A 115343-nucleotide genomic window follows, 5' to 3' on the forward strand; every position below is an offset into this window, starting at 1 on the left:
TTCGTCGAGACCGTCACCGAGATGGGCCTGTCGATCCCGGACGACCTGTCCGTGGTCGCCTACGACGACGAGGTCGCGGCGCTCGCCGGGGTGCCGCTCACCGCGGTCGCGCCCCCGAAGAACGACGTCGGCCGGTTCGCTGCCACGATGTGCTTCGAGCGCATCTCGGCGACGGCGCAGGTCGGCTTCGCCCGTCGGCACATGACCCTGGCGCCGACGTTGAGCGTGCGGGCGTCGACCGCGGCGGTCGTCCCCGGTCCGTGAGCGGCCGGCGCGCGATCCGCGCGATCCGCGCGCCCGTCGTGTTCACTTCGTGAGCGTTTGCGCCCCGCGGCTTGACTCCGCACACCGCCGAACGCTGGCATGGGGACGCCGTACCCCCGGAGAGGAACCGTCCGACGATGACGTCACGCCCCGTCACGCCCCGAGCGCAGCCCGCGCCCCGAGCGCAGCCCGCGCCCCGAGCGCAGCCCGCGCCCCCGGCAGTGCCAGTGCCCCCCGCTCCACGCGGCCACGCGCACCGCTCGCCCGTCCCCGTCGCCTTCGTGATGCCCGAGGCGACCTTCACCCGGGTGTTCGACCCCGGCGACCTCGCCGCCCTGCACGCCTCCGAGGCCGTCCGGCTGGTCGCCGACCGTCCGCTCGACCCGGACGACCCGTGCGACCTCCCGCTGCTCGCCGACGCCGAGGTGCTCGTCACCGGGTGGGGCAGCCCCGTGCTGTCCGCGGACCGTCTGGACCGGATGCCGCGGCTCCGCGCCGTCGTGCACTCCGCCGGGTCGGTCAAGCCCGTCGTCGACACCGACGTGTGGGAGCGACGGATCGCCGTGGCGTCGAGCGCCGCCGCGAACGCCGTCCCGGTCGCCGAGTTCACGGTCGCGGTGATCGTGCTCGCCGCCAAGCGGGCCTTCGCCAGCGCCGCCGCGCTGCGTTCGGACGAGACCCCGGTCGACGTCGAGGGCTCGTGGCCGGTCGTCGGCATGCACGGCGTGACCGTCGGTGTCGTCGGCGCCTCGCGCGTCGGGCGGGCCGTCATCGAAAGGCTCCGTGACTACGACGTCCGCGTGCTCGTGAGCGACCCGTACCTGGACGACGACGAGGCCGCGCTGCTCGGCGTCACCGCCGTCGACCTCGGCACCCTCGCCGCCTCGAGCGACGTCGTCACCCTGCACGCGCCGCTGCTGCCGTCGACGCGGGGGCTCGTCGACCGTGCCGTGATCGGGCGGATGCGGCCGGGTACCACGCTCGTGAACACCGCGCGCGGGGCGATCGTCGACCAGGACGCCCTCGCCGACCGCCTGGACCGCGGCGACCTGGCCGCCGTCCTCGACGTCACCGAGCCGGAACGCCTGCCACCGGACGCCCGACTGCGGTCGACGCCGAACACCTTCATCACGCCGCACATCGCCGGGTCCCTCGGAAACGAGCTGCGTCGGCTCGCCGACAACGCGGTGCGCGAGACCATCGCGTTCGCGGCCACCGGCGCGTTCACCGACCCCATCGTCCCCGACGGCTTCGCCGTCCAGGCCTGAGCTGCAGCCCACCGGCCGCCACCACCAACCGCCGCCACCAGCTGCCACCCACCAGCCGCCAGCACCCGTCCACCACCGTCACCACCCGGAGACCCACCCCATGACCGTCACCGTCGACGCCCCGTCCTTCACCGACCGGTTCACCCCGGCAGCGCGCGCGGCGCTCCGTCCGCGCACGTGGCGACCCGCGCCTCCCGTCAGCGACCGCCCGGCGTGGGCGCACGTCGCGGATGCCGACCGGGAGGCCCTGCTCGCGGTCGCGCACGACCGTCGCGCCGCCGCGGCGGTCACCTTCCCGACCCTCGCCCTGTGGGCGACGTACAGTCGCGACGGGAACCGCCAGCCGTACGAGCGGGCCCAGCGGAACCTGCTCGAGTCCGCCGCGACCGCGGCCCTGGCTCTCGGCGTGACCGGCGACGCCGAGTGGGCGGACGTGCTCGGCGACCAGGTCTGGCGGATCCTGGAGCTGCGCGCCTGGTGTCTGCCGTCGCACTACGCGCTGCCCGAGGACGGCAGCCGGCCGTTCCTGCCCGTGCCCGGTCGGGACGTGCTCGACCTGTCCGACGCCTACGTCGGCGGCATGCTCGCGGCGATCGACGCGATCGCGGGGGAGCGCCTCGAGCAGGACCGCCCCGGCATCCGCGCGCACGTCCACCACGAGATCCGCCGCCGCGTGCTCGACCCGTGGGAGCAGGAGGTGTACTTCTGGCACGGGGTGGACGGGCCGCCGAACAACTGGGCGCCGTGGATCGTGTCGAACGTGCTCGTGTGCGCCGCCGTGGTCGAGCCCGACCGCGATCGCCTCGCCGCGACGATCGACCGTGCGCTCGTGATCCTCGACCGGTTCCGCGCCGGCTACGACGCCGACGGCAGCTGCGACGAGGGTGCCACGTACTGGTGGTGGGCCGGCGCGACCCTGTTCGAGGCCCTGGACCTGGTCGAGGAGCTCACCGGCGGCGCGTTCGACGGCTTCTCGGTCGAGCCGGTCGCCGCGATGGCCCGGTTCCCGATGGGCATGCAGATCGGCGCCGCGACGCAGGTCAACCACTCCGACGGCTCCCCGGCGCTGGCCGAGAACGCGAACTGGAACCTGCTCGCCCGTTTCGGGGAGCGCGTCGACGACGACCGGGTCGTGCGGCACGCCCGGTGGATGGGCCGGCAGCACGCGTTGCGGTTCGACGGGCAGCTCGCCGCGCTGTTCCGTCGGACGCTCGCCGAACTGCGGGACCCCTCGTGGACCGACGGGCCGGCCGAGCCCGGGATGCCCGCGTCGCTGTGGCTGCCCGGCACCGAGGTCGCCGTCGCCCGCGCCCACGACGGCGCGACCGACGGGTTCGTCCTCGCGGTGAAGGGCGGGCACAACGACGTCAGCCACAACCACAACGACGCCGGCGGGGTGATCGTCTCGCTCGACGGCGAACCGGTGCTCATCGACGTCGGGGTGGGCGTGTACCGCCGCGAGACGTTCATGCCGGAGCACCGCTACGGCATCTGGACGATGCGGAGTGCCTGGCACACCGTCCCGCTGCCGAACGGCGTCGAACAACACGAGGGCGCCGCGTTCCGCGCGACCGGCACGGAGTTCGAGGACGACGGCGACGTCGCGTCGTGGTCCGCCGACCTGACCGCCGCGTACCCGGCGACCGGCGGACTGCGATCGCTCCACCGCACCGCGACGCTCGACCGGTCGGTGCCCCGTGACCGCGCCACCGAACGCGTGGTCGTCCGCGACACCTGGACGTTCGCGGAGCCCGGCACGATGACCCTGGTGCTCATGACCCGCGACGAACCCGTGCCCGTCGACGGCGGGCTGCGCGTCGGCCCCGCCCACCTGTCCGTCGACACCGATCGGTTCGCGGTGCACGTCGAGCGGCGGGACGTCGACGACGCGAAACTCGAGCGGGTCTGGGGCCCGGCGGTGCACCGTGTGCAGCTCGTCGCCCGGCAGACGTCCACCGACGGCGAGCACGCGCTCACCGTGACCCAGGCGACACCGTGAGCGCGGTCCTGCTCGGCGGCTCCGGACGCTGGACCGACCCGTGGCACCCCTTCGCCGAGACGAACGCGGCGGTCACGGCGCTCGCTGCGTCGGCCGGCGTCGCGCTCGAGCAACCGGAGGACGTGGACACCGCCCTTGCCGCCCTCGCGACCGGACCCCTGCCGTCGCTCGTCGTCGTCGACGTCGGGCTGCCCCGGGACGACCGCCCGGTCCCGCTCACCGACGCCCGGGCCGGCTTCCACCGCCTGCTCGCGAGCGACGTGCCGCTGCTCGTGCTGCACGTCGCCGCGACGTCGTTCGCTGACGACCCGCACTGGGAGCGTGCCCTCGGCGGGGTGTGGGAGCGCGGCACGACGATGCACCCGCCGTTCGGGCCCGCGGCCGTCCGGGTGGTCGACGCGGCGCACCCGATCACCGCCGGCCTGACGGACTTCACCCTGGAGGACGAGCGCTACACGCACCTCCGGGTCTCGCCCTCGGTGCGGGTCCTGCTCGACCACGAGCACGAGGGGGAGCGGCACCCGCTCGCCTGGGTGCACGAACGACCCGGCGGCGGCACCACCGTCTACGACGCGCTCGGCCACTCCGCCGCGTCGTTCGCGTCACCGGAGCACCGCGCGTTCCTGACGCGCGCCGTGACGTTCCTCGCGCGCTGACGGGACGGGGTGGGGGCGACTGCCTGGAGGCCCGGTGCCGGTCTCGTGGACCGGCACCGGGCCTCCAGGCAGTCGCGTCTCAGGCGATGGTGACGTCGCCGACGACCAGCCAGCCCGCCTGCTGCGTGCCCTGCGCACCGAGCTCGATGCCGGGGGCGTTGCCCGCGGTGGTGTCGACGATCGCGATGCCCCACCGGTACGCACCCGCCGCGACGCCGGCCAGCGACGGACGGAACGCGTACGACGTCGGCGACCCCTTCAACCACGTCGACGGGTCGGACGCGGTGTCCACGAACGTCCCCGCCACGCTGCCGTCCGCACGGAGCAACGCGACCGCCGCCTTGTACTTGCCGTTCCACACCGGCAGGTTGTCGGGCAGGTAGCCCCACCCGGTGTTCGTCCACTCGTGCGTGACGTCCACCGTCGCGCCGGCGGACGCCGAACCGGGCACGACCACGCGCGACGGGTGCAGGCGGTAGCCGCCCTCGGCGTCGAACCGCTGCGTCAACGGGAAGGTCTGCGCCGCGAACCACGACAGGGCCTCGCCGTTCCGCAGGTCCATCATGTTCACGTGCGCCTCGACCGAGTCGTCGAACTCGCCCTGACGGACGTCGGCGGTCGTCACGTACCCGCGCGGGTCCTGCGTGACGTCGTGCTGGGCCGTGACCCACCCGCCCTCCATGATGATCGGCCGTTTGTACCGCCACTTCGCGGCCATCGACTTCTCCCAGTCCGCGTAGTACGTGGTCATGCCGAAGGCGTCGTGGCGCAGGACGTAGCCCTTCTCGTACGCGCCGTCGAGCATCCGCTCGCTCTCGGAGTCCGGGGCGCCCCAGTCCTTCGGGCCCCCGATCATCCGGTGGTAGTTCAACGCCAGCGGCACCCGGGTGAAGTGCTCCTGGTACAGGTCGATGATCCAGTCGAACACCGGCTCGCGGTTCGCGGCGTCCTGGTACAGCATCGAGTGGCCCTCACCCCACTTGCCGAGCCCGTACCCGTCGATGAAGTCCGTCGTGGCCGGGTCGTCGTACTGCTCGCCGAAGGCCGCGACGAACGCGGCGTACTTCGCCTGGAACACCGGGTCGTCCGGGTACGGGCTCCACACGGTCTTGCTGCCGGTCTGCGTCTCGTACCCGGCGGCCCCGGCGGCACGCACCCACGCGGGCGTGAAGTCCGACGACTTGTCGCGACTGTCCACCACGACGCGGAAGGCCAGCCGCAGCCCACGGCGACGGGCCTCGGCGAGGATGCCCGCGAACGCCGCGTTCGTGTCCCAGCCGTACACGCCCTCGGACGGCTCGAGGATCGTCCACGAGACCCGCATGTACATGACCGAGGCGTGGTCGGACACCGTGACCGTGGTGCCGTCGGGCAGCGGGACGTCGTCGTACTGCGTCCAGTAGTTCGCGGGCGGTGCCGACGAGCCGTACAGCGCCCAGCCGTTGAGCGGGTTCCGCAGGACCGTGGTGGTGTCGGCGGCGAACTCCCGCTCGACCGCTGCGGCGAGGTGCGGGCGACCGGGGTGGCCGGGGCCGGGGTGGCCGGGGCTGGCGGGGCCTGCGCCTGCGCCGGGGTGGGCGCGGCCGTGGGCGCTCGCCGGTGTGCTGCCGAGCACCCCGCTCGCTGCCGATGCGGTGGCGACGATGCCGAGTCCGAGTGCCGTGCGCCTGGTGATGTCGTGCGACTTGCTCATGCGTTCTCCCCTTCGAGAAGCGATCGGTGCAGGTCGATCGTCTCGGCGTCCCGCTCAGTGGGCAAGGAGTCCCGCCCAGTCGAACAGGAGTCGCACACCCCAGGCCGCTGCGCTGGGAGCGAGGTGGGTGCGTGTGCATGTTCCGACAGGCCACGCGTCGATCACCTCGTGGATCGTCGCACCATGCACGTGCATCCGGTGCGTGTGCATGTTCCGACAGGCCACGCGTCGATCGACTCGTGGGATGTCGCGAATCGCGTGTCGCCGCCGCCCCGCCCCGCCCCTACGGCAGCGTCGGCGCAGCGTCCACGAGCGCCCGCGTCACCGGGTGCTCCGGCGCATCGAGCAGCGACACCGGCCCGTGCTCCACGATGCGTCCCGCCGACATCACGGCCACGGTGTCGCACAGCCGCTGGACCACACCGATGTCGTGCGACACCAGCACCAGGGTCAGCCCGAGGTCGTCGGCGAGCGAGCGGAACAGCTCGATGACCCGTGCCCGCACCACCACGTCGAGGGCGCTCATCGGCTCGTCGCCGAACAGGATCCGCGGCCCGTGCACCACGGCCCGGGCGATCGCGATGCGCTGCCGCTGCCCACCGGAGAACTCGTGCGGGTACCGGTCGACCACGTCTGCCGGCAGGTCGACCCGCTCCAGCACGTCGCGCACCAGCGTCCGGTGATCCCCGTCGATCCGCAGTGCCCGCAGCGGTTCGCCGACGATCGCGCCGACGCGCATCCGCGGGTCGAGGGACGCGTACGGGTCCTGGAACACCACCCCGGTCTCGCGACGGAACCAGCGCATCGCGGCCGCGGACCCGGACGCCACCACCGGACGACCGGAGGCGGTCACGGAACCCGCGGAAGGTGCCTCCAGGCCGGCGAGCAGCCGGACCAGGGTGGACTTGCCGGACCCCGATTCGCCGACGATCCCGAGCCGCTGGCCGGGGGCGACCGTCAGGTCGACGCCGTCGACGGCGGTGCGGACGGGGCCCGGTTCGAAGGGCCCGCGGCGGGGGAGCCGGTAGGTGCGGTGCAGCCCGACCCCGTCGAGGATGGCGGTCATGCGGAGCCTCCGGACGGACGGGCACGACGGGCGGTGGCGCGCGCGGCGTCGACGAGCGCGACGGTCGCGGGGTGCTGCGGCGCGGCGAGCAGCGACGCGACCGAGCCCTGCTCGACGACCCGTCCGCCGTCGAGCACGACGGCGGTGTCGGCGATCCGCGCGAGCACGGCGAGGTCGTGCGTGACGAAGACCATGCCCGCGGGTAGCCCTTCGAAGAGATCCAGGATCCGCGCCTCGGTCGTGACGTCGAGCGCCGTGGTCGGCTCGTCGGCCACGAGGTACGCGGGCTGCCCGGCCATCGCCATCGCGATGCAGATCCGCTGACGCTGCCCGCCGGACAGCTGGTGCGGGTACTGCCGCAGCAGCGACTCCGGGTCCGGCAGTCCGACGTCCGCCGCCAGGGTGGTCGCCGCGGCGCGTGCCGCCCGCCGGTCGAGTCCGCGGTGCAGGCGCAGCGGCTCCGCGATCTGCGCGCCGACGCGGCGCAGCGGGTCGAGGGCGGTGCCGGGCTCCTGGAACACCATGCCGATGCCGGAGCCGCGGTGCTCTGCGCGCTCCCGATCGGGCAGGCCGACGAGTTCCGTGCCGTCCAGGCGGATGCTGCCGGTGACGGTCGCGCCGGCGGGCTCCAGGCCCATCAGGGCGAGCGAGGTCATGGACTTGCCGGATCCGGATGCGCCGATCACGCCCACGCGCTCGCCGGGAGGCACGGTGAACGTCACGTCGTCGAGGATCGTCCGCCCCGCGATGCGGACGGAGAGCCCCACCACCGCGAGCCCACCGGTGTCGGTGTCGCTGTGGCTGCGGTCGGTCATGCGGTCACCCCCGGGGTGGTCGTGGCCGGGTCGGCGCGGCGGTCGCCGCCCGCTGCGCGGTCGTTCGTCGTCAGCCGTGGGTCGGTCGCGTCGCGGATCGCGTCACCGAGCAGGGAGAGCGCGGCGACGACCAGCGCGATCGCGGCTCCCGGCCAGGTGGCGCTCCACGGGTGCACGCCGATGTAGGTCTGCAGGTCGGAGAGCAGGTTGCCCCACGACGCCGTGTCCGACCCGGCGCCGTAGCCCAGGTACGACAGACCGGCCTCGGCGAGGACAGCGGTGGCCATCGCGAGCGAGAGCTGCACGGTGAACAGCGGCGCGGCGTTCGGCACCAGGTGGCGGAACAGCACCCCGACACCACCGACACCGGAGGCCCGGGCCGCGGTGACGTAGTCGCTGCGGGCGATGCGCCGGATCTCGCCGCGGGCGACCCGGGCGATCGTGACCCCGAAGGACAGTCCGACGCTCACGATGACGACCCCGAGCGACCCGCCGAACACCGCGGTCAGCAGCATCGCGGTCAGCAGGGTCGGGAACGCCACCAGGATGTCGAGCAGGACGGCCGTGCCCTCGCGCACCCAGCGGGCGGTGAGGGACCCGATCGCGGTCAGGACGATGCCGACGACGCTCGCGATCACCCCGGCTCCGACGGCGACGAGCACGGTGGTGCGGGTGCCGGCGAGCAGGTAGCTCGCGATGTCGCGGCCGGCGGCGTCGGTGCCGAACCAGTGCGCCGCGCTCGGGCCCTCCCACTGGTGGAACGGATCGGCGCGGAACGGGTCCTGCGGCGTCCACACGAGCGACACCGCGGCGAGCACCACGAGCAGGCCGAGCACGACGACGGCGAAGACCCCGGTGGGGCGGGAGAGCAGGCGGCGGATCATCCGGACACCTCGCGTTGGCGTGGGTCGAGGGCGCGGTGCACGACGTCGACGGCGAAGCCGACCAGCAGCACGAGGCCGGTGAGCACGAGCAGCTCGGACTGCACCTTGGTGACGTCGCGGCGCCCGACGTCGGTCACGAGCATGCGACCGACCCCGGGCAGCGAGAACAGCTGCTCGACGACGACGGCCCCGACCAGCAGCCCGGCGATCTGCACTCCGAGCACGGCGAGCACGGTGAGGGCGACCGAGGGCAGCCCGTGCCGGAGCAACGCCTGCGTGCGCGTCAGCCCGATCGCGGCCGCAGTGCGGACGTGGTCGGCGTCGAGCACCGACAGCGTCGCGGAGCGGGTGAAGCGCAGGATGACGGCACCCTCGACCGCGCCGATGGTCAGGGCGGGCAGCACGAGCGACGCGAACGCACGCCCCGGCTCGGACCAGCCGTCGAGCGGGAAGCCCTGGGTCGGCAGCCAGTGCAGCGTGACGGCGAACAGCGCGACGAGCAGCATGCCGGCCCAGACGACCGGGATCGCGGCGACGGCCTGCGCCACGAACCCGATGACGGCGCCGCCCGGTCGACGGCGGAGCACCGCGGCGACGACCCCGAGGGGGACGCCGATCACGAGTGCGGTGACGAGTGACATGCCCGCGAGCGGCAGCGTGATCGCCAGCTTCTGCGCGATCTCCGGCGCGACCTGCCCGTTGGTCACCAGGGACCGGCCGAGGTCGCCGCGGAACACCCCGCCGATCCAGTCGAGGTACTGCACCACGACGGGCCGGTCGAGGCCGAGCTGCTGCCGGAGCTGCTCGACCTGCGCCGGGGTCGACTGGGTGCCGGCGACGACCTGTGCGACGTCGCCGGGCAGCACCCGCAGGGTCGCGAAGATGATGACGCTCGCGACGAGCAGCCCGACGACGAACAGCAGCAGCCTGCCGACCAGGAACCGGGTCACGTGCTCGGAGCTCCGGGCGCGGGTCGTCTCACTTGACGGCGAGCTTCGACAGGTCGAGTCGTGAGTTGCCGCCGTCGACCGGGAAGCCCGTCACGCCGGAGCGCACCGCGGTGATCTCGGTGGCCGTGTAGAGCCACTCGCCGGCGGCGTCCTCGCTCACGATCTTCGCGGCCTTCCGCAGCGCGTCGACCTTGGCGTCCTCGTCGGTGGCCGCGATCGACTCGGCGTACAGCGACTGCACCTCGGCGTTGTCGTACCCGAAGTAGTAGTCGGGGTTCGCCCAGTTGCCGAAGTCCCGGGCCTCGACGTGGTCCACCATCGACAGGTCGAAGTCGCGCTCACCCGACTTCGGCGCCTGGAACACCGTCGACAGCCAGGTCGCGAAGTCGACGCGCTTGACGGTCAGGGTGATCCCGACGTCGGCGAGCTGCGACTTGAGCACGTCGCCGATGGTCGCCGGGTAGATGTTCGCGTACGTCAGCGTGAGCTTCAGGTTCTCCTGACCGGCGGCGGCGAGGAGCTGCTTCGCGTTGTCGGGGTCGTACGCGTCGATGTCGGTCAGGTCCTCGTACCCGGGGTCGAGCTCCGGGATCGGGCCGCCCTGCTCGACGCCCGTACCACCGATGGCCTTGATGAGGGCCTTCGGATCGATCGCCTGCCGGATCGCCTGGCGCACCTTCTTGTCGGTGAACGGCGCCTTCTGGTCGTTGAACGCGAGCGTGTACTTGTCCGTCGTCTTGCCGGAGTGCAGCGCGATGTCCGAGTTGCCGTCGAGCTGGCTCTTGAGCGTTCCGTCGACCGGGTTGAGGACGTCGAGGTCGCCGTTCGCCATGGCGTTGACGGCCGTCGACGGGTCGGTGATGTACCGGAAGACGATCTTCGCGACCTTCGCCTTCGTGCCCCAGTAGTCGTCGTTGCGGTCGAAGGTGAGCGAGTCGCCCTGCTTCCAGCTCGCGACCTCGTACGGGCCGGTGCCGTTCGCGGTGTCCGACAGGTCGTTCGTCGCGGCCTTCTCGAGCACCAGGCCGGAGCGGCCGGTCAGGTTCCAGAGCAGGTCCGAGTCGGGCTTCGCCAGCTTGAGCTCGACCACGCCGGTCGACGGGGACGTGATCGAGGTGACGCCGGCGAGCTTGGCGGAGTCGACGTAGGTCTCGTTCGACTTGACCTGCTCGAGCGACCAGACGACGTCGGCCGCGGTGACGTCCTTGCCGTCCTGGAAGGTGATGCCGTCGCGCAGCGTGAACGTGTACGTCAGGCCGTCGTCGGAGACCTCGTGCTCGGAGGCCAGCACGTCGCGGATGTCGCCGTCGGCGGTCCGGCCGACGAGCCCCTGGTACACGTTGTCGATGAGCACCTGGTCGAGCGCTGCACCGGACTGCGTGCGGATGTCGAGGCTGGTCGGTTCGAGCACCAGGCCGACGCGGACGGTGGCGTCGGCGCCGCCGTCCTCGTTCGACGAGCCGGAGCAGCCGGTCAGCGCGAGGGCGGAGACGACGGCGACCGCGGTGGCGGCGAGGGCAGCACGTCCGAGGCGCGTGGTGCGCGCAGCCCGAGCGGGACGGCGGGGCAGGCGTGGACTCATGGGTGTGGGTTCCTTCCGGGCGCGAGGGCGATGATCAGTGCTCGCGCTCGCACGAGGTTACCGGCGGCCGGTGTCGTCCGCGGTCGGTTCTTCGATCCGGTGCAACAAACCGCGACGTCCCGCCCATGCCCGGATCGCCGAAGCGAGTTCGAGGGGCGCCTGGTTCTGCACCGCGTGCCGTGCGGTGACCGTCACGATCTCGGCGTCCGGCAGCCGCTCGGCGAACGCGGCGTGCAGCTTCGGGGACACGTACCCGCGGTCGCCGCGGACGAGCAGGATCGGCACGCGCAGGGCCTCGAGGTCGGGCCAGGCGTCGGCGAAGCGCCCCACCGACGACGTGCGGCCGGCGGGCAGATGCGGGAAGTGGTGGCGCCGCACGAGCGCTCCGTCGTCACCGAGCCGCGTGGTGTGGCGCGCCTCACGCAGCAGCACGTGCCGGTCGTCGCCGACGCGTGCCTCGATCGCCCGGTCGACGACCTGGTCCAGGGTGGCGAAGGGCTCCTCGGCCTCGAGCGCGCGGGCGATCCGGTCGACCGCCCGCTGCGCGAAGTCCGGCGACATGTCGACGAGGACGAGCCCGGTCACCCGCTCCGGTGCCGTGGCCGCGAGCCGTGCCGACAGGATCGCGCCGAGCGAGTGCCCGACGACGATCCCCGGCGGGACCTCCAGGGCGTCGAGCGCCGCGAGCACGGTCGGCGCCGTCACGGACGCCCCGTAGTCGGCGTCGTCCCGCCACGACGACCGGCCGTGGCCGGGCAGGTCGAGGGCGACCGCCGGCTCGCCGACGGCGATCGCGGTCTGGTCGAAGCTGTGGGCGTCGATGCCGAGCCCGTGCAGGTAGGTGATCCGGGCCTCCCGGTCGCCCCACCGGATGGCGGACGTCTCCTGCCCGTCATCGGTGCGGACCACCTGCCTGGAGGCGCGGAGCGGCTCCGTCACGCCGCTCGCGCGGGCGAGGGCGGCCAGGTCTGCGAATTCGTCGTCGGGGGCATCGGGCACGGAAGCGATCTTCGCACCGTCTGCGGGGTCTGGAGACGTTAGGTAAGGCATGCCATACTCGGATCCGTGGCAACCCGGTACCGCGTCTTCTCCGTCCGTGTGGCAGCGGTCACGTCGCTCACCCCGCACTTCGTCCGGGTGACGCTGACGGGCGACGCCCTGGCGGACTTCTCCTCGGTCGGGCTCGACCAGCGGATCAAGGTCGTCCTGCCGCTCGACGGTGTGGGGTTCTCCGAACTGCCCGAGGACGAGGACTGGTACGCCGCCTGGCGTGCGCTGCCGGACGCGGAACGCAACCCGCTGCGCACCTACACGGTCCGCTCGTTCCGGCCCGATGCCCGTGAGCTCGACATCGACTTCGTCGCACACGGCGACGCCGGACCCGCATCCCGGTGGGTGTCGTCCTGCCGGGTCGGCGACGAACTCCGGATCGTCGGACCCCGCGTGCCGGAGTCGCCCGAGGACCTGCCGACCGGTGCCGCCGAGTTCGCACCCGGGCACGCGAACCGCATCCTGCTCGCCGGGGACGAGACCGCCGCCCCTGCGATCTGCGCCATCCTCGAGGCGCTCGACGTCTCGACCGTCGGACACGTCTTCATCGAGGTGCCGACCGACGCCGACCGGCTGCCCGTGAGCGCGCCCGCCGGGGTCGAGGTCCGCTGGATCGCCCGGAACGGTGCGACCCACGGCGTCCGCATGACCGACCAGGTGCACGCGTGGGCGTCGACGGTCGTCGCCGGTGCTGCACCTGTCGCCGCGGGTCCCGCCTGTGGGGACGCCGTCGAGCTGGCGGACGTCGACGTCGACGAGCAGGTCCTCTGGGACGTGCCGGCCACCGAGGAGTCGCGCCCCGTCTACGCCTGGATCGCGGGCGAGGCCGGCTGCGTCAAGGAGCTCCGCCGGCACCTGGTGCGCGGGGTCGGCATCGACCGGAAGCAGGTCGCGTTCATGGGGTACTGGCGGCACGGCAAGGCCGAGAACTGAACGCCGCAGCCGGACTGCCGACCAGCGTGGTCGGAGTCCCGACGACCGCGCTCGGCGTGCGTGGGCTGACGCTCGCGTACGACGACCGCATCGTGGTGGACGGGCTCGACGTGGACGTCCCCGACGGTGAACTGACCGTCATCGTCGGTCCGAACGCGTGCGGCAAGTCGACGCTGCTGAAGTCGTTCGCGCGCACCCTCAAGCCCCGAGCCGGCACGGTGTACCTCGACGGGGCGCCGATCGACTCCTACCGTCCGAAGGCCGTGGCCCGGCGGGTCGGCATGCTGCCCCAGACGCCGATCGCACCGGACGGCATCACCGTGCGCGACCTGGTGTCCCGCGGGCGGTTCCCGCACCAGGACCTGCTGCACCCGTCGTCCGGGTCCGACCGGCGTGCCGTGCAGGCCGCCCTGGAGCAGACGTCGACGGTGGAGCTGGCGGACCGGAGCGTCGACGAGCTCTCCGGCGGGCAGCGGCAGCGGGTGTGGATCGCGATGGTGCTGGCGCAGGAGACCGACATCGTGCTGCTCGACGAGCCGACGACGTTCCTCGACATCGCCCACCAGTACGACGTGCTCGAGCTGGCCTCCGCCCTGCACGCCGCGGGTCGGACGGTCGTCGCGGTGCTGCACGACCTGAACCAGGCGGCGCGGTACGCCACCCACGTCATCGCGATGCGCAGCGGGTCGATCGTCGCTGCCGGGCCCCCGGCCGCGGTGCTGACGGCCGACCTCGTCGAGGACGTCTTCGGCCTGCCGTGCGTGGTCGTCCCCGACCCCGAGACCGGCACGCCCCTCATCGTCCCCCGTCGTCCCGCCGCCTGACCCGCCCGCCCCCGCACCCCGAGGTTCCGAAATCTCGGCATCTCGCGCCGCATCCGGGCCGTCCGCGGAACCTCGGCGCCACGCACGCGGCATGTCGTGGAACCTCGCGGCGGCGGAGAGGCATCGCTCCCCACCCACCCGTCCAGTCGCGAGTGCGCTCCACGTGCCGCCGAGGCGACTCCCCGAGGTTCCGAAATCTCGGCATCTCGCGCCGCATCCGGGCCGTCCGCGGAACCTCGGCGCCACGCACGCGGCATGTCGTGGAACCTCGGCGGCAGGGGTGGAGGGTCTGACCGGCCGCGTGCCGTCGGCCACGGCCGGTGCGACCGACGGTCAGCGACCGCTCGGCGCCGCCCCGGCGGGGTGTCGCGACCGATCAGCGCTCCTCAGCCGGGCAGGTGGGCCGGGCCACGGCGGACGGGAGGCCCGTGGCGGCCGTGATCCGTGCCTCCCGTCCGCCGTTCGGTCACGTCTCGTCGCCCGCCGGCCCTCACCGGAGGTCACGCTGCGCCGCGCGTGCCACGCCGCGCGTGCCGCGCCGAGTGGTCGCAGACCGTCGGATGCGGCCGGAGCCGCCGACGGTCTGCGACCACTCGGCGCCGGCCCGACGGGGTGTCGTGACCGATCGGCACACGGCAAACGAGGGGGGAAGCACAGACAGCGCCGCGCACGGGCACCCGTCAGCGGTAGCCGCCGTCCTCCAGCCCCGCCTCGACCTCGAAGCGGTTGCGGAGCGGGTCTCGGCCGGCGACGGCGTACAACACGGGCATGAGCATGCCGTACCGCCGCCACTGCTCGACGTGCACCCGCTCGTGCCGCAGCACCCGGGGCCCGTCGTTGTCCCGGGTCAGGTACACCGAACCGACGCAGGTGCCACCACGACGGAACACCCACCGCGGCAGCCCCGAGCAGACGACGAGCCCGTCGACCACGCGGACGCGGCCGGTCGACAGCGGCACGCCGATCGCCAGGCCCACCGCCGTGGCGAACAGCCACCCCACCCGCGACACGGGGGAGTCGAGCAGCGCCCGGCGTGCCAGTCCGCGCATGCTCAGGCCGGGCGACCGTAGGTCTCGAGCAGTCGGAGCCAGATCTCGTTCATCGTCGGGTAGGCCGGCACCGCGTGCCAGAGGCGGTCGACCGGTACCTCGCCGACGACGGCGATCGTCGCCGCGTGCAGCATCTCGGCGACGTCCTGGCCGACGAAGGTGACGCCCACGACGACCCCGCGGTCCTCGTCGACGACCATCTTGGCGCGGCCGGTGTAGCCGTCGGCCTGCAGCGCGGAACCCGCGACGCCGCCGAGGTCGTACTCCACGGCACGGACGTTCAGCCCCTGCTCGCGCGCGGCCTTCTCGGTCAGGCCGACGCTCGCGACCTCGGGGTCGGTGAACGTGACCTGGGGGACCGCGGCGTGGTCGGCGGTCGCGACGTGTGCGCCCCACGGTTCGGTGTGCAGCGGCGTGCCCTGGTGCCGGGCGGCGATCGCCTCGCCGGCCGCGCGGGCCTGGTACTTGCCCTGGTGGGTGAGGAGGGCGCGGTGGTTGGCGTCGCCGACGGCGTACAGCCAGTCGGTGCCGTGCACGAGCATCGTGTCGTCGACCTCGAGCCAGTCGCCGGCGGTGAGCCCGACGGACTCGAGCCCGAGGTCGGCGGTGTGCGGGGTGCGGCCGGTGGCGGCCAGCACCTCGCTCGTGATGACGGTGGTGTCGTCGTCGAGCGTGGTGGTGACGAGCCCGTGCTCGTCGCGGTCGACCCGCACGGGGCTCACGCCGGTGCGGACGTCGACGCCGAGCTCGCGGAGGGCATCGTTGACGAGTTCGCCGGCGAACGGCTCCATGCCGCCGAGCAGTCCGTGCCGGGCGACGAGCGTGACCTTCGCGCCGAGCGATGCCCAGGCGGTGGCGAGCTCGGAGCCGGCGACACCGCCACCGATCACGAGCAGGCTCTCCGGCACCTGCTGGGCGCTGGTGCCCTCGCGGGTGCCCCACGGCTTCGCCTCGGCGAGTCCCGGCACGTCGGGCAGCGCGTGCAGCGAGCCGGTCACGACGGCGACGGCGGCACGGGCGGTGTGCGTCTCACCGCCGACCTCGATGGTCTTCTCGCCGGTGATGCGGGCGTGGCCGCGGATCAGGGCGATGTCGGCGGACTCGAGCCAGGAGACCTGACCGTCGTCCTTCCAGTCCGAGGTGAACGAGTTGCGGCGGGCGAGCACGTGGGCGGCGTCGAGCTCGCCGGTGACGGCCTGCTTCGCGCCGTCGAGCCGCTTGGCCGCTGCCAGGGCGTGGCCGCTGCGCAGCAGTGCCTTCGACGGCATGCACGCCCAGTAGGAGCACTCGCCGCCGACCAGTTCGGACTCCACGATCGCGACCGCCAGGCCGCGCTTGTGGGCGTAGTCCGCCACGTTCTCGCCGACTGCGCCGGCGCCGATCACGATGAGGTCGTAGTCCGTCATGAGGCCGAGCGTACGCGGACCGGCATGGGGTGCGCCCGGCGCGCCGGGTCGGTTCTCAGGCCACCCGGGAGGCGCTGGTCAACGCCCCGACGACGCGCAGGATCACGCCGAGGTCGTCCACTGCACGCTCCGGGTCGACGGGAGCGAATCCGGTGAGCGCGGCGCCGGCCAGGCGGCGGCCGCGGGTCGCGGCCTGGATCCGCTCGACCAGACCCGCGCCGTCGAGGCCGAACGGCACCGGTTCGAGCAGGCCGTCGACCTCGGACGGGTCGAGGACGTCGAGGTCGACGTGCACGAACACCGAGGTCGCTCCGGTGGCGTCGACGGCGGCGGCGAGGGCGTCCGGGGTGGCGGCGTCGACGTCGAGTCGGGTGATCCCGGCACGGTCGAGTGCGGCGTCCTCGGCGTCGTCGAGCCCGCGGACGCCCGCGACCACGACCGACGAGGCGGGGAGCACCGGCAACCCGGGGAACAGCTCGTCGGCGCGGTCGACCAGGATCCGGAGGGCTGCGGTCTCAGCGGCGACGGGTTGGGCGCGGTTGAGTGCGCGGTACCCGCTGGACCCGGCGATGCGGATGAACGCGGTGTCCGGGCCGAGGCCGACGGTCGCGCCGAGGACGCTCGCACCGTCCCCGCCGACGACGAGGACGGGTTCGCTGGCGACGCCGGTCTCCTCGGCCACGCGGTCGGCGACGGCGAGCACGGAGGTGTAGCGGGCGACGGCCGTCTCGAGCCGGTCGCCCGCGCCGGCGGGGACGTCGACCACGGTGGTGGACGCACGGGGGAGGTCGGCCGCGATCGCGGTCGCTCCGTCCCCGAGGCGCATCGCGCGCGACGACGCCGAACCCTGCCACTGACCGACCACGAGGAACTGCATCGTCTCAGTCTGTCAGCTGGGGTCCGGCGTCGTCCGGGAAGGTCGTCCGGGAACGTCAGAGGCTCGACGAGCCGCCCGACTTCAGCGCGGCGAGACGTGCCTCGACCTCGGCGTCCTTGCCGACGTCCTCGAGGCTCTCGAACTGGGCGTCGAGGCTCGACGACTGCAGTTCCTGCTGCCCGAGGACCTTGGCCTCTTCACGACGGACCTTCTCCTCGAAGCGACCGAGGTCGCTCGTCGGGTCGAGCACGTCGATGTTGCCGAGGGCGTCGTTGACCTTGGACTGCGCCTCGGCCGTCTTCGAGCGGGCGACGAGGTTGTCGCGCTTCGCACGGAGCTCCTCGAGCTTCTGCTCCATGCCGGCGAGCCCGGTCTTGAGCTTCTCGACCGCTTCGTTCTGCGAGGCGAGGTTCGGCTCGGCGTCCTTGACCTCCTGCTCGGCCGCGATCTGCTTGCCGATCGCGATCTTGGCGAGGTTGTCGAACTTGTCCGCCTCGGCCGTCTTGCCCTCGGCGCGGTACTTGTCCGCGGCGGTGGAGGCGTTGGCGGCCTTCTGGCCCCACTCGGACGAGGCGCGCTTGTCCTCTTCGTGGTCCTGCTCGAGCAGCCGCACGTTGCCGATCGTCTGCGCGATCGCCGTCTTCGCGTCGGCGATGTTGTTCGTGTAGTCACGCACGAGCTGGTCCAGCATCTTCTGCGGGTCCTCGGCGTTGTCGATGAGCTGGTTGATGTTCGCCCGCACGAGGGTGGAGATGCGGCCGAAGATCGTCTGCTTTGCCATTGCTGTTCCCTTTCCTGGAAGGTCTGACGTGGTGTGTCTGGTCTGTCGGGTGTGTGGTCTGGTCGTCGGGTGGGTCGGGGTCAGAAGCGGCCGCCGCCGGAGAACCCGCCTCCGCCGCCGCCTCCGCCGCCGCCGAAACCGCCCCCGCCGCCGAAGCCGCCGCCGCCCCCGAAGGAGCCGCCGCCGAAGCTGCCGCCGCGACCGCCGAGCAGGCCGCCGAGCACGATGCCGGTGACGAGGCCGCCGAGCTGGGCGCCGTTGCCGCCCCCACCGCCGAAGCCGCCGCCGCCGCCCCAGCCGCCCATGTCGTCGTTCGCCGAGTCCATCGCCGCGGCGGCGTACTGCTCGGCCGCCCGTGCTGCCTGCAGTGCCTGTCCGGGGTCGGTGGTGGCGAGCTGCACGGCGTCGTCGAGGGCGCGTTCGGCCTCGGACAGGCGGGTGCGCGCGGTCGGTCCGATGCCGCCACGGTGCAGCGAGATGTACTCGCGCGCCTGGCTGATCCGGTTCCGGGCGTCGCGCAGGGCGTCGTCGAGGGCGCGGGACGCCCGGCGCTGCTGCTCTTCGGCACCCCGGGCGGCCGCGATGGCCTGGTCGATCTCGGTGTTCGCCTTCGTGAGGGCGTCGACCGCGGTGATCGGGTCCTTCGGGTCGAACCCCTGCCGCAGCACGGTCTGCGCCCGGGTCACGGCCGCGGCGAGGTCGGGCCCGCCCACGGTGAGGGTCCGGGCCGCGGCGACGTCGCCCTCGATGTCGATGCGCATCGCCTCGGCGCGTGCGGTGGCCTCGGTGAAGGTGCCCTCGGCCGCGACCGCGCTGTTCGTGAGTTGCTGCACCTGGGCCAGGGCGTGCTGGGCGTCGCGCACGGCGACCACCGCTTCGCCCTTGTCGCCGGCCGCGATCGCCGCGGTGGCCGCGTTCGAGCGCTCGGTGGCGTAGGCGAGCACCTGGTGTGCCTGGTCGACGTTGTCGGCGACGGTCGCGAGGGTGCGGCCGGTGTAGTCCGCTCGGACGCGGTCGAGCGCGGCTGCTGCTGCGCCGACCGACGCCGGCGCTTCCGCGACGGCCTGGGCCAGCGCGACGGCTGCTTCGTCGACGCCGTCCTCGAGCGACCGGAGCTTGTCGAACGACTCGGTCTGTTCCTCGATCGCGGCGTGCGCCTGCTGGCAGATCGCGATGATCTGGTTCGCCCAGTCGGCACGCTGCTGGGGGGAGTCCGGGATCTCGTCGTCGAGCTGCTGCCGGAACGTGAAGGCCTTGCGCACGGCCTGCTGCGCAGCGGCGACGGCGTCGGCGAAGGGCTTCGCGGCGTCGGGACCGAACTGGGCCGTGGCGAACCCGACCTCTTGCTCGGCGGTGCGGAGCTCGTCGTCGATCGTCACGAGCGCGCCGCCGGCGGTGCGCTCGAGGTCGGCGAGGGACTCCTGCTGTGCCTGGGTGGCCGCGGCGGTCTTCCGCTTGTTGCGGGTGCGGATGACGAGCACGACGACGATCAGGCCGACGACGACGACGAGCAGCAGGATCCAGAGCCAGGTCAGGTTCGGCGGCGCCTGGGTGTCCGTCAGCCCGTTCGCGAACGCCACGGCCGCGCCGGACCAGTCGCCCTGCTTCAGCGCGGGGAGCAGGGAGTCGTTCACGGCGCTCTGCACGTCGGACTCGGAGATGGCGGTCTCGTTCGTCTGCTGCACGTCGTAGTTGCGGTCGTCGACGGCGACCGACAGCAGGATGCCGTCGGTGTCGATCTGGTTCTGCTCCATGACCGCGGAGCCCCACGCGGTGTGGTCCGTCGGATCGGTGAACGTGGGCACGAACACGACGTACAGCTGCGTCTGGGTCTCGGCGTACAGGTCCTGCACCGCCTGTTCGACCTGCGCCTGCTGCGAGGAGCTGAGGGCGTCGGCTTCGTCGAGGACGTACGCCCCACCCAGGTCGACGGGTGCCGTGGCCTGCGCGGTCGCCGCCGGAGCCAGGACGATCAGCATCGCCACGGCCGCTGCCGTGACGCGACCCCAGAGCCGCGCTGTCCCCCGTTCCGTCCTCGACCCGCCTGTGCCCGATCCGCGCTGGACCGTTCGCATCCGTCCTCCGTCCGTCGCCGGTCGGCGCCGTCGACGCCGTCCCGAACGGCGCCCTGAGAGCGCCGTCGCCCGGAGTCTATCCACGGCGCGCAAGCGACGGACGGACTCTCGGCGAACACTGTGGACAAGCCGATCCATGGGTGTCTTGTCCCCCGGAGCGGGGTAGGCTGGCGCCACTGTTCGACGACGAACGGAAGGGAACTGCAATGGAGCGAACCACGAGTACCGAGGTCGTCCCGCTCGAGGACGGCTACCACCGCGTCTCGACGCCGGCGACCGGCGTGATCGGCTTCGTGCGCGAGCACGACGGCCGCTACGAAGTGCTGCGCGGACGCGTCCGCCAGGCGACCCGATCCGAGGGTCTCTACAGCACGATGAACGTCGCACTGATCGCACTCACGCACGCGTAGCGACCACGGCCCTGGGCCGGCCATCCGCGCACCGTAGGCTGCGTGCGTGGGTGAGTCGGGCCTCCAGGCCGTCGTGGTGACGTTGTGCGCGACGGGTCCGGACCGCGCGGCCGACCGGGAGGCCCTGGTCGCCGCCGTCGCGGCGGCTGCGGCAGTCGAGACGGCCGCCGTGCGCGCGGGGCGCGTCTGCCCACACTGTGCCGGGACCGACCACGGTCGTCCTTGGGCCACGGTGCACGGCACGGCGTTCGGCGTCAGTCTGTCGCGCACGACCGGCGTGCTCGCGCTCGCGGTCACGCCGGGCACGGTCGGCGTCGACCTCGAGCGGGTGTCCCGCGTCGGCGCAGCACCGCTCGACGTCTTCACGCCCGGCGAACGCGAGCGCTCGGCCGGTGATGCCGGCTTGCTCGCGGCCTGCTGGGCGGCGAAGGAGGCCGTGCTGAAGCGCGACGGTCGGGGTCTGCGCGTCGATCCGCTGTCGGTCGACGTGGACGTCGCTGCCGGCACCGCGCGGTTCGAGGGGCGAGACCACCCGGTGACGGTCCACCGGCCGGCGCCCGACCTGGTGCTCGTCGTCGCGGCCGGCGGGCTGCCCGTCGTGGTCGAGGGGACGCTCAGCGGGGGAGTGTGAGCACCTCGGCGCCGTCCTCGGTGATCGCGATGGTGTGCTCGGTGTGGGCCGTCCGGGCTCCCGTGGCACTGCGGAGCGTCCAACCGTCGGCATCGGTGACGAGCACGTCGGTGTCCGCCATCACCCACGGCTCGAGCGCGAGCAGGAGGCCGGGCCGGAGCGTGTAGCCGCGGCCCGCGCGGCCCGTGTTCGACACGTGCGGGTCCTGGTGCATGGTCGAGCCGATGCCGTGGCCGCCGAACTCGACGTTGACCGGGTAGCCCGCACCCTCGAGCACGGTCCCGATGGCGTGCGACAGATCGCCGATGCGGGCGCCGGGGCCGGCGGCGGCGATCCCGGCGGCCAGGGCGCGCTCGGTCGCGTCGATGAGGGCCAGGTCCTCGGCGCGCGGGGTGCCGACGACGAAGCTCACAGCGGCGTCCGCGGCGATGCCGTCCAGCGACACCGCGAGGTCGAGGGTGAGCAGGTCGCCGTCGGCCAGCGCCCGGTCGTGCGGCAGCCCGTGCAGCACGGCGTCGTTCACGGCGGTGCAGATGTGGTGGCCGAACGGACCGCGGCCGAACGACGGTGCGTAGTCGACGTAGCAGGAGTCCGCGCCGGCGGCCTCGATCATCTGCTTCGCCCACCGGTCGATCTCGAGCAGGTTGGTGCCCACGCGGGTCCGTTCGCGCAGGGTCTGCAGGATGGTGCCGACGAGGGCTCCGGTGGCACGGGCCTTCTCGACCTCGGCGGGCGTCAGGATCTCGATCACGCGGATGATCATACCGGTATTACTATGTGGGGATGGTCCGTCTCCCGCTCCGCCCCGACGAGGTCGCGCGCGGTCGCCGTCTCGGCGCCCTGCTCCGCCGCGCACGTGGCCCACGGTCGATCGTCGACACCGCCCTCGCCGCCGGGATCTCGCCCGAGACCCTCCGCAAGATCGAGACCGGGCGGATCGCGACCCCGGCGTTCTCGACCATCGCGGCCGTCGCCGGCGTGGTCGGGCTGTCGCTCGACGCGGTCTGGTCCGAGGTCAGCTGCGACCCGGCCGACGGCGAGCTGGCTGGCTAGTCGACGCGCGGCGCGGGCAGCGCCGGTACCGACGCCTCGTCGATCCAGGGCCCGGTCACCGCTCGGACGTCCGCGACGGAACGGCCGGCGGCGTCGGCGAACGCACTGAGCACGTCGGGCACCGTCACCGAACCGTGCCGGTGCCGTTCGGTGATGCTGCGCAGCCCGGCGGTGAACGCGTCGTCGCCGAACGTGCGGCGGACGGCGTGCAGGGCGAGGGCCCCGCGCTTGTAGACCCGGTCGTCGAACATGTCCTTCGCGCCGGGGTCGCCGACGACGAGGTCCTCGGGCTGGTCGAGGAGCCCCTGCCGGTACTGCGCCGCGAGCACGTCGGCGGTGTCGCCGCCGTGGTGCTCGGACCACAACCACTCGGCGTAGCAGGCGAACCCCTCGTGCAGCCAGATGTCCTGCCAGCGGGTGACCGTCACCGAGTTGCCGAACCACTGGTGCGCGAGCTCGTGCGCGATGAGCCGGTCGGTGCCGTGCTCGCCGTCGACGTGGTTCCGGCCGAACACCGCGAGCCCGTGGGCCTCGAGGGGGATCTCGAGCTCGTCGTCGGTGACCACGACGCCGTACGCCGCGAACGGGTACGGGCCGAAGCGGTCCGAGAACAGCGCGAGCATCTCCGGCACCTGCCCGAAGTCGGTCTTCGCGGCGGCCGCCAGGTCGGCGGGGTGGTGCAGGGTCACGGGGACGACGGCGCCGCGGAGCCTCGTCGTGCGGTACCGCCCGATCTGCACCGTCGCCAGGTAGGTCGCCATCGGCTCGGTGGTCGCGTACGTCCACCTGGTGCCGATGCGGTCGCGTTCCTTGCCGAGCAGTGCACCGTTCGCCAGGACGTCGTACGCGGCCTCGGCGGCGATCTCGAACCGGTAGGTCGCCTTGTCGTCCGGTCGGTCGTTGCACGGGAACCACGAGGGCGCCCCCGTCGGCTGGGCCGCGACGATGACGCCGTCGGTGAGTTCCTCCCACCCGACCTGGCCCCAGGCGCTGCGGACGGGGCGCGGGTTGCCGCGGTACCGCAGGTGCACGGTGAACGTGGTGTCGGCAGCGATCGGCGACGCCGGGGTGACGGTGACCTTGTGCACCGCCTTCGACACCTTCTTCGCGCGGGTGCCGTCGACGTCGGCGCGCTCGACGCTCAGGCCGTGCAGGTCGATGACGATCCGGTCGAGGGGTTCGTGGGCTCGGGCGGTGATCGTCGCCGTGCCGTCGAGGCGGTTCGTGGCCACGCGGTAGTCGAGGCGGAGGTCGTAGTGCTCGGCGCTCCAGCGTCGGTCGCCGCTGTGCGGGGTGTACGGGTCGGCAGCGGGGGTGTTCGGCACGGTCCCAGTCAACCCCATGGCGCCGGTCAGTCCGCCACGGTGGCCGGTTCGGCTGTCCACGGAGCGATGGGGTTGCCGGACCAGCGGGACCCGGTGGGCACCTGCTCGCCGCGCATCACGAGCGAGGCCGGACCCACCGTGGCGCCCGTGCCGATGCCGGCGGCGGGCAGGACGACGCTGTGCGGCCCGAGGGTCGCGCCGGCGTCGAGCCGCACGGTGTCGAGCTGCATCACCCGGTCGTGGAACAGGTGGGTCTGCACGACGGTCCCGCGCGCCACCGAGGCGCCGGCCCCGATGGTGACGAGGTCGGCCTCGGGCAGCCAGTAGGTCTCGAGCCAGGTGCCGCGGCCGATCGTCGCGCCGAGGCTCCGCAGCCACGCCGCCAGGGCCGGGGTGCCGGTGGCCTGCTCGGCGAACCAGGGTCGGGCGACCGTCTCGACGAAGGTGTCCTGCACCTCGTTGCGCCACACGAACGACGACCACAGCGGGTGCTCCCGGGCGGTGATCCGGCCGACGAACGCCCACTTCGCGATCGTCGACACCACGGCGGCGACGGCCCCGGCGACGATGAGCACCGGTCCCGCCAGCAGCACCGTCCAGCCGACGCCGACCGTCGACCACAGCGCGAGCAGGGTGCTCGCCACCCCGAGGGCGATCGCGGCGGACACCATCGGGGCGACGAGCCGCAGCAGCTCCCAGCAGCCGCGGGCGACCTTGAGCCGCACGGGCGGGCGGAAGGTGCGCTCCTCGTCGAACTGCGTCGCCGCACGGCGCAGCCGCACCGGGGGCGAGCCGAGCCACGACGACCCGCGCTTGGCCTTCTTCGGCACGGCGGACAGCACCGCCACCAGCGCCTCGCGGGGGACCGAGCGTCCGGCGCCCGTCATCCCGCTGTTGCCGAGGAACGCCCGCCGCCCGACCTTCGACCGGCCGATCCGCACCCGGCCACCACCGAGCTCGTACGTGGCGACCATGGTGTCGTCGGCCAGGAAGGCGCCGGACGCGATCTGCGTCAGCGCGGGGATGAGCAGGACCGTCGAGATCTCCGTGTTCCGGCCGACCTTCGCCCCGAGCAGCCGCAGCCACACGGGCGTCACGAGCGAGGCGTACAGCGGGAACAGCAGCGTCCGCGCCGCGTCCAGTACCCGCTCCGTCGACCAGGCCTGCCAGCCGATCCGTGACCGCACGGGGTGGCGACCCTCGTGCAGCCCGATGCCGAGCAACCGCACCGACCCCACCACGAGCAGCGCGTACACGGCCCCGGCGACGACGGTCGCGAGCGGCACGGTCGCGAGGGCGCGCAGCACCGCGTCGCCGAGCGTCGATGCGCGCCCGACCAGGGCGACGGCGACCAGCAGCCCGACTGCGACACCGATCACCGGCAACCCGGCCACGGCCACGGAGCCGGCCCCGTACGCCAGCAGCCAGCGTCGACGCGACGGGGGACGGGCCTCCCGGCCGTGCCTGGCCGACCCGACGCGTTCGGCGGGCGAACCCGCCCAGCGCTGACCGGCGGGCACCCGGCCGGCGACGGCCGAGCCGGCCTCGACCTCGGCACCCGCGCCCACGTGCGCACCGGGCAGCAGCGTGGTGCGGCTGTGCACGACGGCGTCGTCGTCGACACGGACCCGGCCGAGCCGGAACACGTCACCGTCCACCCAGTGCCCCGCGAGGTCCACCTCGGGCTCGATCGACGCACGCTTGCCGATCGTGAGCATCCCAGTGACCGGCGGGAGCGTGTGCAGGTCGACGTCCGTGCCGATCCGCGCCCCGAGCGCACGGGCGTAGTAGCTGATCCACGGCGCCCCGGCGGTCGAGGGACCGTCGACCGCCTCGGCGATCCGCTCCGCCAGCCAGACCCGCAGGTGCACCGAGCCACCCCGGGGGTGGTCGCCAGGCCGGACCCCGACGAGCAGCAGCCGGGCCAGCACGACCGTGAGCGCCATCTTGCCGATCGGCGTCACGAACACCAGCAGCGCGACGACGAGCGCCGGCCAGGGGAGCACCGGCAGGAACGGCAGCGTCGTCGCGTGCAGCACCGCCGCGACCAGCGCCGTCCACGTCAGGACCCGCAACCCGCGCAGCACCTGCACCGGCAAGCCCAGCAACGTCATCGCGAGGCCCGTCGTCGGCGGGACCGGCGTCACGTCGCGTGATGCGGCCGCCACCGGACCGGACTCGTCCAACGCGGCCGCCAGCGCGCCGATGCGCGGGTGGTCGTAGACGTCGGCGACGGTCGTCGTCGGGAACCGCTCCCGGATCGCGGACACCAGCTGCGCCGCCGTCAGCGACCCGCCACCGTGCGCGAAGAAGTCGTCGTCGACGCTCGACACCGGCACCCCGAGGATCGCCGCCCAACGCTCCGCGATCCACGCCACCGTGTCCGGCAGCATCGCGGCGTCCGTCGCCCCGGGCAACGGCCACGGCAGCGCGGCACGGTCGACCTTGCCCGACGTCCGCGTCGGCAACGAGTCCACCACGGCGACGAGCGGGACGAGCGCCGCGGGCAGCTCCTGCCGCAACCGGGCGTTCGCAGCCGCGACGTCCACCGTGGCACCCGCCACCGGCGCCACGTACCCCACCAGCACCTGGTTGCCCGCCGGCGTCCGCTGCACCACGGCCGCACCACCGGCCACGTCGTCGAGCGCCTGCAGCGCCGCGTCGATCTCCCCGAGCTCGATGCGCCGACCACCGAGCTTCACCTGGTCGTCCGCACGCCCCTGGAACACGAGCCCCTCGGGGTCGTAGCGCACCAGGTCACCACTCCGGTACGCCCGGTCCCACCCGAGCTCCGGGAACGGCGCGTACTTCTCCGCGTCCTTCGCCGGGTCCAGGTACCGCCCCAACCCGACACCACCGATCACGAGCTCACCGACCCCGCCCGGCTCCACCCGCTGCCCGGCACCGTCCACGACCGCCAGGTCCCACCCGTCCAGCGGCAGCCCGATCCGGATCGGCTGGCTCCCGTCGAGCAGCGACCCGCACGCCACCACCGTCGCCTCCGTCGGACCGTACGTGTTCCACACCTCACGGTCGCGACTCGCGATCCGGGCGGCCAGTTCCGGCGGGCACGCCTCACCACCGAAGATGACCAGCCGCACCTGCTCCAACGCGTCGTCCGGCCACAGCGCGGCCAGCGTCGGCACCGTCGACACCACCGTGATCGTGTGCGCGATCAACCACGGCCCGAGGTCCACCCCCGTCCGCACCAACGACCGCGGCGCCGGCACCAACGCGGCACCGTGCCCCCACGCCAGCCACATCTCCTCGCACGACGCATCGAACGCCACACTCAGCCCCGCCAGCACGCGGTCACCGGGACCGATCGGCGCCGCCTGCAGGAACATCCGCGCCTCGGCGTCCACGAACGCCGCAGCACTGCGGTGGGTGACCGCCACGCCCTTCGGCACCCCGGTCGACCCCGAGGTGAAGATGATCCACGCGTCGTCGTCCAGGTGGGGGAGTTCGGCGCTCGCCGTGGGGTCCGTCACGGGCAGCTCGCCGCCGTCGCGGTCGCGCAGGACGCCGCCGGCCCCGATCACGCCGACGACTCCGGCCTCACCGAACACGAGGGTCGCGCGTTCCTCGGGGTCGTCGGCGTCGACGGGCACGTACGCGGCTCCGGCGGCGAGGACCGCGAGGACCGACAGGTACAGGTCACGCCCGCCGGAGGGGATCCGCACCCCGACCCGGTCACCCCGTCGGACTCCGCGGCGGGCGAGGTCGTCGGCCTGAGCGCGCACCAGGTCGAGCAGGGCGGCGTAGTCGACGGTGCCGGCGGGGTCCTCGAGCGCGGTGGCGGTCGGGTGGGTGGCCGCCGTCGCCGCGAGGACGTCGAACAGGGTCCGTGGTGCGGGGGCGTGCCCGCCGCGGGCGAGTTCGAGCTGCGCGTTCCCGGTGCCGGTGGTCATCGGTTCCCTCTTCCCGGTCGCGTGCAGGACGACCGGCCCGTGATCCTAGGGGACCGAGGTGTCGCGCTCGGAAACACGGGGTAGCGAGGGGCGCGCGGGCGCTTCGTGAGCAGAAACTGTCGAGTCGATTCCCCCGACTCGACCATTCCTGCTCAGCATCCGCGCGAACGCCGACATCGGCCACGACATGCGCAACCCATCCCGGAGAGTCTCAACGGAGGAAGGTCGCCGCAGGCGATGTCGCGCGCAGCTGACTGAGCGCAGCGAAGACAACTGCTTGCGCGGGAATGTCACAGTGCCCCCAGGAGGATTCGAACCTCCGCCCCTGCCTCCGGAGGGCAGTGCTCTATCCCCTGAGCTATGGGGGCCAAGGGGTGGAACAACCGTAGCAGGTCCGGCGCGGGCTCCTGGACAGCGCGTGTCGCGCACGAGACGCGGCTGCAGGGCGGACGGGAGGCACGGTGCGGGCCTACCTCGGGCCTCCCGTCCGCACCGTGCGTGCGTTTCGGGCCCGTGCGGGCTTGCGCGCTCCGTGCGGCGCTGCAAGCGCGCACCAGGCGTGCAACCTCGCACCAGGCGGCGGGCCCGGCACTGTGCGTGGTGGCCGTCGGACGGGAGGCGCGGTGCGGGCCCGCCACGGGCCTCCCGTCCGCACCGTGCGTGCGTTTCGGGCCCGTGCGGCGTTGCGCGCTCCGTGCGGCGCTGCAAGCGCGCACCAGGCGTGCAACCTCGCACCGGACGACGGACCCGGCGCCGTGCGTGGTGGCCGTCGGACGGGAGGCACGGTGCGGGCCCGCCACGGGCCTCCCGTCCGCACCGTGCGTGCGTCGCGGGCCCGTGCAAGGTTGCGCGCTCCGTGCGGCGCTGCAAGCGCGCACCAAGCGTGCAACCTCGCACCGGGCGGCGGACCCCGCACCGTGCCGGCGCGGTCGCCTCAGCCCGCGGGCGTCGCCGACGCCGACGCCGACGGCTGCAGCGCTGCGCGCACCGCGTCGACGACGGGCTGTGCGCCGCCGGGCTCCGTGAACAGCGTCGACTGCGTGGTGATCCAGTACGGGTCGGCGAAGGCGTCCGCGCGGCCGATGCCGTCGTTCAGCGCGAAGTAGCCCTCGACGCGGTAGGTGGGGACCGATCCGCCCCGGTCGTACAGCGCGTCCTTCAGGTTCGTGAGCGACTTCTCAGGCAGGTCGGCGACGGCCAGGGTGATCGTCTCGGTGTCGTCGTCGGTGGCGACGAACTGGCAGACGCGGCCCCGCTGCTTCGCGATCGTGGCGGCGGGGGAGCCCTTCGCCGGCGTGAAGGAGTCGTCGAGCGCGAAGGTCGTCCCGTACACGGACAGGGCCTCGGTCGGCAAGATCTCGGCGCAGGTCTGCGACACCGCCTTGCCGACCGGGGACGGGCTGGGCGTCGGGTCGCTGTCCCCGCCGCCCGAGCAGGCCGACAGGGCGAGTGCTGCTGCGGCGGTGACGACGGCGACGGAGCACGCCCGGGCACGGCTTCGGGTGGTCATCCCGACATGATGGCCCATCGTCCGGCGTGCACCTGGGTGTCCCGGTAGACTCGTCCGCCGTGACTCCTGCCGAACTCTCCGCCGCGTACCTGTCGATCCTGACCGGGATCGTCGAGCGACGAGGCGCGTCCGAGACCGTGACGATCGGGGACTCCCACGTGGTGCTCGAGCGTCCGAAGAACCGTGCGCACGGCGACTGGGCCTCGAACGCCGCCATGCAGCTCGCGAAGCGCATCGGCACGAACCCGCGCGAGCTCGCGACGGAGATCGCCGGCGAGCTGACCGAGCTCGACGGCGTGGCCTCGGTCGACGTCGCCGGCCCGGGGTTCATCAACATCACGCTCGAGGCCGCAGCGGCCGGTGAGATCGCCCGCACGATCGTCGAGGGCGGCGACGCCTTCGGGCACGGCGACCTGTACGACGGCGTCCGGATCAACCTGGAGTTCGTGTCGGCGAACCCGACCGGCCCGATCCACATGGGCGGCGTGCGCTGGGCGGCGGTCGGCGACAGCCTGGCCCGCGTGTTCCAGGCGCAGGGCGGCCTCGTCACCCGCGAGTACTACTTCAACGACCACGGCGCGCAGATCGACCGCTTCGCCCGCTCGCTCGTCGCGTCGGCGCTCGGTGAGCCCACGCCGGAGGACGGCTACGGCGGTGCGTACATCGCCGAGATCGCGGCCCGCGTCATCGCGACGCTCGACCCCTCGGTCGACGTGAAGGACCTGCCGCGCGACGAGGCGCAGGAACTCTTCCGGCGCGAGGGCGTCGACTTCATGTTCGCGGACATCAAGTCGTCGCTGCACGACTTCGGCGTGGACTTCGACGTCTACTTCCACGAGAACGCCCTGCACGAGTCGAAGGCCGTCGAGCGCGCCATCGCCCGACTGCGTTCGGCGGGCGTGATGTACGAGGCCGAGGGTGCCGAGTGGCTCCGCACGACCGACTTCGGCGACGACCGCGACCGCGTGGTCATCAAGTCCGACGGCGAGCCCGCGTACATCGCCGGCGACCTGGCGTACTACCTCGACAAGCGCGAGCGCGGCTTCGAGCGCAACCTGATCATGCTCGGTGCGGACCACCACGGCTACGTCGGCCGGATGATGGCGATGTGCGCCGCGTTCGGCGACGAGCCGGGCACGAACCTCGAGATCCTGATCGGGCAGATGGTCAACCTGCTCAAGGACGGCGAGCCCATGCGCATGTCCAAGCGCAACGGCACGATCGTCACGATGGAGGACCTCGTCGACGCCGTGGGGGTCGACGCCGGCCGGTACTCGCTCGTCCGGTTCGCCAGCGACACCGCAATCGACATCGACCTCGACCTGCTCACGAAGCGGACGAACGACAACCCGGTCTTCTACGTGCAGTACGCCCACGCACGCACCCAGTCCGTGGCCCGCAACGCCGAGGCCGCCGGGGTCGACCGCTCCGTGTTCGACGCCTCGCTGTTGACGCACGACTCCGAGGGTGCGCTGCTCGGCGCCCTCGCCGAGTACCCGCGCGTGGTGCGCCACGCCGCAGAGCTCCGCGAGCCGCACCGCATCGCCCGGTACATCGAGCAGCTCGCGGGCCTGTACCACCGCTGGTACGACGCCTGCCGCGTGACCCCGCTCGGCGACGAGCCGGTCACCGACCTGCACCGCACGCGCCTGTGGCTGAACGACGCCACCGGCCAGGTCGTCCGCAACGGCCTCGGCCTGCTCGGCGTGAGCGCTCCGTCCCGGATGTAGCGGAGCGGCGCCCCCCCCCGGAACCAGGTTCCGGACACAGCACCGCGGAATCCCGCGGTGCTGTGTCCGTTCCACGGTGTGGAAGAAACCCATCGCCCCGCCGCGCCCGCCCACCGGACGCACCCCGCGCCTCCAGGCAGGCTGACGGGACCACCTGGCAGGGTGGGACGCATGTCCGCCGCCACCGAACGCCCCCGCAAGCGCCGCCGCTGGCCCGTCGTCCTGATCGTGGTCGTCGTCGTGCTCGCCGCCCTCGTCGTGATCGCCGAGTTCGTGCTCCGCGGGGTCGTCGACCGCATCATCGCCCAGCAGGTCGAGCAGTCGCTGCCCGACGGCACCACGGGCCAGGTCGAGGCGCACGCCGACGGCATCGTCATCCCGCAGCTCATCGGGGGCACCCTCGACCAGGTCGAGATCACGTCCGAGAAGCTCACCGTCGACGGCATCCCGCTCGCCGCCGACGTCACCGCGAAGGACGTCCCCGTGGACGGCAAGGGCGACGTGCACGACGTCGACGGCACGGTCACACTGGCGTCGTCGAGCGTGAAGGACCTGTCGAAGTACAGCCCGCTGTTCGACCGGTTGTCCCTGGTGGACGGAGGCGTCGAGCTGTCCGGTTCCACGGCGGTGCTCGGCTACGACATCACCTACGCGGCGAAGGGCGACGTGGTCGCGCAGGACGACGGCCGCGGCATCACGATCACCCCGAAGAGCGTGCGGATCACGAACTCCGACCTCGGCCTCAAGGTGGACTCGATCCCCGGCGTCACGAACGTGCCGGTGCAGGTGTGCACGGCGCAGTTCCTGCCCGAGGCGCTCCGCGTGCGCTCGCTCGACGTCTCGAAGGCCGACGCGACGGTCCGCGTCACCGCGGACGCGCTGCCGCTCAACGAGCAGGGCCTGCAGACGGTCGGCAGCTGCGGCTGATCCCGTGGCTGCGTCACACGGACGGGAGGCCCGCCCCGCGTCGGTAGGATCGGGTCCCGTGAGCGAGAACCCCCTTGCACCGCCGCGACTGCGGTTCCCGACGGACGCCTCCGAGCTGGTGGACCGGATCTGGCCCGCGTCCGCGACGCGGACCGACGACGGCGACCTGGCGGTCGGCGGTGTCACCGCGACGGACCTCGTCCGGCAGTACGGCACCCCGCTGTACGTCGTCGACGAGCGTGACGTGCAGTCCCGTGCGGTCCGGGTGCGGAACGCGTTCACCGAGGCGTTCGAGGGCATCGGCACCCGGGCGCACGTCTACTACGCCGGCAAGGCGTTCCTGACGACCCAGGTCGTGGCGTGGATGGCCGAGGCCGACCTGCGCGTGGACGTCTGCACCGGCGGGGAGCTCGCGGTCGCCCTGGCCGCCGGGATCGACCCGGCGATGCTCGGCTTCCACGGCAACGACAAGTCCGACGCCGAGATCGCCCGCGCGGTCGAGGTCGGCGTGGGCACGATCGTGCTCGACAGCCACGAGGAGGTCCAGCGCGTCGCTCGCGCCGCTGCCGACGCCGGGGTCGTGCAGCGCGTCCGGATCCGCATCAACAGCGGCGTCCACGCGTCCACCCACGAGTACCTGGCGACCGCGCGCGAGGACCAGAAGTTCGGCATCCCGCTCACCGAGGCCGTCGCCGCGGCCGAGGCGGTGCGCGCCGAGTCGTCGCTCGTGTTCGTCGGGCTGCACTCGCACATCGGATCGCAGATCTTCGACGAGTCCGGGTTCCGCGAAGCCGCTCGACGCCTGATGGACGTGCACGCCACCCTCGTCGAGTCGGGCCCGGTGCCCGAGCTGAACCTCGGCGGCGGCTGGGGCATCGACTACACCGAGGCCGACTCCGCGTTCGCACCCGAGGACGTCGCCGACGCCCTCGCCGCGATCATCGCCGAGGCCTGCGCCGAGCGGAACATCCCGGTGCCCGAGGTCGCGGTCGAGCCCGGTCGCTACATCGTCGGGCCGGCGGGCATCACGCTCTACCGCGTCGGCACGATCAAGCCCGTCACGCTCGAGACCGGCGACGCGGACACCGGCCACGCCACCCGCACCTACGTGTCCGTCGACGGCGGGATGAGCGACAACGCCCGTCCTGCCCTGTACGGCGCCGACTACACCGCTCGCCTCGCCCGGACGTCCGAGGCGCCGGCCGTCCTCACCCGCGTCGTCGGGAAGCACTGCGAGAGCGGGGACATCGTGGTCAACGACGAGTACCTGCCGGGTGACGTCCAGCGGGGGGACCTGCTCGCCGTCGCAGCCACCGGGGCGTACTGCTGGGCGCTGTCGAGCAATTACAACCACGTGGGCCGCCCGCCGGTCGTCGCCGTGGCGGACGGCACAACCCGTATCCTCGTGCGGGGCGAGTCGATCGACGACCTCCTCGCCCGCGACACCGGGGTCCGCCCCGTGCCCCACGCCGGCACCGGTCGCTGACCCGACGAACAGGAACCAACTCCAGATGATCGAATACCGCAACGTCCGCGTCGCGCTGCTCGGGGCCGGCTCGGTCGGGTCCCAGGTCGCGCGGCTCCTGCTCGAGCACGCCGACGAACTCGCCTCGCGCGCCGGTGCCGGCCTCGAACTCGTCGGGATCGCCGTGCGCGACGTCGACGCCGCGCGCGACGTCGACCTGCCGAAGGACCTCTACACGACCGACGCCGAGTCGCTCATCCTCGGTGCCGACATCGTCGTCGAGCTGATCGGTGGCATCGAGCCCGCGCGCACGCTCGTGCTGCAGGCGCTGCAGTCCGGCGCGGACGTCGTGACCGGCAACAAGGCGCTCCTCGCGACCCACGGTCCGGAGCTCTTCGCGGTGGCCGAGCAGGTCGGCGCGCAGCTGTACTACGAGGCCGCCGTCGCCGGTGCGATCCCGATCATCCGACCGCTGCACGACTCGCTCGCCGGGGACCGCATCGAGCGGATCATGGGCATCGTCAACGGCACCACGAACTTCATCCTCGACCTGATGGACCGCGAGGGCGCGACGTTCGAGGACGCCCTGGCGACCGCGACCGAGCTCGGGTACGCCGAGGCCGACCCGACCGCCGACATCGAGGGCTACGACGCCGCGCAGAAGGCCGCGATCCTGGCCTCGCTGGCGTTCCACACCTCGGTGCCGCTCGCCGCCGTGCACCGCGAGGGCATCACCTCGGTCACCATCGAGCAGGTCCGCGCCGCGCGCAAGGCCGGCTACGTCGTGAAGATCCTGGCGACCGCCGAACGACTGACCGACGAGGACGGCCGCGAGGGCGTCAGCGCCCGCGTGTACCCGGCCCTCGTGCCGGAGTCGCACCCCCTGGCGAGCGTGCACGGCGCGAAGAACGCCGTGTTCGTCGAGGCCGAGGCCGCCGGCGACCTCATGTTCTACGGCGCCGGTGCCGGTGGCGTCGAGACCGCGTCCGCCGTCCTCGGCGACCTGGTGTCCGCCGCACGTCGGCACGTCATCGGCGGCCCGGGTGTCGCGGAGTCGACCCAGTCGGACCTGCCCGTCTTCCCGATCGGCACCGTGCGCACGCGTTACCAGATCACCCTGCACGTCACGGACGCCCCCGGCGTGCTGTCGACGGTCGCCGGCGTGCTCGCGAAGCACGGCGTGAGCGTCGAGACCGTCGAGCAGACCACCACGGGTGCCTCCGAGGGGACGGCAGCGCTCGTCATCGGGACGCACCTGGCGCGCGAAGCCGACCTGGCGGACACCGTCCGCACGCTCCGCGGCGAAGACGTGGTCCTGGACGTGACCAGCGTCCTGCGCTTCGTCGGCGCCTGACGCACCACGGGCCTCCAGGCCGACCGCGAACCACCACCAGACCGACCCACCGGACAGAGAGAGAAGCCTGATGGCCCACCAGTGGCAGGGAGTCCTGCGCGAGTACGCCGACCGACTCGACGTGACCGAGGCGACGCCGATCGTCACGCTCGGCGAGGGCGGCACGCCCCTCATCCCGGCTCGTCGGCTCTCCGAGCGCACCGGCGCCGAGGTCTACGTCAAGTTCGAGGGCATGAACCCGACCGGGTCCTTCAAGGACCGCGGCATGACGATGGCGATCTCGAAGGCCGTCGAGCACGGCGCGAAGGCCGTGATCTGCGCCTCGACCGGCAACACCAGCGCCTCGGCCGCCGCGTACGCCACGCACGCCGGCATCACCGCCGCGGTGCTCGTGCCCGAGGGCAAGATCGCCATGGGCAAGCTCAGCCAGGCCGTCGCCCACGACGCCCAGCTGCTGCAGGTCCAGGGCAACTTCGACGACTGCCTCGACATCGCCCGCGACCTGGCGGCGAACTACCCGGTGCACCTCGTCAACTCGGTCAACAACGACCGCATCGAGGGCCAGAAGACCGCTGCGTTCGAGGTCGTCGACGTCCTCGGCGACGCCCCGGACTTCCACTTCCTGCCGGTCGGCAACGCGGGCAACTACACCGCGTACTCCCGTGGCTACCGCGAGGACGTGGCCGCCGGTCGCACGACGAAGCTCCCGCGCATGTTCGGGTTCCAGGCCGCCGGTTCCGCACCGATCGTCCGTGGCGAGGTCGTCAAGAACCCCGACACCATCGCCTCCGCGATCCGCATCGGCAACCCGGCCTCGTGGCAGTTCGCCCTCGAGGCCCGCGACGAGACCGACGGCTACTTCGGCGCGATCTCGGACGAGGCGATCCTCGCCGCGCACCACATCCTGTCGGCCGAGGTCGGCGTCTTCGTCGAGCCCGCTTCGGCCATCGGTGTCGCCGGGCTGCTCGAGCGTGCCGACGCCGGCGTCGTGCCGAAGGGCGCGAAGGTCGTCATCACCGTCACCGGCCACGGCCTGAAGGACCCGCAGTGGGCCCTGCGCACCGAGGACGGCAGCGAGGTCACCCCGACGAGCGTGCCGGTCGACACCAAGTCGATCGCGGACGTGCTCGGACTGGTCGCGGCGCAGTGAGCCCCGACCGCTCGTCCGGACCGGGGGAGGGCGTCACCGCCCACAGTGCTGTACCGGCCGGACGGGCGGTCCACGCTGTGCCCGCCGGGCGGGCGGCCCACGTGTTGCCCGCCGGACGGGCCGTGCGCGTCCGCGTGCCGGCGACGTCCGCCAACCTCGGACCGGGGTTCGACTCGCTCGGTCTCGCGCTCTCGCTGTACGACGAGGTCGTCGTCCGGGTCCGTCCGGAACCCGGCGCCACCGTCACGGTGCAGGGCGTCGGTGCCGGCGAGGTCGCCACCGACGACACGAACCTGGTCGTGCGTGCCGTCCGCCGCGGCCTCGAGCACGCCGGCGTCGACCAGCCCGGCCTCGAGCTGCACGCCACGAACGCGATCCCGCACGGCCGCGGGCTCGGTTCCTCGGCGGCCGCGATCGTCGCCGGTCTGATGGCGGCCCGCGGGCTGCTCGAGGGCATCGTCGACCTGGACGCCTCGACCCTGCTCAGCCTGGCCACCGAGATGGAGGGGCACCCGGACAACGTCGCCCCCGCACTCTTCGGTGGGCTCACCATCGCGTGGATGACGGCCGAGGGACCCGCGTACAAGCGCCTCCTGGTGCACCGCGGCGTCGCACCGGTCGTGTTCGTGCCGACGTCCACGCTGTCGACGAAGCTCGCCCGCTCCCTGCAGCCCGAGAACGTCCCGCACGCCGACGCCGCGTTCAACGTCTCCCGTTCCGCGCTGCTCGTCGCCGCGCTCATCCAGAGCCCCGAGCTCCTGCTCGCCGCGACCGAGGACCGCCTGCACCAGGCGTACCGGGCGAGCGCGATGCCGGAGACCGACGCACTGATCGGCCTGCTCCGGCAGCACGGCCTCGCGGCCGTCGTGTCGGGGGCGGGACCGAGCCTGCTCGTGCTCGGCAGCGACCCGGCACAACGGCTCACGGCCGCGGATCTCGTCGCCCGACACGGGGAATCCGACTGGCGCGCGCTCATGCTGGCCGTCGATCTCGGTGGTGCTACAGTGGTGGCGCACTCGGCGCTCGAAGCCGAACCCGCGTAACCGCACGGTATGCCCGTCCTCAAGGACAGCGCCTGCGACGTCGCAGGGTCCGGCGCGCGGGTGTGCATCTCTTTCTGATCACCGAATCCCGGTCCGTCGTCTGAACGGCGGTCGATGCATACCCGTGCATCCGGGACGGTGGAAACTCTCCGCGTTCTGCGGTTCGAAAGGAAACACCGACCTTGACCGACAACAACTCCACCCCGGTGGAGATCCCCAGCGACCTGCGCGCCCTCCGCCTGCCGGAACTCCAGCGCATCGCCTCCTCGCTCGGCATCACCGGGCTCTCCAAGCTCCGCAAGGGCGACCTCATCGCCTCCATCGAGGACAAGCGCCCCGTCACGGACGACGTCCCCGCTGCGGCAGCGCCCGCCACGACCCCCGCCGCGGCGCCGGTGACCGAGCAGCCGACGCTGCCGGAGCCCGCCGCCGAGGCACCGACCGCTCCGGTCGCCGACCCCGAGGCACCCGCCGTCGAGTCCGAGCCGGCCGCGCCGTCGCGTGCCCGCCGTTCGCGCCGTGCGTCCTCCGGTGGCACCGTGAACGCCGGCCCGACCTCGGCCGCCGAGCACACCAACGCCGGCCACACCGGCACCGAGGACCTGCTCGCGGGCCTCGACCAGGTGCGTGCCGAGAAGGACGCCCAGGAAGCCGCCCAGACGCAGACCGGTGGGCAGCGTCGCGGCCGCGGCCAGCGCGGCGCCGACCAGCAGGCCCAGCAGCCGAACGAGTCGGCCGACCAGCAGACGCCGACCTCGGCACCCGCCCAGACCGACCAGCAGGCCCGCAGCGACCAGCAGGCGCGGACCGAGCAGCAGACGCGGACCGAGCAGCAGAGCACCGACGGCGAGTCGCAGGACCAGTCCGGTGCCGCCGACTCCGGCGAGCAGCACGACCAGAACGACCAGAACGGCGAGGGCGGTTCGCGTCGCGGCCGTCGCAGCCGTGGTCGCGGTCGTGGCCGTGGGCAGAACGCCGAGAACGGCGAGCAGAACGGCGAGCAGCAGGACGGCCAGCAGCACCAGCAGGGCGGCCAGCAGAAGCAGAACGGCGGCGACCAGCAGAAGCAGGCCGACGCCAAGCAGGCCGACGCGAAGCAGGGCGACGCCAAGCAGCGCGACCAGAAGCAGGACGACCGCGCCGAGCAGAAGCAGCAGGCGGCGAACCAGCAGAAGCAGAACGGTCAGCAGAAGCAGGGCCAGCAGGCCCAGCAGAACGCCGACGACACCGAGGGCGGCCGCAGCCGTCGCCAGCGTGACCGCAAGCGCGGCCGTGGCGGCCAGAACGACGACTTCGAGCCCGAGGTCACCGAGGACGACGTCCTGATCCCGATCGCGGGCATCCTCGACGTCCTCGACAACTACGCGTTCGTCCGCACCACCGGCTACCTGCCCGGACCGAACGACGTCTACGTCTCCCTCGGCCAGGTGAAGAAGTACCACCTGCGCAAGGGCGACGCCGTCGTCGGTTCGATCAAGCAGCCCCGTGACAACGAGCAGCAGAGCCGTCAGAAGTACAACGCGCTCGTGACCGTCGACTCGGTCAACGGCCAGACCGCCGAAGAAGCAGCGGCCCGTGTCGACTTCTCGGACCTCACCCCGCTGTACCCGAACGAGCGCCTGCGTCTCGAGACGGAGCCGGGCAAGCTGAGCACCCGCATCATCGACCTCGTGTCGCCGATCGGCAAGGGCCAGCGCGGCCTCATCGTCTCGCCGCCCAAGGCCGGCAAGACCGTCGTGCTGCAGGCCATCGCCAACGCCGTCGCGAAGAACAACCCCGAGGCGCACCTCATGGTCGTCCTCGTCGACGAGCGGCCCGAAGAGGTCACCGACATGCAGCGCACGGTGAAGGGTGAGGTCATCGCCTCGACCTTCGACCGTCCGGCCGAGGACCACACCACGGTCGCCGAGCTCGCCATCGAGCGTGCGAAGCGCCTGGTGGAGCTGGGCCACGACGTCGTGCTGCTGCTCGACTCGATCACCCGTCTGGGCCGTGCCTACAACCTGTCGACCCCGGCGTCGGGCCGCGTGCTCTCCGGTGGCGTCGACTCGGCGGCGCTCTACCCGCCGAAGCGCTTCTTCGGTGCGGCGCGCAACATCGAGGACGGCGGCTCGCTGACCATCCTCGCCACCGCGCTCGTCGAGACGGGTTCCAAGATGGACGAGGTCATCTTCGAGGAGTTCAAGGGCACCGGCAACATGGAGCTCCGCCTGAACCGTCACCTGGCGGACAAGCGGATCTTCCCGGCCGTCGATGTCAACGCCTCCGGTACCCGTCGCGAGGAGCAGCTGCTCTCCGCCGACGAGGTCAAGATCACCTGGCGTCTGCGCCGAGCCCTCGCCGGGCTCGACCCGCAGCAGGCCCTCGAGATCGTGCTGCGGAACCTCAAGGAGACGCAGTCGAACGTCGAGTTCCTGGTGCAGGTGCAGAAGTCGGTCCCGACGACCGGCGGCGCTCACCACAACGGTCACCAGGAGTAACGCGTGTTCGAGTCGGTGGCAGGGCTGCTGGCGGAACACGAGGACCTGACGCAGCAGCTGTCGGACCCCGCGCTCCACGCCGATGCGGCCCGGGCGAAGAAGGTGAACCGGCGCTACGCCGAGCTCAACCAGATCAAGTCCGCGTACGAGTCCTGGCAGGCGGCGGGGGACGACCTCGCCGCCGCCCAGGAGCTCGCGCGTGAGGACTCGGCGTTCGCGGACGAGGTCCCCGGGCTCGAGGAGCAGTTGGCGGAGCGCCAGGAGCGTCTCCGCCGGCTGCTCATCCCGCGCGACCCCGACGACGGGCGCGACGTGATCATGGAGATCAAGGGCGGCGAGGGCGGCGAGGAATCGGCGCTGTTCGCGGCCGACCTCCTGCGCATGTACTCGCACTACGCCGAGACCAAGGGCTGGAAGGTCGAACTCCTCGAGCGCACCGAGTCCGACCTGGGTGGCTACAAGGACGTCCAGGTCGCGATCAAGTCGAACACGACCGACCCGTCGCAGGGCGTCTGGGCGCACCTGAAGTACGAGGGCGGCGTGCACCGTGTGCAGCGCGTGCCGCAGACCGAGTCGCAGGGGCGCATCCACACCTCGACGACCGGCGTGCTGGTGTTCCCCGAGGTCGACGAGCCCGAAGAGGTCGCGATCAACCAGAACGACCTGAAGATCGACGTGTACCGGTCCTCCGGTCCCGGCGGGCAGTCCGTCAACACGACGGACTCCGCGGTCCGCATCACCCACCTGCCCACGGGCATCACGGTGGCGATGCAGAACGAGAAGTCGCAGCTGCAGAACCGTGAGGCCGGCATGCGCGTGCTCCGCGCACGCATCCTCGCGCGGCAGCAGGAGGAGCTCGACGCGATCGCCTCGGACGCGCGCAAGTCGCAGATCCGCGGGATGGACCGTTCGGAGCGCATCCGGACGTACAACTTCCCGGAGAACCGGATCGCGGACCACCGCACCGGCTACAAGGCGTACGACCTGGACCGCGTCATGAACGGTGCGCTCGAGCCCGTCGTCCAATCCGCCATCCAGGCGGACGAAGAGGCACGTCTGGCCGCCATCGGCGACCAGGACGCGTAACCGCTCACCCCGCCTGGAGGCCCGGCTCGTGTCCGACACGCCCCTCACGTTCGCCGCGGATCGCCTGCTCGAGCAGGCGGCCGCGGCGCTCGTCGCGTCCGGCGTCCCGACGCCCCAGGTCGACGCCGAGCTGCTGCTCGCGTGGGCGACCGACACCTCGCGCGGTGCGGTACAGGCCCGCGCGATGACCGGCGGCGCGATCGCTCCGGAGCACGTCGAGCGCTTCCGGCACGCGATCGCCCGGCGGAGCACCCGCGAGCCGCTGCAGCACATCACCGGGCAGGCGTACTTCCGAGCGCTGACCCTGGCGGTCGGACCCGGCGTGTTCGTGCCCCGTCCCGAGACCGAGGGCGTCGTGCAGTTCGGCATCGACGCGCTCCGAGCCGTCGCGGTGCCGGCGCCGATCGCTGTCGACCTCGGCTCCGGCAGCGGTGCGATCGCCATCGCCATGGACACCGAGGTGCCGAACGCCGTCGTGTACGCCGTCGAACGGTCGCCCGAGGCCCTGCCCTGGACTCGCCGGAACACCGACGCCCACGGCGGCACGGTGCGACTCGTCGAGGGCGACCTCGCCGACGCGCTGCCCGAACTCGACGGCACCGTGTCCGTCGTGGTGTCGAACCCGCCGTACGTGCCGGACGACGCGATCCCGATCGACCCCGAGGTCCGCGACCACGACCCCGCGATGGCGCTGTACGGCGGACCGGACGGCCTCGACGCCGTGCGCGCCCTGGCCGAGACGGCGTGGCGGTTGCTCGTGCCCGGCGGGGTGCTCGTCATCGAGCACGCCGAGCCGCAGGGCGCCGGCGTCCGCGAGGTCCTGGCGCGTCGGGGGTTCCGGACCCCGGAGACGCACGTCGACCTGACGGGTCGCGACCGCACGACCACCGCGACCCGGTAGGCGGACGCACCCCGGGCCTCCCGGTCGGTGTGTCGGTCAGGCGACGGGGGAGGCCTCGCGCTGCTGCGCGACGAAGGCGCGGACGTGCTCGCGCAGGTCGGTGTCGCGCTCGACCAGGACCGCGTGGATGCCGACGCTCCGGGCACCCGCGATGTTCTCCGGCATGTCGTCGGCGAAGAACGTGCGCTCGGCGGGCACGTCGTGGTGCTCGAGCGCGCGGAGGAAGACCTCGGGCTCGGGCTTGCGGGCGCCGAAGTTGCTCGACGTGTCCAGGTGCTCGCCGAACAGCCCCGGCAGTGACGGTGCCCACTGGTGGATCCACCGACCCGCGAGCGGCCCGTTGTTGGTGAGCAGGCCGACACGCCCGTGCTCGCTCGCGATCCGGACGGCCTCGATGCGCTCCGGCAGCTCGGTCATCGCGGAGCCGCGGATCCGGGCCCACTCGGCCTCCGGGACGTCGCACTCCATCGCCCGCTCGAACGCGGCGAGGTACTCGTCGCCGTCGGCGAAGCCACCGGCCTCGGCACGCATCTCGTGGCCGCAGTCCCACCAGCGGCGTCGGAGCTCCTCGAACTCGTGTCCGGTGAACTCGGAGAGTGCGGCCATCCGCACCTGCCAGTCGTACCGGACCAGGACGTCGTCCATGTCGAAGAGGAACAGGAGGTGGGGCGCAGGGGTCTCGTTCACGATGTCCTCCATTGTGTCGCACTATCATCGTCGAGTCATGGCATCCCGATACGACTGCACCGACTCCGACGGGCTCCTGACCGGGATGCGGCTCGCACGTGCCGCCCTCGGGCGCGGAGACCTCGTCGTCGTCCCCACCGACACCGTCTACGGCCTCGCCGCGGACGCCTTCAACGCGGTCGCCGTCCAGCGGCTGCTCGACGCGAAGGGCCGGACGCGGCAGTCGCCGCCGCCGGTGTTGATCCCCGGCCCGCCGACGCTCGACGCGCTCGCGAGCGACGTGCCGCAGCAGGTGCGCGACCTCGTCGCCGAGTTCTGGCCCGGCGGCCTGACCGTGATCCTGCGCGCGCAACCGTCGCTCGACTGGGACCTCGGCGAGACGCGGGGCACGGTCGCCCTGCGGATGCCGGACTCGCGGATCGCGCTCGAGCTCCTGCAAGAGGTCGGTCCGCTCGCGGTCTCGTCCGCGAACTCGACCGGCGACCCGGCCGCGATGGACGTCGATGCCGCGGAGCGGATGCTCGGCGACAGCGTCGCCGTGTACCTGGACGGCGGCGCGATCGGGGAGCACGAGGGCTTCGAAGCCTCCACCGGCTCGACGATCGTCGACGCGACGGGGCTGTCGGACGGCGGGAAGCTCCGCATCGTCCGACACGGGGTGATCTCCGACGACGAGATCATCCGGGTCGTCGGAGCCGACCTCGTCGGATGAAGTACTACCTGCTGGCGGGGGCGATCGCCGCGGTCGTGAGCTTCCTGGTCAGCGTGCTGGTGTGGAAACTCGGGCTGAAGTACAAGTGGTACCCCCAGGTCCGCGAGCGCGACGTGCACCGCACGCCGACTCCGCGCCTCGGCGGGATCGCGATGTACATCGGCGTCATCGTGTCGCTGTTGGCGGCGTGGTTCCTGTTCCCGTCGATCGCGGGGACCGACTACTTCCGGCTCGTGTTCTCCGAACCCGGGCGCGTGCTGGCGGTGCTCGGGGGCGCGACGATCATCGTGGTGCTGGGTGTCGCTGACGACATCTGGGACCTCGACTGGATGACGAAGCTCGCCGGGCAGATCATCGCCGCGGGCATCCTCGCCTGGCAGGGCGTCGCGATCGTGTCGCTGCCGATCGGCAACACCCTGGGCGTGGGCTCGTCGTACATGAGCCTGATCTTCACGGTGCTGGCGGTGGTGCTCGTGATGAACGCGGTGAACTTCATCGACGGACTCGACGGCCTGGTCGCCGGGGTCGCGATCATCGCCGGCGGGGTGTTCTTCCTCTACACGTTCTTCATCAACCGCGTGGTCGTGCAGACCGAGTTCTTCTTCAACCTGCCGTCACTGCTGACGGCGGTGCTCGTCGGGTCCTGCTTCGGGTTCCTCATCCTCAACTGGCACCCGGCGAAGCTCTTCATGGGCGACGCCGGAGCGCTGCTCGTCGGCTTCCTGATGGCCACGAGCGCGGTGTCGGTCACGGGCAACATCGACCCCGCCGCAGTGCAGACACGCCAGGCGCTGCTGCCGGCGTTCATCCCGATCCTGCTGCCCTTCGCGATCCTGATCGTGCCGATCCTGGACTTCGGCCTGGCGGTCACCCGGCGGCTCAGCGCCGGCAAGTCACCGTTCTCGGCCGACCGCAAGCACCTGCACCACCGTCTGCTCGACATGGGGCACTCGCACTTCCACGCCGTCCTGATCTTCTACGCGTGGACCGCCACCGTCGCGGTCGGGTGCCTGCTGTTCCTGTTCGTGGACTGGTACTGGGTGGTCGCCTTCGTCGCGGTCGGCTTCACCGTGTGCGCCGTCGCCACGTTCGCGCCGCTCGGCCGGAAGCGCACCGAGATCGCTGCCCAGACCGCCAACCGTTCCGCCGCCGTGGTGGACGCCAGCCTCGACCCGCTCGACCGGGCCGCCAACGACCGCACGATCCCAGGAGACATCACGTGACCGCACCGAACGCGCTCGACCACGTCCGGCCGGTGTTCCGCCGCATCATCACGTGGGGCGCCGTGCTCGCGGTCGCCCTGGCGATCGTCGGGGGAGTCGTGGGGCTGCTCGTCGCCGACACCCCCGGGCTCGTCGGCGGCCTGCTCGGAGCCGTGCTCAGCGTGGTGTTCCTCGGCCTCACCGCGGTCAGTGTCCTCGTCGCGCTGCGTGTGTCCAAGGGGCAGATGATCTCCGGGGCCTTCTTCGGCATCGTGATGGGCACCTGGCTGCTCAAGTTCATCGTCTTCATCGTGCTGCTCGTGGCGCTGAAGGACCGCACCTGGGTGGACTTCCCGGTGCTCGCGATCGTGATCATCGCGGGGGTCGTCGGGTCCCTGGTCATCGACGTCGTCGCGGTGGCGAAGGCCCGCATCCCGATCGGCGTGCAGCTGCCCGGCGACGGGTCCGGTGGCTCCGCGGACGCTGAGAACCCGACCCCCCGCAACTGAGAAGCCGGGAAGCCTCTCGCACCTGATAGGCTTCTCGGAGTCCGTCACCGGAGCCTTTCGCTCGGAGCGGGCAAGCCTCCACAACGTCCACCATCGCGTGCCATGATGTGCGCGCGCCGACACAGGAGACAGCGCTGCTATCCCACGCTCTTCCCCTGTCCCTCTCTGCTGCGGTTGACACCGTTGCGGCGGGGAGCAGCAAGGCCGCCGAGTTCCATGGTCCGTCGATCAACGAGTTCTTCCCGGATGCGATCTTCTTCGCAGGGACGCCGTTCGAGATCGATCGGGTCGTCCTCATCCGCTTCTTCGCCGTCGCCGTGCTCCTGGTGTTCGCCTTCGTGGGAACCCGCGCGCTGAAGCTCGTCCCGAACCGCGGTCAGGCGTTCATCGAGTACGCGTTCGACGTCGTTCGTCGCAACACCTTCGACAACCTCGGAGAGAAGGACGGCAAGCGATTCCTGCCGCTCCTGGCGACGATCTTCTTCGGCGTGCTGTTCATGAACCTGACCGGTCTGATCCCGGGCATGAACCTCGCCGGCACCAGTCGCATCGCGATGCCGATGATCCTCGCGATCGTCGCCTACGTCGCGTTCATCTACGCCGGCCTCCGCAAGCACCCGGGCACGTTCCTCCGGAACTCGCTCTTCCCGCCCGGGGTGCCGTGGTTCCTCTACATCATCGTGACCCCGATCGAGCTCGTCTCGACCTTCGTGCTCCGTCCGGTGACGCTCACCCTGCGACTCCTGATGAACATGGTCGTCGGGCACCTGCTGCTCGTCCTGTTCTTCTCGGCCACGCAGTTCTTCTTCTTCGACGCTTCGCTCGGCTTCAAGGCCTTCGGCGTCGGGACCCTCGCGTTCGGCATCGCGTTCAGCTTCTTCGAGATCCTCGTCGCGCTGCTGCAGGCCTACGTCTTCATGCTCCTCACCGCCGTCTACATCCAGCTGGCGCTGGCTGACGAGCACTGATTCCTCACTGACCCCCTACGGGACCGGCAACCGTCGGACCCGCACCTCGAAAGGAAAACACGTGGACGCAACGACCGTTCTCGCGGAGATCAACGGCAACATCGCGACGGTTGGCTACGGCCTCGCTGCGATCGGCCCGGCCATCGGTGTCGGCATCGTCGTCGGCAAGACGATCGAGTCCGTCGCCCGCCAGCCCGAGCTCCAGGGCCGCCTGACGACCCTCATGTACATCGGTATCGCCTTCACCGAGGCCCTGGCCTTCATCGGCATCGCCACGTACTTCATCTTCACCAACTAAGGTTCCTCGATGCACAACGCACTCATCATCGCGGCGGAGGAGACGCACAACCCCCTCATTCCGCCGGTGTACGACATCGTGTGGTCCGCGGTGGCCTTCGTCATCATCTTCCTGGTGATGTGGCGTGTCGTCACGCCGCGCATCACGAAGATGCTCGATGAGCGCACTGAGGCCATCGAGGGTGGCATCAAGAAGGCAGAGGCTGCTCAGGAGCAGGCCGCTGCTGCGCTCGACGAGTACAACAAGCAGCTCGCCGACGCCCGCTCCGAGGCGTCCCGCATCCGTGAGCAGGCCCGCGCCGACGCCACGGCGATCGGCAACGAGGTCCGCGAGCAGGCAGCGGCCGATGCAGCACGCATCACGGCCAACGCCCAGGCGCAGATCGAAGCCGAGCGTCAGAGCGCCGTCCAGTCCCTCCGGTCCGAGGTGGGCACCCTTGCCCTCGACCTCGCGTCCGGTGTGATCGGCGAATCGCTCAAGGACGACGCCAAGTCGTCGGCAGTCGTCGACCGCTTCCTCGCCGACCTCGAGGCCTCGCAGGCCACGAAGACGGGGGAGCACTGAGCATGCGCAGCGCTACCAGAGAAGCACTCGCGTCCACCAGGGCGGTGCTCTCGGACCTCGGTTCGAGCGCCGACCTGGCCGTGGGTGCCGAGATCCTCGCCTCCGGGCGTGCGATCGCCGGTGCGCCGCAGCTGCTCGGGCTGCTGTCCGACCCGACGGCCGACCCGGCCGGCAAGAAGGTCCTCATCGACCGCGTCTTCGCCGGTCAGTCGCACGCGACTCGTGCGGTCCTGACCGCGGTGGCCGGCTCGCGCTGGTCCTCGCACCAGGACCTGCTCGCCGGCATCGAGGACGCGGGCATCCGCGCCGTCGCCGCCACCGCGGGTACCGACTCGCCGATCGAGTCCGAGCTGTTCGCCTTCGAGACCGCTGTCCGTTCGGACGCCGGCCTCGAGCTGGCACTCGGCACGAAGCTCGGCAGCGCGGAGCAGAAGGGCGCGCTCGTCGAGCGGCTCCTCGGCCCCAAGGCGTCGCAGCAGACCGTGACGATCGTCTCCGCGCTCGTGCAGCAGCCTCGCGGCCGCCGCATCGGTGAACTCGTCCGCGATGCCTCGCGCATCGTGGCCGAGCAGGACGGCAAGCTCGTCGCGACCGTGGTCACCGCCACGGCACTCACGACCGCCCAGTCGGCACGCGTTGCACGCGGGCTGGCCGAGCGCTACGGCAAGGACATCAGCATCAACCAGGTCGTCGACCCCACGGTCGTCGGCGGGGTCCGGGTGCAGATCGGCGGCGACGTCATCGACGGCACCGTGTCCACGCGGCTCTCGGAGCTCCGGCTCCAGCTCGCCGGCTAGGCGTACGGTCGAAGCCGCTCCTCCCAAGTCCACAACGGGAACTGCCGAGTCCGGCAGCGTCACCCTCTCGGAGCCGAAGGGCCCCGGAAAACCACAAGGAAAATCCCATGGCAGACATCACCATCAGCCCCGATGAGATCCGTGATGCCCTGAAGGACTTCGTCTCGAACTACGAGCCGACGAAGGCCTCCACGGCCGAGGTCGGGCACGTCACCGACGCCGGCGACGGCATCGCGCACGTCGAGGGCCTCCCCGGCGTCATGGCCAACGAGCTCATCCGCTTCGCGGACGGCACGCTCGGCCTCGCGCAGAACCTCGATGAAGACTCGATCGGCGCCATCGTGCTCGGCGAGTTCGCCGGCATAGAAGAGGGCATGGAGGTCACCCGCACGGGTGAGGTCCTCTCCGCCCCCGTCGGCGACGCCTTCCTCGGCCGTGTCGTCGACCCGCTCGGCGCCCCGATCGACGGTCTCGGCGAGATCGCTGCCGAGGGCCGTCGCGCCCTCGAGCTCCAGGCTCCCGGCGTCATGGCCCGCAAGTCGGTCCACCAGCCGCTGCAGACCGGCATCAAGGCCATCGACGCGATGATCCCGGTCGGCCGCGGTCAGCGTCAGCTGATCATCGGCGACCGCCAGACCGGCAAGACGGCCATCGCGATCGACACGATCATCAACCAGAAGGCCAACTGGGAGTCCGGCGACGAGGACAAGCAGGTCCGCTGCATCTACGTCGCCATCGGTCAGAAGGGTTCCACGATCGCCTCCGTCAAGGGTGCGCTCGAGGACGCCGGCGCGATGGAGTACACCACCATCGTCGCCGCCCCCGCGTCCGACCCGGCCGGCTTCAAGTACCTCGCCCCGTACACCGGCTCGGCCATCGGCCAGCACTGGATGTACTCCGGCAAGCACGTCCTCATCATCTTCGACGACCTGTCGAAGCAGGCCGAGGCCTACCGCGCCGTGTCGCTCCTCCTGCGTCGTCCGCCGGGGCGCGAGGCGTACCCGGGTGACGTCTTCTACCTGCACTCCCGTCTGCTGGAGCGTTGCGCGAAGCTGTCCGACGAGCTCGGCGCCGGTTCGATGACGGGTCTCCCGATCATCGAGACCAAGGCGAACGACGTCTCGGCGTACATCCCGACCAACGTCATCTCCATCACCGACGGCCAGATCTTCCTGCAGTCGGACCTCTTCAACGCGAACCAGCGTCCGGCCGTCGACGTGGGCATCTCGGTGTCCCGCGTCGGTGGTGACGCCCAGGTGAAGTCGATCAAGAAGGTCTCCGGCACGCTGAAGCTCGAGCTGGCGCAGTACCGCTCCCTCGAGGCGTTCGCGATGTTCGCGTCCGACCTCGACCAGGCGTCGCGTCGTCAGCTGGACCGTGGTGCCCGTCTGACCGAGCTCCTCAAGCAGCCGCAGTACTCGCCGTACCCGGTCGAGGAGCAGGTCGTCTCGATCTGGGCCGGCACCAACGGCAAGCTCGACACCGTCCCGGTGCCGGACGTGCTGCGCTTCGAGTCCGAACTGCTCGACCACCTGCGTCGCAACTCCGAGGTCCTGACGACCCTGCGCGAGACGAACCAGCTCAGCGACGAGACCGTCGCCGAGATGTCGAAGCAGATCGACGAGTTCACGAAGAGCTTCCAGACGAGCGACGGCAAGACCCTCGGCTCCGAGCAGTTCGACGCGGCAGACTCCGAGGACGTTGACCAGGAGCAGATCGTCAAGGGTCGTCGCTAGATGGCAGCGCAGGTCCGGGTCTACCGACAGCGAATCAAGTCCGCGAAGACCACGAAGAAGGTCACTCGCGCGATGGAACTGATCTCGGCGTCGCGGATCCAGAAGGCGCAGGCCCGCATGGCTGCGTCCGGCCCGTACTCGCGAGCCGTGACGCGTGCGGTGTCGGCCGTGGCGACGTTCTCGAACGTCGACCACGTGCTGACCACCGAGCCGGAGTCCTCGACCCGTGCGGCCGTGGTGCTCTTCACCTCGGACCGCGGCCTGAACGGCGCGTTCAGCACGAACGTCCTCAAGCAGGGCGAGGAGCTCGCCTCCCTGCTCCGCAGCGAGGGCAAGGACGTCGTCTACTACCTGGTCGGCCGCAAGTCCGTCGGGTACTTCGCGTTCCGTGAGCGTGCGTCGGAGCAGCAGTGGGTCGGCAACACCGACCAGCCCGAGTTCTCGACGGCCAAGGAGATCGGCGACGCCGTCGTGGCGAAGTTCCTCCAGGACACCGCAGAGGGCGGCGTGGACGAGATCCACATCGTGTTCAACCGGTTCCTCAGCATGGCGACGCAGGAGCCGCAGGTCGTTCGCCTGCTGCCCCTCGAGGTCGTCGAAGGGGTCGAGGAGCCCGAGGGCAACGAGCCCCTGCCGCTCTACGAGTTCGAGCCGGACGCCGATGCGGTGCTCGACTCGCTGCTCCCGGTCTACATCGAGAGCCGCATCTTCAACGCCATGCTGCAGTCGGCTGCTTCCGAGCACGCCGCGCGTCAGAAGGCGATGAAGGCGGCCAGCGACAACGCGGACTCGCTGATCCGTGACTTCACCCGACTCGCGAACAACGCGCGTCAGGCGGAGATCACGCAGCAGATCTCCGAGATCGTCGGCGGCGCCGACGCCCTCTCGTCGAAGAAGAAGTAGTCCGCGTCGTTCGCGGACAGATACCCACCCTCAGGAAGGCACCAGCCATGACCGACACCGCAACCACCGCGGTCGAGACGTCGTCGGCGCCCGGTGTCGGCCGGATCGCCCGTGTCACGGGTCCCGTCGTCGACATCGAGTTCCCCCACGACGCAATCCCGGAGATGTACAACCTCCTGTTCACGACCATCACCATCGGTGACTCGTCGCAGGAGATCGGCCTCGAGGTCGCCCAGCACCTGGGCGACGACCTGGTCCGTGCCATCTCCCTGAAGCCGACCGACGGCCTGGTCCGTGGCCAGGAGGTCCGTGACTCGGGCGCTCCGATCTCGGTCCCCGTCGGCGACGTCACCAAGGGCAAGGTCTTCGACGTCCTCGGGAACGTGCTCAACACGGACGAGAAGCTCGAGATCACCGAGCGCTGGCCGATCCACCGCAAGGCCCCGGCCTTCGACCAGCTCGAGTCGAAGACCTCGATGTTCGAGACCGGCATCAAGTCCATCGACCTCCTCACCCCGTACGTGCAGGGTGGCAAGATCGGCCTCTTCGGTGGTGCGGGCGTCGGCAAGACGGTCCTCATCCAGGAGATGATCCAGCGCGTTGCGCAGGACCACGGCGGTGTGTCGGTGTTCGCCGGTGTCGGTGAGCGCACCCGTGAGGGCAACGACCTCATCGGTGAGATGGAAGAGGCGGGGGTCTTCGACAAGACGGCCCTCGTGTTCGGCCAGATGGACGAGCCGCCGGGAACGCGTCTCCGCGTGGCCCTGTCGGCGCTGACGATGGCGGAGTACTTCCGCGATGTCCAGAAGCAGGACGTGCTCCTCTTCATCGACAACATCTTCCGCTTCACGCAGGCCGGCTCCGAGGTCTCGACGTTGCTCGGTCGCATGCCGTCCGCCGTGGGCTACCAGCCCAACCTCGCCGACGAGATGGGTGTGCTCCAGGAGCGCATCACCTCGACGCGTGGTCACTCGATCACCTCGCTGCAGGCGATCTACGTGCCGGCTGACGACTACACCGACCCGGCTCCGGCCACCACGTTCGCGCACCTCGACGCGACCACCGAGCTCTCGCGTGAGATCGCGTCGCAGGGTCTGTACCCCGCGATCGACCCGCTGACCTCGACGTCGCGGATCATGGACCCGCGGTACCTGGGCGCCGACCACTACGAGACGGCCACGCGCGTCAAGCAGATCCTCCAGAAGAACAAGGAACTGCAGGAGATCATCGCCATCCTCGGTGTCGACGAGCTCTCCGAAGAGGACAAGATCACGGTCGAGCGCGCTCGTCGTATCCAGCAGTTCCTCTCGCAGAACACGTACATGGCGAAGAAGTTCACGGGCGTCGAGGGCTCCACGGTGCCGCTCAAGGACACGATCGAGTCCTTCCGCGCCATCGCCGACGGCGAGTTCGACCACGTTGCGACGCAGGCGTTCTTCAACGTCGGTGGCATCAACGACGTGGAAGAGAAGTGGGCACAGATCCAGAAGGAGAACCGCTGACATGGCGGGTCTCAACGTGAGCGTCGTCTCGGCCGACCGTGAGGTCTGGTCGGGCGACACCACCATGGTCGTCGCACGCACGACAGAGGGCCAGATCGGCATCCTCGCGGGACACGAGCCGATGCTCGCGATCCTCGCGCAGGGTCAGGTCCGCATCACGCGGGCTGATGGGTCGACCGTCGCGGTCGACGCCGAAGACGGCTTCCTGTCGGTGGAGCACGACACGGTGACGATCGTCGCGCGGCAGGCCGCGCTGGCGTCCTGACCGGACTGACCGTCCTCCTCCCGCCTTCGGAGACGAAGCGGGAGGGTGGGGACACGAGCCGCACGCTCGATCTGCGTGCACTCTCGTTCCCGGAACTGGCCGAAGAGCGGGCCGCGGTGATCACCGCGGCCCGCTCTGTCAGTTCCGGGGAGTCCTCGGCCAGGACGGCTCTGAAGCTCGGCCCGAAGTCGATCGCCGAACGGTTCCGCAACCTCGAACTCGACACGTCGGGCACGATGCCGGCGATCGAGCGCTACACGGGGGTGCTCTACGACCCCCTCGGCGCGCAGACCGCCGACGCGTCGACGCGGGCGTGGTGGCACGACCACGTGGTCGTGCAGTCGGCCATGTTCGGACCGATCGGTGCTGGTGACCCGATCCCGGCGTACCGCCTGTCGCACGACTCCCGGCTCGGGACGATCCGATTGGCGTCGCACTGGCCCGCGGCCTCGTCCCGGGTCCTGGCCGAGCGGGCGGACGGCCTGGTGCTCGACCTCCGGTCCGAGGGCTACCGCCAGCTCGGTCCCGTCCCGGAGGCGGTCGCCCCGCGCGTCGTGAGCATCGACGGCTCCGGTCGGCGGCGGGCGTTGAACCACTGGAACAAGACGGCGAAGGGCCGACTGGTCGCGTTGCTCGCGCGCACCGGAGCGGTCGTCACGGCCATGGACGACCTTGTGGACTGGGCCGCCGCGAACGGCGTCGTGGTCGAACGCAGCGACTCCGGCTGGGACCTGGTCGCCGAGAGCCTGGAACCCGTCACCGTCTGATCAGCGCCCCGGTCCGTCCTCCACAGGTCGGGCCGGGGCGCTGCTGTCCACAGGTGGTCGGTTCGTGCCTGACTGGAGGCCCGGATCACGCTTCGATGGCGTGCATGATCCCCTTGACGGCACACACCCCCGACCACACCGCAGTCCGGTTCCCTCGCGAGATCGCGGCGGCGGTCACCCTCCCGGCAGCGGCCGCAGCGCTGGTCACGTCCGGCGTCGGCGCTTGCTCCCGCGTCGGCGCGATCGCGATCGTCACCGCCTGCGGTGCGCTGTCGACCCGCATGGCGCTCATCCCGTTCCTCGCCGCCCGAGACCAGCCGGATCCGCGGGCCATCCGGGGGTTCGACCCGTTCGACGAGCCGACGCCGCCGGCGTTGCACGGCCTCGGACCGGAACCGGACCGTGCTCGTCTGCGCACGGCTGGCGACCGGTGTGCCGAGGCCTGGCGGGTCTGGCGCGCCGAGGGTGGTCAGGTGGACTGTACGGCCGGAGCCGCCGGTGCGCTCGCACTCGGGGCCTGGTGTGCGTGGGCGCTCGGGTCGTCGGCCCGCGCCGAGACACGGGCGCGCTACGCCCTCGAGACCCGTGCCGACGACCCGCTCGCCGGGCTGGTCCTGCGGTCGGTCCTGGCCGGCAGTGCGCCGACGTGGGCCGGGCCCCGTCGTGACCGGCACCGATCGTGACCAGCGCGGACGGCCGACGGCGCGGTGTGACGGGTCGACCGGATCGTCTACGGTGGAGGACACCACATCCGAAGGGCTCCGGTTGCGCGACGACGACATCGAGGACACCGTCATCCGGCGACCCCGCGGTGCCGGTGCCGGCGATCGCTTCGACGACGTGCTCGGCGACACCGTCATCCGGCCGCGCACGGAGCCGTCCGAACCGGTCGGTGACCGTGCCGACGACGGAGCCGGCGACCGTGCCGACGACAGAGCCGACGATCCTGCCGACGACGGAGCCGACCCGGAGGACACGGTCGTCCGCGCCCGTGTCCGGAGCGCCGCCGGACCGAGCGTGCCCGCCGGAGCCGCCACGGGCCTCCCGTCCGCCCCTGCCGCGCCCGCGGCGCGCGTGCCGTCGATCCGCATCGGCGACCGGACCTTCCGCCTGGACCACCCGGTCGTCATCGGACGGCGTCCGTCGCTGCCGCGGATCACCAGCGGCCCCGAACCGGAACTCGTGACGGTCCGGTCCGCCAACGGGCAGGTGTCGTCCTCGCACGTCCGCATCCACGCCGAGGGCGAAGCCGTGGTGGTGCAGGACCTGCGGTCCACGAACGGCACCGTCGTCCGACCGGCCGGCGCGCCGGTGTACCGCATGGCATCGGGTGCGTCGATCGTCGCGCTGACGGGTACGGTAGTCGAGGTCGGTGACGGCAACGCCATCGAGGTCCTCTCGCCGTACCTCCGGGTCGCACCGACGGCAGACGGGTTCCCACCGGTTCCCCCGTGGCCCACCGACCAGACAGCACACGGCACGCCCCGAACCCCCAGAGAGCGATCCTGAAACGTGACCGAACTCGGCCGAGCAGCGACTGCGCACGCCATCGACGTCCCCGGTGCCGACGGCGCCACCCTGACGCTCTCGTGGGGAGCCGCGACCGACGTCGGTCGTCGCCGTGACCACAACGAGGACAGCTACATCGTCGGGGCGCCGTTCTTCGTCGTCGCCGACGGCATGGGCGGACACCTCGCCGGCGACCGCGCGAGCGACGCCGTCGTGCGTCGACTCGAGCAGGTGACGCAGGAGCCCTTCACCACGCGGCAGGGCATCCAGCGGGCGCTGCTGCTCGCCACGGCCGACATCGAGCGCGCAGCCGGCGGCAACGCGATCGGAGCGGGCACGACCGTCACCGGCATCGCCCTGGTCGCGTCGCTCGGGCAGCCGGCCGCCCTCGTCTTCAACGTCGGCGACTCGCGGACCTACCGGATCGAGGACGGCGTGCTGCGCCGCGTCACCGTGGACCACTCCGTGGTGCAGGAGATGGTCGACGCCGGGCTGCTGCGGGCCGAGGACGCCGAACAGCACCCGGACAGCAACGTCATCACCCGCGCGGTCGGGTTCGGCGAACCGCCGGCGCCCGACTGGTGGACCCTGCCGCTCCGCGCGGGCGACCGGTACATCGTCTGCTCCGACGGCCTGACGAAGGAGCTCGGCGACGCCGGCATCGCGCGCATCGCGGCGCGGGAAGCCGGTGCGCAGGGACTCGCCGAACGCCTCGTCGGCGACGCGGTCGTCGCCGGGGGCCGCGACAACGTCACCGTCGTGGTGCTCCAGGTCGACGCCGCCCCGGACGACGGCGACCTCGAGGACACCCTCCCGCGGCACTGACCGCCGGCACAGGACCCCCCGAACTGGGGGAGCGCGCCCGTCCACAGGTGGTCGGTGTGCGGATCGACGGTCACCGGCGCTTCGTACAATGACTGTGCCACGACGAGAGAGTTGGCCGCTCGGCCGGGGAGGAGATGTCGATGGCGCGTCGCCTGCCGTCCAACCCGCCCGTGATCGGCGGCTTCAGCCCCGTGCACGTCCTCGGTTCCGGTGGCTTCGCCGACGTCTTCCTCTACGAGCAGGACATGCCGCGTCGTCAGGTCGCGGTGAAGGTGCTGCTCGACGAGGTCGTCGACGACCGCGTCCGGCAGATGTTCCAGGCCGAGGCCAACCTGATGGCCCGGCTCAGCACCCACCCGTCGATCCTCACGGTGTTCCAGGCGAGCGTGGCGGCCGACGGACGTCCGTACCTCGTGATGGAGCTGTGCTCCTCGTCGCTCAGCGAGCGGTACCGGCGGGAGCCGATCCCGGTGTCCGAGGTGCTCTCGATCGGTGTCCGGATCGGGTCCGCCCTCGAGACCGCGCACCGCGAAGGCGTGCTCCACCGTGACATCAAACCGTCGAACATCCTGCTCACGGCGTACGGCAACCCCGTGCTGTCCGACTTCGGCATCGCGGCCACCATCGGCGGGACCGACCCGGACGAGCCCATCGGCATGTCGATCCCGTGGTCGGCTCCCGAGGTCCTGATCGACGAGTCCCGCGGCACGATCCAGTCCGAGGTGTATTCCCTCGCCGCCACCGTGTACTCCCTGCTCGCCGGCCGCAGCCCGTTCGAGGTCCGGGGCGGCAAGAACGGTGCGAGCGACCTCATGAGCCGGATCGACAAGGGCGGCGTCAAGCCCACCGGTCGCACCGACGTCCCACCGTCGCTCGAGCGCCTGCTCGCCACCGCGCTGTCCCGCAAGGTGCCGTCGCGCCCGACGACCGTGCTCGAACTCGTGCGCGGGTTCCAGCAGGTCGAGGCCGAGCTCGGGATCCCGCAGACCGCGGCCGACGTCGCGGTCGAGGCGTGGGCAATCGCGACCCCGACCCCGGAGGGCGACCGGACCATGATCCGGGAGCTCCAGCCGCCGTCGCGGGTCGGCGCCCGTCGCCGCACCCGTCGCGCGGTCCAGGGCGGCGTCGTCGCCGGCGGTTCGCAGAGCGTCGGCACCGTCCACCGCACCGGATCGGTCACACGTGCTCGTCGACGCACCCGGTCGACACTCGTCTGGGCGACGTCCCTCGCCGTCGTCGTGGTCGCCGCCCTCGCCATCGCGACCGTGGTCGTCGTCGGGCGGCTCGGCGCCGGGGCGATCCCCGTGGTGGCGGACGTCCGCGCACAGCCCTCGGCGCAGGCGGTGTCGTTCTCGTGGGCGGACCCGGGGCTGAAGAGCGGCGACACCTACGTCATCTCGTCGAACGGCGCGTCCAGCCAGCAGACTGGCACCACGTTCGTCGTCTCCGGGGAGCGCGGCGACGAGGAGTGCATCGCGGTCGCGGTCAACCGCGACGGCAAGACCGGTGCAGCGAGCGCGCAGAAGTGCGCGACCGTCGGGAGCACCGGGTGATCCGCGCGCTCGTCGCGAAGCACCGATCCGCAGCCGTCACCACCGGGGTCTCCATCCTGGTCGCCGCGGTCGTCGCGACGACCGCGATCGTCTCGACCGGGTACCACACGCAGCGCGTCGACCTCGGGGACGGCACCGTCTGGGTGCCCTCCGCCGAGTACGGAGCGGTCGGCCGGGCCAACACCGGGGTCCTCCAGCTGAACACCGCCGTCGAGACCGCGAGCGACGACCTGGCCGTGCTGCAGCGCGGGTCCATGGTCTACAGCGTCGACCAGACCAAGGGGACCGTGGCCAAGGTCGACGTCGCCGACGCCACCGTCGGCGACGCCGTGACCCTGCCCGCGGGGACACCCCAGGTCTTCTTCGCGGGGGACACCGCGGTGATCGGCAACCAGGACACCGGCGAGCTGTGGGCGACGCCCGCGGCCGACCTCGCCGAGTTCGACGCCTCGACCAAGGCCGACCTGACGCTCGGGGCGGACACCGTCTTCGACGCCTCGGACGGACACGTCGCGGTGTACTCGGCGAAGACCGGCACGGCATCGCTCGTCGACGTCGGATCGACGTTGTCCGTCGACCAACGGTGGAAGGTCGACATGGACCGCACCGACGACTTCCAGGTCGCGACCTTCGACGGCCACCTGGCCGTGCTCGACCGCACCAGCGGCGCCCTGTCGATCGACGGCCGCACCGCGGAGCTCGGCGACCGGGTCGGCGCGTCACCCGCGCTCCAGCGCTCGTCGGACACCTCGTCCGACGTCACCGTCGCGGGCACCGCCGGACTCGTCCGGGTCAGCGCCTCGGGGGCCGTCGACGCCACCGCGCTCCAGGTGTCCGGGCGTGCGGCGCGCCCCTACGTCGACGGGTCCTGCACCTACGCGGCGTGGGCCGGTGGCCAGGCGATCGACACCTGCGACGGCAACGCCCTCCAGCGGCTCGCGAGCACCGGCGGGACCAGCACGATGCAGATCCTGCACAACGGGCAGACCGTCGTCGCCAACGACCCGTCGAGCGGTCGTTCCTGGGCGATCGACCGTAGTGGCCAGCTCATCGACAACTGGGCCGACCTCATCAAGCAGGACGACGAGCAGCAGCAGGAGCAGGTCTCCGACGACGACCCCGAGGTCGACAAGGACCAGAAGCCGCCGGTGGCGGTGGACGACGACCTGGGCGCTCGTCCGGGACGCACCACGAGCCTCCCGGTCCTGCTCAACGACTACGACCCGAACGGTGACCCGATCATCGTGAGCGAGGTCGGGTCCATCTCGGAGTCCGCCGGCCGCGTCGCCATCGTCGCCGACGGCCAACGGCTGCAGGTCACGCTGTCGTCGCGCGCGACCGGCACCGTGACCTTCCCGTACACGATCACCGACGGCAACGGCGGGTCGGACACTGCGACCGTCCGCGTCACGGTGCGGCCGGAGTCGCAGAACGAGGCCCCGCGACAGGTGCGTGACACCTCGGCGGACGTGGTGCAGAACGGACACGTCGTCAGCAGCGTGCTCGGCGACTGGGTCGACCCCGACGGCGACCCGGTGTACCTGAAGTCCGCGACCGCCTCGGACGGCGACCGGGTGTCGACCACCCCGGACGGCCTGCTCGACTTCCGGGCGGACAGCGGCCGGACGGGTGACCGTGCCGTGCAGCTCGTCGTGAGCGACGGACGCGCCGACGGCCGTGGCTCGGTGACCGTGCGCGTGGCGAAGCAGGGGAGTGTGCCGCTGCGTGCCGACCCGTTCCCGGTGCAGGGCTACGCCGGCAAGGCCTTCACGGTGGAGCCGCTCGACCACGTCCGCGGCGGCAACGGCACCGTGACCCTCACGAGTGTGTCGTCGTCGGCGGGGCTGACGGTCACCCCGAGCTACGACGCGGGCACGTTCCGGGTGCAGGGGGCGAGCGCCGGCGACCACCAGCTCGAGTACACCGTGACCGACGGTGTGAAGACGTCGAGCGGCATCGTCCGGGTCACGATCCTCGCGCCGCCGGACGCCTCGACCGCGCCCATCACGACCCCGAAGACGGTCTTCGTCAACACGCTGTCGAGCAAGGACACCGACGTCACCGCGACCGACATCGACCCGGCGGGCGGGGTGCTGCTCGTCACCGCCCTCGACGGACCGGTGCGGGGCAGCGGGGTCCAGGCGAGCATCCTCGACCAGCACACCGTGCGCGTCACGCTGACCGCACCGCTCGACGGGCCGGTGTCGTTCGGGTACACCGAGACGAACGGCCTGGCGTCGTCCACCGGCACGATCACCGTCGTCGAGATCCCCAAGCCCGACCGGATCCAGCCGCCCGTCGCCCAGCCCGACAGCGCGACCGTCCGGGTCGGCGACGTCGCGAACATCGACGTGCTCGACAACGACACCCAGCCCGAGGGCGAGCCCCTGACCCTCGAGCCCGAGCTCGTGCAGAACGTGCCCGGTGACGGCGGTCTGTTGTTCGCCTCGGGCGACCACCTGCGCTACCTCGCGCCGAAGACCCCCGGCAACTACACCGCCGTCTACCGGGTCGCCGGTCCGGACGGCCAGTACGCCGACGCCGCCGTCTCGATCTCGGTGCGCGAACGGGACGCGGCGACGAACAACCCGCCGGTCCCGCAGACCGTGACCGCCCGGGTCGTGGCGGGTTCGTCGGTGCGGATCTCGGTGCCGCTGAACGGGATCGACCCGGACGGCGACTCGGTGCAGCTCGTCGGCGTCGGGTCGAACCCCGACAAGGGCTCCGTCACCGACGTCGCGTCCGACGCGCTGACCTACGAGGCCGGCGACTACTCGGCCGGCACCGACGAGTTCACCTACACGGTGGTCGACGCCCTCGGCGCGCGTGCCACCGGTACCGTCCGCGTGGGCATCGCCCCCCGGGCCGAACAGGCGTCGAACCCCGTCGCCGAGGCCGACCACGTGACCATCCGACCCGGCGGTTCGGTGACCGTGCGGGTGCTGCAGAACGACTCCGACCCCGAGGGGGGTCAGCTCACCGTGTCGGCGGCCGAGCCCACCGCCGACGACGTGTCGGCGAAGATCCTGCGGAAGCAGCAGATCCGGGTCACACCCCCGAAGACCGCGAAGTCGGGCGACTACGCCGTGCTCTACACGGTGGCGAACGCCAGCGGGGGATCGAGCACCGCGTTCCTCACCGTCACGGTCGACCCGGACGCGCAACCCCTCCGCCCCGAGGTCGACGACACGACCCTCGACCTGCAGGACATCCTGCGGCGCGAGAGCGTGACCGTCGACGTGCTCGAGAACGTCTTCTTCGCCGAGGGCACCGCTGCCGACCTGCAGGTCGGGATCGTCGACGGCTACGGCGACACCGCACGGCTCACCGACGACGGACGGATCACGGTCCGGCTCACCGACGAGTCCCAGGTCATCCCGTTCTCGGTCGCACGGGTCGACCACCCCGACATCGTGTCCTACGGCTTCATCAACGTCCCCGGGTTCGACGACGCCCTGCCGCAGATCAACCGCTCGGCCGGTGCCGTCACCGTGAAGAGCGAGGCGACGGTCCGGATCCCGCTCGAGGACTACGTCGTGACCGCGAACGGCCAGACGGCGACGATCACGGACCGCGGCACGGTGAAGGCGACGCACGCGAACGGCCAGAGCCTGGTCGTGGACTCGTCGACGCTGCAGTTCACCTCGTCGAAGCTGTACTACGGCAACGCGTCGATCTCGTTCGAGGTCACGGACGGTTCCGCGGCCAACGGCGGGAAGGGGCGGGTCGCGACGCTCGTGCTCCCGGTCATCGTGACGCCGCGGTCGAACCAGCCGCCGGCGTTCACCGGCTCGGCGGTCGAGATGCAGCCTGGTGAGACGCGCACCGTCGACCTGACGAAGCTCACCGACTACCCGTACCCGAAGGACCTGCCGGAGCTGCGCTACTCCGTCGTCGGCCGTCCAGCGGCCGGCACCACCGCCACGATCTCCAAGCAGCAGCTGACCATCACGGTCGCCGACACCGCGAAGAAGAACACCACGGCGTCGATCGGCATCGGGGTGCAGGACGACGCGAACGCCGGACGTGCCGGCACCGTGACCGTCGGGGTCGTGGCCTCGACGCGTCCGCTCGTGCAACCCGGCGCCGACCGGTCGATCACCAAGCGCGGTGCGACGACCACCATCGACGTCCTGACGAACGACCAGCCGACGAACCCGTTCCCCGGACAGCGGTTGCGCGTCGTGAACATCCGTGGTCTGTCCGGCGGGCTGCCGAGCGGCGTCTCCGTGACCCCGAGCGGCGACCGCACCCGTCTGCAGGTCCGCGTCTCCGACAGCGCCAAGCCGGTGGACGCCCACCTGCAGTACCAGGTCGCCGACGCCACGAACGACCCGGACCGCTACGTCTGGGGTGACGTGACGATCTCGGTGCAGGACGTCCCCGACGCCCCCGGCACGCCAACCCGGACCGGGTCCTACGACGGTGGCCAGGCCACGCTGACCTGGTCGACCCCGCAGGGCAACAACTCGCCGATCACCGGGTACCGCGTCACCGGCACGAACGGCGTCGCGAAGAACTGCGGCACCGCCACGGTCTGCACCCTGACGGGCCTCGACCCGAAGGCGTCGTACCGCTTCCAGGTCATCGCCACGAACGCGATCGGCGACTCGAAGCCGTCGGGCAGCTCGGCCACGATCAGCGCCGACTACGTGCCGGCGCCGCCGAAGGGCATCACCGTCACACCGAACGGGTCGACGCCGAACCAGCTCGACGTCGCGTGGAAGGCCGTTCCCGCTCCGAACCGTGGCAGCGCGGTCGACGACTACATCGTCACCATCGAGGGACCGGGGCTGTCCGGTACCCGGCACACCGGCACGGCGACGAGCACCTCGTTCACCGGAGCCCAGAGCGCCGCGCAGTACAAGGTGACGATCTCGGCCCGGAACGACGCGGACCGCAACGGCACCGTCGTGCAGTGGAACTCGGCATCGGCCACGGGTACGGCCGTCGGGACGCCCGCGGCCCCGACGCTGAACGCGACGCGTGACCAGTCCCCGGGGAAGACGACGGTCTCGCTGAGCGCGACGGAGAGCGACTGGGCCGGCAGCGGTCGGACGCTCACGATCGTCCGCTACCCGCCGGGCGTCGACATCCCCGGCGGTTGCACGACCACGGGCTCGGACAAGAAGTGGGACGGCAGCAGCGCGACGGACACGTTGAGCTCGAACGGGAACTTCCAGTACGTCGCACTGGCCGACAACGGCCTGTTCTGCACGCCGAGCCGTGCGGCGTCCGTCCAGGGGTACGCGGCACCGGGTACCGCGTCCGCCGACATCGCCGTGGAGAAGTTCAGCGATGACGACGGCACCTACGCGATCCGGATCCGCAACCCGCGCGCCCAGGCGAGCCCGAACGGATCGATCGACCACTTCGCGTACTCGGTGAACGGCGGCGGCCTCGTGTCGTTCGGCGCCAACGGTTCGTGGGTGAGTGGCGTGGCCTTCGGGTCTGCGGTCAGCGTGACCGTGGTGGCGTGTGCCGACGGCACGTCGAACTTCTGCGGCAGCGGCAGCACGGTGGACGGACTCCGACCGGTCCAGACACGTGCGACGCTCCCGGACTCGATGACCGCCGGCACCCAGGTCACCGTGAACGCGGCGCCGAGCAACAGCGGGTACCAGCCCTCGGGCTACCGCGTGTCGTTCTGCCTGGTCGACCGGCCCTGCGGCGGCGGTCAGGTCTACGCGCCGAACGCCTTGCCGACGGTCGAGGACTCGCTCCTCGCGAACTACGTGGTCGTCGCGGCCATCGTCGACGGGCACGAGGACCCGAACCCGCCGAGCGCACGGATCGCAGCAGCGCCGGTGCCGGATCCCGAGCCGGAGCCGTCCGTTCCGGGTGAGCCCGATCCGGAACCCGCGCCCGGCTGACCCGGTTCCGCTGCCCGCTGACCGTACGCTGCACCTACCGCCATCCCCGAGAACGAGGAACGACCCCGCATGAGCATGACCCCGGAGCAGGCCACCTGGTTCGCCGACGTCGCAGGCCGCATCGTGACCAACGTCGAGCAGGTGCTCCTCGGGAAGACGTTCGTGATCCGCCTCGCGGTGACGGCGATGCTCAGCGAGGGCCACCTGCTTCTCGAGGACGTCCCCGGCACGGGCAAGACGAGCCTGGCGCGGGCGATGGCGCAGAGCGTGCAGGGGACGACGAACCGCATCCAGTTCACCCCCGACCTGCTGCCCGGCGACATCACCGGCATCAGTGTCTACGACCAGCGCACGCAGGAGTTCGACTTCCACCGCGGCCCGGTCTTCGCGAACATCGTGCTCGCCGACGAGATCAACCGTGCGAGCCCGAAGACGCAGTCGGCCCTGCTCGAGGCGATGGAGGAGTCGGCGATCACGGTCGACGGCGTGAACCACCGTCTGGCGGCTCCGTTCATGGTCATCGCGACGCAGAACCCCATCGAGCAGGCCGGCACGTACCGTCTGCCCGAGGCGCAGCTCGACCGGTTCCTCATGAAGACCTCGATCGGCTACCCCGACCACGCCGCCACCGTGAAGATCCTCGAGACCTCGTCGGCTCCGTCGGCATCGGTTCCGCTCGCGAGTGTCGTGCCCGCGGCGACGATCACTGAGATGGCCGCGCTGGCCCGCACGGTGCACGTCGACGCCGTGATCGCCGACTACGTCGCACGGTTGGTCGACGCGACACGTTCGGCCAGCGAGGTCCGCCTGGGCGTCAGCGTCCGCGGCGCGATGGGCCTCATCCGTTCGGCACGCGTGCTCGCGGCGCTGAGCGGCCGCCACTACGTCACGCCGGACGACGTCAAGGCCCTCGCCGTCCCGGTGCTCGCGCACCGCCTGGTGCTCGACGCCGAGGCGGAGTTCGACGGTGTCAGTGCGCCGAGCGTCATCGCGCAGCTGCTGGTGGAGACGCCGCCGCCGGCCGACCGAGTCACGACGTGACGGACCGCCGGCCCGTCTCCACGCGCTCACGCCGTCCGTCCTCGACGCGGTCGCGTCGCGGGACGACGGCGTACGAGCGCACGGGGACGGTCGCCGGCCTGACCAACGTCCGCTCACGGATCGTCGGTGACCGCGACGGCGTTGCAGCGGATGCGGTCGTCGGGATCGTCCGGGTCTGGGCAACGGCCTGGAGGCTCGTCAAGCGTTCCTGGGGCGAGGTCTCCTCCGTCGTCACCGGGCTCGGGTGGACGGTCGCGGCCCTCACGCTCGTCGCGTTCGTGGCCGGCTACCGGTTCGGCCTGCGCGAGATCGTCGTCGTCGGGTTCGCGGGAGCGGTGCTCGTCGTCGTCGCCGCCATCGCGCTCATCGGCCGCACGCGGCTGGTGATCCGGATGCGCCTGCCGCAGCACCGTGTGGCGGTCGGCGACGAGGCCGGTGTGGTGGTCACGGCGGAGAATCCGACACGTCTGCCCTCGGTGCCGACGACGGTCGAGGTGCCGGTCGGCCCGGGTCTCGTCGACGTCGCGATCCCGGCGATCGGCGCGCACGGCACGTTCGAGCAGCTGGTGCCCGTGCCGACCGTGCGCCGCGGCGTGCTCGACGTGGGGCCGGTCACCGGTGTCCGCGCCGACCCCGTCGGTCTCGTCCGCCGCGAGGTCGTCTGGACCGCACGCGAACAGGTCATCGTGCACCCGCGCACGATCGCGATCCCGTCGACGAGCACCGGGCTGGTGCGCGACCTCGAGGGGCAGGCGACCACCGACCTGTCGCCGGCCGACATCGCGTTCCACGCCATCCGCGAGTACATGCCGGGTGACGACCCCCGCACCATCCACTGGAAGTCGACGGCGAAGTCGGGCGCGCTGATGGTGCGCCAGTTCGAGGACACGCGCCGCTCGCACCTGGTCGTGGCACTCGGCATCGCCCGGTCGGAGTTCGGGGACGACGAGGAGTTCGAGCTCGCGGTGAGCGCTGCGGCCTCGCTCGGTGCCCGTGCGATCCGCGACGGCCGAGAGGTCTCGGTCGTGGTGTCGGAACGCACCCCGGAGTTCGCGAAGCGTGCCGTCTACGCGGTGCGGACCCTGCCGACGGTCACCCCGACGCGCCTGCTCGACGACTTCGCCTCGGTCGGACTCGCCGAGGCCTGCCTGCCCATCGCCGAGGTCTCCCGGATCGTCGGCAGCGACACCGAGGGCATCTCGGTGGCGTTCCTGGTCGTCGGTTCGACGATCGGACTGCCGGCGCTCCGGCTCGCGGCGACGCGCTTCCCCGTCGGGGTCGAGGTCGTCGCGGTGATCTGCGAGCCCGAAGCACAGCCACGGTTCCTGCGGGTCGCGGGCCTGACCGTGATGACCATCGGCTACCTGGACGACCTCCGGCACGCCCTGCACCGATCGGCCGCCGCGTGAGCGCCCCTCCGGTGGCCACGCCGACGCCGCCCGCGGAGCGTGCCCGTCGGTCGACCCGGCGTTCCGATCGACGCGATGCCCGGCGGCTCGTGCCGTTCCGTCTGGCCGGCGGGACCCTCGTCGTGTGGCTCCTGCTCGCGATCGCGAGTGTGTCGTGGTGGCCGGTCTACCGCGACGACTCGATGATCGTCGCGGCGGTGACCGCGATCGCGTTCGGCACCCTCGTCGCCCTCGTCGGCGCGGTCCTGCGGCTGCCGCTGGTCGTGGTGGCGATCGCGACGGTGGCGGCGTTCACGCTCGCCGGTGTACCCGCCGCCGTGCCCGGTCAGGCCAACGGGGTCCTGCCGACGGGCCCGGGCCTGCTCGCGCTGTTCGCCGGCGTCGCGCTGGGGTGGAAGCAGCTGGTGACCATCAGCCTGCCGGTCGGCTCGTACGAGGCGCTCCTCGTGCCGTACTTCGTGACGCTCCTCGCCGCCACGGTGACGGCCGTGAGCGTGGCGACCCGTGCCTCCAGGCAGGAACTCGCGAGCATCCCGGCACTGGTGCTGTTCGCGATCGGGGTGGTCGTCGGACCGAGCCGGCTGGACACGTCGATCGTGACGGCCGTCGTGCTCGTCGCCGTCGCGCTCGTGTGGGCGCTGACGGTGCGGCACGCACGTCGCGCGGTCGCCGTGGCGACCACGATCGGGTCGCCGGTGCCGATCGCTCGGTCCGTCGTGCGCCCCGCGCTCGTCGGCACGGGGACGATCGTCGCGGCGGCCGTCGTCGCCACGGGTCTCGGGCTGGTCGCGCCACCGGCCAACGAGCGCACCGTCGCCCGCACGGACGTCGTGAAGCCGTTCGACCCCCGCGACTACGTCAGCCCGCTGAGCGGCTTCCGCGCGTACGAGGAACAGAGCGCGGCGGACACCGCACAGCTCCGGGTCACCGGACTGCCGGAGAACGGGTTCGTGCGCATCGCGACGCTCGACACCTACGACGGCGTGGTCTACCGCGTCGGCGGGTCGGACGGCTCCTCGTCGTCGGGCACGTTCGAGCGCGTGCCGACGTCGGTCGACGTCCGTGGCGTGGACGGCACCACGGTGCGCGTCGGGGTGACCGTCGACGGCTACAGCGGGGTCTGGCTGCCGACGGTGGGGGACCTGGAGCGCGTCGACTTCACCGGGACCGACGCCGACGACGAGCGCGGTTCCTTCTTCTACAACGGCTCGACGCAGACGGGCGCCGTGGTCGGCGGTGTCCGCGAAGGCACTTCCTACGACCTGACCGCCGTGGTCCCCGACCAGCCGACGGACGAGCAGCTCGCGGCCGCCCGCCCGGGCAGTGCCGCGGTCCCGACGGCGCGCGACGTGCCGGACGCCGTCCGCGAGACGGTCGAGGCGACGACCGACGCCGATGCGACTTCTGGTGCGAAGCTCGTCGCGGTGATCCAGGCGCTCAAGCGCAACGGGTACGTCAGCCACGGCGTCGGTGACGACCGGATGAGCCGTTCGGGGCACGGCGCCGACCGCATCCAGGAGCTCCTGACGTCGCCGCTGATGATCGGCGACCAGGAGCAGTACGCCGCCGCAGCAGCGCTGATGGCCGACGAGCTCGGGTTCCCGGCACGGGTGGTCATGGGCTTCACCGCAGGCGGCGACTCGGGGTCCGGCGGGGCGTCGGCGAGCGGCGGCACCACGACGTTCCGCGGCTCGGACGTCACCGCGCGCATCGAGGTCGACACCGCGCAGTGGGGGTGGGTGATGCTCAACCCCAACCCGAGTGTCCGCGAGATCCCGAACGAGCAGCAGCAGACGCCGCAGCCGGTGACCCGTCCCGAGACCGTCGTGCCGCCGCCTCCCGTCGACCAGCAGGACCAGGACCAGCAGGCGCCGCCGCAGAGCGACCGGAACACGCCGCCCGTGCAGCCGCTGTGGTTGCAGATCCTGCTCGCAGCGCTGCCGTGGGTGCTCGGTGCACTGGGGCTGATCGCCCTCGTGCTCCTGCCGTTCGGGGTGATCGTCCTGCTGAAGCGGGTCCGCCGCCGACGGCGCCGTCGTGCTCCGACGCCGCGCGGTCGCATCGTCGGGGCCTGGGACGAGTACCGCGATGCGCTCCTCGACCGTGGGCACGACGTGGCCGGATCGGCCACACGACGCGAGACCGTGACCGGCGCTCCGGGTGAGGGCGGGACCGGACTGGCCGCCCTCGCCGACCGGGCGGTGTTCGGACCGAGCGACGTCGACCAGGCCGCCGCCGACCGGATGTGGTCGGCGACGGACGATGCGGTGGGGACCCTGCGCGCCGGTCGGACCCGCCGTGAGCGGTTCCGCACCGCCGTGTCGCTCCGGTCCCTGCGGGGACCCGAACGGCCGCGCGCCACCACCGGTCAGGGCTCGGCGAGACGCGGTGACTACGATGGCCGGAGGCCTGACGAGCGTCGTGGACGGCCGAGTGAGGACAGAGGCAGACCGTGATCAGATGCGAACACTGTGGATCGATGCTCCCGGAGGGGGCGATCTTCTGCGGTGAGTGCGGACGCGCGGTGACCGCCGGAGCGAGCCGCCGGCCGGTCGCTCCGACCCCCGTCGAGCAGGCGCCGCCACCGCCCCTGCAGCAGCCCGACTCCCACGGACGTCGCTCCGACCCTGCGGCCGACGCGTGGTTGCCCGAGTCGACCCTCGACCCCGCCACCCGCGCCTGGCTGACCGGTGCCGACCGCCGCAGCACCGAACCCCCGACCGCGGTGCCCGTGCAACGCCCCGACGACCTCGCCCCGCGCGAGGCACCGTCGCACGTGCACGGAGCGGGCTCCGGCCTCGGCGACTGGTCGAACGCGGCCGCGCAGCCCGACGCCGTCCCCGCCCAGGACGAACCGCCACTGGACCCGGACGCCTACCGCTCCGAGCCCGCCGACGCCCTCGCCGACGACCCCGAGCGGACCCGGTTGGCTCCCGTCGAGGACCGTCCCGTGACCCCGCCGGCCGCTGACGAGGCGCCGGCACCCGTGTGGGCGCCGCCGGTCGCTCCGGCCCCGTCCGCGGCTCCGGCAGGCCCGTCCTGGTGGGTCGGTCGCGGCGCCACAACCGATGCCGGAGCTGATCCGGCTCCCGTCGTGCCGCCGGTCCCGAGTGCACCGACCGTCGCTGACGACACGCCCCGTGACACGTCCCACGACACGCCAGACGACACCGCGGCGTCCCCGCACGCGACGGACGACGCAGCCGTGCACGCCGACACCGACGGTGCTGACGACACGACTTCCACCCGCTCCGGCGAGCCCGTGCAGGACGGTGCGCTCGGACAACCGACCGCAGCCGTGCCCGTCGTCTCGCCGCCGCAGCCGGGGGACACCGCCGTCGTCGAGCCCCTGATCGACCGCCGACCGCCGCGGCCCGCGCCGCTCGTGACGCCGGGCATGCACGCCACGACCATCTGCCACGTCTGCGGCAACCGCCTCGAGCCCGACGACATCTTCTGCGGCGAGTGCGGAGCAGTCCGCCCCGCCGTGACCGCCGCGTTCACCGGACCGGTCGTACCGTTGCCGATGGCGCGTCCGGACTGGGCGACCGAGCACTCCGGCGTGGAGTCGGCCGGAGCCGGCGGGTCGTCGTCGACCGACGCGCCGGACGACGAGATCCCGGTCGATGCGCCTGCGGACGATCAGGCCTCGAGCGACGAGACCGGGTCCGGCGAGACCGGGTCCGACGAGGACGTGGCCGACGAGACCGCCGCCGACGACGAGTCGGCCCTGCCGGACAGCGAGGCCTCGCGCCCGGGTGGCCGTCCCCGCGGCGCACACGCGGCGCCGGTGACCGAGCCGACCGAGCCCGGGGACGCGGCACCGCACGGAGAACCGCAGGACTCCGAACGGTCCTGGGTCCCGCCGGCGCAGGCCCCGCTCGCCGCGCCGCTGCCTCCGCTCCCCGGGGCGACGGCACCCGAGCTCCCGCTCCCGCCGTCGGACCGTCCCGAGGCCAGTGCGGACGCCGACGAGCTCGACGAGGACGTCGACGAGACCCGCATCGTCTCGAAGACCCCGACGCGCGCGCCGTTCCTGCTGCACTTCAGCACGGGCGAGCGGTTCGGGGTGCACGGCACGGGCCTGCTCGGTCGTCTGCCTCGTCCGCAGCCGGGGGAGCGCTACGACGACCTGCTGACCGTCCACGACCCGGGCAAGTCGGTGTCGAAGACCCACCTCGAGCTCGGCCGCGACGGTGACGACCTGTGGGTGTCCGACCGGTTCTCCGGCAACGGCACCGTCGTCCGCCACATCGACGGTTCGATCCGTCGCTGCGAGCCCGGCCGTCGGTACCGCGTGGAGCGCGGGGCTCGGGTGGACATCGGCGAGCAGTTCTTCCTCGTGCAGTAGCGCTGCCGGACTTCTCCACAGATCGGTCGTCGGCGCCCCGGAGACGCCGCCGTCCTGCTGCGATGGAGGCATGACCCCGTTCGCTGCTCGGTGCGTCCTGGTCGGGACCGCCGTCGTGCTCGTCCTCGCCGGGGTGTTCGCGCCCCTCGACGGCGCTTCCCGTGCGGTGGTGTTCGCAGCCGCCGGGTGCTGCGCGGTGCTCGACGTCCTGCTGCACCGGTCCGGCGCAGGCGGACGCCGCGAACCGGAGTCGCTGTCCGGCGACTACTCCGCAGCGGCGATCGAGTCCCACTGTCCGAGCGCACCAGGACGGCTCCTGCTCGGCCACGGCTCGGACGGTGTGCCGTGGGAGACCGACACGACCGGTCACGTCGTGGTCGTCGGCACCGGGGCACTCGCCGCCGCGGTGTTCCGGGCGATCGCCGAACAGCTCCGCGCCACCGCCGATCCGTGGGACGACCTCCGCACAGCCGGCAGAATCGGAACCCAAACTGGCGACGACCCGGCGCTGCCCGACGGTACGACGCTGCCCGACGGCACGGCGGTGCTCGCTCGCCTCGACCGCTCCGGACGCCCGAGCGGCACGGTCGTGCTCGTCCCGGGACTCGGAGCGATGCCAGGGCTGTGGGACGCCGCGGTGGAGGTCACCCGCTACGGCTGCACCGTCCGTCGCCCACCCGACCGACGTGGTGTCACGCTCAGACCGGTGCTCCCGGTACTGCCGGAGCTCGTCGGGTGACGGCCTCAGCGCAGGCCGGAGCCGACCCGGACCGCGCCGACCGGCACACCACCGCCGAGCACCTGTTCACCCGTCGCCGCCAGGACATCGGCCACGCCGTCGGCGCCCACCAGCCCGTTCCGCTGCAGCAGGGTCAGCGCTGCGAGGGTGCCCGCGCGCTGTGACCCGTCCAGCACCTTCACCGCGACCGCGGCCCCACCGGGCAGCCCCATCACCATGACGCCCTCGGCCCCGAGCTTCGCCAGGACCTGCAGCCGCTCGATCGTGACGGTGTTGGCCCGACCGACCCCGTCGATCGCCCACGGGTGCGCCAGGACGGCGTCGGTCAGCGCCGTGGAGTCGTCGTCGGCCCGGGCGACGACGCCGGCGAACCCGCGTGCCAGTCCGGTCAGCGTGAGCGGGAAGACGGGGGCGCCGCAGCCGTCGGTGCCGACCAGGTCGACCGTCTCGTGCGTGTACTCCTCGACCACCGAGCGGACCCGCTGCTGCATCGGGTGCTCGATGTCCAGGTACGTCGCCTCGTCCCACCCGTTGACGCGGCAGGCGGCGAGCATGCCGGCGTGTTTGCCCGAGCAGTTCATCGCCAGGCGCCGGGGGCCGTCCATCGTCCGGCCGGTCGCTCGGTCGAAGGGCATGTCCGGCGGGCACCCGAGGTCGGCCTCGACGTGGTCGAACGACTCGAGCATGTGCAGCGCGAGGGCCTGGTGTGCGACGGTACCGGCGTGGCTCGCGGTGGTGAGGACGAGTTCCTCGTCGGAGAACCGGGCACCGGCGCCGCGGACGGCGAGGGCCTGGAACGGCTTCATCGTCGAGCGCGGGTAGATGCTGGCGGTGACGTCGCCGACCGAGTCGACGACGGCACCCGAGGAGTCGACCACGACCCCGGCGCCGATGTGCCGGCTCTCGTCGAACCCCGACCGGTCGAGGACCGCGAGTTCGACCGACCCGTCGGCGGTGAGAGGATGGCGATCAGTGCGGACTTCGTGGCTCACCGTCATGCCGCCATGCTAGCCAGGGCGGACGACCGCCAGTGACGCCGACGAAGGGGCAGCACCCGTGCAGGACCACACCTACGAGGTCTCCGTCAGCTGGACGGGAGACCGCGGCACCGGCACGTCCGGCTACCGCGACTACGGGCGCGACCACGTCGTCTCGGCGGTCGGCAAGCCCGACGTGGTCGGCTCGGCCGACCCCACGTTCCGCGGTGACCGCGACCGCTGGAACCCGGAGGAACTCGTCGTCGCCGCGTTGGCCCAGTGCCACATGCTCAGCTACCTGCACGTCGCGGTGACCCAGGGCTTCACCGTCGTCGACTACCGCGACACGGCCACTGCGTCGCTGAACCTGAACCGCGACGGCTCGGGCGAGCTCACCGGTGCGACGCTGCACCCGGTCGTGACGATCCTCGAGGCAGACCGGGTGGCCGATGCCGAAGCCGCGCACGCCACGGCGAACCAGCTCTGCTTCATCGCCCGGTCGGTGTCGTTCCCGGTGCACCACGAGGCCCAGACCGTCGTCCGTGCTGCGACATTGGCAGGGGACTCTTCAGCAGGTGGGGCAGACTAGGGTCCCGTGAAGCGTCTGCGCCTGCTCCCGATCGCCCTCGTCCCCGCCGTCGTGCTGGGACTCGCCGCATGCTCCGGCTCCGGTTCGGACGGGTCCACGGCCTCGCCGACCCCGACCGCCAGTGCGACCGCCTCGGCGATCACGTCCTGCCCGGACCCCGGCAAGGCCTCTGACTCGATCCGGGCGACCGGCTCGTTCGGGGGCGCGAAGGCCCCGACCGTCAAGTTCGCGGCGGGCCTGTCGGCCAAGACCCCGCAGGCCACGAAGCTCGTCTCGGGCAAGGGCGCGTCGTTGGACGAGGGCGACTACGCCCAGGTGTCGTACACGGTCTACGAGGCGAAGGACGCCAAGAAGCTCGGCACGGTCGGTTTCGACGAGGGCAACCCGCAGGTCCTGTCCGTCGGCGGCTCGGGCTTCGGTGCCCTCCTCGCCTGCTCGAAGGTCGGCGACCGGTTGGCAGCGGTCGGTCAGTCCGCGGCACTCGGCTTCAACACCGGCGGCGAGATCGTCGTGGTCGCGGACGTCGTCGCGCAGACCCCCACCAAGGCGAGCGGCACCCCGCAGGACCAGGACCCCGGCCTGCCGACGGTCAAGGACAAGGCGTCCGGCGAGCCGGAGATCACGATCCCCGACGGTGTGAAGGCCCCGACCAAGACGACCGTCGAGGTCCTCAAGCAGGGCGACGGCGCGTCCATCGCCGACGGCGACACCGCCCTCGTGCAGTACGAGGGCGTCGTCTACAGCACCGGCAAGGAGTTCGACTCCTCGTGGTCGAAGGGCGCCCCGACGACCTTCACGGTCTCCGAGAGCGCACTCATCAAGGGCTTCGTCACGGGGCTCGTCGGCCAGAAGGTCGGCTCCCAGGTGCTGATCGTCGCCACGCCGGAGGACGCCTACGGCGCGAACCCGCAGGAGGGTTCGGGCATCCCGAAGAACGCCACGCTCGTCTTCGTGGTCGACATCCTCGCGAAGGGCTGACCGTGGCCCGGCGCCGCATCGTCGTCCTCGGCAGCACCGGCTCGATCGGCACGCAGGCGCTCGACGTCGTCGCCCGCAACCCCGACCGGTTCGAGGTCGTCGGACTGACCGCCGGCAGCAACCGCACCCTGGTCGCCGAGCAGGCCGCCCGGTTCGGCGTGCGCGACACGGCGTTCGGGGCGCAGGCCTCCGAGCGGCTCGTCCGCAGCGTCGAGGCCGACGTCGTCCTGAACGGCATCACGGGGTCGGTCGGCCTCGGGCCGACGCTCGCGGTGCTCGAGACCGGTGCGACCCTGGCGCTCGCCAACAAGGAGAGCCTGATCGTGGGCGGTTCCCTGGTGCAGCAGGCTGCAGCGCCGGGCCAGATCGTCCCCGTGGACAGTGAGCACTCGGCGATCGCGCAGGCGCTCCGCTCCGGTGCCGACACCGAGGTGCAGCGGCTCGTCCTCACGGCGAGCGGCGGTCCGTTCCGCGGCCGCACCCGCGAGCAGCTCCGCGACGTCACCCCGGCGCAGGCGCTGGCGCACCCCACGTGGGACATGGGCGTCGTCGTCACGACGAACTCCGCCACGCTCGTCAACAAGGGGCTCGAGGTCATCGAGGCCCACCTGCTCTTCGGCGTGCCGTACGACCGCATCGAGGTCACGGTGCACGCGCAGTCGATCGTGCACTCGATGGTCGAGTTCGTCGACGGCTCCACCATCGCGCAGGCCTCGCCGCCGGACATGCGTCTGCCGATCGCGCTCGGCCTGGCGTGGCCGGGCCGCGTGCCCGGGGTCGGTGTGCCGCTCGACTGGACCACGGCGAGCACCTGGACCTTCGAGCCGCTCGACGCTGACGCGTTCGGCGCCGTCGCCCTAGCGAAGCGTGTCGGTGAGCTCGGCGGGACCTTCCCGGCCGTCTTCAACGCGGCGAACGAGCAGGCCGTGGCCGCGTTCCACGCGGGCGCCATAGGGTTCCTCGACATCGTCGACACGGTCGAGCGCGTCGTCGAGGAGCACACCGCGGGTGAGCCGTCACTCGACGGCGTGCTCGCTGCGGAGCTCTGGGCCCGCGCCGCGGCGGACCGCGCGCTGACCCGCTGACGCGATCCGCGCCTCCCGTCGGTCGCATGGTCACCACGTGACGGACTGGGCCCACACCGCCGGTTCCGGCGCGACGCGCCAGCGGCGGGACGGCCGTGCCGGTGGGGAGAGGCTCAGATCACCTCTCAGACGGCGCTCGGCTCCGTCATGGCAAGCGTCCCGTACCCTTTCCCGGTGACCGTCGAAACCGTCCTGCTCTTCGTCCTCGGCGTGGTCGTCTTCATCATCGGCCTGCTGGTCTCGATCGGACTCCACGAGCTGGGGCACCTGTCCTTCGCGAAGCTGTTCAACGTCAAGGTGACGCAGTACTCGCTGGGCTTCGGCAAGGCCATGTGGTCGTTCAAGCGGGGTGAGACCGAGTACGGCATCCGCCCGATCCTGCTCGGCGGCTACATCTCGATGGTCGGCATGCTCAAGCCGCGTGCCTCCGGCCGCCCGAGTGCGATCACGAACACCGGCATGTACGGCGCGTTCGTGCAGGACGCCCGCCAGGCCAGCGCGGAGCAGATCGCGGACTCCGGCGGCGACGACTCCCGCGCGTTCTACCGGCTGACCCCGTGGAAGCGCATCATCGTGATGGTCGCTGGCCCCGCGATGAACCTGGTGATCGGGATCGTCCTGTTCGGCGTGCTGTTGTGTGGCTTCGGGTCGCCGACCACGACGTTCACCTCGAGCGTCGACTGTGTCCTGCCGACAAGCCAGACGACCGAGTGCACCTCGGGCGATGCGGAGTCGCCGGCGAAGCAGGCCGGCATCGCGTCGGGCGACGTCGTGCTCTCGGTGAACGGTGAGCAGGACCCGACCATCGCGCGCGTCTCCGAGGTGTTCCAGAAGTCGGCCGGCGAGCAGGTGACGGTCGTCGTCGAGCGTGACGGTGCCCGGAAGACGCTCGAGATCACCCCGACGACCGCCACCCGCGACGTCTACGACGCCGAGGGCAAGGTCGTCACGAACGACGACGGCACGACGAAGACCCAGCGGGTCGGTGTCGTCGGCGTCAGCATCGGGCAGTCGCTCGTGCGGCAGTCGCCGGCCGAGGTCCTGCCCGCGACGGGTGCGCAGATCGCCGCGTCGGCGCACCTCATCATCGACCTGCCGCAGCGCCTGGTCGCCGTCTGGAACGCGGCGTTCGGCGCGCAGGAGCGGTCGCAGGACAGCCCCGTGTCGGTCGTCGGCGTCGGCCGCGCGATCGGCGAGGTCTCGTCGATGAGCGGCGTGCCGGTGGTCGACAAGGCGTACACGATCCTCGGGCTGCTGGCCTCGCTGAACATCGGCCTGTTCGTGCTGAACATGGTGCCGCTGCTGCCGCTCGACGGCGGGCACATCGCCGGCGCCCTGTGGGAGGCGATCAAGCGACGGTCCTTCAAACTCGTCGGCAAGGCGGACCCGGGCCCCATCGACCTGGCGAAGACGATGCCGCTCACGATGGTCGTCGTGGTGCTGCTGGCGGGGATGAGCGCGCTGCTGATCTACGCCGACATCGTGCGGCCTGTGAACCTGTTCGGGTAGTCGCTGCGGCGCTACGCTCAGCGGATGAGCACAGCGCCCACGAACTCCGGGCCCACCACCGCCGCGCCCGAGGTCCGCACCGTTGAACGGCAGGGCCTCGACGTCATCGCCGAGTCCGACCGCAAGGGCACCCCGCGGGGACTCTTCTGGCCGTGGTTCGCGGCGAACATCTCCGTCCTCGGCATCGCCTACGGGTCGTTCGTGGTCGGGTTCGGCATCTCGTTCTGGCAGGCCACCGTCGTCTCGGTCATCGGGGTGGTGTTCTCGTTCCTGCTGTGCGGCATCGTCGCGATCGCCGGCAAACGCGGGTCGGCGCCGACGATGGTGCTGAGCCGTGCGGCCTTCGGGGTCCGCGGCAACCGGGTGCCCTCGTTCCTCAGCTGGATCCTCACCGTCGGGTGGGAGACCGCCCTCGCCGCACTGGCGGTCCTCGCGACCTCGACGGTGTTCACCGAGCTCGGCTGGGACGGCGGGGTGCTGACGAAGGTCGTCGCCCTCGTCGTGGTCGCCGCGCTCGTGGTCGGGGCCGGCGTCGCGGGCTTCGACGTGATCATGCGCCTGCAGACCTGGATCACGGTGATCACCGCTGTGCTCACGGTCGTCTACGTGGTGCTCGCGGTGCCGTCCATAGACTTCGCCGCGATCGCCGCGATGCCGACGGGCAGTGCCCAGCAGTTCATCGGTGCGCTCGTGCTCGTGATGACCGGCTTCGGGCTGGGCTGGGTGAACGCCGCTGCCGACTACTCGCGGTACCTGCCGCGCTCGGCGTCGACCGGGGGAGTCGTCGGGTGGACGACCTTCGGCGGTGCCCTCGCACCGGCGATCCTCGTGGTCTTCGGTGTCCTGCTCGCCGGTTCCTCGCCGGACCTGAGCGCGGCGATCGGTGCCGACCCGATCGGCGCGCTCACCACGATCCTGCCGGTGTGGTTCCTCATCCCGTTCGCCCTCGTCGCGATCCTCGGGCTCGTCGGCGGCGCGGTGCTCGACATCTACTCGTCGGGCCTCGCGCTGCTGAGCGTCGGCGTGAAGATCCCACGGCCGGTCGCCGCCGGGGTGGACGGCGTGTTCATGGTGGCGGGTGCGATCTACATCGCGTTCTTCGCGACGGACTTCGTCGGCCCGTTCCAGGCGTTCCTCATCACCCTCGGCGTCCCGATCGCCGCCTGGGCCGGCATCTTCGTCGCCGACGTCCTGCTGCGGCGCACGGCCTACGCCGAAGGCGAGCTCGACGACCGTCGCGGCCGCTACGGCGACGTCCGGTGGGGCGCGATCGCTCTGGTCGCGGTCGGCACGGCGCTCGGATGGGGCCTCGTCACGCTGGCGTCACCGGCGTGGCTGTCGTGGCAGGGCTACCTGCTCGGGCCGTTCGGCCTCGGCGGACGCGACGGCGCCTGGGCCTACGCGAACCTCGGTGTGCTGGTCGCGCTCGTCGTCGGGTTCCTCGGCACCCTGCTGTTCGCCCGGGGCTCCGTCCGGCGCCAGGAAGCACAGCGGTGAGCGCAACGGGGAGCGAAGCAGTGAGCACGTCAGGGACCACGGGCGTCCCCGACGACGCCTGGCTCGTCGTCATCGACATGCAGCAGGTCTTCACGGGGGAGTCCCCGTGGGCGGCGCCGCGGTACGACCACGCCGGAGTCGGCATCGAGCGTCTGCTGCCCCGGTTCACCGGACGCACGGTGTTCACCCGGTTCGTCGCGCCCCAGCGCCCGCAGGGCGCCTGGGTGCCGTACTACCGCGAGTGGCCCTTCGCCCTCGTGCCGGACGCCGCCCCGCTGTACGCGCTGACCGAGCCCTTCGCGAGTGCGGCAGGGGACCGCAACGACCCCGTCGTGACCGAGCCGACGTTCGGCAAGTGGGGGACGGGCCTCCAGGCAGTCGTCGGTGACCACCCGCACCTGGTGCTCACGGGGGTGTCGACCGACTGCTGCGTGCTGTCGACCGCCCTGGCGGCGGCGGACGCCGGAGCGACCGTGACGGTCGTCGCGGACGCCTGCGCCGGGGCGAGCGACGCGGACCACGAGCGGGCGCTCGACGCGATGCGACTGTACGCGCCGCTCATCACCGTGGTGGACAGCGCCACCCGGCTCTGAGCGTCCGGTGTGGCCGGGCCGGGACGCTCGGAGCGAGCGCGTAGAGTGCTCACGTGCCCGCTGTGAACCTCGGTATGCCCAAGTCGCCCGAAACCCTCGCCCCCCGACGCAAGTCGCGCCAGATCCGGGTCGGCAAGGTGCTCGTGGGCGGCGATGCTCCGGTGTCCGTCCAGTCGATGACCACGACCCCGACGACGAACATCAACGCGACGCTGCAGCAGATCGCCGAGCTCACGGCCTCGGGCTGCGACATCGTCCGGGTCGCCGTGCCGACGCAGGAAGACGCCGACGCGCTGCCGATCATCGCGAAGAAGTCGCAGATCCCGGTCATCGCCGACATCCACTTCCAGCCGAAGTACGTGTTCCAGGCGATCGACGCCGGCTGTGCCGCGGTCCGCGTGAACCCGGGCAACATCCGCAAGTTCGACGACCAGGTCGGTGCGATCGCCGCCGCGGCGAAGGCCGCAGGCGTGTCGCTCCGCATCGGCGTCAACGCCGGGTCGCTCGAGCCGAGCCTGCTGCAGAAGTACGGCAAGGCCACACCCGAGGCGCTCGTCGAGTCCGCCGTGTGGGAAGCCAGCCTGTTCGAGGAGCACGACTTCCACGACTTCAAGATCTCGGTCAAGCACAACGACCCGATCGTCATGGTCAAGGCCTACCGCCAGCTCGCCGCCGCCGGCGACTGGCCGCTGCACCTCGGTGTGACCGAGGCCGGCCCCGAGTTCCAGGGCACCATCAAGAGCGCCACCGCGTTCGGCATCCTGCTGGCCGAGGGAATCGGCGACACCATCCGCGTGTCCCTGTCCGCGCCGCCCGCGCAAGAGGTCAAGGTCGGCCTGCAGATCCTGCAGTCGCTCAACCTGCGCGAACGCAAGCTCGAGATCGTCTCGTGCCCGAGCTGCGGCCGGGCCCAGGTCGACGTCTACCAGCTGGCGAACGACGTCACCAAGGGGCTCGAGGGCATGTCCGTCCCCCTGCGCGTCGCCGTCATGGGCTGCGTCGTGAACGGCCCGGGCGAGGCGCGCGAGGCCGACCTCGGCGTGGCGTCGGGCAACGGCAAGGGCCAGATCTTCGTCAAGGGCAAGGTCGTCAAGACGGTGCCGGAGCACGAGATCGTGCAGACCCTCATCGCCGAGGCGAACCGCATCGCCGACGAGATGGGGCCGGAGGCCGCGCTCGGCACCCCCGAGGTCATCACCACCCCGTAGCGCGCGCTCCGGCACGGTGCGGATTCCGCCACTGTGTGCCGGGTTGACGGCTCGGTGCGGGGTCAGCGGGCGGCACGGTGCGGCTGAGGCCGCACCGATCGGCGAACCTCGCACGGTGCGCGTCCGCGCTCGACGAGCGTCGCGGCGTGCCGGACGGGAGGCCCGTGGCGGCCTGGCACCGGGCGTCCCGTCCGCACCGTGCGGACTTCGCGAACCCGTGACGGGAAAGCAGTCCGGTGCGCGCTTGTGACACCGCACGGTGCCGCTTGCGCCGCACCGTGCGGCGAACCTCGCATGGTGCGCGCCCGCCCGGACCTCGCACCGTGCGGCGAACCTCGCACGGTGCGCCCCCTCCCGTGCCGCGCCGTCGGCGCACGCCGCTAGGCTGGCCCCGTGGTCACACGGCTTTCGCATCTGTTCCTCCGTACGCTCCGCGACGACCCCTCCGACGCCGAGGTGACGAGCCACAAGCTGCTCGTCCGCGCCGGGTACGTCCGTCGCCAGTCCCCGGGGATCTTCGCCTGGCTGCCGCTCGGTCTCCGGGTGCGCGCCAAGATCGAGGGGATCATCCGCGACGAGATGGTCGCTGCCGGTGCGCAGGAAGTGCTCCTGCCGGCGCTGCTGCCGCGCGAGCCGTACGAGGCGACGAACCGCTGGACCGAGTACGGCGACGGCATGTTCCGCCTGCAGGACCGCAAGGGTTCCGACTACCTGCTCGCCCCCACGCACGAAGAGATGTTCGCGCTGCTGGTGAAGGACCTGTACTCGTCGTACAAGGACCTCCCCGTCACGCTGTTCCAGATCCAGGACAAGTACCGCGACGAAGCACGCCCGCGCGCGGGTCTGCTGCGCGGTCGCGAGTTCACCATGAAGGACGCCTACTCGTTCGACCTCACCGACGAGGGCCTCGAGCGCAGCTACCAGGTCATGCGCGACGCGTACGAGAAGATCTTCGTCCGCCTCGGCCTCGAGTACGTCATCGTCAAGGCGGACGCCGGCGCGATGGGCGGCTCCAAGTCGGAGGAGTTCCTGCACCCGATCGCCGTCGGCGAGGACACCTTCGTCCGCAGCGCCAACGGCTACGCGGCGAACGTCGAGGCCTACGTCACGCCCGTGCCCGCGTCGCTGCCGATCGAGGGCCAGCCCGACGCGGCGCTCCTGCCGTCGTCGGACACCCCGACGATCGACACGCTCGTCGCCCACGCGAACGAGGTCGCCCCGCGCGACGGCGCGCCGTGGACCGCTGCGGACACGCTGAAGAACGTCGTCCTCGCCCTCACCCACCTGGACGGCACGCGCGAGGTCGTCGTCGTCGGGCTCCCCGGTGACCGCGACGTCGACCTGAAGCGCGCCGAGGTGGCGTTCGCTCCGGCCGAGGTCGAAGCCGCAGGCGACGACGACTTCAAGAAGCACAAGGGCCTGGTCAAGGGCTACATCGGCCCGCAGGTCCTCGGCGCCGACAGCGCCACGGGCATCCGGTACTTCGTCGACCCGCGCGTGGTCGACGGCACCGCCTGGGTCACCGGCGCCAACGAGCGCGGCGTGCACGTCTCCGGCCTGGTCGCCGGCCGTGACTTCGTGGCCGACGGTGTCGCCGAGGTCTCGGACGTCCGCGCGGGGGACCCGTCGCCCGACGGCTCGGGTCCGCTCGAGACCGCCCGCGGCATGGAGATCGGGCACGTCTTCCAGCTCGGCCGCAAGTACGCCGAGGCCCTCGGCCTCAAGGTGCAGGACGAGAACGGCAAGCTCGCGACCGTCACGATGGGCTCGTACGGCATCGGCGTGACGCGCATCCTGGCGATCCTGGCCGAGGCGCACAACGACGACAAGGGCCTGGCCTGGCCGAAGAACGTCGCACCGTTCGACGTGCACATCGTCGCCACCGGGCGTGACCAGGTCGCCTACGAGCTGGCGACGTCGATCGTCGCCGAGCTCGAGGGCGAGCGGTTCGACGTGCTCTACGACGACCGTCCGAAGGTGTCGCCCGGCGTCAAGCTCCGCGACGCCGAGCTGCTCGGCATGCCGATCGTGGTCGTCGCCGGCCGCGGCGCCGCCGACGGCGTCGTCGAGCTGTGGAACCGTGCCAGCGGCGAACGCCGCGACGTGCCGGTCGCCGAGCTGCTCGACGCGGTCCGCGCGATCTAGCGGGTCGCGTCCTGGACGCGACCACCCAACGGACGGGAGGCCCGTGGCGACGCCGCCACGGGCCTCCCGTCCGTTTCGGCTCGGGTCCGCGAGCCGCAGTGCGGTACGCTTGTGGCCGACTTCTGCGACGGTTCCATCCGCAGGAGCGACTCATCTGAATACGGAGGCACCTCGGTGAAGATCGATCTCGCAGTCCTGCGACTCATGGAGCGCGAGCGGGAGATCCCGTTCGACGAACTGGTCCAGATCATCGAATCTGCCATCCTGACCGCCTACCAGAAGCACGCCGAAGAGAACGGCGAGCCGGCCCACGCGCAGTCGCGTGTCGAGCTCGACCGCAAGTCCGGCGAGGTCAGTGTCTACGTCCCCGAGCTCGACGACGAGGGCACCGTCATCGGTGAAGCCGTCGACCAGCCGAGCGACTTCGGCCGCATCGCGGCCTTCGCGGCGAAGCAGGTCATCAACCAGCGCCTCCGCGACATCGGTGACGACAAGATCCTCGGCGAGTTCCGCGGCAAGGAAGGCGACATCGTCGCCGGTGTGGTCCAGCAGGGCCCGAATCCGCGCATGGTGATGGTCGACCTCGGCACGGTCGAGGCGATCCTGCCGCCCGAAGAGCAGGTGCCGGGCGAGTCCTACGCGCACGGTTCGCGCATCCGCGTGTACGTGACGAGCGTCGCCCGCGGCAACAAGGGCCCGCAGATCACGGTGTCGCGCACGCACCCGGGCCTGGTCCGGAAGCTCTTCGCCCTCGAGGTGCCGGAGATCGCCTCGGGCGTCGTCGAGATCACGTCGCTCGCGCGCGAAGCCGGTCACCGCACGAAGATCGCGGTCAAGGCGAACGAGCCCGGCGTCAACGCGAAGGGTGCCTGCATCGGTGAGCTGGGCGCGCGCGTCCGTGCCGTCACCAACGAGCTCGGTGCCGAGAAGGTCGACATCGTGGACTGGTCTCCGGACCTGTCGGCGTTCGTCGCGAGTGCCCTGTCGCCGGCCAAGGTGACCAGCGCCTTCGTGCTCGACGCGTCGACCAAGGCCGTCCGCGCGCTCGTGCCGGACTACCAGCTGTCGCTCGCGATCGGCAAGGAAGGGCAGAACGCCCGCCTGGCTGCCAAGCTCACCGGGGCCCGGATCGACATCCAGCCGGACTCCATCCTGGACGGCGACGACTAGGCGATTTCGCCGCCGGCGTGCCCAGAAGGGCGCGCCGGATCGCGGACGTCCGAGGCAAGGAGTAGAGTGGTTCCCGTCAGAACGTGCATCGGCAGTCGTCGTCGCGCTTCCCGATCCTCACTCCTCCGAGTCGTCGCCCTGAGCGATGGCCGCGTCGTGGCGGATCCGAAGGCAGTCATGCCGGGCCGGGGAGCATGGCTCACACCGACCGTCGATGCCTACGATCTGGCCGTCAAGCGCAGGGCTTTCCGCCGTGCGCTCCGGTTGGATCGCGATCCCGACACGTCCGCGGTGCTCGACCACATCGTCGGCCTCTCACGAGCGTCGACCGAGCGCCCGGACATGACAGAACAGGCTGAACGGCTTATGGACAACTGATGAGCGGCTCGAAATGAGACCCGTCATCCATTGAGTCCTGCCCTTTACGGGGTGGGACCCGTGAAGGAGAACAGTGGCTAAACCACGCGTACACGAGATCGCAAGCGAACTCGGCGTCGACAGCAAGACCGCACTCGAGAAGCTCAAGGAGCTCGGCGAGTTCGTCCGGGGTGCCAGCTCGAGCATCGAGCCCCCCGTTGCCCGGAAGCTCCGTGCCGCCCTGCAGGCGGACGGTGTCCCGGCATCCAAGCCCGCAGCCTCGGCCCCCGCGCCGAGCACGCCGGCCAAGAGCAGCACGCCCGCGTCCGGCGCGCCGAAGCCCGGTGGCCCGCGCCCCGGCCCGGTCCGTCCGGCACCCGCACCGGAGCCCGAGGTCCAGGCAGCACCTGCTGCCGAGGACGTCCCGGCCCCGGCCGCACCGAAGTCCGTCGCCCAGCGACAGGCCGAGGCCGAGGCCGCACAGAAGGCCCGTGCCGAGAAGGCCGCCGCCGAGCAGCAGGCTGCCACGCAGCCGGCCGACTCGACCGGTGACGAGCCGAAGACCGACGCGGTGAAGCCTGGCTCGAGTGCCAAGCCCGCCGCTGCCGGCCCGAAGCCCGGTGGCCCGAAGCCCGGCGCACGTCCGGGCAACAACCCCTACGCGTCGAACCAGGGCATGGGCTCGCGCCCGCCGCGCCCCGGCAACAACCCCTTCGCCTCGAACCAGGGCATGGGCCAGCGCCCCGCCGCTGGTGCCGGTGGAGCGGGCATCCCGCGTCCGCAGCCCCCGCGTCCCGGCGTCCCGCGTCCGGGTGCACCGCGTCCGGGTGGACCCGGTCAGGCGAACCGTCCCAACGGCTTCGGGCAGCGCCCGGGCCAGGGTGGCGGTCGTGGCGGCCCCGGTGGCGCCCGTCCGGGTGCCGGCGGCGGTGCCGGTGGCGGCTTCCCGCGTCCGGCCTTCAGCGGCCCGCGTCCCGCCGGTGGCGGTGGCCGTGGTCGTGGCCCCGGTGGTGGTACCGCCGGTGCGTTCGGTCGCGGTGGCGGCAAGAGCCGTGCCCGCAAGTCGAAGCGGACGAAGCGCGCCGAGTACGAGATGCGTCAGGCCCCGTCGCTCGGCGGTGTGCAGGTCCCTCGTGGCGACGGCAACACGGTCGTCCGACTCCGTCGTGGTGCGAGCATCTCGGACTTCGCGGACAAGATCGACGCCATGCCCGGCAACCTGGTCACGGTGCTGTTCCACCTCGGTGAGATGGCGACCGCGACCGAGTCGCTGGACGAGGCGACGTTCGAGGTCCTCGGTGACGAGCTGGGCTACAAGATCCAGATCGTCTCGCCCGAGGACGAGGACAAGGAGCTCCTCGAGGGCTTCGACATCGACATCGATGCCGAGTACGCCGACGAGGACGACTCCGTCCTGCAGGTCCGTCCCCCCGTCGTGACCGTCATGGGTCACGTCGACCACGGTAAGACGCGACTGCTCGACGCGATCCGGAACTCGAAGGTCGTCGAGGGTGAAGCCGGTGGCATCACCCAGCACATCGGTGCGTACCAGATCGTCACCGAGCACGAGGGCATCGAGCGTCCGATCACGTTCATCGACACCCCGGGTCACGAGGCCTTCACGGCCATGCGTGCTCGTGGTGCGCAGGTCACCGACATCGCGATCCTCGTGGTCGCGGCGGACGACGGCATCATGCCCCAGACGATCGAGGCGCTGAACCACGCGCAGTCGGCCAACGTGCCGATCGTGGTCGCGGTGAACAAGATCGACAAGGAAGGCGCGAACCCGGCCAAGGTCCGCCAGCAGCTCACCGAGTACAACCTGGTGGCGGAGGAGTACGGCGGAGACGTCATGTTCGTCGACGTCTCGGCTCGGCAGAACATCGGCATCCAGGACCTCCTGGACGCCGTGCTGCTCACCGCTGACGCCGGGCTCGACCTGCGTGCGAACCCCGACAAGGACGCCCGCGGCGTCGCGATCGAAGCACGGCTCGACAAGGGCCGTGGTGCGGTGGCGACCGTCCTCATCCAGTCCGGAACGCTGCACGTCGGCGACGCCATCGTGGCGGGCACGGCCTACGGCCGCGTCCGTGCGATGACCGACGAGAACGGTGTCGCGGTCAAGGCCGCCACGCCGAGCCGCCCGGTCCAGGTGCAGGGTCTGTCCTCGGTGCCCCGCGCCGGTGACACGTTCCTCGTCACCGAAGAGGACCGCACGGCACGTCAGATCGCCGAGAAGCGTGAAGCCGCCGAGCGCAACGCCCAGCTGGCCAAGGCCCGCAAGCGCATCTCGCTCGAGGACTTCACGCGTGCACTCGAAGAGGGCAAGGTCGACTCGCTCAACCTCATCATCAAGGGTGACGTCTCCGGTGCCGTCGAGGCACTCGAGCAGTCGCTCCTGGACATCGAGGTCGACGACAGCGTCCAGCTCCGCATCCTCCACCGCGGTGTCGGTGCGATCACGGAGTCGGACATCGACCTCGCCACGATCGACAACGCCATCGTGGTCGGCTTCAACGTCCGTCCGGACGTCAAGGCCCGCGAGCGTGCGGCGCGCGAAGGCATCGACGTGCGCTTCTACTCGGTCATCTACAACGCACTCGACGACATCGAGCAGTCCCTCAAGGGCATGCTCAAGCCCGAGTACGAAGAGGTCCAGTCCGGTGTCGCCGAGATCCGCGAGGTCTTCAGCTCCTCGAAGTTCGGCAACATCGCGGGTGTCATCGTCCGCTCCGGCACGATCACGCGCAACGCCAAGGCGCGCGTCATCCGTGACGGTGTGGTCCTGGCCGACGGACTGGCGATCGAGTCGCTCCGTCGCTTCAAGGACGACGTCACCGAGGTCCGCACGGACTTCGAGGCCGGTATCGGTCTCGGCAAGTTCAACGATCTCCAGATCGGTGACGAGATCGAGACCACCGAGCTCGTCGAGAAGCCGCGCGACTGATCGTGTGACTACCCTGGGCCCCGGCCTCCCTTCGCGGGAGGTCGGGGCCCGACCCCTTTCCACGCAGAACCACCGGCGGGAAACGTCCCGCCACTGCCTCAGGAGGCACCCATGGCCGATCCGCAGCGCGCACGCAAGATGGCGGACCGCATCAAGGAAGTCGTCGCACGCCGTCTCGACAAGGGTCTGCGCGACCCGCGTCTCGGGTTCGTGACGATCACCGACGTCCGCGTGACCGGAGACCTGCAGCACGCATCGGTCTTCTACACCGTGTACGGCACCGACGAGGAGCGCGCCGACTCCGCCGCGGCGCTCAAGGCCGCGACCGGCATGCTCCGCTCGGAGGTCGGCAAGAACATCACGGCGCGGCTCACCCCGTCGCTGGAGTTCATCGCCGACGCACTGCCGGAGACCTCGGCGCACATGGAGGACCTGCTCGTGCAGGCCCAGGTGCGCGACGAGCAGGTGCGAGCTGCGTCGGTCGGTGCGACGTTCGCCGGCGACGCCGACCCGTACAAGCACGACGAGGACGACGAGTCCGACGACGAGCAGGACGTGGCGCGGGCGTAGCCCGACGAGCGTCCGAGCGCCCCGCTGCACCGTGTGCGGCGGGGCGCTCGTGCGTCGTGCCCGGCGGAAACGTCAGGCGTCCGGCAGCCGGTACCCGGTGGCGTCGTCGCCGACCGCCAGTCCGTCGCGCAGCAGCGACGCGAGCGCTCGGTCCCGCTGATCGGCGTCCGGCCAGACCGGTTCGATCTCCGACCGGGTGACCGGCACGTCGCTCGCGCGCAGCTCGGCCATGATCAGCCCGCGCACCTGCCGGTCGCTGCCGGCGAACTTCGCCTGCTTCGGGGCGCGTGGCCCGTCGTGTTCGGGGTACCCGGCCGCACGCCAGGCGCAGCGGTCCGCGATCGGGCACGCGTCGCACGCGGGGGAGCGGGCGACGCACACGAGCGCACCGAGTTCCATCACCGCCGCGTTCGTCGCAGCGGCGTCGTCGCGGTCGGCCGGCAGCACGGACTCCATCAGGGGCAGGTCGTCCTTGGCCTTCGCCGGCCCGGGCTCGCCCTGGCCGAGGAGCGCGCGCTTCAGGACCCGCCGCACGTTGACGTCGACGACCGGGTGCCGGTCGCCGTACGCGAACACGGCGACGGCCCGTGCCGTGTAGTCGCCGATCCCCGGCAGCGCGAGCAGCGCCTCGACGTCCCGGGGGACGACGTTGCCGTGCTCGGTGGCGATCACCGTGGCCGCCGCGTGCAGCGCGAGCGCGCGTCTCGGGTAGCCGAGCCGGTCCCAGGCACGCACCGCGTCCGCCGGGGGCGACGCCGCGAGGTCCGCAGGCGTCGGCCACCGGGTGAGCCACGCCTCCAGTCGGGGGATCACGCGCGCGACCTGCGTCTGCTGCAGCATGATCTCGCTGACCAGGGTGCCCCACGCGGGGAAGCCGGGGCGACGCCACGGCAGGTCGCGGGCCTCCTGTCGGAACCAGGTGGTCAACGGGGTCGCGATGTCGGGGACGCTCGCGTTCTCCACATCCGGCTGGGAGGCCCTGCTCGCGTTCACCACGACAGCCTACGGTGGACGCATGGCACGCTGGGCACCCGAAGAGACCGACACGATGGCCGCGATCGCTGCTGAGGTGATCGCGCAGGTCGGCACGAACCGGACCGTGATCGGCATCGACGGGCAGGACGGCACCGATCTCGAACACGTCGCCGCCACGCTGGTGGCCGGCTTCGAGCAGCACGGGGTGTCCGCGATGGCCGCGACGTCGCCGTCCTCCGATCCCGACACGCTGCGCGACGAAGTGGTCACCCCGTTCCGCACCACCGGCGCCGGTGACGGCGTGTTGGTCGTTCACGGGCACGGGCTGCTGGCCCCGGGGGTCCGCGGGCTCTGGCGCTGGTCGCTGTGGGTCGAGCAGGAAGCCGGCCGGCTCGAACGTCGGGCGGACGTCAAGATCGCCGCCTCCGCCGTCCTCGACGTCACCGATCCCGAGCACCCTCGTCGCGAGTGGAACGACGCCTGCTGACCGGCGCTGGTAATCTCCTCTGGTGCTCGAAACCGTGCCGGACGGCATCCTCCTCGTCGACAAACCGCAGGGGATCTCCAGCCACCGCGTCGTGTCGATCGCCCGCCGCCGCCTCGGTCTGAAGAAGGTCGGGCACGCGGGGACCCTCGACCCGATGGCGACCGGGCTGCTGCTCCTGGGGATCGGGCACTCCACCCGGTTGCTCACCCACCTGGTGGGCCTCGGCAAGACCTACACCGCCACCATCCGGCTCGGCGTGTCCACGGACTCCGACGACGCCGACGGCACCCCGACCGCCGCGACCGGCATCGCCGCAGCGGACGTCTCGGACGAGTCCGTCGAACGTGCCGTCGCCCTGCAGCGCGGCACGATCGACCAGGTCCCGTCCACCGTCAGCGCGATCAAGGTCGACGGGCGCCGCGCGTACGACCTGGCGCGCAAGGGTGAGACCGTCGAGCTGAAGTCCCGCACGGTCACCGTCTCGCGGTTCGACGTCACCGGCAGGAACGACCGCACCGTCACGGTCGACGGTGCCGAGGTGGCGGTCGTCGACCTCGACGTCGTCGTGACGTGCTCGTCCGGCACGTACGTCCGGGCCCTCGCACGCGACGTCGGCGCCACCCTCGGCACCGGCGCGCACCTCACCGCGCTCCGCCGCACCCAGGTCGGTCCGTTCGACGTGGCCGACGCGATCGACCTCGAGGACGACGCCGTCGACGTCCGCGCGGCGCTCGCTCGTCCGGCCGACGTGGCACGCCGGTTGTTCTCGTCGGTGTCGCTCGACGCGGCCGCGGCGAAGGACCTGACCGACGGCAAGCGCGTCGCAGCCGACCACCCCGACTCGGACGAGCCGGTGGCTGCCGTGGCCGTCGACGACGACCGCCTCGTCGGACTGGTCTCGGTCCGGCGCGGACTGCTCCGGGTCATCACGAACTTCCCGGCGCCGGCTGCTCCGGCGTCGCAGAACGGGGCGCACGCGTGATCGAGTGGTTCATGTGGGTCCAGCTCGTCGTCGCGGTCCTGGCCGGGCTGTTCGCCGTCGTGGTCGGGTTCATCGGCTGGAAGCCGAACGACTACACCGTGGGGTCCCTCGCGCTCATCGAGGTCCTGCTCCTGGTGCAGGGCGTCATCTCCATCGTGCTGCCCGCGACGGGCAGCCCGCCGGACGGCAACGCCCTCGAGTTCGGGGTCTACGCCGTGTCGGTGCTCCTGGTGCCGCCGGCGGCCATCGTCTGGGCGCTCGTGGACCGCACGAAGTGGAGCACCGTCGTCCTCGGCGCCGGCGCCTTCACCGTCGCGGTCATGATCTACCGGATGTACCAGATCTGGTTCGCCCTGAACTGACGCCGAGCGTCATGGTGGTCCGCGCACGTCGGTAGAATCGGTGCAATGGCGACAAGATCCTCACTCGCGACCGGCATCGGCCGCGTCCTCATCGCCGTGTACGGCATCCTCGCCCTGGCGGCGACGGGCCGGAGCGTCGTGCAGATCATCGAGAAGTTCTCCTTCGCGCCGTTCGCGTACACGGTGAGCGCCATCGCCGCCGTCGTGTACATCGTGGCGATGATCGCCCTGATCGTGCCCGGACGCTTCTGGTACCGCGTCGCGTGCGTCACGATCGTGTTCGAGATGACCGGTGTGCTCGTCATCGGCACGCTCTCGCTGTTCGACCGGCAGCTCTTCCCCGACGACACGATCTGGTCGTACTACGGCATGGGGTACGCCTTCGCGCCGCTGGTGCTGCCGATCGCCGGACTCTGGTGGCTCCGCAAGCACCACCGCACCGCGACGGTCGAACCGGTGCCCGCATCGACCACCGCCCCCGTGGGCGAGTAGGAGCAGCCGTGCAGTTCTACGACGACATCGCCGACGTGGCCGAGGGCTTCGGTCCGAGCGCCGTCACGATCGGCAAGTTCGACGGCGTGCACGTCGGACACCGCGCGGTGATCGCGCACCTGGAGCGCGCCGCCCACGAACAGGGCCTGGTCGCCACCGTGGTGACGTTCGACCGGCACCCCCTCAACGTCATCGACCCGCAGCACGTCCCGCCGGCACTCACGAGCACGGCGCAGCGGCGCGAGCTCCTCGACGACGCCGGGGTCGACGCCACCCTGCTGCTCCGCTTCGACGAGGAACTGCAGTCGAAGTCGCCCGAGGCGTTCGTGTCCGAGATCCTCGTCGACACCCTGCACGCCCGGCTCGTCTTCGTCGGCAGCGACTTCCGCTTCGGGGCGAAGGGTGCCGGCGACGTCGCCCTGCTCCGCACCCTGGGGGAGCAGCACGGCTTCACGGTCGAGCTCATCGACGACGTCGACCTGGTGGACGACGTCCGCCCCGACGGCGAGCGACGCGTCTCGTCGACCTGGATCCGCGAACTGCTCGGCGACGGCCGGGTGGCCGAGGCCGCCCGGCTGCTCGGGCGTGAGCACGCGGTCCGCAGCACGGTCGTGCACGGCAACCAGCGCGGGCGCGCCATGGGGTACCCGACGGCGAACCTCGACCCGGCGTTCGAGGGGTTCGCACCGGCCGACGGCGTCTACGCCGCGCGCGTGCTGCACGACGGCACGGTGTACCCGGCGGCCGTCTCGGTCGGCAACAACCCGACGTTCGAGGGCGTGCCCGCCAAGCAGATCGAGGCGCACCTGCTCGACGTCGACCTCGACCTGTACGGCGACCGCATCTCGGTGCTGTTCGTCTCGTACGTCCGCGGCATGGTGAAGTTCGACTCGATGGACGAGCTCGCCACGCAGATGCGGCAGGACGACCTCGACATCCGGTTGCTGCTGGGCCTGCCCACGCCGGTCTGAACGGCGGCGCCACACCGGACGCCAGCAGACGGCGCCACACGGCACCACACGACGACGCCCCCGCGACCGATCGGTCACGGGGGCGTCGTCGTGTGGTGACTAGCTGCCGAGGGCGTCGAGCCAGATCTTGCGGGCGTCGAGCGCTTCCTGGGCGTCCTTGATCTTGCGGGCGTCGCCGGAGGCCTGCGCGTCGGCGAGCTCGGACTCGAGCTTGCCGATGGCGTCCTCGAGCTGGCTGGCGAGTCCGGTCTGCCGGGCCTTGCGCTCCGGGTTGGACTCCTTCCAGTGCGCGTCCTCGAGCCCACGCACGTGGTCCTCGATCGCACGCAGGCGGTCCTCGATGCGACGGACATCCGCGCGGGGGACCTTGCCGACCTCGTCCCAGCGGCGCTGGATGCCGGTCAGGGTCTTGCGCGCCGCCACCCGGTCGGTCGCCTTGAGCAGCGGCTCGGCCTCGGTGAGCAGCGCCTGCTTGGCCTCGAGATTGCCGGAGAACTCCTCGTCCTCGGCCGCGCTCTCGGCGTGGCGCTGCTCGAACAGCACGTCACCGGCGGCCTTGAACCGCGCCCAGAGGGCGTCGTCGTGGCGCTTGCCGGCGCGCCCGGCGTTCTTCCAGTCGTCGAGCAGCTGGCGGTAGTCCGGGATCGCGTCGGACCCGCGCGAGGCGAGTGCCTCGGCCTGGGTCACGAGTTCCTGCTTGCGGGTGCGGGCGTCGCGGTGCTGCGCGTCGAGCTCGGAGTAGAACGCGCGACGGTGCTGGTCGACGGTGGACCGCGCTGCGCGGAACCGCTTCCAGAGCTCGTTGGCCTCGTTCTTGGGGATGCGCGGGCCGTCGTGCTGGTGCTGCTGCCAGCGGGCGAACACGTCGTCGAGCTGCGCGGTGATCTGCTTCCACTGCGCGCGTGCCGGGTCGACCGCCGCGAGTGCCTCGGCCTCTTCGACCAGGGCCGCACGGTGCGCGAGGGCGTCGTTCAGGGCCTGCTGCGCCTGCTCTGCCTGCTCCTTGGTGAGCGAGCCGAGCTGCTCGGTGAGCGCGCCCACTCGGGTCTCGAGCGACTTGATGTCACCGACCACGCGGGCTTCGGCCACCAGGGTCGTCAGGTGCTCGACCGTCCGGGCGACGTCGTTCGCCGACGCACCACGCTGGACGCGCTGCTCGGCGATCTTCACCTGCCCCTCGAGGTCGGCGTACTTCCGCGCGAAGTAGGCGAGGGCTTCTTCGGGGGTGGCGTCCGGGTACTCACCGACAGCACGTTCGGTCTCTTCGTACCGGACGTACACGGTCCCGTTCTCGTCGACCCGCCCCCAGGTCGTTGCTTCGTCAGATCCCACAGGTCTCGCCTCGATCGTGGTCGTGCATCGCCGACGTCACCGTCGGCACGGTCAGGTCGTCAGCCTATTGCACGGACGGGCTCCGCGGCCCGCCGGACGCAACGGCTTGTGGACTACTTCTCCTGGGCGATGGTCGCGGCGGTGATCGTCGTCGCCACCTTCGGCTCACCGGTGCCGTCCTGGCCGGGCGACGAGATGCCCTTCGCGGCGATCTTCGACTCGAGTTCGGACAGGCCGCTCGTGACCTTCCCGACGACCGTGTATCCGCCCGTGGAGCCGTCGAGCGTGGTGTCGCCGTAGACGATGAAGAACTGGGTCGACTGCGAGTACGGCGACGTCGACCGCGCGATCGCGATGGTGCCCTCGTCGTAGACGCCGTCGCTCGGGACGTTCTCGAGCGGGCCGTACTCGAACCCGGCGTCGCCCGTGCCGTCGCCGTTCGCCGAACCGCACTGCAGGAACTTCAACCCGTCGCTGTCGGCCAGCCGGTGGCAGGTGGTGCCGTTGTAGAACTGCTCCTTGATCAACGAGATCTCGACGCTCGCGGCCTGCGGGGCCTTCGCGCCGTCCAGTTCGATGCCGAGGTCGATCGACTTGTTGAGCGTCAGCGAGCCCGTCCAGGTCGCGCCCTTCGCGATCTCCTTGCTCGGCACGTCGCCCGTGTTCGCCGCCGTGGCACTCGCCGAGGGCGTCGGTGTGGCGGTGGCGCTCGCGCTGGCGTCCGCCGACCCGTTGCCCTGCGAGCCCGCGAAGGCGAGCTGCGACCCGGTGGCCAGGGCGGCGACCAGTACGAGGACACCGGCGCCGACCAGGTTGTCGCGCACACGCCGGCGGCGCTGCCGGTCGTGGAGTCCCTGGCGGGCCTGGTAGAGACGGAGACGCTCGCGCGCCTCGCGGTTGTCGCGCGCTGGGTTCTTCGGTGCCACGGTGCTGTTCTGCCCTCTCGTCGCAGTGTGGAACGAGCGTATCCGAGTCGTCACCATCAACGGCCTGGGAGGCGCGGGGCTGTCAGTGGGTCGGCCTACGATTGGTGCATGGCAGCGGACCGTTCGAGCATGCGTGCGCCCACGACGGGCGGTCGCGCCGGTCTCGCGCAGGGTTCCGTCCCGCTCGCGGTCCGGATGCGCCCGACCAGCCTCGACGAGGTCGCCGGCCAGCAGCACCTGCTCGGCCGCGGGTCGCCGCTCGTGCAGCTCGCCACCGGTACCCGCGACAACCCGGGCGGTGTGTCGGTCATCCTCTGGGGTCCTCCCGGCACCGGCAAGACCACGTTGGCACAGGCCATCGCGCGGCAGTCCGGGCGCGAGTTCGTCGAGCTCTCCGCGGTCACCGCCGGCGTCAAGGACGTGCGCGAGGTCATGGAGAAGGCCCTCACCCACCGCGACCTCTACGGGTCCACGACCGTGCTGTTCCTCGACGAGATCCACCGGTTCAGCAAGGCCCAGCAAGACGCCCTGCTGCCCGGGGTCGAGAACGGGTGGGTGATCCTCATCGCGGCCACCACCGAGAACCCGTCGTTCTCGGTCATCTCCCCGCTGCTGTCCCGGTCCCTGCTCCTGACGCTCAAGCCGCTCACCGACGCCGACCTCGGCATGCTCGTCGACCGTGCGGTGGAGGACCCCCGCGGCCTCGGTGGCGCGGTCGTCCTCGGTGACGAGGCACGTGGGGCCATCGTCCGGTTGGCCTCGGGTGACGCCCGACGCGCCCTCACGGCGCTCGAGGCCGCTGCGGCCTCGGCCACCGCGGCCCAGGACGACGACGACGACACCGTGCCGGTGGTCGACGCGGACACCGTCGCCGCGGCCGTCGACCGTGCACTCCTGCGGTACGACCGGCAGGGCGACGAGCACTACGACGTCATCAGCGCGTTCATCAAGTCGGTGCGGGGGAGCGACGTCGACGCCGCGCTGCACTACCTCGCGCGGATGATCGAGGCGGGCGAGGACTCCCGCTTCATCGCGCGCCGGATCATCATCTCGGCGTCCGAGGACATCGGCATGGCGGACCCGCAGGCGCTGCCCATCGCCGTCGCGGCGGCCCAGGCCGTGCAGCTCATCGGCATGCCCGAGGGCCGCATCCCCCTGGCCGAGGCCGTCGTGTACCTGGCGACCGCGCCGAAGTCGAACGCCGCCTACAACGGTGTGAACGCGGCGATGGCGGACGTCAAGGCCGGCCGGATGGGCACCGTGCCGATGCACCTGCGCGACGCGCACTACGCCGGGGCGAAGCGACTCGGCCACGGCAAGGGCTACGTCTACTCGCACGATGCCGAGCACGGGGTCGCCGAGCAGCAGTACCTGCCCGATGCGCTCGAGGGCACCGAGTACTACACCCCGACGGCGAACGGCTACGAGCGCGAGGTCGGTCCGCGGCTCGAACGACTCCGGAAGATCACCCGCGGGCAGTAGGACGGCACGTCGACTTCCTGCTAGCATTGCCGGGCCTACGTCCTGGTCCTCGAGCACGGCTGCGTTGAGGACAGAGTGCCACTCCGGTGGTACGGGGGCAGAGGTTCGGACTGTAGCCGTCCGATCCCACAGGCTCATCCCTCTGGATCCCGTCGTCGGGGCCACGGGCACTCGCGTGCCCGGCCTCCGGTGAGTATTCAGTTCGAACAGAGAAAAGGACCCTGTGTCTACCAAGTCACGTACCCGCAGCAAGACCCGCCTGTCGCGCGCACTCGGCATCCCGCTGACGCCGAAGGCGGCCCGTTACCTCGAGAAGCGCCCCTACGGCCCCGGTGAGCACGGCCGTACGCGCCGTCGTGCGGACAGCGACTACGCCGTCCGCCTCCGTGAGAAGCAGCGTCTGCGCGCCCAGTACGGCATCCGCGAGAAGCAGCTCCGCATCGTCTTCGAAGAGGCCCGCAAGACGAAGGGCCTGACCGGTGAGAACCTGGTCGAGCTCCTCGAGCAGCGCCTCGACGCCCTCGTGGTCCGTGCCGGCTTCGCCCGCACCACCGCGCAGGCCCGTCAGCTGATCGTGCACCGTCACCTGCTGGTCGACGGCAAGCTCGTGGACCGCCCCTCCTTCCGCGTCAAGGAGGGCCAGCTGATCCACGTCAAGCCGAAGTCCGAGTCGATGGAGCCCTTCCAGGTCGCCGCTGCCGGTGGCCACCAGGAAGTCCTGCCGAAGGTCCCGGGTTACCTCGAGGTCGAGATCGACAAGCTCCAGGCCCGCCTCGTGCGTCGCCCGAAGCGCGCCGAGGTCCCCGTGACCTGTGAAGTGCAGCTCGTCGTCGAGTACTACGCAGCTCGCTGATCCACTGATCACACCCGAACGGCGGGTCGTCCTCTCGAGGACGGCCCGCCGTTCGGCGTTCCGGCCCCGAAGTGCCCGGCGGCTAAGCTTGTCCGGGCATGCACCGCCAGGGTGCACAGAGGGAGAGGCACCGTGAAGCAGCTGTTCTTCGTCGCGGTCGGCGTCGTCATCGGGTTCGCCGTGGCGCACCAGGTCGCCAGGACCCCCGGAGGCGCACGGCTCTTCGCCGTCGTCGACGCGAGCACGAAGGCCTTCACGGGCGCGGTCGCCGACGGGTACCGGTCCCGCGGGGCCGAGCTCCGCACCGACGTCTGAGTCGTCGAGCTCCACCGCGGTCCGGCCGCACCGTCGTCCCGCCTCCACCTCCCACCCCCGACCTGAACCCAGGAAGCACCATGCAGACCGCAGAGATCCGCCGCCGTTGGCTCCAGTACTTCGGTGACCGCGGCCACACCGTCGTCCCGTCCGCGTCCCTCGTCTCCGACGACCCGTCGCTCCTCTTCACGGTCGCCGGCATGGTGCCGTTCATCCCGTACCTGACCGGGCTCGTCCCCGCGCCGTACCCCCGTGCCACGAGCGTGCAGAAGTGCATCCGCACGAACGACATCGAAGAGGTCGGCAAGACCCCTCGCCACGGCACGTTCTTCCAGATGAACGGCAACTTCTCGTTCGGCGACTACTTCAAGGAGCAGGCGATCCAGTTCGCCTGGGAGTTCCTGACGAACCCGGAGTCCGACGGCGGGCTCGGCTTCTCGCCCGACGACCTCTGGGTGACGGTCTACGAGGACGACGACGAGGCGATCGCGTTCTGGAAGCAGCACTCCTCCCTGCCCGAGGAGCGCATCCAGCGACTCGGCAAGGACACGAACTACTGGTCCACCGGCCAGCCCGGACCCGCAGGTCCCTGCTCCGAGATCTTCTTCGACCGCGGGCCCGAGTACGGCATCGACGGCGGCCCGGCCACCGACGACGACCGGTACGTCGAGATCTGGAACCTCGTGTTCATGCAGTACCAGATCGCGGACGTCCGCTCGAAGTACGACTTCGAGATCACCGGCGAGCTGCCGAACAAGAACATCGACACCGGCATGGGGCTCGAGCGCGTCGCCTTCATCAAGCAGGGCGTCGACAACATGTACGAGATCGACCAGGTCCGCCCGGTCCTCGACCGCGCGTCCGAGATCTCCGGCCGCCGCTACGGCGCCGTGCACGAGGACGACGTCCGCATGCGGGTCATCGCGGACCACGTGCGCTCCGCGCTCATGCTCATCGCCGACGGCGTGAGCCCGTCGAACGAGGGCCGCGGGTACATCCTGCGTCGTCTGCTGCGCCGCACGGTCCGTGCGATGCGCCTGCTCGGGGTCGAGACCGCGACGTTCCCGGAGCTGTTCCCGGCGTCCCGCGACGCGATGCGCGACGCCTACCCCGAGGTCGCCTCCGACTACGACCGCATCGCGCGGATCGCCTACGCGGAAGAGGAGACGTTCCTCCGCACGCTCGCGCAGGGCACGACGATCCTCGACGTCGCCGTCGAGCGCGCGAAGCAGGACGGTGCTCCGTCCATCGGCGGGGACACCGCGTTCCTGCTGCACGACACCTTCGGGTTCCCGATCGACCTGACGATGGAGATGGCCGAAGAGGCCGGGGTCCACGTCGACCGGACCGCGTTCGAGACCCTGATGTCCGAGCAGCGTGCCCGGGCGAAGGCCGACGCGAAGAGCAAGAAGACCGCGATCGCCGACCTGAGTGTGTACAGCGCGTTCCGGGCGAAGGGCGAGACGGTCTTCCTCGGCTACGACGCGCTCGAGGCCGAGACGAACGTGCTCGGCATCATCGTCGGCGGCGTCAGCGTCGACCGGGCCGTGGCGGGCGACATCGCCGAGGTCGTCCTCGGCGAGACGTCGCTGTACGCCGAGTCGGGTGGCCAGGACGCCGACCAGGGATCGATCGTCGGCAACGGCTTCGACCTCGAGGTCCTCGACGTCCAGCGTCCCGTCGCTGGCCTCTGGAGCCACACCGTCCAGGTCCGCTCGGGCGAGGTCGGCGTGGGCGACGCGGCGAGCACCGTGGTCGACGCCGAGTACCGTCGCGGCGCGACGCAGGCGCACTCCGCGACGCACCTGGTGAACGCCGCGCTCCGCGACATCCTCGGCCCCGAGGCGCTGCAGGCGGGTTCGTACAACAAGTCCGGCTACATGCGCCTCGACTTCTCGTGGTCGCAGCCGATCTCGCTCGCGACCCGTTCCGAGATCGAGGAGGTCGTCAACACCGCGATCCGCACCGACCTCGAGGTCTCGACCCGCATCATGCCCATCGACGAGGCCAAGGCGCTCGGTGCGCAGGCGCTCTTCGGTGAGAAGTACGGCGCCGAGGTCCGCATGGTCGACATCGGTGGTCCGTGGTCGCGCGAGCTCTGCGGTGGGACGCACGTCGCGTCGAGTGCCCAGATCGGACTCGTCAACCTGGTGGGGGAGTCGAGCGTCGGGTCGACCAACCGTCGTGTCGAGGCGCTCGTCGGGCTCGAGGGCTTCCGTGACCTCGCGGTCGAGCGGACGATCGTCTCGCAGCTCTCCAGCGCGCTGAAGGCCCCCCGTGCCGACCTGCCCACGCGTGTGCAGTCGCTCATGGAGGACCTCCGCACCGCGCAGAAGCGGATCGCCGAGTTCGAGTCGGCGAACCTGCAGCAACGGGTCCCGTCGATCGCACGGACCGCGACGACCGTCGGCACGACCACCGTCGTGGCCGAGACCGTCGACGGCCTGCAGTCCGGCGACGACCTGCGCTCGCTGGCGACCGGTGTCCGTGCGCAGCTCGGTGACGGCGCTGCCGTCGTCGTGCTCGGTGCCGTGGTGAGCGGGAAGCCGATCGTGATCGTCGCGACGAACGACGCGGCGCGTTCCGCGGGCGTCCAGGCGGGTCCGCTCGCCAAGGAGGCCGCCGGTGTGCTCGGTGGTGGCGGCGGCGGCAAGCCGGACCTGGCCCAGGGCGGCGGCACCGACCCGGCTGCGCTCCCGGCTGCGCTCCGCGCCGTGACCGCTCGGATCGCGGGCTGATCGTGGCGATCCGGTCCGGGCGGCGGCTCGGCGTGGACGTCGGCCGTGCCCGGATCGGGATCGCCGTGTGCGACCGCGACGGGTTGCTGGCGACGCCGGTCGAGACCGTGCGCCGCGACGACTCGACCGACCTGCGTCGGATCCTCGAGATCGCGGACGAGTACGACGTGCTCGAGCTCGTCGTCGGACTGCCCCTGTCGATGTCCGGCGGCGACACCCCGTCGACGGACGACGCGCGGGCGTTCGCGGCCCGGATCGCCGAGCGCCGCCCGGTCCGGCTGGTCGACGAACGACTGTCCACGGTGACCGCGCAACGCGGACTGCACCAGGCCGGCAAGAACACGAAGAAGTCGCGGTCCGTGATCGACCAAGCGGCCGCTGTTATCATTCTGCAACACGCGCTCGACCACGAACGCAGTGCCGGTGCCCCTCCGGGCACCACGCTTCCCTGACAGGGCAACCCGCCGCGACCCGGCTGCCCTTCCGTCACCCGAGGACGACGGTGCCCAGGCGGAGTTCCCGACCGAGAGACCGAGAACCGTTGGCAGACGATCTGGACTGGAACGCGATCATCGCGCCCGGCAACGAAGCCGAGCGGCGGAAGACCACTTCCGACCGCGCAGCAGGTACCGATGACCGTGATGACTCCGCGCGGGTGACCCCGCAGCCGGACCGTCCGATGTCCCGTCGCGAGGCTCGGGCGCTCGAAGCGGAACGCGCTCGTCGCGACGCCGTTCCCGGGCCCGACTCCGAGCCGGCACCCGAGGAGCCCGCTGTCGCTGCCGACCGCATGGACCCCGACTCGACCGCTCCGCGCGAGCAGCCGGCACCGGAGCCCGTGCGACCGCAGCAGGCGGCCCCTGAACTCCATCCCGAGGTCGCCGCGCTGCTGACCGGCGAGGTGGTGCCCTCGGCGCCCGCCGTCGGCGGAGCCGGGTCCGACGGGCCCGACGGTACCGACGACGCCGGGCGCACCGGTGGCGGTGGAGCCGCGGGAGGCGGCGGACGTGGTGGCCGTGGCGGACGCGGGGGAGCCTCCAGGCCGCCGCGCGAACCGCGCCCGAAGCGCCGTCGCGGGCCGCTCATCGCCGGCATCGTGATCGTCGCCGTGGTCGTGGCCGGCGGGGTGAGCGCGTACGCGTTCGCTGCCCCGAAGATCCAGCAGATCGTCGCCGCGGTCAGCGGCTCGACCGAACCGGACGACTACACCGGCTCCGGCAAGGCCAAGGTCACCATCACGATCAAGCAGGGCGACATCGGCGAGAACGTCGCCGCGACGCTGCAGCGCAGCGGGGTCGTGAAGGACTCGAAGGTCTTCTACAAGCTGCTGCTGGCGTCGCCCGACGTGCAGTTCCAGCCGGGTTCGTACTCGCTGAAGAAGCAGATGAGCTCGAAGTCGGCCCTGGCCGCGCTGCAGGACGAGAAGAACCGCGTGCAGGCCTCGATCGTGATCCCCGAGGGCACCGCGCTGGCGGACATCGAGGCCGGCATGGTCTCCAAGGCCGGGCTCACCAAGACCGAGGTCGCCAAGGCCGCGAAGGACGTGTCCGCGTACGACCTGCCGTCCGGCGTCACCACGCTCGAGGGCTGGCTGTTCCCCGCGACGTACCCGATCAACCCGGGGTGGACGGCGGAGCAGTACTTCGGGTCGATGGTCGACACGATGAAGGAGCACCTGGCCGCCGCCGGCGTCAAGGAGGCCGACCAGGAGCACGTCATCGTGTTCGCGTCGCTCGTGCAGAAGGAAGCCGGCCTCGCCGCCGACTACCCGAAGGTCGCGCGGGTGTTCCAGAACCGGCTCGACCAGGGCATGCGCCTGCAGTCCGACGCCACCGTCGCCTACGGCACGGGCAACACGCACACCGTCACGACGACCGACGCAGAGCGCGCCGACGAGTCGAACGCGTACAACACGTACGTGCACGAGGGGCTGCCGCCGGCACCGATCTCGAACCCCGGGGACATCGCCATCAAGGCCGTGACGAACGAGGCCCCGGGCAAGTGGCTGTACTTCGTGACGGTGAACCTGGAGACCGGCGAGACGGTGTTCTCGAACACCTACGACGAGCACCTCGTCGCGGTGAAGCAGTTCCAGGCGTGGCTCCGGGCGCACCCCGACTACCAGTAGGGCGGCGACGTCGCACGGCGGTGCGCTGTGGGAGGATTGCAGCATGCTTCGTTGGTTGACTGCTGGTGAGTCCCACGGACCCGAACTGATCGCGATGCTCGAGGGCCTGCCCGCGGGTGTCCCGGTGTCGTTCGAGTCCATCCGTACCGATCTCGCGCGCCGCAAGCTCGGCTACGGTCGCGGCTCGCGCATGAAGTTCGAACAGGACGAGCTGCACGTGTCCGGCGGTGTCCGGCACGGGTTCTCGCTCGGCAGCCCGATCGCGATCCGGATCGGCAACACCGAGTGGCCGAAGTGGGTCGAGGTCATGAACCCCGAGCCGGTCGAGTCCACCGAGATGTCGCGTGGCCGCAGCGCCCCGTTGACCCGCCCGCGTCCGGGCCACGCCGACCTGGTCGGCATGCAGAAGTACGGCTTCGACGAGGCCCGCCCGATCCTCGAGCGCGCGAGCGCCCGTGAGACCGCGGCCCGCGTCGCGCTCGGCGCCGTCGCGAAGTCCTTCCTCGCCGAACTCGGCATGCGGTCGGTCGCGCACACCCTGCAGGTCGGCACGGTCCGCGTGCCGGACGGCACCGACCTGCCGCTCCCCGACGACGTCGACCGTCTCGACGACGACCAGCTGCGCTGCTTCGACGCCGACACCTCGGCGCGCATGGTGACCGAGGTCGAGGCCGCGAAGAAGGACGGCGACACCCTTGGTGGCGTCGTCGAGGTGCTGTTCTACGGCGTCCCGCCGGGGCTCGGCTCGCACGTGCAGTGGGACCGTCGGCTCGACGCCCGTCTGGCCGCGGCGATCATGGGCATCCAGGCGATCAAGGGCGTCGAGGTCGGCGACGGCTTCGCGACCGCTGGCCGTCGCGGCTCCGCGGCCCACGACGAGCTCTACCGCGAGGACGGCGAGATCTACCGCACGAGCGACCGTGCCGGTGGCACCGAGGGCGGCATGTCCACGGGCACCGTCCTGCGCGTCCGTGCCGGCATGAAGCCGATCGCGACCGTGCCGCACGCGCTGCACACCGTCGACGTCGTCTCGGGCGAGGACGCCTCGGCGCACCACCAGCGGTCCGACGTCTGCGCGGTCCCGGCCGCCGGCGTCGTGGCCGAGGCGATGGTGGCGCTCGTGCTCGCCGACGCCGTGCTCGAGAAGTTCGGCGGGGACAACGTCGTCGAGACCAAGCGCAACCTCGACGCCTACCTCGCGTCGATCCCGGAGACGCTCCGCACCCGTCGGACGGAGCCGGCGGCACCGGCCGACGCGTCGTGAGCACGACTGGCGGCGGCGCCGCGCCCGGCGACGTCCCGTCCGGCGGTGCCGCGCGAGGTCTGGCTGCGCCCGTCGTCGTGATCGGCCCGATGGGCGCCGGCAAGTCCAGCGTCGGCAAGCGCGTCGCGAAGGCGCTGGGCGTGCCGTTCACCGACACCGACCGGGTCATCGTCCGCGAGCACGGACCGATCCCCGGCATCTTCGCCGACCGTGGTGAGCCGGCCTTCCGTGCCCTCGAAGCCGACGCCGTCCGGACCGCCCTCGGCACCGGGGGCGTGATCGCAGTCGGCGGCGGAGCGGTGACGCACGCCGCCACCCGCGAGGCACTGTCCGGCGCCCGCATCGTCCTGCTCACCGTCTCGCCCGAGGCCGTCGCCGAGCGGATCGCCGGCTCGGACCGGCCCCTGCTCGCGAACGGCGGCATCGACGCCTGGCAGACGATCATGGACGAGCGAGCGGCGACCTACGCCGAGCTCGCGCACGTCGTCGTCGACACCTCGCGCCGTCCGATGTCCCGGGTGGTCGACGAGGTCGTCACCTGGCTGCGGAGCGACAGCGGCGCCAGCGGCGACACCAGCGCCGGCCGACGCGACGACACCAGCACCACCACCGAAGGAGCACCGTGACCGACCCGATCCTGCCCGCAGGCACCACCGAGATCCGCGTCGGCGGTGACGACGGCTACGTGGTGGCGGTCGGCTCGGGCCTGCTCGGCTCGCTGCCCGCGATCCTCGGCCCCCGCGTCGCCAAGGTCCTCATCGTGCACGCCCCGACCCTCGGTGCGCGGGCGAACGACCTGCGCGACCTGCTCGTCGACGCCGGCCTCGAAGCCCTCATCGCCGAGGTGCCGGACGCCGAGGCCGCCAAGCGCATCGAGGTCGCGTCGTTCTGCTGGCAGATCATGGGCCAGTCCGACTTCACCCGCACCGACGCCGTCATCGGCCTCGGCGGCGGTGCCGTCACCGACCTGGCGGGCTTCGTCGCGGCGACGTGGCTGCGCGGGGTGCCGTACGTGTCGGTGCCGACGAGCGTGCTCGGCATGGTGGACGCCAGCGTGGGCGGGAAGACCGGCATCAACACGAACGAGGGCAAGAACCTCGTCGGTTCCTTCTCCGCCCCCCGCGCGGTGGTCGCCGACCTCGACCTCGTCCGCACCCTGCCGCGCAACGAGATCCTCACCGGCTTCGCCGAGATCGTGAAGGCCGGGTTCATCGCCGTGCCGGAGATCCTGGACATCATCGAGGCCGACGTCGCCCGCGTCACCGACCCGACGACGCCGGAGTTCCGCCGGGTCGTCGAACTGGCCATCACGCTGAAGGCCGAGGTCGTGTCCGACGACTTCACCGAGCAGGGACGACGCGAGATCCTGAACTACGGTCACACGCTCGGGCACGCCATCGAGCACGCGGAGCGGTACCAGTGGCGGCACGGTGCTGCGGTGTCGGTCGGCATGGTGTTCGCCGCCGAGCTCGCACGCCTGACGGGCCACCTCGACGACGCGACCGTGGACCGGCACCGGGCGATCCTGGACTCCTTGGACCTGCCGACCTCGTACGGCATCGGCCGGTGGCAGGGCCTCCTCGCCGCGATGCGTCGCGACAAGAAGGCCCGGGCCGGCATGCTCCGGTTCATCATCCTCGACGGTGTCGGCAAGCCGGTGATCCTGGAGGGCCCCGAGGACCACCTGCTGTTCACCGCCTACCAAGAGGTCGGCGTCTAGTACTTCTGCACGCCCAGGTGGTCGCGCAGGTGCGGTCCGGTGTACTCGGTCCGGTGCAGTCCGCGGCGCTGCAGCTCCGGCACGACCTTCTGGGTGAAGTCCTCGACCCCGGCCGGGAAGTGCGTCGGCACCGCCAGGAACCCGTCGCACGCCCCGGCCTCCGACCACGCCTGCATGGTGTCGGCGATCGTCGACGGTGACCCGATCATCTTCCGGTAGCTGCCCTCGGCGAAGTACCGGGCGGTCTCGATGACGGACAGCCCCTGTTGCCGTGACACCGCCATGATCGCTGCCCGGTGCGACTTGCCGGCGTTCGACTCGGGCAGCTCCGGCACGGGCGCGTCGAGGTCGAACTGCCGGAAGTCGACGCCACCGGCGAGGGGCTTCAGGTTGCTCAGTGCCAGGTCGTCCGGGATCAACGCCATCATCCGGTCGGCGAGGTCGCGTGCGTCCTGGTCGGTGTCGCCGACGATCGGGGTCATCCCGACGAGCACCTTGACGTGGTCGGGGTCGCGGCCGAACCGTTCGGCGCGCGCTCGGATGTCGTCGCGGAACGCACGGCTCTCGTCCGGGTCGGACTGCAGGGTGAAGACCACGTCGGCGGTGCGCGCCGCGAGTGCGCGGCCCGGCTCCGAGGCACCCGCCTGGAACACGACGGGCCGGCCCTGCGGACTCCGACCCGTCGTCAGCGGTCCTCGCACGCGGAAGTGCTCGCCGTCGTGCTGCAGGAACCGCATCTTCTCGATGTCGAAGTAGGTGCCGGACTCCTTGTCGCGCACGATCGCGTCCGGGTCCCACGAGTCCCAGAGCCCGGTGACGACGTCGACGAACTCGCTCGCCCGCTCGTACCGGGCGGCGTGCTGCACGTGGGCGTCGAGTCCGAAGTTCTGGGCTTCGTCCTCGTTGAAGGACGTCACGAGGTTCCACCCCGCGCGGCCCTTGCTGATGTGGTCGAGGGTCGAGAACCGCCGCGCGAGGTTGTAGGGGTCGTTGAAGGTCGTGGTCGACGTCGCCGCGAGACCCAGGTGCGTGGTCCGCATCGCCAGGGCGGGCAGGAGCATCGTCGGGTCGAAGTGGATCGAGCGGGGGTTCGCGGCACCGTAGGTGTCGCCGGCCAGGATGTCGTTGCTGCGCCGGACTGCGGCCTGGTCCTCGAAGAACAGGGCGTCGAGCTTCGCTGCCTCGGCGAGTTCGGCGGCGCGGACGTAGTGGTCGATGCCGAGGTCGAGCTCGGGGACGGCGTCCGGCAGGCGCCAGGCGCCGAGGTGGTAGCCGGGGAACAGGAACATTGCGAGGTGGATCGTGGTCACGGGGGTCCTCTCGGAGGGGACGGTGCAGCACGTGGGACGGTGCAGCAGGTGGGACGGTGCAGCAGGTGGGTGGGTGCCTCCGGCGGACGGACGGGAGGCACGGAGCAGGGTGCGCGGATCGGCGCGGCTCGGCGAGACGGCGCGCTCCAGAGCACGTGGACCGCCCGGCGGATCGGCGCGCGGCGGTCAGACGGACGAACGGACGTCAGTGTCCGTGCGCGATGGCGCCGCGGGGCCAGCAGCGGGACGCGGCGGTCGCGTGGTGTGCCGTCATCGTCGCCCCCCTGTCTCGTGTTGCGTTCTCCCACCGGCTCGAGCCGGTGGTGGACGACGCTACGGGCGCGGTGTTTCGGCATCGTTTCGATCGGGAAACACCGTCGAAACGATGCGCCGTTAGCGTCGCCGCATGTCTGCAGCAGCCCTCGCCCCGTTCCCGACCGAGCTCCGTGTCGGCGTCCCCGACTGGCTCCGCGACGCGCAGGCCGCTGCTCCGGAACACCTCGGCACCCGTGCGGAACGGTTCGCGCTCGTGAACGCCCTCGCCGAACGGAACGTCGAGGAGGGCACCGGCGGTCCGTTCGCGGCGGCCGTCGTCGACGAGGACACCGGCGCGGTCGTCGCCCTCGGGGTGAACCTCGTGCTGCACACCAACCTGTCGTCGATGCACGCCGAGGTCGTCACCCTCGGACTCGCACAGGCTCGGACGGGGGCCTGGAACCTCGGCCGTGACGTCGGCCACCGGCGTGTGCTCGTCGTGAACGCCCAACCGTGCGTGATGTGCCTCGGGGCCCTGCTGTGGTCGGGGGTCTCCGCGCTGGAGTTCGCCGCCGACGGAGCCACGGTCGAGCGGATCACGGGCTTCGACGAGGGTCCGGTGCCGGGGGACTGGCGCGAGCAGCTCGTTGCTCGGGGGATCGACGTGCACCAGGAGCACGGCACCGGTGCCGAGACGGCGCTCGAGCGCTACCGCGACCTGGTCGAGTCCGGCGCCACCGCGCGCTACAACGGCAGCGGTGCCTGACCCGGCGTCAGCGCAACACCCGCCGCGTCCGTCGCCACCACCACTTGACCTGCATCGACACCGTGAGGACGCCGGTCCGCTGCCATTCCCGGAACTCCGCGACGGTGGCTCCGTTGTCCCACGCGAAGAGCACGTCGTCGTCCGCGTCCACGTCGGGCGCATCCGGCAAGGGTCGCAAGATCGGCATCAGGTGGACTCCTCTTCCTCAGGGTGGACGTGATCGGCGGCGGTTCGCCTCCGGAGTGCACGAGTGGCGAGCCGTCGGTCCGCCTTCGACCACCACCGTACGGTCTCGAGTTCCCGGAGCACAGTTCTCGAAATGTCGTATGCACCGCCGCCTCGTGGCTGGGCGAGCGACCAGGTGAACCGCTTCCAGGCGTGTTCTCGATCGGTCGTCCGCCGGCTCTGGGACGCCCCGAACCAGCTGACGACCGCCGCCACGATCGCCGCGCCGGCGGCGATGCACGCCGCGACCAGTGCTGTCTCCATTGGGCAAGCCTGCGGCAGTGGGCGCGACCCGACGCGACACGCGAGCCGACCTGTGGATGCCGGACCGCGCCTCCCGGCCTGTGCACGACAACCGGCGCACCCGGCGGACCCAGCAGCGGGGAGCAGACTGACGACGTGCCCAACCCACCCCGACTGAGCGACCTGTCCGGCTCGCAGGAGGCCGACACCGGCACCCTCCGGTCCCGCGGCCGCCGGTTCACCGAACTGCTGTCGATCGCGAGACGCCACCGCCTCGTCCCGTTCCGTCGCCTCGACTTCTCGCACGACCCGGCCACCGCCGACCTGCGCCGCAGCCAGGCCGAGCACCTGCGCCGTGCGCTCGAGGAAGCGGGCGGCGGGTTCGTGAAGATGGGCCAGCTGCTCTCCACCCGCGACGACCTGCTACCGGAGGAGTGGACCGAGGGACTCGCCCACCTGCAGCGCAACGTCACCGCCGCCCCCGCCGACCAGGTGCTCGCCCTGCTCGAACAGGAACTCGGCGCACCGGTCGACCAGGTCTTCGCGTCCTTCGACCCGGTGCCCGTCGCCGCGGCCTCGATCGCCCAGGTCCACCGCGCCCGCCTGCCCGACGGCACCGCGGTCGCGGTCAAGGTGCAGCGTCCCGGCATCGACGCCGCCGTCCGCCGTGACGTCGACATCGCGCTCCGTGTCGTCCGCTTCATGGCGCGCTGGTCGACCGAGGCCCGGCAGGTCGGCGTGCAGGACGTGGCCGCGCAGTACGCCGACGACCTGGTCCGCCAGGTCGACTTCGTCTCGGAGCTGCGGAACCTCACCGCCCTGCGTGCCGCACAGGCCCGCAGTGCCCGTCCGGACGAGGTCCGGTTCCCGGACCCGTACCCGGACCTGTCCGGGCGCCGCGTGCTCGTGATGGAGTTCCTGGAGGGCGACACGCTCAGCGCGATCCGCGCCGAGCGCGCGGACCGCGACCTCGACGGCCCGATGCGCGCGATCCTCCGCGCGTTCCTGCGACAGGTCGTCTTCGACGGCCTGTACCACGCCGACCTGCACCCGGGGAACGTCCTGGTGCTGCCCGACGGGCGGCCCGCGTTGATCGACTTCGGATCGGTCGGGAGGCTCGACCCGACCCTCCGGGACACGGTCCAGGACCTACTGGTCGCCTACCTGCAGGACGACACCTCGCGGATCGCCGATGCGGTCCTGCGGATGGCACCGGTGCGCGACGCGCACGACGAGCCCGACTTCCGTCGGGACATCGCGCGCTTCGTCGCGGACGAGCTCGGACCGGGCGCGCGCATCGGCGTCGAGACGGTCGACGACGCCGTCGAGGTGTTCGGGCGGTACCGGCTCAAGGCGCCGCCGGACTTCGTCGCGGCCGCGCGGGCGCTGGCGATCTTCGAGGGCACGCTCCGCACGCTCGCGCCGTCGTTCGACCTGCTCGAGGAGTCCCGCGGGCTCGCCCGTGAGCAGATCACCGACCAGCTGCGCCCCGGCAAGCTGCGCGACCTGGCGGCGAAGGAGCTGATCGGCGTCGTGTCCGCGGCCCGACGGCTGCCGCGCCGGGTCGACCGGATCGGCGAGGCGATCGAGACGGGCAAGTTCACCGTCAACATCCGGCTCTTCGCAGACCGCCGCGACCGCGAGCTCGTGTCCGGCATGATCCGGCGCATCCTGCTCGTGCTGCTCGGCGCCGGTGCCGGCATCCTGGCGATCGTCTACCTGGCACTGCCCGCCCGCCCGGACGCGGCGATCTCGACCGCGGTGGCCGGGGCACTGCTCGGGGGAGCGGCCGTGGTGCTGCTCGGCTGGGCGGCCATCGACTCCTGGCGCGCCCGGCGACGGCGCTGATGGCGACGGTCGGGCGTCCGCTACACTCGTCCGGGGCCAGCGCGGCCCGAAGACCTTTCACAACACGACCGAACGGGACACCGAAGACTCATGGCCAGTACCACTGACATCAAGAACGGCGCCGTTCTCATCATCGACGGCCAGCTGTGGTCGGTCGTGGAGTTCCAGCACGTCAAGCCCGGCAAGGGTGGCGCGTTCGTCCGCACCAAGCTGAAGAACGTCGTCTCCGGCAAGGTCGTCGACCGCACCTTCAACGCCGGTGCGAAGATCGACACCGCCGTGGTCGACCGCCGCGACTACCAGTTCCTCTACGAGGACGGCGACTCGTACGTGTTCATGGACACCGACACCTACGACCAGATCCCGGTCTCGGCGACGGTCGTCGGCGACGCGAAGAACTACCTGCTCGAGTCCGCGATGGTCACCATCGCGATGAACGAGGGCAACCCGCTCTACGTCGAGCTCCCGACGTCGATCGTGACCGAGGTCGAGACCGAGCCGGGCCTGCAGGGCGACCGCTCCTCCGGTGGCACCAAGGACGCGACCATCATCGCGACCGGCCACCGCATCCAGGTCCCGCTCTACCTCGAGAGCGGCACCACGGTGAAGATCGACACGCGCGACGGCAGCTTCCTCGGCCGCGTCAACTCCTAGGCGACGTCCGTATGAGTGCTCGTTCGAAGGCCCGCAAGCGCGCCCTCGACATGCTGTACGTGGCCGAGGTGCGTGAGCTCCCGATCACGGACGTCCTGGCGACCGAGACCGTCCGTCACCTGGACCAGCCCGAGCGTGCCTCGAGCTGGGACTACGCACGGCAGATCGTGACGGGCGTCGACGACGCCCGTCACGAGATCGACTCCGTCATCATCGACCACGCCCAGGGGTGGTCGATCGCCCGGATGCCGGTCCTCGACCGCTGCATCCTGCGGATGGCCGTCTGGGAGCTCCGGTTCAACCCGGAGGTGCCGGACGCCGTCGCGATCGCCGAGGCCGTCGAGCTCGCCCAGTCGCTCTCGACCGAGGACTCCGCGGGCTTCGTGAACGGTGTCCTCGGAGCCGTCGCCGGCGGTCGTGCACCGTCCGGTCGGACGGTCGCAGGGGACCAGGAGTCCCGCTAGGCTTGTGCACGTCAGCATCCTTTAATGCCGTCCAGTGAGGCGGGGAAGGGGGTCGACGTGGGTACCAGAACGGTCCTGCAGCAACCCGACATCGCGCGCGCTCTGACGCGCATCGCACACGAGATCCTCGAGGCCAACCACGGCGGCTCGGACCTCGTCCTCCTGGGCATCCCGACCCGGGGCGCCGTGCTCGCCGAACGGCTGGGCCGCGTCCTGGCGGACATCGAGCCCGAGTGGCAGTCCGCGCGGGCGGGCATCGGATCCGAACGAGTCGGCACGCTCGACGTGACCATGCACCGGGACGACCTCGGGCACGGCATCGGTCGTGCCCCGCACCGCACGGTGATCCCCGCCGGCGGCATCGACGGCAAGGTCGTCGTGCTCGTCGACGACGTCCTGTACTCCGGTCGCACGGTCCGGGCAGCGCTCGACGCCCTGCAGGGGATCGGCCGGCCGCGCGCCGTCCGGCTCGCCGTGCTCGTCGACCGCGGCCACCGCGAGCTGCCGATCCGCGCGGACCACGTGGGCAAGAACCTGCCGACCGCATCGGACGAGCGGGTCACCCTGCACCTGTCCGAGACCGACGGCGACGACACCGTGTTCATCGAGCAGGGGGTGGCGTGATGCGGCACCTGCTCTCCACCGCCGACCTGTCGCGCGACCAGGCCGTGCACATCCTCGACGTCGCCGAGGAGATGGCCGAGGTCAACACGCGCGAGGTCCGGAAGCTCCCGGCCCTGCGCGGCAAGACCGTCGTGAACCTGTTCTTCGAGGACTCGACCCGCACGCGCATCTCGTTCGAGGCCGCGGCGAAGCGCCTGTCGGCCGACGTCATCAACTTCGCGGCCAAGGGCTCGAGCGTCTCCAAGGGCGAGTCCCTCAAGGACACCGTGCAGACCCTCGGCGCGATGGGCATCGACGGCATCGTGATGCGGCACGGCTCGTCCGGTGCGCCGCGCGTGCTGGCCGACGCCGACTGGATCGACGTCCCCGTGGTGAACGCCGGCGACGGCACGCACGAGCACCCGACGCAGGCGCTGCTCGACGCCTTCACCATGCGCCGTCGCCTGCACGGTGCCGGCTCACGTGGACAGGGCCTCGACGGCGTCCGGGTCCTGATCGTCGGCGACGTGCTGCACAGCCGCGTCGCCCGGTCGAACGCGTGGCTGCTCCGGACCCTCGGCGCGAGCGTGACCTTCGCCGCACCGCCGACGCTCCTGCCCGCCACCACGACCCCGTTCGGGGCCGCGGTGCACCACGACCTCGACGCCGCCCTGGCCGAGGACCCGGACGTCGTCATGACGCTCCGGATCCAGCAGGAGCGGATGGACGACTCGTTCTTCCCGAACCCGCGCGAGTACACGCGGCACTGGGGCCTGACGGCTGCGCGGTTCGCGCGGCTGTCCGAGCGCACGCTGATCATGCACCCCGGTCCGATGAACCGCGGGCTGGAGATCGCCGGCGTCGCTGCCGACGACCCCCGTTCCACCGTGGTCGAGCAGGTCGAGAACGGCGTCTCGGTCCGCATGGCGGTCCTCTACCTGGCCCTGACCGGCACCGAACCGAAGGAGTCCGCAGCATGACCGCTCACCTGATCCGCGGCGCGCAGCTGGTCGACGGCTCGCGCGCCGACATCCGACTGCAGGACGGCCGCATCACGGCGATCGGCTCCGGCGTGGACGCGAGCGGTGCCACGGTCGTCGACGCCGACGGGCTCATCGCCCTGCCGGGTCTCGTCGACCTGCACACCCACCTGCGCGAGCCCGGTCACGAGGAATCCGAGACGGTCCTCACCGGCTCGCGCGCCGCGGCGGCCGGAGGCTTCACCGCCGTCAACGCGATGGCGAACTCGAGCCCGGTCGCCGACACCGCCGGGGTCGTCGAGCAGGTGCAGGCACTCGGCGACGACGCCGGCTACGTCACGGTCCGCCCGATCGGCGCGGTGTCGCAGGGGCTGCAGGGCACGCACCTGTCCGAGATCGGTGCCATGGCGACGAGCAGGGCGAAGGTCCGGGTCTTCTCGGACGACGGCTCGTGCGTGTCCGACCCGCTCCTCATGCGCCGCGCACTCGAGTACATCAAGGGCTTCGGCGGGGTGCTCGCGCAGCACGCGCAGGAACCCCGACTCACCATCGGCGCGCAGATGAACGAGGGCCGCCTGTCGTCGGAGCTCGGGCTGGCGGGCTGGCCGGCCGTGGCGGAAGAGGCGATCATCGCCCGCGACGTCCTGCTCGCCGACCACGTGGGCGCGCGGCTGCACGTCTGCCACGTGTCGACCGCCGGGAGCGTCGAGGTGATCCGCTGGGCCAAGTCCCGCGGCATCGACGTCACCGCCGAGGTCACCCCGCACCACCTCGTGCTCACCGAGGACCTCATCGCCGGGCACGACGGCGCCCCCGGGTACGACGCCCGCTACAAGGTGAACCCACCGCTCCGGGCACGCGAGGACGTCGACGCCCTGCGCACGGCCCTCGCCGACGGCACCATCGACATCGTCGCGACCGACCACGCACCGCACACCGCCGAGGCGAAGTGCTGCGAGTGGCCCGCGGCGGCGAACGGCATGGTCGGCCTCGAGTCGGCGCTGAGCGTCGTGCAGTCCGCCGTCGTCGCGTCGGGCCAGCTGGACTGGGCCGACGTCGCACGGGTCCTGTCCGAGGCGCCCGCGCGCATCGGCCAGGTGGAGGGCCACGGCCAGCGACTCGCCGAGGGCGCGCCCGCCGAGGTCACGCTCTACGACCCGTCGGCCAGCCGCGAGTTCGCGGTCGCCGACCTCGCCGGACAGTCGCAGAACTCGCCGTACCTCGGCATGACCCTGCCCGGCCGGGTCGTCGCGACGTTCCACCTGGGCGCGCCGACGGTGCTCGACGGCCGCCTGGTGGACGCCGACACCGTGGCCGCGCACGCCGCGGCGCTCCGGACGGGGGCGCGCGCATGAGCGGCGACGCCGCGCGCTGGCTGCTCGGCGGGGTGATCCTGCTCGCGGTCGCCGCGCTGTTCGTCGCCATGGCGCGCACCTGGCGGACGCGGACCAGGAAGCAGGCGGAAGCCGTGCCTCCCGTCCCCGTCCCGACCACGGTCGGACCGGAAGTCGGGTCCTGGGACGGTTTCTCCGTCGCGACGACCCGTGCTGACCAGCCGCTGGAACGCATCACCGCCGGCGGACTCGGGTTCCGGGGTCGCGGCGGCGTGCGCGTCCACGCGACCGGGGTGGTCTTGCGACTCGCCGGCGCGGACGACCGCTGGATCGCACGTGCTGCGGTCCGCGGTGCCGACCGCTCGACGTGGGCGATCGACCGGGTGGTCGAGCCCGGGGGACTGGTCCGTCTGCGATGGACGGCGACCGGCGCCGCAGGTGCGACGGACCTCGACACGTACTTCCGGTTCCCGGAGGGCGACGCAGCAGCGCTGCTCGCCCTGCAGGGACTGACCGAGACCGGGCCGCAGGCGACTGCGGCCGATGCTCCGCGAACCGCGGGCGAAGGGAAGAAAGCATGACACGCGAACGGGCCGTCCTGGTCCTCGAAGACGGCACCCGGTACGACGGCTGGGCCTACGGCGCCCGCGGGCGCACGCTCGGCGAGGTGGTCTTCGCGACCGGCATGACCGGCTACCAGGAGACGCTGACCGATCCGTCCTACGCCGGCCAGATCGTGGTGCAGACCGCACCGCACATCGGCAACACCGGCGTCAACGACGAGGACCCCGAGTCCCGTCGCATCTGGGTCGCCGGGTACGTGGTGCGCGACCCCAGCCGCGTGGTCTCGAACCACCGCGCGAACGCGTCGCTCGACGACCACCTGGTGCGCGACGGCATCGTCGGGATCTCCGGCATCGACACCCGCGCCCTCACGCGCCGGATCCGCGACGCCGGCGCCATGAAGGGCGGCGTGTTCAGCGGCGCCGACGCGACGCTGTCGGAGTCGGAGCAGCTGGACGCCGTCCGGTCGCAGGCCACGATGGCCGGCGCGAGCTTCTCGGCGATCGTGTCCACCCCGGAGACCTACGTCGTGCCGGCCGAGGGCGAGCAGATCGGCCGACTGGCCGTGCTCGACCTGGGCGTGAAGGCGTCGACCACCCGCTACCTCGCCCAGCGCGGCTTCGAGGTGCACGTCGTGCCGCAGGACATCTCCGCTGCGGCGCTCGAGGAGCTCGCACCGGACGCCCTGTTCTACTCGAACGGCCCCGGCGACCCCGCCGCGTCGGACGCCCAGGTCGAACTGCTGCAGGGCAGCCTGCGGACCGGGCGTCCGTTCTTCGGCATCTGCTTCGGCAACCAGCTGCTCGGCCGCGCGCTCGGCTTCGGCACCTACAAGCTGCCCTTCGGGCACCGCGGCATCAACCAGCCGGTGCTCGACACCACCACGGGCAAGGTCGAGATCACGAGCCAGAACCACGGCTTCGCGGTCGACGCTCCCCTGGGGCAGGTCCTCGAGTCGCCGGCCGGGTTCGGCCGCGTCGAGGTCTCGCACTACTCGCTGAACGACGACGTGGTCGAGGGCCTGCGGGCGCTCGACGTGCCCGCGTTCAGCGTGCAGTACCACCCCGAGGCCGCCGCCGGTCCGCACGACAGCATGTACCTCTTCGACCGGTTCGCGGACCTGGTGCGCGCGCGACGTGACGGGGAGCCGCTCGACGCGGCCACCGCCGACGCGACCACTCCCGCAGCAGACATCACCAAGGAAGCGAACTGATGCCCAAGCGCGCAGACATCAACTCCGTCCTCGTCATCGGTTCCGGCCCGATCGTCATCGGTCAGGCCGCCGAGTTCGACTACTCCGGCACCCAGGCGTGCCGTGTCCTCCGTGCCGAGGGCGTCCGGGTCATCCTCGTCAACCCGAACCCGGCGACGATCATGACCGACCCCGACTTCGCCGACGCGACCTACATCGAGCCGATCACGAACGCGTGCCTCGAGGAGATCATCCGCATCGAGAAGCCGGACGCCGTCCTGCCGACGCTGGGTGGCCAGACCGCCCTGAACGCGGCGATCGCGCTCGACGAGGCCGGCATCCTCGAGAAGCACGGCGTCGAGCTCATCGGTGCCAAGGTGGACGCCATCCAGCGCGGTGAGGACCGCCAGCTCTTCAAGGAACTCGTGCTCGAGTCCGGCGCCGACGTGGCCCGGAGCCACATCGCCCACACGCTGGAAGAGGCGAAGGAGTTCGCGAAGGACCTCGGCTACCCGCTCGTCGTCCGCCCGTCCTTCACCATGGGTGGTCTCGGTTCGGGCTTCGCGTACGACGAAGCCGAGCTCGTCCGCTTCGTCGGCGACGGGCTGCAGTCCAGCCCGACGACCGAGGTCCTGCTCGAGGAATCGATCCTCGGCTGGAAGGAGTACGAGCTCGAGCTGATGCGCGACAACTACGACAACACCGTCGTCATCTGCTCCATCGAGAACGTCGACCCGGTCGGCGTGCACACCGGCGACTCGATCACGGTCGCCCCGGCGCTCACGCTCACCGACCGCGAGTACCAGAACATGCGCAACATCGGCATCGACATCATCCGTCGCGTCGGTGTCGACACCGGTGGTTGCAACATCCAGTTCGCCGTCGACCCGTCGAACGGCCGCCTGATCGTCATCGAGATGAACCCGCGCGTCTCCCGTTCGTCGGCCCTGGCGTCGAAGGCCACCGGCTTCCCGATCGCGAAGATCGCCGCGAAGCTCGCCATCGGGTACCGCCTGGACGAGATCCAGAACGACATCACGAAGGTGACCCCGGCCAGCTTCGAGCCGACGCTCGACTACGTGGTCGTGAAGACCCCGCGCTTCGCGTTCGAGAAGTTCCCCGCGGCGGACGCCACGCTCACCACGACGATGAAGAGCGTCGGCGAGGCGATGGCCATCGGCCGCAACTACGCGACGGCGCTGCAGAAGTCGCTGCGCTCGCTCGAGAAGCGCGGCTCGAGCTTCCACTGGGACACCCCGGCGGCGGAGCTCGACAAGGACGCCCTGCTCGCGAAGTCGTCCATCCCCACCGACGGCCGGATCGTCACGGTGCAGCAGGCCCTGGTCGCCGGCGCCACCGCCGCCGAGGTCTTCGAAGCCACGAAGATCGACCCCTGGTTCATCGACCAGATCGTGCTCATCAACGAGGTCGCCGCCGAGGTCGCGGCCGCCGACGAGCTCGACGCGGACACCATCCGCTGGGCCAAGGAGCACGGCTTCAGCGACACCCAGATCGCGGCGCTGCGCAGCACCCCGGAGCACCCGGTCAGCGAGCAGCAGGTCCGCGACGACCGGCACGCCCTCGGCATCCGCCCCGTCTTCAAGACCGTCGACACCTGCGCCGGCGAGTTCCCGGCCCTGACGCCGTACCACTACTCGTCGTACGACGCCGAGACCGAGGTGGTCGCGAGCGACCGCAAGAAGGTCGTCATCCTGGGCTCCGGCCCGAACCGCATCGGCCAGGGCGTCGAGTTCGACTACTCCTGCGTGCACGCGTCCTTCGCGCTGAGCGACGCCGGGTTCGAGACGATCATGATCAACTGCAACCCCGAGACGGTCTCCACCGACTACGACACCTCGGACCGTCTGTACTTCGAGCCGCTCACGGCCGAGGACGTCCTCGAGGTCATCGAGGCCGAGGCGGCGTCGGGCGAGCTCGTCGGCGTCGTCGTGCAGCTCGGCGGGCAGACCGCCCTGGGCCTGGCGAAGCCGCTCGAGGCGGCGGGGATCCCGATCCTCGGCACCAGCCCGACGGCGATCGACTCCGCCGAGGAGCGCGGCCAGTTCTCCGCCATCCTCGACGCCGCGGGGCTGCTCGCGCCGCGCAACGGCACCGCCCACGACCTGGCGAGCGCGACCGCCGTGGCCGAGGAGATCGGCTACCCGGTGCTCGTCCGCCCGTCCTTCGTGCTCGGCGGCCGCGGCATGGAGATCCTGTACGACTCCCCGTCGCTCGCCGACTACTTCGACCGGATGGCCGACCAGGCGATCATCGGCCCGGAGCTCCCGCTGCTCGTCGACCGGTTCCTGGACGACGCGGTGGAGATCGACGTCGACGCGCTCTTCGACGGTGAGCGGCTCTACATCGGCGGCATCATGGAGCACCTGGAAGAGGCCGGCATCCACTCCGGTGACTCCGCGTGCACCCTGCCCCCGGTCGGCCTCGGCCGCGCCGAGATCCAGGGCGTCGTCGACGCGACCGAGAAGATCGCCCGCGGCATCGGCGTGCAGGGCCTGCTCAACGTCCAGTTCGCCATCGGCGCCGGCGTGCTCTACGTCCTCGAGGCGAACCCGCGCGCCAGCCGCACGGTCCCGTTCGTCTCGAAGGCGCTCGGCATCGCGCTGGCCAAGGCCGCGTCGCGCATCATGACCGGCACGAGCGTCGACGAGCTCGTCGCCGAGGGCATGCTGCCGGCCCGCGACGGGGCGTTCGTCCCGATGGAGGCCCCGGTCGCCGTCAAGGAGGCCGTCCTGCCCTTCCGCCGCTTCCGTACCCGCGAAGGTCAGGTCGTCGACTCGGTGCTCAGCCCCGAGATGCGCTCCACCGGCGAGGTCATGGGCATCGACCGCGACTTCCCACGGGCGTTCCTCAAGTCGCAGGACGCCGCGTACGGCG

General features: G+C 71.6%; 99 protein-coding genes and 1 tRNA gene (2 of these 100 cut by a window edge). 76 read left to right on the forward strand and 24 right to left on the reverse strand.

Going from position 1 to position 115343, the window contains the following annotated elements; genetic code table 11:
• The 4 genes from EDF33_RS12960 to EDF33_RS12975 all read left to right on the forward strand — a co-directional run.
• Positions 1-264, forward strand: the end of a protein-coding gene (locus EDF33_RS12960; RefSeq protein ID WP_132100255.1) for a substrate-binding domain-containing protein. It extends 840 nt beyond the left edge of the window; only the last 264 of its 1104 coding nucleotides appear in the window; its start codon lies off the left edge, out of view; its stop codon occupies positions 262-264.
• Positions 265-491: 227 nt separating this feature from the next.
• Positions 492-1532 (forward strand): hydroxyacid dehydrogenase, encoded by a 1041-nt coding sequence (locus EDF33_RS12965; protein ID WP_131846457.1) that lies wholly within the window; start codon positions 492-494, stop codon positions 1530-1532.
• A 100-nt stretch (positions 1533-1632) separates the two neighbouring features.
• Positions 1633-3531, forward strand: a complete 1899-nt coding sequence (locus EDF33_RS12970) for a heparinase II/III family protein (RefSeq protein ID WP_132100256.1) — start codon at positions 1633-1635, stop codon at positions 3529-3531.
• Positions 3528-4187 (forward strand): ThuA domain-containing protein, encoded by a 660-nt coding sequence (locus EDF33_RS12975; protein ID WP_165918817.1) that lies wholly within the window; start codon positions 3528-3530, stop codon positions 4185-4187. The genes EDF33_RS12970 and EDF33_RS12975 overlap by 4 nt, the downstream gene beginning before the upstream one ends.
• A gap of 79 nt (positions 4188-4266) precedes the next feature.
• Here the strand turns inward: EDF33_RS12975 and EDF33_RS12980 are convergent, their stop codons facing one another.
• The 7 genes from EDF33_RS12980 to EDF33_RS13010 all read right to left on the reverse strand — a co-directional run bounded on the left by EDF33_RS12980 (position 4267) and on the right by EDF33_RS13010 (position 12176).
• Positions 4267-5880, reverse strand: a complete 1614-nt coding sequence (locus EDF33_RS12980; RefSeq protein WP_132100258.1) for a DUF4832 domain-containing protein — start codon at positions 5878-5880, stop codon at positions 4267-4269.
• A 283-nt stretch (positions 5881-6163) separates the two neighbouring features.
• Positions 6164-6946, reverse strand: a complete 783-nt coding sequence (locus EDF33_RS12985; RefSeq protein ID WP_132100259.1) for a dipeptide/oligopeptide/nickel ABC transporter ATP-binding protein — start codon at positions 6944-6946, stop codon at positions 6164-6166.
• On the reverse strand, positions 6943-7761 hold the full coding sequence (locus EDF33_RS12990) for an ABC transporter ATP-binding protein (protein ID WP_132100260.1): 819 nt from the start codon (positions 7759-7761) through the stop codon (positions 6943-6945). The genes EDF33_RS12985 and EDF33_RS12990 overlap by 4 nt, the downstream gene beginning before the upstream one ends.
• Positions 7758-8645 (reverse strand): ABC transporter permease, encoded by an 888-nt coding sequence (locus EDF33_RS12995; RefSeq protein WP_123937752.1) that lies wholly within the window; start codon positions 8643-8645, stop codon positions 7758-7760. The genes EDF33_RS12990 and EDF33_RS12995 overlap by 4 nt, the downstream gene beginning before the upstream one ends.
• Positions 8642-9595 carry an ABC transporter permease gene (locus EDF33_RS13000; protein ID WP_123339771.1) on the reverse strand — a complete coding sequence of 318 codons (954 nt, stop codon included), beginning with the start codon at positions 9593-9595 and terminating at the stop codon, positions 8642-8644. The genes EDF33_RS12995 and EDF33_RS13000 overlap by 4 nt, the downstream gene beginning before the upstream one ends.
• Positions 9596-9623: 28 nt before the next feature.
• A complete protein-coding gene (locus EDF33_RS13005) occupies positions 9624-11177 on the reverse strand; it encodes an ABC transporter substrate-binding protein (RefSeq protein WP_131846464.1) in 1554 nt (517 codons plus the stop codon).
• Positions 11178-11234: 57 nt separating this feature from the next.
• Positions 11235-12176, reverse strand: a complete 942-nt coding sequence (locus tag EDF33_RS13010; protein WP_165918818.1) for an alpha/beta fold hydrolase — start codon at positions 12174-12176, stop codon at positions 11235-11237.
• Positions 12177-12242: 66 nt separating this feature from the next.
• Here EDF33_RS13010 and EDF33_RS13015 point away from each other — a divergent pair, with 66 nt between their 5' ends.
• Together EDF33_RS13015 and EDF33_RS13020 are read left to right on the forward strand one after the other, a co-directional pair.
• Entirely contained in the window at positions 12243-13160 is a 918-nt protein-coding gene (locus EDF33_RS13015; RefSeq protein ID WP_243648766.1) for a siderophore-interacting protein, read from the forward strand.
• Between the two features lie 26 nt (positions 13161-13186).
• Positions 13187-13984 carry an ABC transporter ATP-binding protein gene (locus EDF33_RS13020; protein WP_243648767.1) on the forward strand — a complete coding sequence of 266 codons (798 nt, stop codon included), beginning with the start codon at positions 13187-13189 and terminating at the stop codon, positions 13982-13984.
• Positions 13985-14664: 680 nt separating this feature from the next.
• Here the strand turns inward: EDF33_RS13020 and EDF33_RS13025 are convergent.
• The 5 genes from EDF33_RS13025 to EDF33_RS20705 form a co-directional block, all read right to left on the reverse strand.
• Complete coding sequence (locus tag EDF33_RS13025) at positions 14665-15033, reverse strand: Fe-S oxidoreductase (protein ID WP_123294261.1); 369 nt, start codon at positions 15031-15033, stop codon at positions 14665-14667.
• A 2-nt stretch (positions 15034-15035) separates the two neighbouring features.
• On the reverse strand, positions 15036-16439 hold the full coding sequence (locus tag EDF33_RS13030) for an NAD(P)/FAD-dependent oxidoreductase (protein ID WP_132100262.1): 1404 nt from the start codon (positions 16437-16439) through the stop codon (positions 15036-15038).
• A gap of 55 nt (positions 16440-16494) precedes the next feature.
• The gene (locus tag EDF33_RS13035) at positions 16495-17316 is read right to left on the reverse strand and encodes an arginase family protein (RefSeq protein ID WP_132100263.1); all 822 of its coding nucleotides are present in this window, start codon (positions 17314-17316) and stop codon (positions 16495-16497) included.
• Positions 17317-17371: 55 nt separating this feature from the next.
• Positions 17372-18097, reverse strand: coding sequence for a PspA/IM30 family protein (locus EDF33_RS13040; RefSeq protein ID WP_123294264.1), 726 nt, complete (start codon positions 18095-18097; stop codon positions 17372-17374).
• Between the two features lie 80 nt (positions 18098-18177).
• Positions 18178-20076, reverse strand: coding sequence for a TPM domain-containing protein (locus EDF33_RS20705; RefSeq protein ID WP_279388067.1), 1899 nt, complete (start codon positions 20074-20076; stop codon positions 18178-18180).
• Positions 20077-20378: 302 nt separating this feature from the next.
• On the opposite strand from EDF33_RS20705, the gene EDF33_RS13050 reads away from it, so the two are divergent.
• Together EDF33_RS13050 and EDF33_RS13055 are read left to right on the forward strand one after the other, a co-directional pair.
• Positions 20379-20582 (forward strand): hypothetical protein, encoded by a 204-nt coding sequence (locus tag EDF33_RS13050; protein ID WP_071255966.1) that lies wholly within the window; start codon positions 20379-20381, stop codon positions 20580-20582.
• 46 nt (positions 20583-20628) lie between these two features.
• Entirely contained in the window at positions 20629-21213 is a 585-nt protein-coding gene (locus tag EDF33_RS13055; RefSeq protein WP_132100265.1) for a 4'-phosphopantetheinyl transferase superfamily protein, read from the forward strand.
• Here EDF33_RS13055 and map read toward each other — a convergent pair.
• Positions 21197-21964 carry a type I methionyl aminopeptidase gene (gene map / locus EDF33_RS13060; RefSeq protein WP_132100266.1) on the reverse strand — a complete coding sequence of 256 codons (768 nt, stop codon included), beginning with the start codon at positions 21962-21964 and terminating at the stop codon, positions 21197-21199. The genes EDF33_RS13055 and map overlap by 17 nt on opposite strands.
• A gap of 32 nt (positions 21965-21996) precedes the next feature.
• On the opposite strand from map, the gene EDF33_RS13065 reads away from it, so the two are divergent.
• A complete protein-coding gene (locus EDF33_RS13065) occupies positions 21997-22266 on the forward strand; it encodes a helix-turn-helix domain-containing protein (protein ID WP_132100267.1) in 270 nt (89 codons plus the stop codon).
• Here the strand turns inward: EDF33_RS13065 and EDF33_RS13070 are convergent.
• The 4 genes from EDF33_RS13070 to EDF33_RS20425 form a co-directional block, all read right to left on the reverse strand.
• Entirely contained in the window at positions 22263-23591 is a 1329-nt protein-coding gene (locus EDF33_RS13070) for a M1 family metallopeptidase (protein WP_235035812.1), read from the reverse strand. The genes EDF33_RS13065 and EDF33_RS13070 overlap by 4 nt on opposite strands.
• A gap of 26 nt (positions 23592-23617) precedes the next feature.
• Positions 23618-27502, reverse strand: a complete 3885-nt coding sequence (locus EDF33_RS13075) for a Pls/PosA family non-ribosomal peptide synthetase (RefSeq protein ID WP_132100268.1) — start codon at positions 27500-27502, stop codon at positions 23618-23620.
• A 296-nt stretch (positions 27503-27798) separates the two neighbouring features.
• A tRNA-Arg gene (locus EDF33_RS13080) sits at positions 27799-27870 on the reverse strand.
• A gap of 566 nt (positions 27871-28436) precedes the next feature.
• Positions 28437-29012: a hypothetical protein gene (locus EDF33_RS20425; protein WP_207906697.1), complete on the reverse strand. Its 576-nt coding sequence runs from the start codon at positions 29010-29012 to the stop codon at positions 28437-28439.
• Positions 29013-29071: 59 nt separating this feature from the next.
• Between EDF33_RS20425 and argS the strand changes: the two genes are divergently transcribed.
• The 9 genes from argS to prmC all read left to right on the forward strand — a co-directional run bounded on the left by argS (position 29072) and on the right by prmC (position 41148).
• On the forward strand, positions 29072-30742 hold the full coding sequence (gene argS, locus EDF33_RS13090; protein ID WP_132100269.1) for an arginine--tRNA ligase: 1671 nt from the start codon (positions 29072-29074) through the stop codon (positions 30740-30742).
• Between the two features lie 171 nt (positions 30743-30913).
• On the forward strand, positions 30914-31669 hold the full coding sequence (locus EDF33_RS13095) for an LmeA family phospholipid-binding protein (protein WP_132100270.1): 756 nt from the start codon (positions 30914-30916) through the stop codon (positions 31667-31669).
• 58 nt (positions 31670-31727) lie between these two features.
• The gene (lysA, locus tag EDF33_RS13100; protein ID WP_132100271.1) at positions 31728-33155 is read left to right on the forward strand and encodes a diaminopimelate decarboxylase; all 1428 of its coding nucleotides are present in this window, start codon (positions 31728-31730) and stop codon (positions 33153-33155) included.
• 25 nt (positions 33156-33180) lie between these two features.
• A complete protein-coding gene (locus EDF33_RS13105; RefSeq protein ID WP_123339754.1) occupies positions 33181-34488 on the forward strand; it encodes a homoserine dehydrogenase in 1308 nt (435 codons plus the stop codon).
• Between the two features lie 70 nt (positions 34489-34558).
• Positions 34559-35638, forward strand: a complete 1080-nt coding sequence (thrC, locus tag EDF33_RS13110; protein ID WP_123294272.1) for a threonine synthase — start codon at positions 34559-34561, stop codon at positions 35636-35638.
• Between the two features lie 101 nt (positions 35639-35739).
• Positions 35740-36681: a homoserine kinase gene (gene thrB, locus EDF33_RS13115; protein ID WP_132100272.1), complete on the forward strand. Its 942-nt coding sequence runs from the start codon at positions 35740-35742 to the stop codon at positions 36679-36681.
• 182 nt (positions 36682-36863) lie between these two features.
• A complete protein-coding gene (rho, locus tag EDF33_RS13120) occupies positions 36864-39161 on the forward strand; it encodes a transcription termination factor Rho (protein ID WP_132100273.1) in 2298 nt (765 codons plus the stop codon).
• 3 nt (positions 39162-39164) lie between these two features.
• Positions 39165-40247: a peptide chain release factor 1 gene (gene prfA, locus EDF33_RS13125; RefSeq protein WP_111083862.1), complete on the forward strand. Its 1083-nt coding sequence runs from the start codon at positions 39165-39167 to the stop codon at positions 40245-40247.
• A 28-nt stretch (positions 40248-40275) separates the two neighbouring features.
• The gene (gene prmC, locus EDF33_RS13130) at positions 40276-41148 is read left to right on the forward strand and encodes a peptide chain release factor N(5)-glutamine methyltransferase (RefSeq protein WP_132100274.1); all 873 of its coding nucleotides are present in this window, start codon (positions 40276-40278) and stop codon (positions 41146-41148) included.
• A gap of 36 nt (positions 41149-41184) precedes the next feature.
• Here prmC and EDF33_RS13135 read toward each other — a convergent pair whose 3' ends face one another.
• Positions 41185-41835: an HAD family phosphatase gene (locus EDF33_RS13135; protein WP_165918819.1), complete on the reverse strand. Its 651-nt coding sequence runs from the start codon at positions 41833-41835 to the stop codon at positions 41185-41187.
• A 37-nt stretch (positions 41836-41872) separates the two neighbouring features.
• Here EDF33_RS13135 and EDF33_RS13140 point away from each other — a divergent pair, with 37 nt between their 5' ends.
• From EDF33_RS13140 to EDF33_RS13245, 22 genes are all read left to right on the forward strand, one after another.
• Positions 41873-42547 (forward strand): L-threonylcarbamoyladenylate synthase, encoded by a 675-nt coding sequence (locus tag EDF33_RS13140; RefSeq protein ID WP_132100276.1) that lies wholly within the window; start codon positions 41873-41875, stop codon positions 42545-42547.
• A complete protein-coding gene (locus tag EDF33_RS13145) occupies positions 42544-43770 on the forward strand; it encodes an MraY family glycosyltransferase (RefSeq protein ID WP_111083866.1) in 1227 nt (408 codons plus the stop codon). Before EDF33_RS13140 ends, EDF33_RS13145 begins: the two co-directional genes overlap by 4 nt.
• Positions 43767-44258: a hypothetical protein gene (locus tag EDF33_RS13150; protein WP_123294279.1), complete on the forward strand. Its 492-nt coding sequence runs from the start codon at positions 43767-43769 to the stop codon at positions 44256-44258. Before EDF33_RS13145 ends, EDF33_RS13150 begins: the two co-directional genes overlap by 4 nt.
• Positions 44259-44413: 155 nt before the next feature.
• Complete coding sequence (gene atpB / locus EDF33_RS13155) at positions 44414-45226, forward strand: F0F1 ATP synthase subunit A (protein ID WP_111084153.1); 813 nt, start codon at positions 44414-44416, stop codon at positions 45224-45226.
• A gap of 61 nt (positions 45227-45287) precedes the next feature.
• Positions 45288-45524: an ATP synthase F0 subunit C gene (gene atpE / locus EDF33_RS13160; RefSeq protein ID WP_027465781.1), complete on the forward strand. Its 237-nt coding sequence runs from the start codon at positions 45288-45290 to the stop codon at positions 45522-45524.
• Positions 45525-45533: 9 nt separating this feature from the next.
• Positions 45534-46088, forward strand: a complete 555-nt coding sequence (locus EDF33_RS13165) for a F0F1 ATP synthase subunit B (RefSeq protein WP_123294280.1) — start codon at positions 45534-45536, stop codon at positions 46086-46088.
• Between the two features lie 2 nt (positions 46089-46090).
• A complete protein-coding gene (locus tag EDF33_RS13170; protein ID WP_132100277.1) occupies positions 46091-46885 on the forward strand; it encodes a F0F1 ATP synthase subunit delta in 795 nt (264 codons plus the stop codon).
• Positions 46886-46992: 107 nt separating this feature from the next.
• Positions 46993-48621, forward strand: coding sequence for a F0F1 ATP synthase subunit alpha (gene atpA, locus EDF33_RS13175; protein WP_123339745.1), 1629 nt, complete (start codon positions 46993-46995; stop codon positions 48619-48621).
• Positions 48622-49524: a F0F1 ATP synthase subunit gamma gene (locus EDF33_RS13180; RefSeq protein ID WP_123339744.1), complete on the forward strand. Its 903-nt coding sequence runs from the start codon at positions 48622-48624 to the stop codon at positions 49522-49524. It abuts the gene before it with no gap.
• Between the two features lie 47 nt (positions 49525-49571).
• Positions 49572-51026 (forward strand): F0F1 ATP synthase subunit beta, encoded by a 1455-nt coding sequence (gene atpD, locus EDF33_RS13185; protein ID WP_065959250.1) that lies wholly within the window; start codon positions 49572-49574, stop codon positions 51024-51026.
• Position 51027: 1 nt separating this feature from the next.
• Positions 51028-51291: a F0F1 ATP synthase subunit epsilon gene (locus EDF33_RS13190; protein ID WP_017885743.1), complete on the forward strand. Its 264-nt coding sequence runs from the start codon at positions 51028-51030 to the stop codon at positions 51289-51291.
• Between the two features lie 5 nt (positions 51292-51296).
• Entirely contained in the window at positions 51297-52058 is a 762-nt protein-coding gene (gene yaaA, locus EDF33_RS13195; RefSeq protein WP_132100278.1) for a peroxide stress protein YaaA, read from the forward strand.
• A gap of 104 nt (positions 52059-52162) precedes the next feature.
• Positions 52163-52741 carry a hypothetical protein gene (locus EDF33_RS13200; RefSeq protein WP_132100279.1) on the forward strand — a complete coding sequence of 193 codons (579 nt, stop codon included), beginning with the start codon at positions 52163-52165 and terminating at the stop codon, positions 52739-52741.
• 52 nt (positions 52742-52793) lie between these two features.
• Complete coding sequence (locus tag EDF33_RS13205) at positions 52794-53567, forward strand: FHA domain-containing protein (protein WP_132100280.1); 774 nt, start codon at positions 52794-52796, stop codon at positions 53565-53567.
• Positions 53568-53570: 3 nt separating this feature from the next.
• Positions 53571-54392, forward strand: coding sequence for a protein phosphatase 2C domain-containing protein (locus EDF33_RS13210; protein ID WP_123294286.1), 822 nt, complete (start codon positions 53571-53573; stop codon positions 54390-54392).
• A gap of 140 nt (positions 54393-54532) precedes the next feature.
• A complete protein-coding gene (locus tag EDF33_RS13215; protein WP_132100281.1) occupies positions 54533-55945 on the forward strand; it encodes a serine/threonine-protein kinase in 1413 nt (470 codons plus the stop codon).
• Positions 55942-61818 carry an Ig-like domain-containing protein gene (locus EDF33_RS13220; protein WP_165918820.1) on the forward strand — a complete coding sequence of 1959 codons (5877 nt, stop codon included), beginning with the start codon at positions 55942-55944 and terminating at the stop codon, positions 61816-61818. The genes EDF33_RS13215 and EDF33_RS13220 overlap by 4 nt, the downstream gene beginning before the upstream one ends.
• Positions 61819-61887: 69 nt before the next feature.
• Positions 61888-62859, forward strand: a complete 972-nt coding sequence (locus EDF33_RS13225; protein WP_123294288.1) for a MoxR family ATPase — start codon at positions 61888-61890, stop codon at positions 62857-62859.
• On the forward strand, positions 62856-64268 hold the full coding sequence (locus EDF33_RS13230; RefSeq protein WP_132100283.1) for a DUF58 domain-containing protein: 1413 nt from the start codon (positions 62856-62858) through the stop codon (positions 64266-64268). The genes EDF33_RS13225 and EDF33_RS13230 overlap by 4 nt, the downstream gene beginning before the upstream one ends.
• A complete protein-coding gene (locus tag EDF33_RS13235; protein WP_132100284.1) occupies positions 64265-66724 on the forward strand; it encodes a transglutaminaseTgpA domain-containing protein in 2460 nt (819 codons plus the stop codon). The genes EDF33_RS13230 and EDF33_RS13235 overlap by 4 nt, the downstream gene beginning before the upstream one ends.
• 23 nt (positions 66725-66747) lie before the next feature.
• A complete protein-coding gene (locus EDF33_RS13240; RefSeq protein WP_132100285.1) occupies positions 66748-68619 on the forward strand; it encodes an FHA domain-containing protein in 1872 nt (623 codons plus the stop codon).
• 70 nt (positions 68620-68689) lie between these two features.
• Complete coding sequence (locus EDF33_RS13245) at positions 68690-69358, forward strand: hypothetical protein (protein WP_132100286.1); 669 nt, start codon at positions 68690-68692, stop codon at positions 69356-69358.
• Between the two features lie 5 nt (positions 69359-69363).
• On the opposite strand, the gene EDF33_RS13250 is transcribed toward EDF33_RS13245, so the two are convergent.
• The gene (locus EDF33_RS13250; RefSeq protein ID WP_132100287.1) at positions 69364-70356 is read right to left on the reverse strand and encodes an asparaginase; all 993 of its coding nucleotides are present in this window, start codon (positions 70354-70356) and stop codon (positions 69364-69366) included.
• A 58-nt stretch (positions 70357-70414) separates the two neighbouring features.
• Here EDF33_RS13250 and EDF33_RS13255 point away from each other — a divergent pair, with 58 nt between their 5' ends.
• The 12 genes from EDF33_RS13255 (at position 70415) to rbfA (ending at position 84983) form a co-directional block, all read left to right on the forward strand.
• Complete coding sequence (locus EDF33_RS13255; protein WP_132100288.1) at positions 70415-70924, forward strand: OsmC family protein; 510 nt, start codon at positions 70415-70417, stop codon at positions 70922-70924.
• 6 nt (positions 70925-70930) lie between these two features.
• Positions 70931-71902 carry an FKBP-type peptidyl-prolyl cis-trans isomerase gene (locus tag EDF33_RS13260; protein ID WP_132100289.1) on the forward strand — a complete coding sequence of 324 codons (972 nt, stop codon included), beginning with the start codon at positions 70931-70933 and terminating at the stop codon, positions 71900-71902.
• Positions 71903-71904: 2 nt separating this feature from the next.
• Complete coding sequence (dxr, locus tag EDF33_RS13265) at positions 71905-72987, forward strand: 1-deoxy-D-xylulose-5-phosphate reductoisomerase (RefSeq protein ID WP_132100290.1); 1083 nt, start codon at positions 71905-71907, stop codon at positions 72985-72987.
• Between the two features lie 174 nt (positions 72988-73161).
• Positions 73162-74496, forward strand: coding sequence for a site-2 protease family protein (locus EDF33_RS13270; RefSeq protein ID WP_185094179.1), 1335 nt, complete (start codon positions 73162-73164; stop codon positions 74494-74496).
• 24 nt (positions 74497-74520) lie between these two features.
• Entirely contained in the window at positions 74521-75993 is a 1473-nt protein-coding gene (locus EDF33_RS13275) for a cytosine permease (protein WP_132100291.1), read from the forward strand.
• 20 nt (positions 75994-76013) lie between these two features.
• A complete protein-coding gene (locus tag EDF33_RS13280; RefSeq protein WP_131920059.1) occupies positions 76014-76586 on the forward strand; it encodes a cysteine hydrolase in 573 nt (190 codons plus the stop codon).
• 74 nt (positions 76587-76660) lie between these two features.
• Positions 76661-77794, forward strand: a complete 1134-nt coding sequence (ispG, locus tag EDF33_RS13285) for a flavodoxin-dependent (E)-4-hydroxy-3-methylbut-2-enyl-diphosphate synthase (protein WP_123938104.1) — start codon at positions 76661-76663, stop codon at positions 77792-77794.
• Positions 77795-78187: 393 nt separating this feature from the next.
• On the forward strand, positions 78188-79939 hold the full coding sequence (locus EDF33_RS13290) for a proline--tRNA ligase (protein WP_132100292.1): 1752 nt from the start codon (positions 78188-78190) through the stop codon (positions 79937-79939).
• Between the two features lie 174 nt (positions 79940-80113).
• On the forward strand, positions 80114-81109 hold the full coding sequence (nusA, locus tag EDF33_RS13295) for a transcription termination factor NusA (RefSeq protein WP_111083890.1): 996 nt from the start codon (positions 80114-80116) through the stop codon (positions 81107-81109).
• 66 nt (positions 81110-81175) lie between these two features.
• Positions 81176-81487, forward strand: coding sequence for a YlxR family protein (locus EDF33_RS13300; RefSeq protein ID WP_111083891.1), 312 nt, complete (start codon positions 81176-81178; stop codon positions 81485-81487).
• A gap of 73 nt (positions 81488-81560) precedes the next feature.
• Positions 81561-84413 (forward strand): translation initiation factor IF-2, encoded by a 2853-nt coding sequence (infB, locus tag EDF33_RS13305; protein ID WP_123339727.1) that lies wholly within the window; start codon positions 81561-81563, stop codon positions 84411-84413.
• Positions 84414-84524: 111 nt separating this feature from the next.
• On the forward strand, positions 84525-84983 hold the full coding sequence (rbfA, locus tag EDF33_RS13310; RefSeq protein ID WP_132100293.1) for a 30S ribosome-binding factor RbfA: 459 nt from the start codon (positions 84525-84527) through the stop codon (positions 84981-84983).
• Positions 84984-85055: 72 nt separating this feature from the next.
• On the opposite strand, the gene EDF33_RS13315 is transcribed toward rbfA, so the two are convergent.
• Positions 85056-85910, reverse strand: a complete 855-nt coding sequence (locus tag EDF33_RS13315) for an A/G-specific adenine glycosylase (protein WP_185094196.1) — start codon at positions 85908-85910, stop codon at positions 85056-85058.
• 88 nt (positions 85911-85998) lie between these two features.
• Between EDF33_RS13315 and EDF33_RS13320 the strand changes: the two genes are divergently transcribed.
• Genes EDF33_RS13320 through EDF33_RS13340 form a run of 5 tightly spaced genes read left to right on the forward strand, consistent with a single transcriptional unit; the run spans position 85999 to position 89252 of the window.
• Entirely contained in the window at positions 85999-86445 is a 447-nt protein-coding gene (locus EDF33_RS13320) for a hypothetical protein (protein ID WP_132100294.1), read from the forward strand.
• 22 nt (positions 86446-86467) lie between these two features.
• Complete coding sequence (gene truB, locus EDF33_RS13325) at positions 86468-87427, forward strand: tRNA pseudouridine(55) synthase TruB (protein ID WP_132100295.1); 960 nt, start codon at positions 86468-86470, stop codon at positions 87425-87427.
• On the forward strand, positions 87424-87789 hold the full coding sequence (locus EDF33_RS13330) for a hypothetical protein (protein ID WP_111083896.1): 366 nt from the start codon (positions 87424-87426) through the stop codon (positions 87787-87789). Before truB ends, EDF33_RS13330 begins: the two co-directional genes overlap by 4 nt.
• Before the next feature lie 45 nt (positions 87790-87834).
• On the forward strand, positions 87835-88281 hold the full coding sequence (locus EDF33_RS13335; RefSeq protein ID WP_123339724.1) for a hypothetical protein: 447 nt from the start codon (positions 87835-87837) through the stop codon (positions 88279-88281).
• Between the two features lie 8 nt (positions 88282-88289).
• Positions 88290-89252 carry a bifunctional riboflavin kinase/FAD synthetase gene (locus tag EDF33_RS13340; RefSeq protein WP_123937788.1) on the forward strand — a complete coding sequence of 321 codons (963 nt, stop codon included), beginning with the start codon at positions 88290-88292 and terminating at the stop codon, positions 89250-89252.
• A 99-nt stretch (positions 89253-89351) separates the two neighbouring features.
• Here the strand turns inward: EDF33_RS13340 and EDF33_RS13345 are convergent, their stop codons facing one another.
• A complete protein-coding gene (locus EDF33_RS13345) occupies positions 89352-90584 on the reverse strand; it encodes a DUF349 domain-containing protein (RefSeq protein ID WP_173168634.1) in 1233 nt (410 codons plus the stop codon).
• 113 nt (positions 90585-90697) lie between these two features.
• Positions 90698-91510, reverse strand: coding sequence for a peptidylprolyl isomerase (locus EDF33_RS13350; protein WP_123339722.1), 813 nt, complete (start codon positions 91508-91510; stop codon positions 90698-90700).
• A gap of 129 nt (positions 91511-91639) precedes the next feature.
• Between EDF33_RS13350 and EDF33_RS13355 the strand changes: the two genes are divergently transcribed.
• The 9 genes from EDF33_RS13355 (at position 91640) to aroB (ending at position 102010) form a co-directional block, all read left to right on the forward strand.
• Positions 91640-92992, forward strand: a complete 1353-nt coding sequence (locus EDF33_RS13355; RefSeq protein WP_111084157.1) for a replication-associated recombination protein A — start codon at positions 91640-91642, stop codon at positions 92990-92992.
• A 223-nt stretch (positions 92993-93215) separates the two neighbouring features.
• Entirely contained in the window at positions 93216-93845 is a 630-nt protein-coding gene (gene rpsD / locus EDF33_RS13360) for a 30S ribosomal protein S4 (RefSeq protein WP_111083900.1), read from the forward strand.
• Between the two features lie 132 nt (positions 93846-93977).
• Positions 93978-94160, forward strand: coding sequence for a hypothetical protein (locus tag EDF33_RS13365; protein WP_111083901.1), 183 nt, complete (start codon positions 93978-93980; stop codon positions 94158-94160).
• A gap of 80 nt (positions 94161-94240) precedes the next feature.
• The gene (alaS, locus tag EDF33_RS13370) at positions 94241-96898 is read left to right on the forward strand and encodes an alanine--tRNA ligase (protein WP_123294307.1); all 2658 of its coding nucleotides are present in this window, start codon (positions 94241-94243) and stop codon (positions 96896-96898) included.
• Positions 96899-96906: 8 nt separating this feature from the next.
• Positions 96907-97350: a Holliday junction resolvase RuvX gene (gene ruvX, locus EDF33_RS13375; RefSeq protein WP_173168791.1), complete on the forward strand. Its 444-nt coding sequence runs from the start codon at positions 96907-96909 to the stop codon at positions 97348-97350.
• 89 nt (positions 97351-97439) lie between these two features.
• The gene (mltG, locus tag EDF33_RS13380; RefSeq protein WP_243648770.1) at positions 97440-99026 is read left to right on the forward strand and encodes an endolytic transglycosylase MltG; all 1587 of its coding nucleotides are present in this window, start codon (positions 97440-97442) and stop codon (positions 99024-99026) included.
• 43 nt (positions 99027-99069) lie between these two features.
• Entirely contained in the window at positions 99070-100290 is a 1221-nt protein-coding gene (gene aroC, locus EDF33_RS13385; protein ID WP_123294309.1) for a chorismate synthase, read from the forward strand.
• 89 nt (positions 100291-100379) lie between these two features.
• On the forward strand, positions 100380-100916 hold the full coding sequence (locus EDF33_RS13390; protein ID WP_123938106.1) for a shikimate kinase: 537 nt from the start codon (positions 100380-100382) through the stop codon (positions 100914-100916).
• Complete coding sequence (aroB, locus tag EDF33_RS13395; protein WP_207906698.1) at positions 100913-102010, forward strand: 3-dehydroquinate synthase; 1098 nt, start codon at positions 100913-100915, stop codon at positions 102008-102010. Before EDF33_RS13390 ends, aroB begins: the two co-directional genes overlap by 4 nt.
• On the opposite strand, the gene EDF33_RS13400 is transcribed toward aroB, so the two are convergent.
• Positions 102007-103320 (reverse strand): LLM class flavin-dependent oxidoreductase, encoded by a 1314-nt coding sequence (locus EDF33_RS13400; RefSeq protein WP_207906699.1) that lies wholly within the window; start codon positions 103318-103320, stop codon positions 102007-102009. The genes aroB and EDF33_RS13400 overlap by 4 nt on opposite strands.
• Positions 103321-103726: 406 nt before the next feature.
• Here EDF33_RS13400 and EDF33_RS13405 point away from each other — a divergent pair, with 406 nt between their 5' ends.
• Positions 103727-104341, forward strand: a complete 615-nt coding sequence (locus tag EDF33_RS13405) for a nucleoside deaminase (protein ID WP_123937792.1) — start codon at positions 103727-103729, stop codon at positions 104339-104341.
• Between the two features lie 7 nt (positions 104342-104348).
• Here the strand turns inward: EDF33_RS13405 and EDF33_RS13410 are convergent, their stop codons facing one another.
• Complete coding sequence (locus EDF33_RS13410; RefSeq protein WP_123937793.1) at positions 104349-104528, reverse strand: hypothetical protein; 180 nt, start codon at positions 104526-104528, stop codon at positions 104349-104351.
• Positions 104529-104965: 437 nt separating this feature from the next.
• On the opposite strand from EDF33_RS13410, the gene EDF33_RS13415 reads away from it, so the two are divergent.
• The 9 genes from EDF33_RS13415 to carB all read left to right on the forward strand — a co-directional run.
• On the forward strand, positions 104966-106657 hold the full coding sequence (locus EDF33_RS13415; RefSeq protein ID WP_131879640.1) for an AarF/UbiB family protein: 1692 nt from the start codon (positions 104966-104968) through the stop codon (positions 106655-106657).
• 90 nt (positions 106658-106747) lie between these two features.
• Positions 106748-107311 (forward strand): elongation factor P, encoded by a 564-nt coding sequence (gene efp / locus EDF33_RS13420; RefSeq protein WP_111083909.1) that lies wholly within the window; start codon positions 106748-106750, stop codon positions 107309-107311.
• 11 nt (positions 107312-107322) lie between these two features.
• On the forward strand, positions 107323-107775 hold the full coding sequence (nusB, locus tag EDF33_RS13425) for a transcription antitermination factor NusB (RefSeq protein WP_123294314.1): 453 nt from the start codon (positions 107323-107325) through the stop codon (positions 107773-107775).
• Positions 107776-107832: 57 nt separating this feature from the next.
• A complete protein-coding gene (pyrR, locus tag EDF33_RS13430) occupies positions 107833-108399 on the forward strand; it encodes a bifunctional pyr operon transcriptional regulator/uracil phosphoribosyltransferase PyrR (RefSeq protein ID WP_132100296.1) in 567 nt (188 codons plus the stop codon).
• Positions 108399-109358, forward strand: a complete 960-nt coding sequence (locus EDF33_RS13435) for an aspartate carbamoyltransferase catalytic subunit (RefSeq protein ID WP_132100297.1) — start codon at positions 108399-108401, stop codon at positions 109356-109358. The genes pyrR and EDF33_RS13435 overlap by 1 nt, the downstream gene beginning before the upstream one ends.
• Positions 109355-110713 (forward strand): dihydroorotase, encoded by a 1359-nt coding sequence (locus EDF33_RS13440; protein ID WP_132100298.1) that lies wholly within the window; start codon positions 109355-109357, stop codon positions 110711-110713. Before EDF33_RS13435 ends, EDF33_RS13440 begins: the two co-directional genes overlap by 4 nt.
• Positions 110710-111273, forward strand: a complete 564-nt coding sequence (locus EDF33_RS13445; RefSeq protein WP_132100299.1) for a hypothetical protein — start codon at positions 110710-110712, stop codon at positions 111271-111273. Before EDF33_RS13440 ends, EDF33_RS13445 begins: the two co-directional genes overlap by 4 nt.
• Positions 111270-112469, forward strand: a complete 1200-nt coding sequence (gene carA / locus EDF33_RS13450) for a glutamine-hydrolyzing carbamoyl-phosphate synthase small subunit (RefSeq protein ID WP_123937797.1) — start codon at positions 111270-111272, stop codon at positions 112467-112469. Before EDF33_RS13445 ends, carA begins: the two co-directional genes overlap by 4 nt.
• Positions 112469-115343, forward strand: the 5' portion of a protein-coding gene (carB, locus tag EDF33_RS13455; RefSeq protein ID WP_132100300.1) for a carbamoyl-phosphate synthase large subunit. The gene runs 419 nt beyond the window's last position; only the first 2875 of its 3294 coding nucleotides appear in the window; it begins with the start codon at positions 112469-112471; its stop codon lies beyond the right edge, outside the window. The genes carA and carB overlap by 1 nt, the downstream gene beginning before the upstream one ends.

The organism is Curtobacterium sp. PhB146, assembly GCF_004342995.1.
GTDB lineage: Bacteria > Actinomycetota > Actinomycetes > Actinomycetales > Microbacteriaceae > Curtobacterium.

What these genes read in the sequence shown, in the direction of transcription:
- EDF33_RS13225 (WP_123294288.1), top strand. Translation starts at nt 61,888, where the DNA reads ATGAGCATGACCCCGGAGCAGGCCACCTGGTTCGCCGACGTCGCAGGC.
- EDF33_RS13405 (WP_123937792.1), top strand. Translation starts at nt 103,727, where the DNA reads ATGTCTGCAGCAGCCCTCGCCCCGTTCCCGACCGAGCTCCGTGTCGGC.
- EDF33_RS13320 (WP_132100294.1), top strand. Translation starts at nt 85,999, where the DNA reads ATGGCACGCTGGGCACCCGAAGAGACCGACACGATGGCCGCGATCGCT.
- EDF33_RS13245 (WP_132100286.1), top strand. Translation starts at nt 68,690, where the DNA reads ATGACCCCGTTCGCTGCTCGGTGCGTCCTGGTCGGGACCGCCGTCGTG.
- EDF33_RS13050 (WP_071255966.1), top strand. Translation starts at nt 20,379, where the DNA reads ATGGAGCGAACCACGAGTACCGAGGTCGTCCCGCTCGAGGACGGCTAC.
- EDF33_RS12990 (WP_132100260.1), bottom strand. Translation starts at nt 7,761, where the DNA reads ATGACCGACCGCAGCCACAGCGACACCGACACCGGTGGGCTCGCGGTG.
- EDF33_RS13200 (WP_132100279.1), top strand. Translation starts at nt 52,163, where the DNA reads ATGATCCCCTTGACGGCACACACCCCCGACCACACCGCAGTCCGGTTC.
- EDF33_RS13040 (WP_123294264.1), bottom strand. Translation starts at nt 18,097, where the DNA reads ATGGCAAAGCAGACGATCTTCGGCCGCATCTCCACCCTCGTGCGGGCG.
- aroC (WP_123294309.1), top strand. Translation starts at nt 99,070, where the DNA reads ATGCTTCGTTGGTTGACTGCTGGTGAGTCCCACGGACCCGAACTGATC.
- ispG (WP_123938104.1), top strand. Translation starts at nt 76,661, where the DNA reads ATGCCCAAGTCGCCCGAAACCCTCGCCCCCCGACGCAAGTCGCGCCAG.
- EDF33_RS12980 (WP_132100258.1), bottom strand. Translation starts at nt 5,880, where the DNA reads ATGAGCAAGTCGCACGACATCACCAGGCGCACGGCACTCGGACTCGGC.
- EDF33_RS13180 (WP_123339744.1), top strand. Translation starts at nt 48,622, where the DNA reads ATGGCAGCGCAGGTCCGGGTCTACCGACAGCGAATCAAGTCCGCGAAG.
- EDF33_RS12995 (WP_123937752.1), bottom strand. Translation starts at nt 8,645, where the DNA reads ATGATCCGCCGCCTGCTCTCCCGCCCCACCGGGGTCTTCGCCGTCGTC.
- EDF33_RS13140 (WP_132100276.1), top strand. Translation starts at nt 41,873, where the DNA reads ATGGCATCCCGATACGACTGCACCGACTCCGACGGGCTCCTGACCGGG.
- EDF33_RS12985 (WP_132100259.1), bottom strand. Translation starts at nt 6,946, where the DNA reads ATGACCGCCATCCTCGACGGGGTCGGGCTGCACCGCACCTACCGGCTC.
- carA (WP_123937797.1), top strand. Translation starts at nt 111,270, where the DNA reads ATGACACGCGAACGGGCCGTCCTGGTCCTCGAAGACGGCACCCGGTAC.
- EDF33_RS13065 (WP_132100267.1), top strand. Translation starts at nt 21,997, where the DNA reads ATGGTCCGTCTCCCGCTCCGCCCCGACGAGGTCGCGCGCGGTCGCCGT.
- EDF33_RS13435 (WP_132100297.1), top strand. Translation starts at nt 108,399, where the DNA reads ATGCGGCACCTGCTCTCCACCGCCGACCTGTCGCGCGACCAGGCCGTG.
- EDF33_RS13095 (WP_132100270.1), top strand. Translation starts at nt 30,914, where the DNA reads ATGTCCGCCGCCACCGAACGCCCCCGCAAGCGCCGCCGCTGGCCCGTC.
- EDF33_RS13355 (WP_111084157.1), top strand. Translation starts at nt 91,640, where the DNA reads ATGCGTGCGCCCACGACGGGCGGTCGCGCCGGTCTCGCGCAGGGTTCC.
- thrC (WP_123294272.1), top strand. Translation starts at nt 34,559, where the DNA reads ATGGCCCACCAGTGGCAGGGAGTCCTGCGCGAGTACGCCGACCGACTC.
- EDF33_RS13025 (WP_123294261.1), bottom strand. Translation starts at nt 15,033, where the DNA reads ATGCGCGGACTGGCACGCCGGGCGCTGCTCGACTCCCCCGTGTCGCGG.
- EDF33_RS13005 (WP_131846464.1), bottom strand. Translation starts at nt 11,177, where the DNA reads ATGAGTCCACGCCTGCCCCGCCGTCCCGCTCGGGCTGCGCGCACCACG.
- EDF33_RS13165 (WP_123294280.1), top strand. Translation starts at nt 45,534, where the DNA reads ATGCACAACGCACTCATCATCGCGGCGGAGGAGACGCACAACCCCCTC.
- EDF33_RS13170 (WP_132100277.1), top strand. Translation starts at nt 46,091, where the DNA reads ATGCGCAGCGCTACCAGAGAAGCACTCGCGTCCACCAGGGCGGTGCTC.
- EDF33_RS13215 (WP_132100281.1), top strand. Translation starts at nt 54,533, where the DNA reads ATGGCGCGTCGCCTGCCGTCCAACCCGCCCGTGATCGGCGGCTTCAGC.
- EDF33_RS13030 (WP_132100262.1), bottom strand. Translation starts at nt 16,439, where the DNA reads ATGACGGACTACGACCTCATCGTGATCGGCGCCGGCGCAGTCGGCGAG.
- EDF33_RS13190 (WP_017885743.1), top strand. Translation starts at nt 51,028, where the DNA reads ATGGCGGGTCTCAACGTGAGCGTCGTCTCGGCCGACCGTGAGGTCTGG.
- EDF33_RS13075 (WP_132100268.1), bottom strand. Translation starts at nt 27,502, where the DNA reads ATGACCACCGGCACCGGGAACGCGCAGCTCGAACTCGCCCGCGGCGGG.
- EDF33_RS20425 (WP_207906697.1), bottom strand. Translation starts at nt 29,012, where the DNA reads ATGACCACCCGAAGCCGTGCCCGGGCGTGCTCCGTCGCCGTCGTCACC.
- rbfA (WP_132100293.1), top strand. Translation starts at nt 84,525, where the DNA reads ATGGCCGATCCGCAGCGCGCACGCAAGATGGCGGACCGCATCAAGGAA.
- EDF33_RS12970 (WP_132100256.1), top strand. Translation starts at nt 1,633, where the DNA reads ATGACCGTCACCGTCGACGCCCCGTCCTTCACCGACCGGTTCACCCCG.
- EDF33_RS13335 (WP_123339724.1), top strand. Translation starts at nt 87,835, where the DNA reads ATGGCGACAAGATCCTCACTCGCGACCGGCATCGGCCGCGTCCTCATC.
- EDF33_RS13250 (WP_132100287.1), bottom strand. Translation starts at nt 70,356, where the DNA reads ATGACGGTGAGCCACGAAGTCCGCACTGATCGCCATCCTCTCACCGCC.
- efp (WP_111083909.1), top strand. Translation starts at nt 106,748, where the DNA reads ATGGCCAGTACCACTGACATCAAGAACGGCGCCGTTCTCATCATCGAC.
- nusB (WP_123294314.1), top strand. Translation starts at nt 107,323, where the DNA reads ATGAGTGCTCGTTCGAAGGCCCGCAAGCGCGCCCTCGACATGCTGTAC.
- EDF33_RS13445 (WP_132100299.1), top strand. Translation starts at nt 110,710, where the DNA reads ATGAGCGGCGACGCCGCGCGCTGGCTGCTCGGCGGGGTGATCCTGCTC.
- EDF33_RS13390 (WP_123938106.1), top strand. Translation starts at nt 100,380, where the DNA reads ATGGGCGCCGGCAAGTCCAGCGTCGGCAAGCGCGTCGCGAAGGCGCTG.
- EDF33_RS13035 (WP_132100263.1), bottom strand. Translation starts at nt 17,316, where the DNA reads ATGCAGTTCCTCGTGGTCGGTCAGTGGCAGGGTTCGGCGTCGTCGCGC.
- EDF33_RS13410 (WP_123937793.1), bottom strand. Translation starts at nt 104,528, where the DNA reads ATGCCGATCTTGCGACCCTTGCCGGATGCGCCCGACGTGGACGCGGAC.
- EDF33_RS13105 (WP_123339754.1), top strand. Translation starts at nt 33,181, where the DNA reads ATGATCGAATACCGCAACGTCCGCGTCGCGCTGCTCGGGGCCGGCTCG.
- atpA (WP_123339745.1), top strand. Translation starts at nt 46,993, where the DNA reads ATGGCAGACATCACCATCAGCCCCGATGAGATCCGTGATGCCCTGAAG.
- EDF33_RS13440 (WP_132100298.1), top strand. Translation starts at nt 109,355, where the DNA reads ATGACCGCTCACCTGATCCGCGGCGCGCAGCTGGTCGACGGCTCGCGC.
- EDF33_RS13240 (WP_132100285.1), top strand. Translation starts at nt 66,748, where the DNA reads ATGCTCCCGGAGGGGGCGATCTTCTGCGGTGAGTGCGGACGCGCGGTG.
- atpD (WP_065959250.1), top strand. Translation starts at nt 49,572, where the DNA reads ATGACCGACACCGCAACCACCGCGGTCGAGACGTCGTCGGCGCCCGGT.
- EDF33_RS13275 (WP_132100291.1), top strand. Translation starts at nt 74,521, where the DNA reads ATGAGCACAGCGCCCACGAACTCCGGGCCCACCACCGCCGCGCCCGAG.
- EDF33_RS13145 (WP_111083866.1), top strand. Translation starts at nt 42,544, where the DNA reads ATGAAGTACTACCTGCTGGCGGGGGCGATCGCCGCGGTCGTGAGCTTC.
- EDF33_RS20705 (WP_279388067.1), bottom strand. Translation starts at nt 20,076, where the DNA reads ATGCTGATCGTCCTGGCTCCGGCGGCGACCGCGCAGGCCACGGCACCC.
- alaS (WP_123294307.1), top strand. Translation starts at nt 94,241, where the DNA reads ATGCAGACCGCAGAGATCCGCCGCCGTTGGCTCCAGTACTTCGGTGAC.